This is a genomic window from Priestia sp. YIM B13552, assembly GCF_042787775.1.
Taxonomy (GTDB): domain Bacteria; phylum Bacillota; class Bacilli; order Bacillales; family Bacillaceae_H; genus Priestia; species Priestia megaterium_E.
The window spans coordinates 1-115,343 of sequence record NZ_JBHZOU010000003.1 but is presented as its reverse complement, the minus strand read 5'-3'; the positions used below and the strand labels follow the sequence as shown (position 1 = coordinate 115,343).

Here is a 115,343-nt window from a genome sequence, read left to right as displayed (position 1 = left end):
ACAATACGGAAATTATGTTCCTTCTCGCTTGTCAAAACGATATGATGCTTTTATGTATGTAGAAAAAACACACGCCTTATCGCCACTCATCTTTTAATGAAATAAGCGGACTTCCAACGAAGTCCGCTTATTTTTATTGCAAAAAGCTACGAATCGTATCGGTCACCAGTGCATGATCTTCTTCTTGTGACATGCCTGATACGGTGATGCTTCCAATTACGCCGACGTTTTTAACCAAAATTGGAAATGACCCGCCTACCGCTTCGAATTCCTGAGGGTTCGCTGCATAAAACTGCGCGTAAGAACGATCTTTTAACTCGCAGTACAGCTTCATATAATACGAGCTGTGATGGTGACGAAGAACGGTGTTTGATTTTCGTTTAATCCATTCTTCATGATCGGGAATCGCCCCTTCCATCGCATGATGAAAAAGTGTTTGACCATTTCGTTTAATACTTACAGTTACTGCCTTACCCTTGCTTTTTGCTTCATTAATAATGGCCGTGCCGATCTGTAACGCCTGGTCATTTGTAAATTGATAAAAGATCAGTTCTTTTTCCTGTTGAACTACTTTTTCAAGCAGCGTCTCTACCGAATGATTACACACTGTTTCTCGCTCCTTAGTTAAAATAAACCGCTCGTTTTTCCTTGCTGCTTTCAAATGCCGCTTCGATAACTTTAACCACGTCACGAGCTTCTTCTGCTGAAACCGGAAGCTCTTCTCCTCGAAGCAGGCTGTCGGCAATTTTTTGATAATACGTCACATAAGAACCGTGCAGCGTTTGAATTTCTTTCGTTTCGCCTTCGCCAGTTGTCAGCTTCCCGTAGTGTTCAGGGCTGTCGGCTCCCCACGTATCGTCCACAGGCTTCTTGCCGGCTCTTAGCATATCTTCTTGGCCGTCAATGCCGTATTTAATATAGCTTGCTTTTGTTCCGTGAACTTGAAAGCGCGGCCCGTTGCTTGGCACAATGGCACTTGAATGTAAAATAACGCGAAGAGAACCGTATCCAAGCACTACGTGGAAGTAATCATCCGTACGTGCATGATCTCGCTGACCAAATACATCAGCTTGAACAAATTCAGGCATTCCAAAAAGGTGTAAGGCCTGGTCTATTAAATGAGATCCTAAATCGTAAAGCGCTCCTGACCCAGGCCCTTCATTTTCTCTCCAACGGTCTCGAACAGCTGGACGATAGCGGTCAAAATGAGCTTCATACATTTTAACGTCGCCTAATTTCCCTTCTTCAATCAGCTGTTTCACCGTCAAATAATCATTATCCCATCTGCGGTTATGATAGACGCTTAATTGAACATCTTGTTCTTTTGCTAATTGAATTAATTCATTTGCTTCTTTTTCTGATACGACCATCGGCTTTTCAACAATTACATGCTTACCTGCGCGTAGTGCGTCTTTCACCATTTCATAGTGCATGCCGCTAGGCGTTGTAATAATAACTAAATCAATGCTGTCATCTTCTAGAAGTTCAGATAGAGTGCTCACTACTTCAACATCCTCTAAGTCACTCTTTACTTTTTCAGGATTTGAACTCATTACCTTTGAAATATGAAATTCTTCTAACACGCTTAAAAGCGGCGTGTGAAAGACCGTTGCTGAAAATCCGTATCCTACTAATCCTACTTTTATTTTCTTCATTGTGTTTCCTCTCCTTTATCAAAATCTGTTACGATAAGCCGCACTTGATTTTGTTCTATTTTTTCTTTTACATCCGCTTCTGGCTCTTTATTTGTGATTAAGATATCAATATCGCTCATATCACATACTCGATGTAAAAATTCACGTTCAAACTTTGTATGATCCGCAAGCATAATAACTTGTCTTGCGCATTGAATCATCTGTCTTTTTAAAAACGCTTCTTCTTCACTTGGAGATGTAATACCAGCTGCACCAACGCCGCACGTACCTAAAAACAGCTGATCTACTTTGTATTCCTGCAACGTAGAAATCGTTCTTGGCCCGGTGACGTTACGGTTTTTCCCGTTAAACTTGCCCGGCAGCAAAAACGTATCACACGCTGTATATTGATCGAGCAAATCCACATTATCAATGGAATTTGTAATAACGGTTACATGCTTTACATCCATATACTCCGCCATCAGTGCGATGGTAGAAGACGTATCTAAAAGCACGTCATACCCCTCCGACATTAACGAAGCTGCTTCTTTAGCAATTTGTTCTTTCGCTTTGGTAGGCGTTCGTTCACTGTAATCAATGATATGACTTGACGATAGCGTCGCTCCGCCTTTAACTCTCATAACCTCGCCGTTTTCTTCAAGCTTGACTAAATCACGCCTCGCCGTATCTTTTGAAACGGTAAACATATCGCAAATTTCGTCTAATGTAATCGTGCGGTGTGTGTGAAGGTATTCAATAATCGCACTCATGCGCTGCTCTTGATACACCCGAATACCCTCCTTTTTTACTTTGATATGAGCTAATTGTAGCGCAAAGAAAAGTTAAAAACCAGCAAAAAACTTAAAATAATTAAGTTTTTTGCATTTTTAACTTAAATTATAAAAGTACATAAACGTCTTCTGGAAATAACTATCTTATTTTGGATAATACTTCTTTTATATCTGATACCCTTTCACGCTTTTCACTAATCTCTTATGGTTAAGACTTCCAGCAAACGTATAGGCAAAAAAAGCGAGAATCATAAAGATTCTCGCTTTTTCGTTACATCTTATGTTCAAGCGCTTTGAAGTTTTCTTGAAATTGTTCCAAGCGAACAAGTCCTTCTTCACGAAGGCGTTTGTTTTCTTCTTCGATTGCTTTTGTTTCCTGCATTCCTTTCATAATAATATTCCACGTTTGTTCCATCGTTTCTACTTTTACGCTGGGCGCACCCGACATTTTGGCAATTTTAACGCTTTGCTGTGAAATGTTTTCTGCATTGCGAATGAGCAGTTCATTTGTACGTTTGTCTAATTCGTTCATAGACTCCGCTACTAAATTTTGACGTTTTGCTGCGATTGCGTTAATGAGTCCATTTTTAAAAATAGGAATCGTTGTAATAAACGCAGAATTAATTTTGCCAATCAGCTTTGTATTTCCTCGCTGCAGCATACGGATTTGAGGAGCGGATTGATAAGATACTTGTTTTGCCATTTCTAAATCATATAATCGCTGCTCCATCAGCTCAACCGCATTTTTTAAGGTTTGAAGCTCCATTGCCGCCAGCTGATTTCCACTCGACGCTCTTTCTTCAAGCACCTTTAGCTCTTGTTTTAACTCTTCTACTTTTACTTCGCCCGCTACAATGTATTTTTCAAGCTCTATATAATACTGATAGTTTTGCTCGTAAAGCTGTTCAAGCGTCGTGGTTGAATGCTTCATTTCGGTTTCATATTTTGTAATCTCTACATACACTTTATCAATTTCAGAGCCCATCGTTTCATATTTTTGAAACAGCTTATCCACCATTTTTTGACCGCGTTTAAAAAGCTTAGAGAAAAACCCTTTATCTTCAACAAAATCTTTTGCATCAAATTTGTCCATAATCTTTCCAAGCTGCTTTAATAATTGACTTGACTCTTCCATGCTAGACGATTTAATTGTACTAAGCACTTTTCCGGAAAACGAGGAAATTTCATTGGCTGTTTCTTTCCCATACTCAAGTAAAGCCAGCTGATTTTTATAATCAATTTGTTCTGCTAAGCGACGTACTTCCGGCTCTTCTCGCAGTTTTGCTTTTACTTCATTAGGCTTTGTTTCTAAAACTTCTTCGGCTTCGTTTACATCTAAAGGCTGTAATTCGTTTGTTGCCATTTAAAAACCCTTCTTTCTTTAAAAGATTCGTTTTAACCATTTTTGAATGAGCGACGGCTCTTTGAATTCTTCATTAAAGCTAATTTCTTCTAGCCAATGTATATCGAAATATTTTTCTTCGACAAACGCTTCTATATCTATTTGACCGGTCGGATTAAAAAGAACAATGTCAACGCCAAATTCATTTAATAGAAGCAGTAAAGCTGCATCTTCACGCGTAAACGTTTCATGTTCATTTCCGTGATAAATAATGAGCCGAGGGACGTGCTGCGTATAATCAAATTTTTGAAGCATGCGAAGCACGTTGTTTGGAAGCTTCAAAGACTGATTAAACAAGTACATTTGATGCTGATACGCATCTTCATGATCCAACCGAAGGAGCTTTGAATGTGCACAGTATCTGGAAATAGCTGCAGCTAGCCCTTGTTGAAGCCCGATAGGCAGCTCTTTATAGCGCCACCAGTTGCTTTCAATCATTTTATCTGGACTGAGTGTCCCATCACTTCTGAGAGCGCCTTGGTAGTGAAAGTGATTATTTCCTTCTATTTTTTGGGCAAAAGGAACAGAGTCAACAGTAAGAGCTAACTCATTTTCTGTTTGCATGAGCTCATGCACTTTACTCCAGTACTCTTTTCGGTTTTTGGAAATGCCAAGCACTTTTGAAAACAGAACCGGCACATGTACATATGGCTTTGACACTTCAAAATTAGGACGAATAAACGCCCGTTCTCTCATTAATAAAAAAATCTCATCATACGTCGTTTTAAGAGTAACTGAAGTTGGAAAATACGAACGAAATTGCCACGGTTTATACAGCATAGACTCCTCTGAATGAAGCACTTGCTCAATTTCTTGAGAAGCTCGAAATGCTACCGTACCTTTTCGAACCGGCTTATCCGTTGGAAAAGGTAAAAGCGAGCTAGTAGAAGGAAACGTATAAACCGTTGTTAAATGTTGATTCTTATCTACTTCTTTTAAATGATCCTTTCCCTCTGGATGAAAGGTAAGGACGTCAAAACCTAGTAAAATCAAATAATGAAGAAAATACTGCTCGCTTTTATTCGCATCTCCATACCACATGATGCGAGGCGCGTGTTCAGGAAATGCTTGATCGACCATCCAAGACTTCACGTGATTCCACTGCCACTTTATTAAATCGATTAATAAGCGTTGAAAATGCCCGTCCATAAAGCCCTCTGCGTGCTGTTCTTTAAAACACGTTAACGTTTCAATAAATTTTTCGCGTATTCTTCTATGTATAACGGGATTTTCTGACTTCACGATCAGCTTTTTTCCTTCTAAAAAAGCAAACAGTCGATTGACAGAAAGACCGCGTTCTTCTTGATTAATTTTAAGAATCGTTTGTACTTCTTTTAATCTATCATTTGAAATGGACTTATCAAGCTTATCGTGCAGGACAAGGATCGATGATGATGAATGCGCAAGTTCATAAAGAAAAGCTGCGTACTCGTCCGCATCAAGATGGGTGCCTACATATCTTCCTGCCACTTGTTTATAGGAAATTTGCTGCTCATTTTGTATAAAGTCACCTCGCAGAGAAACATCTTGAGAAAAAAGAGAAGTTCCATTTTGCTCGTTAAGATTAATGATATGAGGATCAATTAGTTTACTCACGCCTTACAGCTCCTTTCTTTTCAGACATATACATGCTAAAAAGAAAGGGTACTCGTTAAAGCACCCTTTCTTTTTCATTTATCCCATGCCTTTTTTATACGGATAATCCGTAGTTGCGGCAAAGGTCGGCCAAGCCACCGGAAAATCCGCTGCCAATGGCATTAAACTTCCAGTCGTTTCCGTGCTTGTATAGCTCGCATACAACGACAGCTGTTTCGATTGAAAAATCTTCACCTAAATCATAGCGCAGTACTTCTTCATTTGTTTCAGCATCAATCAGACGAACAAACGCGTTGGATACTTGTCCAAAGTTTTGTCCGCGAGCATCTGCGTCGTGAATCGTGACGCTAATTCCGATTTTTTCAACGTGGTCAGGAAGAAGAGAAAAATCAACGGCTATTTGCTCATCGTCTCCATCTCCTGCACCCGTACGGTTGTCACCGGTATGCTCCACAGCGCCATTTGGACTTTTTAAATTGTTGTAAAAAACAAACTCTTCGTCATTTACAACCTGACTTGATTTATTGGCTAAAAATGCACATGCATCTAAATCGAAATCCTGAGATCCAGCATATTTATTTGTATCCCACCCAAGACCTACTATTACTTTTGTTAAGCCTGGGTTCGTTTTGGTTAGGTCAATGCGCTGACCTTTTGATAAAGAAATTGACATAAAAATATCCTCCGTACGTTTTCTTACTTTAATGATTAGGCGTTTAAACCAAAGTCGTTGACAAGTGCCGCTAAGCCGCCTTGATAGCCGCTGCCAATAGCATTAAACTTCCATTCTCCGCCGTGTCGGTACAGCTCTCCTACTACAACGGCTGTTTCGATCGAGAAGTCTTCACCTAAATCATAACGAATTAACTCTTCGTCATTTGTTGCATTTAAAATACGAACGTAGGCATTGCTTACTTGGCCAAAGTTTTGACCGCGCGCCTCCGCTTCATGAATCGTAATGGTAAACGCGATGCGTTCAATAGATTGAGGCACATTTTTCAAATCTACTTGAACCTGCTCATCGTCTCCTTCACCTACGCCTGTACGGTTATCTCCGGTATGCTCAACCGCTCCGTTTGCACCCGTCGTATTGTTGTAAAAAATAAAATCAGATTCTGAAGCGCATTTTCCCGCTCCGTTTAATAAAAAGACAGATGAATCTAAATCAAAATCGTTTCCACCGTCATACTTATTTACATCCCATCCAAGACCTACTACTACGTTTGTTAATCCTGGATTCGTTTTTGTTAAATCTACTTTTTGTCCTTTTGAAAGATTAATAGCCATTTCGTTTCCCTCTTTTCTAGTTGTTTATTTTGTATATTTATTTGCAATTTCAGCCAATCCAGTATCTCTCGTTGCATCTCCAGTTGCTGAAAACTTCCATTCATTCCCGTCTCGGTAAATTTCACCTGCAAATAAAGCTGTTGCTCCTGAATGATCTTCAGATAGATTAAAGTAGACAAGCTCTTCGTTTTTAGCGCTGTCTACAACGCGAATAAACGCATTTTTAATCATACCGAAATCTTGGTTTCGCTCAACACACTGATAGATGTTGACCACAAACACAAGTTTATGTACGTTTCCAGGAACATTTTTCAAATCAACAAAAATTTGTTCATCGTCTCCTTCACCTGCTCCGGTAAGGTTATCGCCTGAATGCTTAACGCTCCCACAGTTACTGTGACGATTTCCAAAATACACAACGGCTGAGTTACTTACAAGCTTATCGTTTGAATTTAGCATAAGAACAGATGCATCACAGTCGATGCTTGGTCCGTTTCCTCCGAAACCAAAAAAGCTGCGTTTTTTTACAGGATCCCATCCTAATCCAACTGTAATAGAAGATAGGCCTTCTCTTCCTTTTGTTAAATCAATTTTTTGACCTTTTTGTAGATTAATAGCCACTTTTATTTACTCCTTTACTATAGCGAACACGTTCTTTTACAGGTTCTATATAACTTTACATAATAGCGTAGATAAATGAAAAAATAGTGAAATCTTTGATACTATTTTTAACGTTTACGTAAGTCTTCTTATGGAGAGAATACCACAATTTGGTGATTGTTTCAAAAATTAAGCTATGTTTTATAACGTAAATTCATTGACTGAGAGTTTAAAATTTAAGTTAAACTATTAAAAAAAGACTGTCTCTAAACCGGAAATCCGAGTTATGAGACAGTCTTTTTTGGCTTATTGAGCTATTTTTAAAGTAGGTTCTTGCTGTTCAGCTGTTTTAGCAGCTGCCACGTTTTGAATACGGCCTTCAGCTTTGTATTCAAACGGGCTCTTAAGTGTTTTAATATAGTTTACCGTTGCTTGTAAATCTTCTGGTCCCACTTCCATATCTGACGAAAGTGCACCAATACCATATTTTTCATTTCCGTACATGTAGTTATTCACTACTACCGTGTATTCTTTTTCTTTGTCGATTTTACTTCCATCTGGTAGCGTAATATCGACTACTTTATTTGTGCTTCCATCCCACGTATAGTTAAAGCCTGCAATATGGAAATCTAGTCCGGATGATGTAATTTGATTGTTTAACACCGTTTCTAAATCTGCTCCGCTTAGCTTTACTTTATTTAAGACGTTGCCAAACGGCTGAATCGCAAACAAATCACCGTATGTTACGTCACCTGAATCAAGCTGTGAACGAACGCCTCCGCCATTCATTAAAGCAAAGTCAGCGTTCATTTCTGCTTTCATGCCGTCAGCAATTAAGTTTCCAAGTGCGATATCCCCTGTTGCTCCGCTAGACGGATAGCCTTTTGCTAAATCAGTAGATGACTTTCCAACCACTTCTGCTTTAATAGGTGCCGCTAAGTCTTCATATTTTTGCATAATCTTTGAAACTTCAGGATCTGGCGTATAGTCTTTTTGATATACGGTTACAATTTTTGCATCTTTTTTTACGATGTCACCCGTATTATCGATTTCAACGTCTACGTCAGAAAACGCTGAGCCGTATGAATAAGCTTGAACAATTAGTTTGTTATCTACTACTTTGTTGTTGTATACGTGATTGTGAGCTGAAAAGATCACGTCAACTTCATCATCAACTTTTTTAGCGATATCTGCTGCATCAAACTCGGTAGACGTTCCATTTTGATTAGATGGATTATGAGCAAGTACTACAATGGCTTTAATACCTTGCTTTTTCAACTCTGCCGTGTATTTATCAATCGCTTCTGCTTCGTCCGTAATTTTTAAGTTTTCATTTCCTTTACGAACAATCATGCTTGGCGTTTCTTGTGTGACAACGCCGATAAAGCCGATTTTCTTGCCGCCTACTTCTTTTATTGCATAAGGCTCCGTAATTAATTCATTAGTTGAAGTATCATAAGCATTTGCCGCTACAACCGGGAAATTCATGCCGTCGTATCCTTTTGTGCCTTTTGGATGGTCTCCGCCTTCAATCATACGGTGAAGCTCAGCAATGCCTTCATCAAACTCATGATTTCCAAGCGTACCCACATCAAATCCAAGTGATTCCATCACTTCAACCGTTGGCTCATCTTGAAACAGCGCTGAAACTAACGGGCTTCCGCCAATCATATCTCCAGCATGAACTAAAAGCGTATTCGGATTTTCAGCTTCTTGTTTACGAATAGCTGCTGCTGTATATTTCATATTTCCAGCTAAAAGCGCTTGGCCATTTGAATTGATTTTTGTATCTGTATCGAGCTGACCGTGCAGGTCGTTCATGCCTAACAGCTGAACCTTTGTATTATCTTTTGATTCGCCGTTTAAATTAATTTTGTAAATGCCGAATCCTTTGTCATCCGTTTTATTTGTATACGTAATGTTGCTTCCTTCAGTTAAATAGCTTTCTCCGCGCGGTGAGCTTGTGAACGTCACGTTAGCCGTTCCGTTAATTGGTGCAATGGACCAGTTATCGTCAGCTGTTGGTGTAATTTCTTTTTGCTCGGTGATGTAGTCCATTAGAATTTGACGGTTTTCATCCGCTGAATCCACCACGAGCTCGCTTCCTTTTAGACCAGGGAAGTTTCCGCCTCCGCCAGCTCGGTAGTTATTTGTCACAACGATAAACTCTTGGTTCGGATCAACCGGCTTGCCGTTATACGTTAAGTTAACAACGCGGCTTGAATCTCCGTGAATCACGTTTCCATTCACATCGTATTTTGCTGGTTTTGTGACGTCGATTTGGTATTGAACGCCGTCAATTACGTCGAAGTTATAAACAGGGAAGCTTGGGTTTAATAATTCCTGCTCTTCTGTTTTGTTCGGTGTAATTTGATTAAATTTACCGGCAGACATATCAATCCAGTCTTTTACAACAGAACCTTTTACTTTAACCGCTTTTAACGTGTTGTCATATAGATACAGGTCGCCAGCGCTTCGGATCGTTAAGTCACCTTTTTTAATTTCCGTATATTCATCAACGCCGTTTCTTCCTGCTTTAAAAGGCGCTCCCACTGATAAAATCGGAAGGTCTTTATATTCCGGCTTGTTTTGAGAAACGTATTTTTCTACGTAATCTTTTTGTGCATTTGTTACCACTTGAATAGATGGATCATCTTTTACAAGAGAAAAATAGCTGTGAATATCATCCGTCGTTTCACCAATTGGTGTGTTCACATATTTAACCGTTGCATCGTGATCTTTTTGAACTGCTTTAACAACACCTTTATCCGGTTCTACCGTACTTTGCGTAACCGTTTTCCCTGACGCATCTTTTACGTCTTTATACGTTTCACGCGTAGACGATTGAGAGCTTACTACTTTCCATTTTCCTTTTTCTTCTTTTAACGTTAAGTCAATTAAGCCAAGTGATCCTCCGCCGTAACCTGCTTGAACAGCGGGAACGCCGTTGATCGTTCCTTTTGCATTATCAACGCCAGGAAGAGGCTTTTTATCTGCTCCAAGGAACAAACCGTCTAGCGCAGCTTCCGTTTTAGCAGGGAAGACTTTATGCGTGTGTGAAAACGTAATAGCGTTAATGCCTTTTACTTCACTTAATGAGTAAATGACATCTTCCGTGTTTTGCTTGTTGCTGCTAAATCCAGAGTGAGCCATTGCAACAACTACGTCTGCACCTTTTTTCTTCATTTCCGGAATATATTTGTTGGCTGTTTCTACAATGCCTTTTGTAATGACTTTTCCATCAAGGTTTGCTTTATCCCAATCGTTAATTTGAGGAGGCACAAAGCCAATGAAACCAACTTTAATCGTTCGTTTCTTTCCATTTTCATCGACGACTTTTTTATTCATAATTTTATAAGGCGTAAATTTATTTTTATCATTTTTCGGGTTGCTGTCATGATCATCAACGTAGACATTGGCATTTATGTAAGGGAAATTTGCATCGTTGTACGCTTCTGTTAAGAAGTCTAATCCATAGTTGAACTCATGATTTCCAAGCGTTGCAATATCGTAATCCAGCTGATTCATTGCTTTAAATACAGGATGAACTTCACCTTTTTTCAGCGGGTTAATCTTGGCTTTATACGTGCCTAGAGGCGTTCCTTGAATGAGGTCTCCGTTATCTACTAATAAGCTGTTTTTTACTTCTTTTCGAGCATTTTTGATTAAGGTAGCGGTTTTAGCTAAACCTACTTTTTCATAAGGGGCGTCTTTGAAATAATCATAGTTTAATAGATTCGTATGAACGTCGGTTGTTTCCATCAGGCGTATGTTCACAAGCGCATCTTTTTTATTGTGGCCTTGATGCTTGCTTTGTTGTGAGCTTTGTCCAGGATGACGTTCTTCCGCTCCTGCCTGTGTAGTTAAAAGAGGCATAGATAATAGAGAAAGTGCCAGTGATGTGGATAGGATTTTCTTCGTTTTACTGCGAGTATTCTTTTTCATCTACCATTCACCTTTCAAGTAAGTTATCATCGCTATAAATCTAGCAACTGTTCAAAAATAGTATAGCAGAAAAGATTTATAAAGGATGTAAATTTTTTGATTTTTTAGTAAACCATTTGTATGCGTTTTATTAACTTTTTGTAAACGGAAAAAATTTTTTTAGTTTCTCTCTTCAAAACCAAGGACTATAGTTTTTATTAATTGGATGAACCCTCCTTTTAAAATGAGTCTTATTACCTAATACATCAACGTTCCCACGCCCCCTTTTCATTCAAAAAAAATTTATTTCAAGCGGTGTGTATATATGTACTATACATAGGATATGAAAAGCAGACATTAAGTTTGTCACAGCTTCTAACAAAATTTCGTAGATGTAAAAAAGAAAGAGAAGGTTTTTGCCTTCTAATAAATAGATATATTTATATAATTTTACATTTATAACAAGAAAACGATGTTGAGTCATAAGACATAACTACATCAATCGAATCTAAAGGCGAACAAAGAGGATCAATGAGCTAGTATGAATCGCTTGTGACACCGCTGTGGATTTCCGTGCAAGACTTCGCTTTCCGCGGGCGGCCGATGAGCCTCCTCGTCGCTTGCGCTCCTGCGGGGTCTCATCTGTTCCGCTTTTCCCGCAGGAGTCTTCGTCTTGCCCTCCAATCCACAGCTAGAAGCACCTATACACGTGAAGCCTACGTTCACCTTACAAATGAAAAAATCCGAACGAAGTTGATTCTCCATCAAGAACCTTGATTCATCGTTCGGATTTTCTTTAGTTAACATACTTTTTTCTCAGTTGCGTTTTCTTACTGACCTAATTCTTTAATTTGTTTCATAATACTTGATACATCTTGAATTGATTGAAACAATTCACTGTTTTTTAGCGCTTCTGGATTGAAGCTGCCATCCTTTATATTGGCTTCATACGCTTCAATTCCACTAATGATTTTTTCATTTTGTTGAACAAGCTGATCGTGCACATCAGAAGCGATGTCAGGAGCTTTTGTTTGATTAAATTCTTCAGCTTTTCCTTTCATTTCCTGCAGCTTTTGCTCTAGCTTCTTTATTGCCTCGTCATCATTAACAGCTTTTTCCGCTAGAGGCGGTATTTCTTCAGCAAACTTTTGTGCTTCACTCACGTAATCTTTCGCATCGTTTGCGTAGTTCAGCGTACTGCTTGTATCTTCAAGAAAAGAACAGCCGCCGACCATAAAAAGAACAGCAGTTGATATGACTAGCATCCACTTTTTCACTTAGCACTCAACCTTTCTTATTTTCTTTTCTGCTATCTTCTTTTCGATTTTCGTTTCTTTAACTCTTTCATAATAATGGGTACAGCTTTTTTTATTCCTTTTTTTACAGCGGGGCTTTTTAACAGTCTCGATAGTTTTGACATTTTTAAGCTCCTCTCTCATTTTGAAATAACAAAAAACACCCTTACCACATGTGGTAAAGGTGTTTGTATCCAGACCTTTACCAATGGCAACATTGGCAAAGGTCTCGCTAACAATTTGCATTGTCAATAAAGCCGGAGATAATAATCTCGAAATGACGACTTTACTGCAAGAGCTACTCCCCTTTGAGCAAAACAGCATTTTTTGTTAACACAATCATAACGTACGTTCCTGATTATCGTCAACTTATACGGAATTAGTACACGTCTTTTTTGGTAAATACCAGAAACGACACGAGCAGCCCGGCAAGTCCCCAAATGGTTAAAACACCTAAGGAAAATCCTAGTGTCATTCCTTCAGTCGGAGGAGCTGTGCCTTGCAGGTAAGAAGTTAAATTTAAATTGACCATAAACAAGTACTTAGCTGAATTCCACGAAGAAACCATACTGCTTAAAATCGTACCTGCAATCAAACAAGCAAGCATCACACCCATACCAGCAGCCGTACTTTTAATTAAAACGGACAGCATAAAAGCAAGCGTTCCAACCACCAGGGATACAAACCAAGCAAGACCAAACTCCATTAAAATATATCTCCACTGCGAAATTAAATGAACGTCCGCTGTATTCAAATCATTGCCCTGCACGCTAAATCCCGTAAGAATAGGCGCTGTCCAGCCTTTAAATCCAAATACAACGCCAGAAATGAGATACGACAAAACGCCAAACATTAAAATTAAAAACGAGACGGACATGACGAGCGTGATGTATTTACTAAGCAGGATTTTCCACCGTTTCACAGGCCTCGTCAACAATACCTTGATGGATCCCAAGCTGTACTCTGAAGACACTAAATCCGCTGCAATAATCATAATCATCAGCGGCAGCAAAAGCTGAATGGCGTTTTCAATGAACCCTCGCACAAACGTTGGTGCCCCTGGTTCCGAAGGATTGATATCATTATCTAAATAATACTGCTGCTGCGCCACGCGAATTTCAAGCTGCTTGCGCCAATCATCTGAAATTTGGCTTCCGCTCAGCCGGTTTTGCGTATCGATAATTTCTTGCTGCAGCGTACTGCGCCAATCGGTCGTTCCTAGCTTTTCTTGAAGGCGCTGCGTTTCGCGAAGCTGAGCATAGGTGAACATGGAAATCAAAACGCCCATAATAAGAGTAACGATTAACAGGCGCTTTTTTCGAACGAGCTTGATCATTTCATTTTGAACCAAACTAATCAATCGATTCGCCTCCTGTCATTTCGATAAATAAATCTTCAAGAGTTGGAAGCTTTCGATTCATTTCTTTTACCGTTACTCCTGCTGCAATGAGCTGTTTATTCCACTCTCCCACTTCAGCTTCTTCATAAAACGTCGTGACATACTCCCCTTGCACTTGTACAAAGTCCGTCACTTGTTTTAAAACGTCTATTCCTGCAGGCTGCGGATCTAGCTTCCACAGTAAACGCTCTTGCTGAGTTAACAGGGTCTTCACCGATTCTGTGTGAATAACTTCTCCTTTTGCGATAATCGCTACTCGGTCACACATTAGCTGAATCTCGCTCAGTAAATGACTCGATACTAGGACGCTTAGACCTTCACTTTCAGCTAAAAAGCGAATAAATTTACGCATATCCCGAATCCCAGAAGGGTCTAGTCCGTTCGTTGGCTCGTCTAAAATAAGCACTTTTGGTTTTCCGAGAAGCGCTTGCGCAATTCCTAAACGCTGCCTCATACCTAACGAATACGTGCGAACTAAATCGTGGATACGCTCTTGCAAGCCAACTAATTCCACCACTTCATGAATGCGTTCTTCTGTCATAGAAGGAATCATGCGTGAAAAGTGCTGCAGATTTTCCCAGCCGCTTAAGTATGGATACAGCTCAGGATTTTCAACAATACAGCCGATATGTTCCATCGCTTTTGTAAACTGCTTCGATACGCTGTATCCACAAATATAAATGGAACCAGCGGTCGGGCGAATCAAGCCGACAAGCATTCGAATCGTTGTCGTTTTACCGGCTCCATTGGGTCCTAAAAAGCCGAACACTTCGCCTCTTTTTAGTTCAAAATCAATATTTTTGATAATTTCTCGTTTTCCTATTACTTTTTTCAGTCCTTTTACTGAAAGCGTTACTTCACTCATATCATTCCCTCCCTTACCACGTAATAAGCGATGCTACACGTTCTGCGATCAGCTTGTAGCCTTTTGCATTAGGATGAAACTTATCGGTATATAAGTAGTCATCTACCTTTAGCTGAAACAAATCAAAGGTCGGAACAAAAACAGTTTGCTTATAATTAGCACTTAATTCACTGCTTTTGTAATTCCATTCTCGTACAATAGCCGTTGTCGTTTTTGCATCTTGCAGGTTACTAAACGGATTGTATAAACCAATTAAAAAAATCGTCGCGTCTTTATTGGCCGACCGGATGCTTTTTAAGATGCTGTCTACGTTTTTTAAATAGTCATTTTCTAGCTTTTGAATATTGTTTTTATTTAAGTTCTGCAGCGTTTGTCCGCCTTGAAATAAGTCATTTCCTCCAATGGTGATCAGCACGGTATCTGCCGACTTAACCTGCCGCTGAATTTCCTGCTGCTTTACTTGACTTGCCAGCTGCGAAGACGTTTGACCTTTTATTCCAAAGTTACTTAAGAGAATTTTCTTCTTCGTTTTTTCTTCAAGATTATCTTTTAAATACCCAACGTATCCTTTTCCCGCTGCATCTCCTGTTCCTCTTGTCAGTGAATCTCCTAAAGCAACAATCGTATAATTCTTTGTACTTTTGTTACTGCTGCTTGTTTCTTGCTTTGGCTTTGGCATTTCTTTTACAGTAGCTTTTGAGGCGCTAACATAATCATAAATAGACATTCCAAGTCCCGCTGCAAACAGCAGACACGAAATAATCGAAATCAAGGATACAATCCATACCCACTTTCCTTTCGCTTTCACTGGCTGCACTCCTTTTCGTCTTTTTAGTTATCTTTTTTTAGAGCTTCAATTGTTTTTAGTAAAGCGGACCAGTCTAAATGACCCCAGCCATTTTCGATTCCTTGTTCATAGTGACCTTTCACAAGCTCTCCTAACGGAAGCGGAGCGGACACTTTTTTGGCTGCATCAATAGCCAGGTTTACATCCTTTAGTCCAAGCTCCAGCTTGAACCCGGCCGGATCAAAGTCTCTTTTAGCAATTAAATTGCCGTAATTTTTATACACAGGAGATGCAAATAAGCTATTAACCACTTCAAGAAACTCCTCCGCTTGCATGCCATACTGTTCTACCATGACTACTGCTTCAGAAACAGCTTCTAACATCGATACTAATAAAAAATTATTGCCAAGCTTAGCTACATTTGATAAGTAAGGCTCGTCTCCTACAGTGAAAATAGTTTGACCAATCGCTTCAAACAGCGGCCAAACGTGCTCTCTTGCTTCTTTATTACCTGCAACTATTACTTTGAGAGCCGCGGCTGCTGCTGCGTCGGGTCGACCTAAAACAGTCGCTGCAACAAAATGCTGTCCTGATGCAGCATGTGCGCTTGTTAATTTTTCCGACAAATCTACGCTAATAGTACTCACAGAGACGTGAATACCACCTTCTTGAAGGCCTGCAAGTACACCGGCTTCTGAAAGCGTTACTTCTTCTAAAGCCTCATCATTTGAAAGAATTGTGAAGACAAGATTCGCTTCTTGTGCTGCTTGAGCAGGTGTCTCCACAACCTTTGCTCCTTTTTTCACAAGACTTTCCGCCTTCGAAGCAGTACGGTTATAAATAACAAGTTCATGACCCGCCTTTATCATATTTTCCGCCATCGGTAATCCCATATTTCCTAAACCAATTAAACCCACCTTCATCTTTACCACTCCATTTCAGCACTCAGTATGTACGTTTCTTATACTTGTCGTCTATCTTTAGAAAAAGCGTATTTTCATTATTATATAACTACAGTAAAAGCGAATACAAAGAATAGCCTTTCTATAATGTTCAAAATGTGACATTTTTTAGACATGATTTATAAAAAACTTGTCTAAAAAATACGAATGGTTTTTAAATAAAGCGCTTGCAAACATAGGAAATTTCTGCTAAGATGTAAGAGAATTATTTTTGTTCGGTGGGGATGTATGAGTATTGTCACTTTTCGTCTTTAGATTTGAGCAAGAATAGTACCACAATGTGCGAGTCCGCACGAGGAGGCAACAATTATGGAACAAGGTAAAGTAAAATGGTTTAACGCAGAAAAAGGTTTTGGATTCATCGAGCGCGAAGGTGGAGACGATGTATTCGTACACTTCTCAGCAATCCAAAGCGAAGGCTTCAAATCTTTAGACGAAGGTCAAGCTGTAACATTTGACGTAGAACAAGGTCAACGCGGACCTCAAGCTGCTAACGTTCAAAAAGCATAAGAAACACAACATATCAGAAACAGATCCTTTAAAGGATCTGTTTTTTTGTGTACAAACATAAAAAAGCCCTGTTTTTCAACAGGGCCAGTCGGTACAAATACAGAAGTAAAGTTAATGGTACTCTTAGTATAGCACAAGATCATAACAATCTATACGAAATAATAAAATAAAACTTTCATCCGGTACGTTTACCTATTTTTATAGCTATTCCAGACTCTCTAGGGCGCTTGCAAATCGTTTGATTCCTTCTCGAATGACCTCTTCTTCCCCTCTGCCAAACGTAAAGCGAATAGCTCCGCTTTGAGAACTCAGCACGCTTCCTGGTACAAAAGCCACTCCTCTTTTAAGCGATTCTTCCAATAGTCGATAGTCATCGACCGGCTGATTTACTTTGCACCATAAGTGAATCCCGCCTTGAGGTGAATCGAAAGATACTTTTGATCCGAGCAATTCGTTCAGACTCGACGACAGGGCATACTCTTGCTTTTTGAGCTCTTGTCTAAGCTTTTCAATATGTGAAGAAAACGTAGGAGAATCTAAGAATTGATAAGCAATCCACTGCGGAAAGATGCTGTGGCCAAAGTCAATTTGCTGCTTAGCGTCTGCCAGGCGCTGAATCACTTGCTCTGGCCCTACTATCCAGCCAATTCGAAGGCCCGATGCCACAATTTTAGAAAGCGAGCTGATATAAAGGACATTTCCGTTCTCGTCCATCGATTTCAGCGTTTGATGTACATTTCCGTCAAATGCCGTGAGTGAATAAGGATCATCTTCAATAAGCGGAATGCCGTATTCTGAAGAAAGCTCTAAAAACCGCTTTCGGCGCGCTTCTGATAACACAATACCAGTCGGGTTTTGATAATACGGATTTAAAAAAACCATACGAATGCGATGCTTTTTATGTAATTCTACTAAGTCCTCCGGGTTGGCTCCATTTTTATCTACAGGCAGCAAAAACGTTCGTAAACCTGCTGATTGAAAAAGCGGCAGTGAATAGCTATAGGACGGATCTTCAATCGCTACTGCATCTCCTGGTTTTAACAAACACTGAACAATCAAATGAAGTGCTTGCTGTGCACCTGATGTGATTAAAATAGAATTAGCATCGGTGGAGATTTTCCGGTACTCATGAACATGAGCAGCAATAGCGTCACGCAGACGTTCATTGCCGTGAGGATGATCATAGCCTAAATGCTCATTAAACGGCATGCCCGCTAATATTCGCTGAAAATCTTCACTTGGAAATAAGCTAGGAGCTAATTCTCCGCTGGCTAAGTTTACAAAATCTGTTCGCAAAGCTTCGCTTCTTATTCGCTGTACGAGCGGTAAATTAGGCAAAAATGAACCGTCTTCTACATATCTCCCCCAGTTTGGAATACGTTTACGGGAAATTCCCCAGATGCTTGAACTAACTCGCGTGCCGCTTCCTTTTTTACGTTCTACGATTCCAAGTGCCTGCAGTTCTTCATAAGCAGCTACTACCGTGCTTCTGTTCACGTTTAGCTCAGCAGCAAGCGTTCGTTCTGATGGCAGCATAGAATCCGGCGGAAACGCTCCCGATGAAATACAGCTTTCAATATATTCTGCAATTTGTTTATAAATCGCTTTTTTGCTAGCGCGATCTGGTCTCCAGTTCATGCGGCGTCAGTCCTTACATTTAAACTTTCTTATTAGTAGTTTATCCTTTATCTCTCTTATCTTAAAGCAGTTTTATAAAAAAAGACCATCCAATTCGGTGTTTTTTTGCTCATCCACTTTACAAAATAAATATAATATCACCTCTTTTCATTTGCCAGCATTTAAGTTTACATAATAATTTTATAGTTAATTAAATTACCTTCACCATTCCAACAAAAAAATCCAAACGAAGTTGATTCTCTATTAAGAGTCTCGATTCATCGTTCGGATCTTTACTAAAGTACTTTTGTCACAGCCTATTTTTTATAGAGGCGGTAAATCTAGCTTGCCTTCTTGAAACAATTCTTTCACCATATGCTTGGCATAACCCGTTGCTTGTCCTAGCGTAATCTTAGCTGGCATAGGCGCTTCGTTTGCATCAACGATTACATCGATAATACACGGCTTGTTTTGCCTAACAGCACTTTCAAAAGCCGGCAGCAGCTCTTCTTCTTTTTCTACTCGGTAGCCAACACCTCCGCAAATATCTGCATACCTGGCAAAGTTCGGATTTGTTAAGTCTGTGCCGAATTCAGCATTTCCCATTACTTCTTGTTCAAATTTAATCATACCGATTTTATGGTTATTAAATAGCACCACAACTAGCGGAAGATTGTATTTAACAGCTGTAATAAAATCTGCCATCGTCATCGCAAAGCCGCCGTCTCCACAGACCGCAAATACCTGCTTCTCGGGATAAGCAATTTTTCCAGCAAGTGCGCCCGGCAGCCCGCATCCAAGAGTTGCTAGCCAGCTTGAAATCACAAACTGCTGATTTGTCATACGAAAATGACGCGCCATCCATACTGTGACGTTTCCTACATCTACGGACAAGACCGCGTTATCAGCCGCTACGTGCTGAAGCGCTCGAATCACTCGCTGTGGCTTGATAGGTAGGCTTTCTTTTGCTTCTTGGGTATCAAGCTGACTCCACCACTTTTTCATACGTTCTTGACTTTGCTCTAAAAACTGGCGATGCTCTGAGCGGCCAACGTTTTCTAAGAACCACTGAATGGTTGTTTTTGCTTCTCCTGCAAGCCCTGCATCTACAGGGTACCTTTTGCCAATTTGTGCGGGATCAATATCAATATGAATCGTTTTCGCATGGTCTGGCAAAAAGCCTGTAAACGGATAGGACGTTCCAATCATGATGAGCGTATCCGCTTCTTGCATCGCTTCATACGCTGGCTTTGTACCGATTAATCCAAGTCCTCCGAGACAATATGGATGTTCATCCGGTATGGCGCCTTTTCCAGGAAGCGTAAGAACAATAGGTGCTGCGATTTTTTCTGCAAACGCAAGCAGTTCTTCTCTCATTTCATGTGTGCCTCGACCGGCTAAAATAACCGGACTTTCTGCTTTACCAATCAAATCTTTTGCTTTTTCAAGGTCTTCTCTGTGAGGAAAGACGTCTTGTTTAACGATTATGCTTGATGTTTCTCGTGCTTCTGATCCGACTTCAAAACGAGGGATATCATCAGGAATAGTTAACACAGCTACACCTTTTTTAGCATAAGCTGTTCGAATCGCTTGATTAACAACAGTGGGAAGCTGTTCAGCGGACATGATTCGCTGATTATATACAGCCACGTCATCGAACATTCGCTCTAAATTAATTTCTTGAAACGCATCGCTTCCGATGAGATCGGACTCCACTTGCCCTGTAAGTGCTAACACGGGAGCTTTGTCTAACTTTGCATCATACAAACCATTCAGTAAATGAATCGCTCCCGGTCCGGCAATAGCCGTGCATACACCGATTTTACCGGTTAGCTTGGCATATGCAGCCGCTGCGAGAGCTCCCGCTTCTTCATGCCTCACTTGAATAAATTTAATTTTATCCTGGGCTTTGCGAAGCGGTTCAATAATTGAATTAATGGAGTCTCCTGGCATGCCGTAAATATGATCAACGCCCCATTCAATTAACAGTTCAATCAGTTTTTCCCCTGCTTTTTGTTTAAACATATGACTGACCCCTTTCTTCTTATATATAGAGATAGTGTGACCTGATACGCTCTTTCTTACTTATTTTCACTCGTATAATTTTCGTTTTCTTTCATTAAATGAATGAACCACTTTCATTAAATTTTCTTCATTCCTTGCAATTATCATTAACTTTTGCTATTCTATAAGAAGAATTATTTTTGTTCGGCAACAATCGATAGGTGAATACTTTCGTCTTAAAGATTTTGATCATGAGCAAGGATAGTAATACAATGTGTGCATAGCACACGAGGAGGCAACATTCATGGAAAAAGGTACAGTAAAATGGTTTAACGCAGAAAAAGGTTTCGGATTTATCGAGCGCGAAAACGGCGACGATGTATTCGTACATTTCTCAGCAATCCAAAGCGAAGGATTCAAATCTTTAGACGAAGGTCAAGCTGTAACATTCGACGTTGAAGAAGGTCAACGCGGACCTCAAGCTGCTAACGTTCAAAAAGCATAAGTAGAAAAAGACTCTGATTTCAGAGTCTTTTTTTTATGTAGAACCACGCATAAAACCATTTTAACGTGCAGTTTGTACACGTTATTATAAATAATAAACTAAAAAAGTCTCTTCATCCCGAAGAGACCTTTTGTGGAAGAAATAGTTGAAGAAATAAAGTGTGGATGTTGCGTCGTCATCATTTTTTAATAATTAGCACCAGCCGCCGCCGAAGCAAGAAGCGCCGATGATGATTAATAAGATGAAAAGTACAATGATTAAAGCGAAACCGCCGCCGCAGCCACCGCCGCCATAACCACAACCGTATCCGTAACCTCCGTAGTATCCCATGTGTTTCACCTCCATTTGCTATACTTTAAGATATGTGGATTTAGTTAAATTGCTCCTAATAATTCCATAGAACTTTTGAAAATGTTTGTCATACACTAAAAATACTGCGTTTTTCAAACATGCCCCATAAAGAGATAAAACATTTGATTTTATGGGCATTTACTCCTCTTTTCTTTATCTTTTAGAAATGTAATCGCTCCCTTTTTCATGAATGTACACCGTGCTGAATACCTTTAGTTATGTACATTCACACGGGAGGGATTTAATATGTTAACACTCGAAATTTCAAAGCAAATCGTTAAAAACGTCTACCCTATTGTCTTATCGAATCGCAGTAAAATCTTTCAAGAGGTAGTGAGCGTCGCCGCTTTGCAAGACTACTTTGGTCTTGATCATGCCTTTAGCGTGTATGCAGCCGCGACCATTATTTATCAGCTAGAAGCCGACGGATATGTATCCAAACCTCTGAAGCACAATGAATACAAGCGAATTTTGCTCAAATAAAAACAAGCATCCCCGCAAGGATGCTTGTCTTATTTATAGCTATACCTGTCGAATAACTGCTCGACTCTTTTGTGGTAATCAGCAAGGTAGTCAGAAAGCTCAGTTTCACTCAATTTATTTGCCTGTTCCTCAAATAGTGACAGCAGCGAAATTTTAATCATTTCCATTTCCGTTTCCGAGCGATTTTCATTTCGCAAATCTTTTCTTAAATTCCACAGGCTTTGCTCCATTTCATGCTTTAATTGTTCTAGTGAGTGTGTTTCTTCAGATCCGGCACGAATGTCTTTTTTAAATCCACTCATCTTATCACTCCTCGCATTTGCACCTGCTAGATAGTATCTAATGTATACTATACCATAAATAACTATACGAGGCTTAAGCATGCCTTTTAAGCAATTGGTCACAAAATAAAAAACATCTCGTTGGATGTCTTTAACGTTACCTTTTATCTTACTTCGTCTTCTTCACCTTTTACATATTTAAAAAATGAATCAATCATTTCATTTAAAAAATCATTGCGATCTTCAAAATTCATAATTTCTAAAAACTCCACAATATCCTTATCTAAACTAATAGAAGCGGGAACATAAGCAGCCGCTTCCCTTCTTTGCGGGAATGGAATCACATTATTTTTCTTCTTCATAAAACACCGTCCTTTTTCTGTGCTTTACTAGTGTAAGCTTTCAAGGAACGATTTGCAAGTCCCTCTGATGTAAAATTTTATATAAACATTCTTCTGAAAAGACAGGCTATATCTTTAGCTACTCAAGTAGTCTCATTTGACATTAGCTTTTTCATGTTCTGGCGTCATATTAATAATTCGCCGCTGTTTTCTCTTTTCCTTTTGGCATCTTTTAGCAAATTTAAACACAAATATTTTAAAAGAGGTTTTTATTTCCTCCGTATAGGCTAAAGAAAGGAAACAACATTTTTATATGGAGGGGTTACAAATGATTGCATTAACTGGAAAAGTTGCGCTCGTGACGGGAGCGGCGTCTGGAATTGGACGTGCTTCAGCCATTACATTAGCTGAACAAGGAGCGCGCGTTGCTCTTTTAGATTTAGACGAAGAAAAATTACATGAAGTAAAAGAGACCATCATGTCGAGCGGCGGAGAGTGTATAGCCATTAAAACAGACGTCTCCGACTCTGAAAGTATAAAAGAGAGTATCGAAATGATCAGCAGCCTATGGAGTCAATTACATATTGTTTCTATTAACGCAGGCATCAACGGTACGTTCTCTTCTATTGAAGAACTATCACCAGAAGATTGGACAAAAACAATTGATACAAATTTAACAAGTACTTTTTTAACCGTGAAGCATTCTATTCCTTATTTGAAAGCTCAGGGAGGAAGCATTATTATTACTAGCTCAATTAACGGCAACCGTACATTTTCAAATATCGGCATGAGCGCATACAGTTCCTCAAAGGCTGGCCAAATGGCGTTCGGCAAAATGGCAGCTCTTGAACTTTCTACATACGGAATACGGGTAAACGTCATTTGTCCAGGAGCAGTTGATACAAATATTGAAAGCAATACATTCCGTCAAGAAGACAAATTAAAAGAAGTCGCGATTCCAATTGAATATCCAAATGGCAATCAGCCGCTTGCTAAACGCTCGGCTAAGCCCGAAGAAGTAGCGGATTTAATCTTCTTTTTAGCTTCTGACGCGTCCAAACATATTACCGGAAGTGAAATGTTTATTGACGGCGGAGAATCGCTGTTGTAACGTACAAGCCCCTGCGTCAACGTCAGGGGCTTGTTTTTTTACTTTTATGAACAACGTCTACTCCACCCGAAGCGGATATAATGCTGCCTGTAATCATATCTGAGTTTTCATCACAAAGAAACTCAATAATACGCGCAATGTCTTCTCCCGTACCTGATCGGCCCACAGGCGTTTCCTTGTCTTCTAGTAATCTTGCTTTTATAATATCACTTTCTTTCATGTCCCCTACAATATCTCCGGGACAGACCATATTGACCGTAATCCCGTATTCGGCTACTTCTAGAGCAAGCGATTTGGTCAGAGAAGCTAGCCCTGACTTAGCGGCACTAAAAGCCGCGCGGTACATCCATCCAGGGGTGTACTCTACATCTTGAAAACCGTATGTAATAATCCTTCCAAACTGCTGCTTTTTCATAATAGGAACAACCGCTTTTACAAAGTGAAAAACGGAGCTTAAATTCCCTTCCAGCATTTCATACCATTCACTGTCTGTGTACTCTATTAATTTTTTTCTTTCAAATACATACGGACCTGCATTATTAATTAAAACATCAATACGTCCAAATCGCTCCATAGCCTGCGCAACGACGTGTTCAATATCTGCTTTATTCGTTATATCTCCTTCTACGAACTGTACGTTGTCTTTATATTGATGCCATTCTTCTTGCAGTTCTCGCACTTTATTTTTATCACTGCGAAAATGGACGGTAACGGAATACTGCTTTTTTAAAAACTGTTCTGTTACCTTCTTGCCAATACCTTTATGACCCGCTGTAATCAATGCATGTTTCATCTACCTTCACCTCTTTCACTCTACTTATCTACTATATATATTAGACAGCTCCTTAGTTTCTCCTTTACTAACAGAAAAAAGCCCTTGACTAAAGGGCCTTTCTTTTACGGTCTTAACAAAATTTTCCCTGTACTTTTCCGGCTTTCAAGCAGCTCATGTGCTTTTGCTCCGTCTTTTAAATCGAACACCACGGGATCAGTTAGCACAAGCTGATCTTTACTGATCCACTCAAACAGCTGCTGGGAACGTACTTTACGTTCTTCATAAGATACAAGTACGTTCCACAGATCTCCGCCTGTGAGCGTTTTAGAGGTATCCATCAGCATACGCGGATCCACTGGAGCCGGATCGCCTCCTGCCATTCCGTAAAATACCACGGTTCCGCCTGTTTTTACGGCTTCAAAGCTTTTTTCTAGCGTAACTCCTACAGATTCATAGGCAACATCTGCGCCTCGCTTCGTTACTTCTTTCACTTGTTCCACCCAGTTATCTTCGTATAAAAAGACATAGTCAGCACCTGCTTGAGCCGCTGCTTTTGCTTTTTCAGAAGATGACGTTAATCCAATGACTTGTCCGCCTAATAGCTTGGCAATTTGAACTAAAAGCTGACCTACGCCTCCAGCAGCTGCGTGTACAAGTACATAATCGCCGGGCTGAATTCTGTAGCTGTCTTGTGTTAAATAGTGCGCCGTTAACCCTTGTAAAAGCACAGAAGCAGCTACGTCAAACGAAATATCATCAGGTACGGCAATGATTTTATCTTGTGGCACGGCAACAAGCTCTGCATTTGCAAAAGGAACGTCAGCAAACGCAATACGGTCTCCTACGTTAACATGACTTACTTCTGCTCCTACTTCTTCTACCACACCTGCTCCTTCATATCCTAAAATATACGGAGGTGTACCCGTTAAGTGATAGTTCCCTTTTCTTCGGTACACATCGGCAAAATTAAGTCCAATTGCTTTTGTTCTTACTAGTACATCTGCTGGACCAATAGAGGGATTCGGTATATCTTGATAGTGAAGAACGTCAGGTCCTCCAAATCTTTCAAATACTAATGCTTTCATATATAAGTTACCTCGTTTTCTTTATGTATTCCCTTTCATCGTAATTCAACGAGATAACAAACACAAGTTTCTTACTCAGCAAAAAACGCTTTGTCTCCTAAGGAGACAAAGCGTTTTTTCAATTTGTTTGCGCTACAACTTCTCGCATCGTTCCATTTTTTTGATAAGACGTATGAAAAGAAAAGGCTTTTTCAAGAACGTGCGGTGTTTGTCCGCCTCGCGTGAGCGCTTCTTCGTAATACGCCATAAGCTGATCGCGATACATTGGGTGGGCACAATTTTCAATAATGCATTTTGCCCGTTCTCTTGGAGCGAGTCCGCGTAAGTCCGCATATCCTTGCTCTGTTACAATCACATCCACATCGTGTTCCGTATGATCAACGTGCGAAACAAACGGCACTATGCTTGAAATATCACCGTTTTTAGCAATGGATTTTGTTACAAAAATACCGAGACGCGCATTTCGGGCAAAATCTCCTGAGCCTCCGATGCCATTCATCATTCTTGTTCCCATCACATGCGTGGAATTGACGTTTCCGTAAATGTCTAGCTCTAGCGCAGTGTTAATAGAAATCAGGCCTAAGCGACGAATGATTTCGGGATGGTTTGAAATTTCCTGCGGGCGAAGAATGAGCTTATCTCGATAGGCTTCAAAATTAGAGAAAACTTGTTTCATTTTATCTGCTGAAAGCGTAATTGAGCAGCAGGAAGCAAACGTAACTTTTCCTGCGTCAAATAAATCAAACACAGCATCTTGCAATACTTCTGAATACACCTCTAAATCATGAAACTCTGAATCTAACAAACCGTGGAAAACGGCATTTGCCACGGAACCAATTCCAGATTGTAAAGGAGCAAGCGATTCGGTTAATCGCCCTTCTTTAATTTCTTGGCGTAAAAATGAAATCAAATTTTGAGCCATCACAACCGTTTCTTCGTCAGGTGCTACAATCGTAGACGGTGAATCTAACTGATTTGTAAATACAATACCCTTTACTTTATCTAAATCAATTGGTATACCTAACGAACCAATACGATCATCAGATTTTTTTAAAGGAATCACCTCTCTCTGTCCTTGAACGCCCGGATCATACAGGTCGTGAATACCTTCTAACAGCTCTGGCTGTGCTGTGTTAATTTCAATAATAATCGATTTTGCATGCTCGGCAAACACCATCGAATTGCCGATTGACGTTGTTGGAATCATCATTCCGTCATCCGTAATAGAAACCGCTTCCAAAATAGCGAAATCTATTGAATCTAACACGCCTGAACGCACCCATTCAGAAGTATGCGATAAATGCTGGTCGATAAACTGAAATTCACCTTCATTAATCTTTTTACGCATCGTCGGATCAGCTTGAAACGGCAGGCGTTTGTTTAACATACCTTTTTCTGCAAATAGCTTATCCACATCTGACCCAAGCGAGGCACCGGTATACACGCTGACTTTTATCGATTCTATTTCTGCTCGTTTCGCTAGCGCAAACGGCACAGCCTTAACATCTCCCGCACGCGTAAAGCCGCTTAAACCAAGCGTCATTCCATCTTGAATCCAAGACGCTGCTTCTTCAGCAGAGACAACGCGATTCTGTAGTGCGTCATGCTTAATTCGATTACAAGCGTTTTTCATTCTCTTCACTCCTTGTTTTTTCTCTTTTTACCATTTTACTGTAAAGGGAGCGTCCACAAGAGTTTTTGGAATGAAATGGACAAAAATAGCGACAAAACAGCATATTTGATGATAATTAAGCTAAATGACGGTTAAAACCCAAGCAGCTTTCGAAAATAACTGGCGTACGACTGACTGACCGGGATTTTTTCTCCGTTATTCATCACTAACAGAAAGGTTGAATGTGTATCAGGGTAAATTTCTTGAATTTGCGTCACATTGACGATAAAGGAACGATGACAGCGCACAAACTCTTCTTTTGGAAGCACATAATCAAATTCATTTAACGTGTATTTATGCGTACCCGTATACTTCTGGGCGTACACATAGGTTTTTCGGTCACGCGCTTCTACGTAGATGATTTTTGAGAAAGGAACCGGTATCCACCCCTCGTTCACCTTTAACGTCACAACTGACTTTCCGCTCGTTAACGCGGGAAAAATCGCCGTTACGCATCCTTGAACATCTCCTTCATCTAAAAAGGGCACGGCCATGCCATAGTAAGGTGTGCCGAATACGTCTCGGTGAATAAATTCCGACACTTTTTGCTTTCGTTCTAATGCTTTATATGTAATCGTTCCTTTTTTTATTTGATCTCCAGGGCTGATTTTTAAGTTAATTCGTTTGCTTGCTCGGTAATACACGTACGTTTCTAGATCTGAAACGGCAATCGACGCTTCATCGGAGAACAATTCACTGATGACATCTAATAATGCGGATGCTTTAAATGGTTTCATCTTTTCACCTTCTTTTGTCTAGTTAAACACGTTGCTTCTTTATTGTAGCGCAAAAGCAAAAGCGATTGGGAGACAAGCATGGAATTTATCCTTTTAACTGCATAAAATTTCTATTTTTTCACAACATAAAACAATGAAATGAAGGAAGGGTGAAATGTATGGGCTATGCTGAATCGACGTTTCGAATCGCCTGTTCATTTTTTGTGCTGCTTCTTTTAACGCGGCTCATGGGAAAAACAGAAATCAGCCAGTTAAATGTATTTACATTCATTACGGCGATTACGATTGGTAATATCGCTTCTTCCCTCTCCACTGATAAGCGAGTAGAGATTGATAAAGGAGTGTATTCTCTGCTAGGATGGACATTTTTAACGATCGCTATGGGCTATCTTGGAATGAAATCGAAAAAAGCGCGGCATCTTATTACCGGTGAGCCCAAAATTGTGATTAAGCAAGGGAAAGTGATGGAAAAGGCGTTAAAACAAGTCCGGCTAGATATTGAATCTCTTTTAGGCATGCTGAGGCAGCAAAACGTATTTTCCATAAAAGATGTCGAATACGCCATATTAGAAATCAACGGAAACCTTTCCGTTATGCAAAAACAAGATAAAAAGCCGAATTCGTGGTCAAAAACGCTTTTATTTCCCACTTCAACAGGCGTTATTTACGACGGAAAAGCGAATGAAGATGCTTTGAAGGACCTGCACGTAGATAACAACTGGCTGCATAAACAGCTAGAAAAAGCGGGAGTCAACTCAATTGATGACGTCTTTTACGCTGAGGTTCAGTCCGACGGATCGCTTTATATTGACTATAAAAAAGACAAAGTTAACTCATAAAAAAAAATCCGTACCAAAAGGCACGGATTTTTTATTAGCTTGCTTTTTTTACACGATTTGTAATGGTATCTTCTTTCGGTGATGTTTTACGAATAAAGAAGGCTAAAACAAACGCGATCACACTTAAAATCGTTGCAATCATAAACGCATCGTTAATACCCATTGCTGTACCTTGATTCACAGCTTCAGCCATACTGCCTTTATCTGTTGGCAAAATTTGCTGATTCGTTACGATATTTTTCACGTGTTTTTCACCTTGATTCATCATAATAGATACAAAGAACGCCATTCCTACAGCTCCAGCAACCATTCGAAGCGTATTAACCATCGCCGTGCCGTATTTATTTAAGCTAAGCGCAAGCTCATTTAATCCTGCTGTAAAGATTGGCATCATGAGCAGCGACATACCAAACATACGAACAGTATAAACAATCATCACATACATAAATGTTGTTGTCGTTTCAAGTTTTGTTAATTCATATGTTGTCACAACGGTAATCGCTAAACCAATAACAGCAAGCCATCTTGCGCCGAACTTATCAAACAGCCGTCCTGTAATCGGAGACATAATCCCCATTACAATTCCTCCTGGCAGTAACAGCAAGCCTGAAAGAAACGGTGAGAAGCCCCGTACGTTTTGCATATAAATCGGCATTAAAATCATACCTGAAAACATTGCCATTGTCACAATCACGTTAATGATTGTTGTTAATGTGAACATACGGTAACGGAAAATACGGAATTCAAGAAGCGGCTGATCGATTTTTAACTGACGGAAAATAAAGAACAGAATTGAAATACCGCCTACAATGAACATAGCTAATACTTCAGTGCTGGTCCAGCCCTTTGTACCGCCCGTAGCGAACGCATACAGCAAGCCGCCAAATCCAACTGTTGATAAAATAACGCCAAGCACGTCTAGCTTTGGTCGGCTTGTTTCCGTCACGTTTTTCACTAAAATAATTGCCGCAATTACGTTGATAAGTGCAATTGGAAACATCATAAAGAATAAAACGCGCCATGAGTAGTGCTCAACTATTAAGCCAGAAAGCGTCGGCCCTACTGCCGGTGCGAAGTTCATCGCTACACCAAAAATCCCCATCGCAAAACCACGTCGGTCAGGCGGGAATAATGTAAAGATAACGTTCGTAATTAACGGAAATAAAATCCCTGCTCCTGCTGCTTGCACGACGCGTCCCACTAAAATAACAGAAAATGTCGGTGCAATACCGCAAAGCAGTGTTCCTACTGTAAACAGCCCCATTGCTGTAATATACAGCTGCCTTGTCGTAAATCGATTCATTAAAAATGCTGTAATTGGAATAACAATTCCGTTTACTAACATAAAGATGGTTGTTAACCAGTTGCCCGTAGCCGCTGTTACATGGAAATGATCCATCATTTGCGGAAGCGCAATGTTAATCAGCGTTTGATTTAAAAAAGCGACGAGCGCTCCCATTATCATTACGCCAAAAATAGACCGAGTTCGGGCTTGATCGGACTGTTGTGTTTGTGTATTCATTTTAACAAGACCTTTCCCTTTAAAATTATCTGTATGTAAATCTTCAGATGACAAACAGGTTAAGAATATATTTTATGTGTTCATTCTATTAATTTATGTCACGAATATTTAATGAACTTAATTATATACCGGATAAATATATCCGTTTCCGAAATATTTGTCAACAAATATGATCATTTTCGTAAAACTTTTCCATCAGTATATATAAAGTAGCATGCCCTTTAATGAAGAAAAAAATGAGAGCCCTTCAACGAAGGCTCTCATTCCCTTAAGAAATACTTATTTTAAGATTTGAACTTTTACTGTTTTTCTTCCCCATTTTAACGCTTCTTTTTGAGAAGGAAGAAGAACGTCAATTTTATTTCCTTTAATCGCACCGCCCGTATCAGCTGCGATTGCCGTGCCGTAACCTTCTACGTATACTTTTGAACCAAGTTTAATCACTTTTGGATCAACAGAAATCACTTTTTGATTTGGATTCTTTTTCAAGTCAATTCCGATCGCTGTTTTTCCGCTGCAGCCTTTGCAGTTCGCTGTGTACGCTGTTGCTGTTACTTTAAATTCTTTCACAACGTTTGAAGACTTCGCAGGCGCTGCTTTAGCAGGCGTGCTTGATTTTACTTGAGATACTTTTAATACTTGTTTCGGATGAATGCTGTCTGACTTTAAGTTATTCCACTGTTTCAGCTGACTAACCGATACTTTATATGTCTTTGCAATTTTGTATAGCGAATCTCCGCTTTTTACTGTATATGTATTTGTTGCAGCTGATGCACCACTTGCCACTCCGAACAGTGACATTAGAACTAAACTGAACGTAATCATTGTCTTTTTCATGTAATTGATTTCCCCTTTATCTACCAATACATAAAAAATAACACATGAATATTACAGTTATATTTCAGTAGCATGTCAATAGTTTGATAGTTTAGTTACAATAAAAATAAAGATTCTTCCTTTTAAACTAGTAAATTAATCACCTTTACTCTTCAAAAACATACATATTTAGGTATATGACGGTGCTTTTATACACATTTATAATAGATTATTTCATTTGTAACATTTAACTGGTTCTAGAGGCTTATCCTTTGTTTTATATTGATTATTTAGAACATAGTTTATTTAAAATTAATAAATGCGTTAAAGGAGCTTAATATACATCACTTTTTACACCGCTGTTGATTTCCGTGCAAGACTTCCCTTTCCGCGGGTGGCCGATGAGCCTCCTCGTCGCCTGCGCTCCTGCGGGGTCTCATCTATCCCACTATTTCCGCAGGAGTCTTCGTCTTGCTCTCCAATCAACAGCTAGAAGCGCACACATACATGATCGTCATAACAATAAAAAATCCGAACGTGTTGGATTCTCCATTAAGAATCTCAATTCATCGTTCGGATCTTTCTTCAACTAAAATACTTTTATCCTAGCCTTTTTATTTGAAATCAAGATGCCTGCATCCCTTGTTAATATGGCTGCCACTGAAGCATTTTAGCTGCCTCGAATCTTTTTTCTACATTTGGCCAGTAAACTATTTTCCACCAATTATCAACGTACGGATCACGTTCATTTTTGTACTGCAAATAATAGGCGTGTTCCCATACGTCTAATACGAGCAGCGGAATCGTATCCCACTGCGTGAGAAGCTGATGGCGCTCAGCCTGTAAGACTTCAAGCTTTCGCGAACGAGGCGACCATACTAAGATAGCCCAGCCCACACCTTCCACTTTTTTTGCAGCTTGAGAAAAGTGCATCATAAATTTCTCATAGCTGCCAAAGTCTTTTTGAAGCTGCTGCAGCAGCTGTCGTCTCGGTCGTCCTCCTCCTTCTGGACTCATAATTTCCCAAAAGATTGTATGCAAGTAATGACCTGAGCCATGAAAAGAAGCTTCCCGTTCCCAATGTTTTATGAGGTCAAAATTGTTTGTGTTACGGGCTTGCTGCAGCATGAGCTCTGCTTTATTTAATCCATCTACATAGCTTTGATGATGCTTGCTGTGATGAAGACGCATGATCTCTCGGTTAATATACGGTTCAAGAGCTGAATAGCTATAGCCAAGCGGCGGCAGCTCATGCTGTCCTGGCGCTATCGATTCTCGCTCCCTGCCGTCGTCTCCAAGCCGCTCTTTTAAAACTTTATCAATATGCCGCACTGCATTATTGATTTCCTCTAACGTATATTCGTTGACATCTTCTTCGCTTAAATATTCAAGAACGTCTTCTTGCGTGCGCGTTATATATGACGTTATATCTACTTCTGTAATGGCTTCTTCAAATACAGGATCACATACTTGTTCAAGCCAGGTCTGAACTTCCATCAAGTATCTTTTTCTCTCATCTTGATCGGCCATACTTTCCCTCCTTACACCTCATCTTCACTATCATATTCAAAAGAAAAAGCAACATAACTTCCTACTTGTATCTATTGAGGTAGAAAATTCGACATAAAAAAGCAAGAGCTCCTTAAAGGATAAACTCTTGCCTTTTTTCTTATATCTTCTTCGCCATATTTACATAATCAATCGTTTCTTGCTTACTAACAGCTGCATGCTTCAGCTTTGGGTTATAATAGAGCTCCACTTTTATATTATTAATTTCACAGTCGTCTGGCATATCCTGCAAATCCGTTAAAAACGGCAGCAAGTGATTGTCCATATCGTATTCAAACGCCCCGTTTTGCAAGTAATACACTTTTGGCACATAGTTAATATGGCGAAAAAACTTCACTACGTTAATTCGCTCACCGTATGAGGCTATCACTTCATCTTCTGTTAGGTTCGGATAAGATAAATTAAACACTTGCCGAACCGGCGTTTTCAGCCACTTGGTCAAGCACGTCTGCGGATTGTTGACAAGCGCTTTTGCTCCTTTTACGTATCCCGCTAAAAACATTGACATAAAGCCGCCGCCCGAAGATCCGTAAAATAGCACATTAGACGAATTCACCTGCACTTTTTTCATGAACTTTTCAATTAAAAACGCAATGTCTTTTAAATAAAAACGGTCGCTTGTCCCTTGCCCCCACGCAAGCGACACCTTTCCTAAATAAAGCGTAGGATCGTTATAATAAATAATTGAATCTTGGAATTCATTCATCCACGAATGGCGCTGAAAATATGGAGGACCTGCCGGCATTTCTTGACTTGCGCCTCCTCCTGAACCAAACACAAGCAAATGAGAAGACTCTTTTTTCAGCCTTACTAAAAACTCAAACAGCACTCCGTTCCACTCGACTCCTACTAAAACGGGCTTATCAAACGGCAGCTGAAGTTCATCCAGCTTTTCATACGTACTATTTATCTTTTCATATTGATCAAGCAACAGCTCTGCAACTCACTTTCCTTAAAATGATCCGTCTTATGCGTCTGACATTGATCATGGCTCTGTAAAAAAAGAACCTGTTACAGTGTATGAAACAAACAAAGAAGAGTTTGTACAATTTGGTGAAAAATGATGGTTTCCTCTCTGTTTACTGGGCTATTGTCACAATTTTTTCTTCCTTACATACGATACATCACCTTAAAAATTGGAGATAGGAGCTGAATGCTTATGCCAACATCCTATATGGATTACAATAATCCAAACGTACAATACTTTTCTGATGTGAACAAAAACAGACTCAATACGCGAAACGATCAAAATTACATTAACCGATTAGGCCGAGATGTGCTCAACACATTAGGAAACGTATCATTACTTGATATTTACTTAAGCAAAAGCCGCGTAGTCGAACCGCACTATCATCAAAATGCCGCTGAGCTTGTTTACTGCATTTCAGGCTCAGCCGTCGTTTCATTAATCAATCCGTTTAACAACGAAGTCACAAATATTCCAATTACTCCCGGTCAAGTAGCCAATATCCCTCAAGGCTGGTGGCACTGGGAGATTGCGTCTGAAGACAATACGCATTTACTTGCCATTTTTGACGCCCCTTACCCGGAATACATTTTTGGATCGGACATTTTAAATAAGACGCCTATTGAAGTCCTTGCTCACACGTACTGCTTAGATCCCGAGCAACTAAAGAAAACGCTGGCTCCGTTAAAAAATCAAACCATCGTAATTGGACCAACAGACGAATGCGGAGAAAAAGAACACTATAAAAAGAAAAAACAAGGAAGCCCCGTTCACCACCAGACTCCTCCTTATACGTATCCTCCGCCTCAGAATTCTTATTATCAACCTCAAAACCCTTATCACTATCGATACTGGTAGAGGCAAAAAACCCCGCTGCCAGTGCAACGGGGTTTCTTAATGAATACATAACGTTATTAATCTGTATATGTACTATGAAAGGCTGCTTCAATATATGCAACTTGGAAATGATAATGTCCAATTAAATATTTCACAATGTCCACTTGATCAATTTTGCCAGGCTTATCGACCATCGCTTCTTTCACCATTTTTTCAAATGTACCTTGATCAAACTGTTCTTCATGAACAACAATTGTCTCAGAGTACGTTTCATCTTGTCCTTCTGAAATGCGGTAGTAATACAATTTTTTCACCTCAATTTATCTTAAATATATGTATACCCCTAACTAATAACCCTCAAACATTTTTTTAACGTTCTTTTTCCACTTTACGATAGGCTGCGGCTTTTGCTTTTACAAGCAGCCTTGTAACCCAGTACGCCACTAGCGTTATCCCTATATCAATCAGAAAAATATAGAACAAGCTCATTCCTTTTCCTGAATCAATAAATTTAAAATGGTGTTCAAGAGGCGCCAGTCCAAATGAAAAAACAGCGCTCAGCAGAATTGTATACAGATAAAAATTCTTTTGGTGATTCGTACAATATTGATAAAGGAGCAGAAAGCCTACCGGCAAAATAGAAGCAGTAATATTTGTTGCGTTTGGAAGCTGTGGTGTTAAGAAAAATGTGTGCGTTAAATAACCGGTTCTTCCAAGTGCAATATCAATATATGCCCAAAGCATGTGCACTGTGTAACCGAAGAAAAACACCTCAAAGATCCGCGTCCGGTCTACGGTAAAATACAACAACACAAGAGGAAGAACGAGCGAAGCAAGCACCACCCAAAACTGCCAGTTTCCAAAATCCGAATACTGATGCCAATACGACGATAATAACTTCTGCAGCTTATCGCTTTGTTCATGTATGTTTCCCCAGTATTGTTTATAGCTCACTGAAGTACCCTCCTAGATAGAATCTCTGCTTATGTATGTACAAACAAGCTCCATTTTATACAGAGATTTATACAGAGAAACATGAGAAGCGGCCATTTATTGCTTGCGATCACCCAAATAGGTCACCGGAAGCTCACGTTCAATTACGTCTTCCTCCTTCCGATTAACAACATACGCTTTTGCTGTTGGTCTTGAGCTAAGTGATGCAGACAGCTTTTCGTCTTTAAAATGCAGCGCGACTCCATCATCTACAGCATAGCCTTCTTTCATTTCTCCGCTTGCAATTAACTCGTGATACGAAGGTCTTCGATTGCTTTCTCCGTCATAGTGAGGACAGTTGCTTCCCGTTAAAAACCCTAAACAATCTAGTTTAGACAGTTTGTTGTTCATTGAATCAGTGACGCCTTCTTCAAACCAGCAAAGTGAACCTGCGCTTATTCCTGCTAAGATCACTCCTTTTTCATAAGCCTTTTTTAAAATCGTATCCAGTCCCCACTCTTTCCATAAAGAAAGCATATTCCTTGTATTACCGCCGCCTACATACAAAATATCCTGCTGCAGCACATATGCTTTTAAATTCATAAAGTTTTGAGAAAACAGGTATAAATGAGACGGTGTGCATGCCAACTTCTCAAACGCTTCATAAAATCTTTCTATATAATTATCCGCATCTCCGCTTGCTGTAGGAATAAAGCAGATCTTCGGTACGTCCGTTTGAGCTTGTGAAAGTATGTATTGATCCAGCAGCAGGTTATCCCGCTCCATTGAAAAACCTCCGCCGCCCATGGCTATAATTTGTCTCATTTCAATTCTCCCTTTCAAAAAAGTGATATAAAAAAATGGAAATTAATACTATTTCCCTTAGATAGTTTTCAGTATAATGGAAGAGTGAAAAAAAGGTGGTGCAAAGCTTTTGAAAATAGTACGAACACTTTTATTAATACTGGGCATTTTTATTATCTTATTTTGTATCTTTGGCTATATCGATTATAACGGTCAAAAAATGGATTTAGGAGCCAAACAAGAAAAAAACATCCCATCTTCCATTAACACTAACGGGGGAACTATTACACTATCTGCTGTCAGTAAAAAATACGATAAAACGCAATTTGGCTTTTTTGTTATTCAAAACAATTCGACGCATACCTTAACGATTCCTTATGAAAATACGGCGGATCACTTAAAAGACGGAAAGTGGTACGAAGTTGTGCTAAACGGATTAGAGTTTCCTGATAAAACTGTCACGCTGAAGCCAGGGAAATCACTCAAATTAGATATCGCAACTCCTAACTACAAAGTAGGAAAATATCGTTTTGTGCAGCACTTTAAAGATGAAAACGGAAAAGAGTATGTGTTAGCGGCTCCTTTTGAAATTGTCTGGCCGAGCCTTAAAAATGTTCTCGGGCAGTTTGATTAAAGGTAAAAAGAGAGATTTAGAAATACCGAAATTCATCTCACCTAAAGACGAACAAATCGGGTGAATGATTAGTATGAATTGCTTGTTACCCCGCTGTTGATTCCTGTGCAAGACTTCGCTTTCCGCAGGAGTCTTCGTCTTGCCCTCCAATCCACAGCTAGAAGCAGCTACGTTCACTATAAAAACAGAAAAAACGAACGGTTAATCGATAAACCGTTCGTACATTACTTCAACTTATCTTTGCCTCTCTTTATTAGCTCTGATTTAAAACGCGAAGCGTAACTTGCTTTGTTCCGACTTTTACCGTCTCTCCGTTTTCGATATCTTCTATCACACTGAGACTGTGCAGCAAAAGATTTTCTTGAAGCAGCGTTTCAAACTTCGCGACGGCTTCCTTCACTTCTTCGTCTCCGCTAAGCTCCAAATCAATACGTAAATTCACGGGTAAATCCAGCTTTTTGCGGTAATCTTGAACCGCTCGAATTACTTCACGAGCGACTCCTTCCTGCACGAGTTCTTCGGTTAACGCCGTATCCAACAACGCAGTATACGTGCCGTTTGATGCCACTGCAAAGCCTTCTTTTGGCACTTTTTCAACAAGTACGTCTGCTGTTTCAAGCGTTAAGTTTTCTCCTGAAGCAAGCGGAACACTCAGCTTGCCTTGCTCAACAAACGCTTTCCCTTTCTCTTCTGAAAGGTTCTTTAATGCTTGATTGATCTCATTTACTTGTTTTCCAAACTTCGGTCCCGCCTGTTTAAAATCGAGTTTTAATACATAAGAAACAAGTTTGTCGTCGTCTTGCTCCACGTTAAAGTTCTTCACATTAAGCTCATCTTTGATGACATCATGGTACGCTTCCCACTCTACATCTTCTTCCGTTACCACAAGGGAAAGACTTTGCAAAGGCTGCTTTACTTTTAACGAATGCGTATTTCGGATGCTTCGGCCTAGTTCAACTACTTGAAGCACAGCTGCCATTTCTTTTTCCAGCTTTTCGTTCACTTTCGTTTGATCATACACAGGATAGTCTGCTAAATGAACGCTTTTCCCTGTCAGATTTTCATGAACATCATCCGCAACAAACGGCGTAAACGGTGCTAACAGCTGACTTAACGTCACTAACACTTCATGAAGCGTATCGTAAGCTGCTGCTTTTTCTCCGTCCATCCCTTCTGACCAAAAACGATCGCGGGAACGTCGTACATACCAGTTGCTTAGCTCTTCAATAAATGCCGCGATTTCACGAGCGGCACTTGTAAACCCATAATCTTCAAGATGTGCTGTTGCTCGTTTAACCGTACTATGCAAACGTGAAAGAATCCACTCATCCAATTTTGTTTTTTTCAATTCATACGTTTGCTTCGGGTCATAATCATCAAGCTTGGCGTACAGCACGTAAAAGCCGTACACGTTCACAAACGTATCAATAACTTTTGACTTCGCTTCTTGCACGACCCGCTCTGAAAATTTCTTCGGATTCCAAGGTGCACTGTCTGCTAAAAGCGCCCATCTAAGCGCATCGGCACCAAATGTATGAATAAGATCAACAGGGTCTAGCGCATTCCCTTTACTTTTAGACATCTTTTGACCGTTTTCATCTAAGACGTGGCCAAGAGACAGAACACGCTTATACGGTGCTTTTCCTGTAAACAGCATTGAAACTGCCATCAAGCTGTAAAACCAGCCGCGCGTTTGATCAATTCCTTCTGCGATTACGTCTGCTGGAAACTGTTTTTGAAACAGCTCGCTGTTTTCAAACGGATAGTGATACTGCGCAAACGGCATCGAGCCGCTGTCAAACCAAACGTCAATCACTTCCGGCGTTCGCTTCATTTCTCCGCTGCAGACCGGACACGTTAGCTGCACGTCATCTACATACGGCTTATGAAGTTCAATGCTGTCACCAACGGAATGAGACGCATGATTTTGCAGCTCTTTGATGCTTTTCGGAGCTACTTGATGCTGACATTTCCCGCATTCCCATACGTTCAGCGGTGTTCCCCAGTAGCGTTTTCTGCTGATGTTCCAATCCACCATATTTTCTAAAAAGTTGCCAAAGCGACCGTGCTTGATATGATCCGGGTACCACGTCACGCTTTCATTGTTTTTCAAAAACTGTTCCTTTAACGCCGTCGTTTGGATAAACCAGCTTTCATTTGCGTAATAAAGAAGCGGCGAGTCGCATCGCCAGCAAAACGGATAGCTGTGCTCATGCTTTTCTTTATGATACAGCACGCCTTCATTTGCTAAATAACGCACGATATCAACGTCGCAGTCTTTCACGAAACGTCCTTGAAAAGGCGGCACTTCAGACGTGTACTGTCCTTTTTCATCCACTACGTTCACAAATGAAAAGCCGTTTTCTTTTACAACTCTGTAATCATCTTCGCCGTATGCAGGTGCTAAATGAACAACTCCTGTTCCGCTTTGGTCCGTTACGTAATCAGCCGTCACGACTTCATGCCCTTTTTCCACTTTCACAAAATTAAACGGCGGCTCATACGACATCCCTTTTAACTCATTTCCTTTATGTTGAGATAAAACCGTATACTCTCCTTTTAACACTTTGTCTGCGAGCGCTTCTGCCACTATATACACGCTGTCGCCTTGCTCAGCGCGAACGTAGTTCATCTCTTCATGCACCGCAAGCGCCACGTTTGACGGAAGCGTCCAAGGCGTTGTCGTCCAGCCTAAAAAATACTCATTATCGCGGTTTTTCACTTTAAATTTCACCGTTACCGTTAAATCTTTTACATCTTTATACCCTTGCGCCACTTCATGCGAACTCAGCGACGTTTGACAGCTCGGGCAGTAAGGTGATACGCGGTGGCCTTTATAAAGAAGTCCTTTATCATGAATCGTGCCAAGCACGTTCCATACGCTTTCAATGTATGAATTCTCCAAGGTGATGTAAGGGTCTTCCATATCAACCCAATAGCCAAGCTGCTCCGTGAACGTGCGCCACTGCTTTTCATACACAAACACACTTTCCTTACACTTGTTGATAAAAGCTTCTACGCCGTATTTTTCAATATCATGCTTCCCCGATATCCCGAGCTGCTTTTCGACACCAAGCTCTACCGGCAGTCCGTGCGTATCCCAGCCTGCTTTTCGGATCACTTGATGCCCCGTCATCGTTTTATAACGAGCCACCACGTCTTTAATCGTCCGGCCTAGCGCGTGCCCCACGTGAGGCAAACCGTTGGCTGTTGGAGGCCCTTCATAAAATACAAACGAAGGATGCCCTTCTCGATTTTGAACCGACTGGTGAAACACATTTCCCTTTTGCCACTGCTGCTGGATACGCTGCTCGCGCTCTTGCGAAGATTCCCTTACATTCACTTCTTTCATGTGATACCACTCCTTTTAAAGTTAAAAGCACACAAAGAAACCCGTCCCTATGACTAGGGACGGGTTTTAACCGCGGTACCACCCTGGCTTCTATTGATCCGTTCATCAATAGCACTCAGCAACGTACAATCATACGCGTTCTTTTTAACGGTAGACTACCGTTCAAACTTACTTATCGTTCAGTTTGACTTCTCAGAGAGGATATTCCCCTGCAGCTTGAACACTGGCTTTCAGCTATCACCAGCTCTCTGTGGAACAAACTTGCAGCGTACTGATTCTCTTCAACGAATTTGTGTGCTTTTATTAGTAGTTATTGTATGCGGTTTGGAAGGGAATGTCAATGTTTATGAAATTTGTGTATGTTTCTCCGTATATGCAGTCGTCTATCGATAAAATAACTGCTTACCACTGTTTGCTGCCTTTTTCACGATCTCAGGAAAAGGCAATGTACACAAAAAACCACCTCATTTAAGGTGGGTATTATTTGCATCTACCATTTGAAAGATGATTTTTAAAACCAGTTAATAAACGGCGGGATGCTTTGAGGGAAATAAAATAGATTGTATGGATCATATGCTCGTTTCACTTCTCGAAGCTTTTTAAAATTCTCTCCATAATAAGCCGTTGGCCAATCTCTGATGAGCCGGTCCGGCCAATTCACATAATCCCCAGTTGTATATCTCGATAAAGCATTTCTTAATTCTTCAATCCATCGAATGTTTGCTCGCTCTTCTGAAGGATGGCTCCATGTAGCAAGGTACTCCTGTGCGATAATAGCATCTCTATAATAGAAGGCCGTTTCATTAGAGCCCACTTCCTCCACTGCTCCCCCAAGAGACTGGTGCCAAATACTAGATTTTTCATTTGGAGCATTTTCTAAAAAATGCTTCATTGTTAAAATAGCCTCTTTTGGAAAAGGTTTATTAAGAAAAGAACCTGACCTTTTTCGAGGAGCAGGTTGGTTTCCGCTCGGATCGTCAAAAAATCGTACAGCTTCAATATATGAAACTTCCTTTATTACTACTTTTTTAGGACACCCAACATCTATTAAAGGCTGCAGAAGTTCCTTTAACTTGAATGATGAACCAACGAACTCACCTTGAGCGATAATTTGATTTGCTTCTTTCGATTTTAACTCAATCTCCGAAGTTAAGCGCTTATCGGTATTTGTGGCCCAGTGCTGCCATGCATCAAAAGCAGCTTCGAAATCTTCCCATTCCCATGTAATTGAAAAGATTGACACCTTTGAAATAGGCTGCACCTTAAAGGTAAGAGACGTAACAATACCAAAGTTTCCACCCCCGCCTCCGCAACAAGCCCAAAAGAGATCACTGTTGTGATTTTTATTTACCTTAATGAGTTCAACTTCTCTCAGTTCATTTACAATCGCCATTTCAACTTCAAGCAAATTATCACAGGTAAGCCCAAACGGCCTTGATAACATCCCAATTCCTCCGCCAAGCACAAGGCCTACAAGACCTACACTGCTTTCCGTTCCTGCAGGGATAGTCGTTCCTTTTTTCCATAATTCATTATATACTTTCCCTAGATTAGCTCCTGCTTCTATTTTCGCTGTCATGTCTTTAGAGTTGAACGTGATTCTATCCATTTCACTAACATCAATCACTAATCCACCGTTCAATAATGAAAAATTTTCATAGCTATGCCTGCCGCTCCTTATTCGAAATGGGACATGATTTTCCTTTACCCACTTCAATGCATTTACTACATCGTTTGTATTCTGACAAAATACAATTATTCTCGGAAATTTAGGTACACCTAAATTATTATTTGTTCTAGCCTGATCATATTCCGCATCATCAGGTGTAACGATTCGTCCAGTAAGCTTTGTTTCCTCCACGATATAACCCCTTTCTCACATCATACAGATAAGATGCTATATTCTATGAATTTTCTTCAGAAAAGACACACAGTTTAAAGGGGAGAAATAGAGAATGAAAAACTTACTGAAGAGATTATGGATAAGTGTGCTCATTTAGTTTCGATGCAGCAATTCTCTTGTTGTAGATAAGTTTTATTTTTGCTGTCGATTAAAATTTTCCTGGCGGCGTTGTAAACTACATAAATTGAAGTACTTTTATTTCCCGTTAAATTATTTAAACGCGCTCCATCACGGATTTTTTTCATTTGCGTATAGGGCAATTTATATTCTTGAAATGAATGATTCGTCTTTCCAAAAATGAACCTTCTTAGATTATATCTCCCTAAAAAGCCATTGAGCTTAGCCAACGGTTTTTGTAGTGTTCTTTATTTCATCTATTATTTAGGTACTGTATCATGCTAGATCAATATAGTACCTATCATCCTCCATCTCCATCATCTTCTTTAAAAACTCTTCTAAGGAATCAACAATTTTTATATCATCATAATAAATGGGGTTATGCGGTTCTTCACTTATTTCTATCAGCAGCAGCACACTTTCATTAGCTTCAAAAAATAGTTATTTACCCTCTTCTAAACCTTCGTAAAGTTCGATATCAGGTAAAATTCAAAATCGTTTACTTTTAATCTAGCATCTCTGATGGAAGAAGGGCCCATGATACGGTTTACATTATATTCAGACCCCTGAAGGAAGCCGCACCCCACCTCTAACAGAAACTTCCTCACCTTAAAAGGAAACTTTAAGCCTAATTTCACTTATTGGGACTTCCATACAATATAACCATTTTCTCCACTTGATTTAATATCCTTAGATACCAAATATAATAAAATAGTCACTAATATTTACTTTTTAGTAGTATTATAAGCTAAATTATTATGATAAGATTTTAATGATAACTATTTTAATTGTTATTTTATATTAAACAAAGGTGGTTTCCATGAAAGAAGTTAAAAGAAGAGAGCTTGAGCTACTAGCAAAGGTTTGTAAACAAAATGATATTCCTTTAAAGTTAGCTAGCCAATTAATTCGTTCAGCAGAAAAATTATCCTATGAAAATGTTAGTCAAAGTGTGAGAACTAAAGAATATCAAGATTTAATCGATTTTCATACTAAAAATAATTAATAAGGTGAGGTTTAATGTTACTTAAAAAGTTGATTTTCGACAATTATAAAACCTACTATGGTCTGCAAGAAATTGACCTCTACATACCGGAAAAAGTCCGGAAGGAAAAAAGTCAAAATATTATTCTACTAGGCGGACTAAATGGAGCCGGTAAAACTACTATACTTAAGGCCATTCTTTATATTTTATTTGGCCAACGAGGAATTTCTCAGGTAGAGTATAAAAGATTGTTTTCTAATACTATCAATAATTCCTTCTTTAATGAAGGTGGACGTGAATGCTCTATTTCTTTAATTTTAGAAACAGATTCCGGTGAAGAATGGAATTTGAAAGTTAAATGGTATTTTGATCAATCTAAAAGAATGGGGCATGAAGAAAGAGAGCTTGAGGTTAAGAAACAAGGTTCAAGCATTCCAAAGCGTGCGCGTATTGATAACATCGAGGTATTTAATAAATTCATAGATAGAATTATTCCTTATCACGCTGCACCTTTCTTTATTTTTGATGGAGAAGAAATTAAGGATATTATTCTAAGACAAAATAGTGATGAAATGAAAGAAGCTATTCAAAAAATAACGGGCATGGAGGCTTACAAACATCTATTAATTGACCTCCGCTCTCTTAAAGCATCTCTTGAAAATAAATTAGCTAAATCCGTCAGTCGAACGAAACTTAATAATGTCCAAAGAGAAGCCGAAGAATTGGAAGGCACAATCACAATACTAGAAAATAAGAAACAAAAATTTCTAACCGATATTCAACGATATAAAAAACTAATCAGTGAGGCTCACGAGCAACGCAATGCGAAAATTTCACAAAACTCAAAATCTCGCGAAGTCATCGTAAAAAACCAAGCTCGCGTAGCCACCCAACTTGACCTGTGTGTCAAACAACTTGATGATTTTCTTCAAGAGAACATCGTAAATATTCTTTTACGTGATAAAATCCTTAAGTTAAAAAAGCAGCTTAAAGCAGAAAATGAAATTCACCATAAAAAGGTGCTACAAAATGCTTCTTTATCTCCTTATCGACGTTTCATTGATCAATTACTTAACAAAAGCATTACTCCAGCTTTAACAGAAGACCAACTAGAACAAATAAAAAACATTGGTCAAGAAATCTGGATTAAGGAAAATGATATACAACAAACTGTACCTTCTGACTTTCAAGAAATACATGATATATCGAATAATGATTATAGTTATTTAATGAATCTTGCTATTAAAGATAAAAACCCAGTAGTAGAGTTAATTAATAAAATTGAAAAGTTACAGCAAGAATTAGATAAATTAGAATCGGATATCCGTAATGCACCAGAAGCAGTAAATATCGAAGAAGAAAATGAAAGAATTGATCTTTTAGTCGAAAAATCAGGAGAAATCAACACTAAATTTAAAGCTTTAAACCGTAGGTTAAATAATGCTTTGGAAGAAAAAACTAAGCTATTAAATAGTCTTAGTAGACTATCCAACCAAGATGAAAACTTAGAAGAAGTGCAAAGACGCTACATCCATGTAGAGCGTATAATTAAAGGAATGGAACAATATGTTTCAGAACTTATAACTATGAAAGCAACATATATTAAAGAAGAATTCTCAACTATGTTACATCGATTATTTAGAAAACAAGATGAATTTGGAAAAATAGAATTTGATATTAATACTTATACTATTCGCCTTTATAATGATCGTATGCAGGAAATTAGTATTCAAGACAGATCAGCGGGTGAAATGCAGATGATTGCTTCTGCCCTAATATGGGCCTTGACAAAAGCATCGGATTTATCTTTACCTGTGGTTATTGATACACCGCTGGGACGACTGGATAGCTATCATAGAAATCATTTAATTAATCATTACTATAAAGAACTAAGTGAACAAGTTATTATTCTTTCTACTGATACAGAAATCACACAAGAATATGTGACGTTAATGGAAAAGAATTCTTATAAACAATATATGTTAGATTATGATGAAAATAAGAAATATACTGTCATCAGAGACGGTTATTTCAATTTTGTAAAAGGGTGATATAGTGTCTAATCGAAGAATGCTATTATCTGAGGAAGGAAAACAAATATTAGATAGAGTTGTAGATTCCTTAGAATGCGAAAGACCTATGGCTGTAAAAATAGCTCTAGCTAAAGGAATCTCGATTTCAGAAGGACCAGTTTCGGAGCAATATTCTCCCGGAAAGAATAAGTGGACCATACCAGATAATATTATTAAAGATAAGGAATTTCTATTATTTAAGCATCTAATTATTAATGAAGTGAGTACACCTCTAACAGATGATGATTTACACAAACATATGCTAACCTTTATTGAAAAAGGATTAAGAAAGTTAGAAGACGATTTAGAAAATAAAACTTCAATGGAAGATTTCAGATTACGCATCATATAAAAAAACCACCTCAAAGGTGGTTTTTTTTACGTTCTTTCTGATAATGGACTAATATCTACTACTGTCACTGTAGGATGAGATAGTTCTCCGTTTTCTTTTAGAATAGGACCATGAACAATACATTGCCCTTTTCTTAATGAAGCTAATTTGTGTTCCCAATGCTTTTTCTCATGATTATCTTTAGATAAGCTAGCTGCAATGTGCGATAATTCTTGCTCTGGAGGTGAGAAATAAATTTTTTGAGATGAATTTTGTAACCTTGCCAATTCATCAGCATCTAATTGTGATTTTAAGAATTGAGTCGCATACCATGCTGACCAACCAAATTTTCTTCCTTCTGTCAGCACTCTAGCAGAAGGTGATTTTTCGGTATGATCAAGATTCTGCGCTTCATCCATAATCACGGGCATAGGCGTATTCTTATTACCGTACCTCACAGAATAATTCCATAAATCCCAAAGGATAAATTCAGTGATGATTAATTGAACATCTCGAGGGAACCCGGTAAGTTGAATTACATAAACCTCACCCTCACTATGAATAATATCTTTCCAATTAATCACATTGTCGTTACTGAATGGATTACGATCAATCAAAGGTCTAATCTGTGATAGTGCTGTTTTAGCATAATTTGATCCATCCTCTTCAAGAAGTTCTTTTAGCTTTACTAAGCTCATTTGCTCATCATAAAGCTCTAAACCTTTTAGAATCGCTTCGTATATTGCATTTTGTTGTTGAATACCTAACGAACTATAAACAGCCGCAAAAACACTTTTAATTCGCTCTGCTACATCAGTGTTGGATTCCGGTAACTGAATTCCTCCGATATCCCGAGTATTCTTTTGAAATGGATTTATTGGAAGTTTTTCACTGTAAACAATTTTTTGTTTTAATTTGTGTCCCAGATAGTCCACAAACTCAGGTTCTAATTGATTAGGTAAAAAGCCTTCGGTATAGTCAATAACAATACTAGAAATTCCTAGCTTAGCTTTCTCTAACAATAAACATTGCATAAAATAAGTTTTACCTTGACCTGACTTACCAGAAATTAATAAATGTCTATTGGCAAGCCCTTTATTACCATACTCCCAATAGATTTCTCGATTAGAATTTTCCGCTTTACCAATCTTAATTCTTGCCTGTTCTAAGGAAGGATAATTAGTTATTTCTTCGGTTGGATTCGTAGATAACTTCCCTTCATACCTAGACTGAGCATCCTCTTTATACAGAGAATTTTCATGTTCATCAAGATTCTCAGTAATTACCGTGTCTGCTTTCTCGATTTCATAAGATCCTAAATTTTCACTAACAGCCGCATAGTTCTTATGTTCTTGAAGGGAGCTACTTTTTTCTATCGTTGGAAAGACATCCGATTGAGCACTTTCATCCATTGAAGATTTATGCTCCCCTTCTAGTTTATAACGAGACGATAGCATATCTTCTTTAATAAAATCGCTTGATTCGAACTGAATCCAATGCTGCATTTCTTTAATTGGAAAGACTAGACCCTCATACCCATCTTTTTCCGTGAGATTTAATAGTAAGACATCGTCTTCTAATTGAGCGCTTCTATGAAAAGCATCTTTTTGGAATGAAAGTATGGCGCTGTTCCCTATATAATTTTTCAGACTATTAGACACTAAGTAATCATCTTTTAATAATTTTTCAATAACTTCATCTGATAGACTATATTCTTTCTCTTTCCAAAAATCACTTTGTGTCAGCTTTTGAGCATTAGAAATGAATAGCTGAGCAAAGAAGTTACGATAAAACTTACTCGTAAATGTATCTTCAGCTCGCTTAGTTAAAGTTTCAATAAACAATTGGTTTGTTTTTTGAACTTGGTGTCGTGCTTTTTCTAATACTTCTCCTTTATTTATTCCAATCTTGACTTCAATAGGATAAAAATGAAGTGAAATATCCCCTTCTCTATTTTCTAAACCTATTAATAATAAATCATCGCTATGACTTCCTTTAACTCCAAGGTTTTTAGCGGTAAATACCCCATCAGATTTATTCAAACTAACAGCTCCAGCAACCCTTAATACCTCTTCGAGAGAAATAGGAACCCAAAGAATATCTGGATGATCAAAATAAGATACAGAATATTTGATAGCAGAAATAATACTTAATTTTTCTCGATCATAATGACCTTTACTTCCTATGATCCTTAATAGCCACTCACCGTTAAATGTATTAAAAGCTTTAATTGTAGTAAGAACATTTTCCTCTGTGCCTTCTACACCTTTTTGCTTAAGAAACTCTTTAATTACAGCATAATATTGGTTTGTTTTATCAGTCACAGTTATAGCATCATATCGACTTGAAGAAGAGTATTGATCGTTATAATGAATCACAACTAGCTCGTCCTCGTAATCATGAAAAAATTCCAAATCAATTAATGGATCTACAAATGTTACCCAATAAGATGATTTAAAAATCTTTTTCAATGTTTCCTCATCCGCTGTAGTTGTTCTTGAAAAAATAGCTTCTCCTTTTCTATAACTATCATTACCGCCATTTCGCAAGTTCGCCGCTAATTCATTTAAATAGTAAGCTGTGCTTGTTAAGTAATTTTGAGGATCGATACTGTATGCTTTTGTGCCAAATCCACTTCTATAGGTCTCCTCATCCTTCATTGACGGTACACTTGAGTAAAGGCCTTCAATAGCAATCCCTGACGTCATGCCATTAAGTGGCTGTACTGCATGATTCTCTTGAGCATGCATTTTATAAAAGGAGATATGAGCATATCTTAATTCTTCCTGAAGTTCCTGCTTATAAAAGAACAGTTTTTCTCTTATTGTTCTTAAGATATCATCCGAGTCTACATTTTTTGATTTAAGTTTAATGTCAAAAAGATATTCAAATTGCTCAATGGTTTCAGTTCTAGCATATAAATCAAAATAACTCTCTATATGCTCTTCTTTATAAAGAGTAACTTCTACCGGTTTTAAGCTTTCAGTACCTTCTTTATCAATTTCTTTAATCATCCACTGTAATATTCCACGAATAACCTCTTTATCATTGGCAATATTAATTACATTAATTTGAAGAGGTGCTTGAGATTTCTTAATAAACAAATAAGAGAAATGCTCTTTAAATTGTGTGATTTTTTCGTTCACAACCTTAGCTAAATACTGATTAGCAGCTGAAACAGATACTTTATTAACCGGTTTGAACATCAACCATTCCATAGCTGCTTGTTGATAATCCGGCTTAAACAATGTTTCCGATTCATCATATAAAAATGGAATAAGTCCATTTGGATTTAATCTATTTAAAATACTGTTATCTAGCTCTTCTGAATCCAATAACTCAAACATTTTCAGCTTAAATGCAACCATTATTGGATGAAATGGCGTAAAATATAACATTCCATTTGATTGAAGAGTACCTAACTTAAATAAATCTCTTCCTTTACGCCCCGCGGGAGATCCATTTTCAAATTTGTTGATTTCCTTCTGATATTCCTTTATATAATCGATTGCACGCTTCTCGTAATCATCAGTAACCGTACATAAACTAGGAATTGACTTTCGAATCTTAAAATATGTTAAAAATCTACTATAAGCTTCTCTTAAGTCATCACTCAGTTTTAATTCTCTATTATTAAGCAGCCGGTCCGATTCATGAGTTGCATACTTTAACCCATTTTTAACCCATTCATCTTCCCATTTGAAGTAGTCTCGATATTCAGAGTGAAAGTAAAATTCTCTGTTCTCTAAAACCAAACGGTTATTTTTTTTGAACCATTGAATATCTTTACCAGTTTCCCTGATAAGCTTCCAAATTCGTTGACCAGTAATCGGCATAGACTCAGGCAATTCATTTTTTAAGAGGAGGGGAATAAGCGATTCTTCAAATTTTATATTGAGGCTTAATTCATCCTCATCATTAAAAGCCTCTGGTAATGGAGTAACAACCAATTTTTGATCTTGAGAGGTAATAATTGTTTGATTGTCCTCTGTTACTTCTACTTTCTGCATATCTATTTTATCTCCAAAGCTCAATTCATCTTCTTCGAATTGTAGCTCTATGTGACCACCATTTGGATCAATTAAATATTTGGACTTATAACTATCCAAATAGATAGGCTCAACTGGTAAAACAGCAATAAAAAACTCTGCACCTAACGCTGCTTTGTTGTCATGTTTGTAAGAAAATCTCGTGAAGGTTGTGTCATCCTTTTCAAGCTTTATTTTAGCAAAAATATTAGTTTGCTTAACTTCAACTGTGAGGTTCTTAGAAAAAGCATTAGGCACTTTAAGGAATTCAGAGCTTAAACTTTTTACGTTACCCTCCAAACTAAAAGAAGCTTGTAATTCAATTTCCTCTTTACCTTCAGGGTTAAAAATTATAATATGTCTTTTTCTTCTACCTGAAGTAGATTCTTTATATGGCTTATCCCAAGGTTTAATCGTATGGTTAACCTTTAAGCCTATTAAATCTACTTTTTTCTTCTTATTAAGTTTTCTATAATCTTCGTTAAATTTATAGACTCTAGAGAACGGTAATTCTCGCCACTCTTCTTTAATTAGCTCGTTGGCACCTTCTGGTGAAAATTGTTTTTCTAATTCTTCTTTATTAAGACCGAAATCATGCACTTTTCTTACATAATCAAAAAGATCTCTATTCTCTCTTAGACGATCTCTTTGTTCTTTACCATTAAATTTATCTAGGTCAGCATCTTTAAAAAGTCCAAATTTATGGTAATCCGTGTCATCGATAGAACCTTTTTGTAAAGTAGCAAAAATATCCTCAAACTCGAAAAAAGTGATTTGTTGAAAAGATTGTTCTTTCACTAAATTATTTAGATTGTCTAATAAAATAATTTGATCAACTTTTTCCAAACTTCTATTTTCAATCTCATTTCTCAAATTATTAAATAACGAAGCTGGATGTAAAGGCATTCCTTCTTTTTGTAAATCACTACTTCCACCTTGAATGGAATCTAATTGCTCAGAAACAATGCTAATTAAAGCGGAGTTTTCCCAAACTCCTTTTTGCTCTCCAACTAAGTTCCTTAATGTAACAAGAAAATCAGGCTTAACGTCTTTTGAAGTATATGCTACTACTAAGTTAATTTCATGGAAAGGAATAGAAAATGTTTCATATTCCTCTCCCAACTCATGTTTATATCTAAAAGGTTTAGTTCCTTCTAGTATTTTCAGCGCTTCAACTAAATGAAAAACATCCGTTCCACTATCTAGTTGTAAGTAAAACCGATCTCCTTTTTTAATTCCTGCTTTTTTAAAATATTCTACTAAGAGCGTAGAAATATAATTATAAAATTGGTTTGACATATTGTGCATCTCCACTATCACTTTTTTTATCCAAAATGTTAAGGTCATCAAATAAGCTTATAATCTCTTTTTTAGAGTAACGGTCAAATGCTACTCCTCTTTTTTCTAGTTCTTTAAACAAATCATTTAAAGGAATTCTTTTATCTTTTACCGAAACAGCTGTTAACAAAAGTAGAAAATCATGCTTAATATTAAATACCTGTCCATAACTTCCTCGGGTCTTTAAAAACTGGTTAGCACCTAAATCACCTATGTTTTCACCGAACTTCTTAGCAACATCTGTGCTTATACCTTCTTTTACGCAATTAAACAGTAATTGAAAAGCTTCTGGAAGGCTTTGAGCAGCTTTATTCTCATGAGACGGAAGCTTTCTTAATTCTAGATAGTCCTTGATCCACTGATTAACTTCGCTTAAAAAAGCAGCTTCATACTCCTCACCTTTACTCTCTATTAGATCGTAAAGTTTACAATATGGCATGAATTCAAGTATGTCATCATGCTCTTCCACACTATTCAGTGAATTATGACTAAGTTGAGAAATAGTATGAATATGAGGAAATAGATTAATAGATTTTTCTTTTACATATTTAAAACCCTCTAACTCACCAGTAGCTTTTCTTCTTCTACTCATAGATTCCCATTCTAACGCGAAATAAAGAGGTTGCACCATTTCCATATCAGCAGTGGTAAATTGCTCGAATTTCACAATTAATTGACACGCATACATAAACACATAATAATGTGTTAATAAAGGAAATGAAGTTAAAAAATAATCCTTATATTTACTTAGATACAAGATATCCTCTTGGTAAATACGTGTAAACTCACCTAAAAGAGGCTGATATTGTTTAACTGTTTTATTTTTCGCCTGATTTTGGGGATTCTTTGAAGATTCTTCTACTCCATTCAACTTATCAAGAATTAACTCCGTTAATATGTCTTCTGACTCTTTATTATTGAAAATAGCCTTAATTTCAGGATTCTCTTTAACAAAAGTTTCGCTCATAAACTGACCATATTTTCCAAATTCATTTTTCAATTTCTTTTCGATTTCTATATAATTAAATAAAAACGGATGAATAGGTTTAATATCTTCCTGATTAAATAGATATTGATCTAAAAATCGCACAAAATCATGGGAATCATCTTCATTGTTATAATCTACATTACTTGCAATATGTTCACTTAACTCATTACTTTCTGCAGACGTCACAAATTCCTTATCTTTAAAGGCCTTATTGTTTAGCTTTATCTCACAAATATTTCGTATATATTCTCCAAGAACTTTATTGAATTGTCCTCTGATTTCTTTTGTTCTTTTAGACAAAAAAGGTAACACATCTAGCACGTTACCAGTATCATGCTTTTTTTTGGTTTCGAAGAGATGATTTAAATACTCTCTTTCCAAGGTTTGAACCATTTTACTTACTCCCTTTCAAATACAAATGAACCAAAAGTATCACGCTTGATTGTATAAAATTTATTATCCTGAGGAAAATGAACAAGCATTTCCTTTTTCTTCATTCCAAACGCCATAAGCTTTTCAATAAATTCAACAAACTTTATTGCATCTTCTTCATTCTTTTTGTTTGGACAGTATCCATCTTGGACTTTCGTTAACAACTGATACAATGGAAAATCAATATCTAAGAAGATATTATTTTTTTCATCATTATTGTTATAAGCAAGCATAATAAAGGACTTAAAAGATTCGATTACCTCTCCTTTATTCGGCTTTAAATGACTAATAGAAGGATTCAATTCTAGCTTTTGTGCTAGACGGTACTTTTCAGAAGGTTTATCTAAATATATATAGCCTTTCATTGGACTACCTTTCCATTTAAAAATAGCTGTTTCAATCTCCCCATAAAACCCTTTTATTTTTCTCATATCTCCCACATTAAAATAATAAAGGCTTCTAAGGAATTTCGAATAGCTTTGATCAGCAATATTAGCGGCAAATTTTTCATTTGTTAAAAACGTAACTCTAATAAACGTTTCAAAAAACAAATTAAAAGAATAGTCCGTTAAATTATCTTTAGATATAAAAGGTTTAAACCAGCCTTTCGATGTTTCAGCATAAACATAATTTTCAATTAGAGTATCCCAATCATTTAAGGTATTAAGCTCTACTACTAACTGATCAATAAACACAGAGCGACGGTGAATAGGGTCTAATTGACTTAGAGATTGAAGAATTATAGAACGCTCTTTTCGATTAAATAGAAGGTTCGGTAAAGAGAATTCTAAAACGTCAAATTCAGACATCAGTTCTATGTTTTGAATGTTATCTGGAATTAAGATATCAGCGATAAAATTCAGGAAAGCTCGAGCTGAGATAACTAGTTTTTTTCTAACGATTGTCTGAATAACTAATTGTACAATTTGTTCTTGAACAAATTTATTTTGTAAAAACTCATAGTTTTTGTGAACCATGTTATGAAGCCCATTTTTTTTATCTTCTTCTAGTGCTAAATAAAACGGATTTTCATCTGAAGAATCGCAAATTTTTCTTATTAAAGAAGAATAAAAAGTCGAATTGGGCCCTTTTTCAGTTAATTCATACGAATGGTAATCACCAAAGCTTAGTAAATCGAAATTCTCATTGCTGAAGTAAGTAGTTACATTTTGAGAAAACAACTCGCTATTATCCACAAACTCCCTTAATGTCTCATAGGAATATTCTTTGTGTTTTGTATTAATAAAGTTGTGTAACACTCCCATATTAATTGCTAGTATTACTTTTTGCGTCGAGTGTTCAATTTTCTGATCTGAAAAGCTATTCAATGCTTCTTCCAAAGTCTCCATTGCATCTTTATTAGGAGAAAAGCTTTCAGTAGCATCATTAAAAATTGTATAATCTTTTATTAAATCTGGCTTTTTTTCTTTAAGATATGCTAGTAAGTGAGACTTTCCGTCCCCTACACTACCGCATAACAAAATTAAATTGCCTGTTTCTCTACTTTCATTACGTTCTAATATATTTTCTAAATCCAATTGAATATTGCGATCTACGTGCATATAGTCCTTAAAGTTACTAAAATTATTTGCATTCTCGATTGCTTCTTGCGACGAATCTTTTAATCTCTTTAGCTCTCTTACTAAGTAGCTCTGTCCTGGCTCTAAATCTTTATTTAAAATTGAAGAGGTAGAGTTATCTTCTTCTTGAGAAGGCACAGGGTCATTTACTAAGAGGGGTTCTTCTACTCCTGATAATTCTTCTTTTTGCGCCATCTTTAATCCTTCAGGACCAAAAAGGCTCATAATTTGTTTCTTTACAATATCTTCAATGTTTTCTTGTTGAGGAGGTTTAGGATTCTCGTATAAAGGCACTTTTAACTGTTCTAATGAATACACCTCATAAAACCAAACTCCAATTTTGTACATTTCTCTATGTAGTTTAAAAGCTTCTGTAATGTCATTAAATTGGCCATCATGAGCAGCTTTATTGCCTGACAAGCGAATTGTATCGAATGATCTCTGAATATCTCTTTCAATATACCCTTCTCTCGTTAAGTACAAGATCTTTTCATACAAAGAATTGACGTAAGGTTCTTGTATTTTCTCCTGCTTAAATACTTCACTAAGAATTGCTTCAGCGAATAATCTAGCTTTTACAATTGAACTACTTGGATCTTCATATATTAATTCTTGCATCTTCTTGGCATTTTGAGCTGCTACAGGATTTATATCTTCTAAGAAGCTTAAAAAAAAGACCTCTTGGGAACTCATTTGTCAATCATCTCCGGTTACTATAATCATTTTCCATTTCATTTTAATTTTAACATATATTATATCTATTTTCTTTATGCTGGACCAATATGTTTATTTACACAAAAAACAATCTAATTAGAAAATTAGAAATACAGAAAATCGAACCTCCATTCGGTTTTTTTCATTGTATCTTTGAATTAATTAATTTATAATCAAATTATATTTTACGTACGTAATAAGGAGGTTTGATTATGGACTCGACATTCACTTATAATTTCCCTTCTATTAGAGGTGTCCAAGCAGGAAAAGAATATTTTGTAGCTATGTGCCCTTTACGAATTATTCCAAAGATTTTTCTTTTTGATGAAGAAGAAATTCCACCTGAATACAGATCTCAAAGGATTTTAAACAAATCTAGAATTCCAGAAATGACAAATTACATAGTGGAAAATCAAAAAGATTATGTATTTTCCTCCATCACAGCGTCTATAGATGGTGAAATTAAGTTTCAACCATATAATGAGGACCCTTCATCCAAAGACTTAGGACAGTTGCAAATTTCATTGGATGCAAGGTTTTTGATTAATGATGGGCAGCATCGCAGAGCAGCTATTGAAGAAGCATTAAAAATATCTCCCGAACTTGGCAACGAAACTATATCTGTAGTTTTTTTCCACGATGAAGGGTTAAAAAAATCCCAACAAATTTTTTCTGATTTAAATAGGCATGCTGTAAATACTACTTCTTCTATCGGTATTCTTTATGATTATCGGGATCGTTTGTCTCTTATTACTAAAGATGTTGTAACCACTACGCCTTTATTAAATAGATATACAGATAAAGAAAGAGTATCACTGTCCAAGAATTCACCCAAGATACTGGCTTTAAATCACATTTTTAATACAAACCTAAAGCTAGTTGGAAAATCTAAAGGTGATGAAATAACTCATGAGGAAGAAGAGTTTTTGAAGCAATTTTGGTTAGTTTTGTGTGATTCTATTGTAGAATGGAACATGGTTTTTGAAAAACAACTGACTCCTCGTGAATTAAGAGCAAACTTTATTGTGGGACATGGCGTATTTGTTGAAGCAGTTGGTTTAGTCGGACAATATCTACGAAAGCATCACCCTAAAGACTGGGAGAGTTACGTTAAAAAGCTATCAAATATAGATTGGAATAGAAGTAATACAAACGATTGGTTGGGGCGTGCATTTAATCAAAATGGCCGTATTCAAAAGACTTCCTCTACCATTCAATTAACTTCTAATAAAATTAAGCAATTGATTAGTTTACCGCTAAGTGATGCTGAACAATCATTAGAAAATAAATTTTTTCAAGGAGTAGTTTAATTATGAGTAATGGCATCATTAGTAATCTTTTATCAAAACAAGTGCCTTTTATTGACGAAGCAAAAGAAAGCATAAAAAAAGCTTATAAGGAAGATGACCGCCCTTGGGTAGTAGGATATAGTGGTGGTAAAGATTCCACAGTTGTAGTTCAGTTAGTATTTGAGGCTCTAAGTGAAATGCCTAAAGAGGAATTGCACAAAAAAGTATATGTAATTTCTTCCGATACATTAGTGGAAACACCTTTAATTATAAATTCGATTAATCAAACTCTTAGAAGAATTCAAGATGAAGCTTTGAGTAGAGATTTACCAGTTGAAACACACAAAGTAAAACCAGTTTTTGAACAGTCATTCTGGGTCAATATTATTGGTAAAGGCTACCCTTCACCCAATCAAAAATTCAGATGGTGTACAGATCGATTAAAAATTGATCCTGCTAATCAGTTTATTATGGACAAAGTATCTTCTTTTGGAGAAGTAATCATGGTATTAGGTGTACGTGAAGATGAAAGTGCTACACGTGGTAATGTAATTCGTTCTCATACCGTCGAAGGAAAGACTTTCATGAGACACTCTACGTTATCAAACGCATATGTGTACGCTCCTATTAGGAGCTTTACCCTTGATGATGTATGGAATTATTTACTTAACCATCCATCTCCATGGGGAGATGACAACCATGAGCTTCACAGATTGTATCAAGATTCCAATAGCGGCGAATGCCCTCTTGTAATTGATAAATCTATTAAAGAAAGTGCTGGTTCTTGTGGAAACAGTAGATTTGGTTGCTGGGTATGTACAGTCGTTAACGAAGATAAAGCTTTGAGTGGCTTTATTCAAAGTGGTCACGACTGGATGAAACCCTTACTTGACTTTAGAAATTGGCTATCTGCTATCAGAGATGATCGAACTCGAAGAATGAAGTATAGAATGAATGGTCATACCTACTTTAAAGATGTAAAGATCGTAGATATTGATGATGTGCCACATGTACTAATTCCAAAGAAATCAGGTAGACCTAAACAACACATTCCATTAGACCAATATACTGTTGTACCAAAAGAAGAATTAAAAAATTATCTTTTTACTAACAACATTGATTTAAGTGCACCTCAAGATTACAAAATACTAGTCACGTATCAAGAAGAAACATTAGATGGTGAAATGGTGACAAAGCATGCTCAACTTGGTTTAGGGCCTTTTACATTAGAAGCACGACAAGAAATTCTTAGAAAACTTTTAGAAGTTCAAAAAAACTTAAAGCACCCTGATGATCCTCATTATGAACTTATAAGCATTGAAGAGTTAAAAGCGATTCGGAAAATTTGGTTCAAACATGGAGATTGGGAAGATCAAGTTCCAAAAATCTTTGAAGAGATTATGGGTTATTCTTTAGACTGGGAAATTGATGACCGTCCACTATTTGATAAGGAACAAATATCCGACCTAGAACTACTATGTGATCAATTTAAAGTTGATATTAAAGTAATTAAACAATTGATCTCTATTGAAAAAGACTTTTCTGGCTATAAAGTTAGAAGAGGTTTAATGGATGAAATAGGTAAAGCATTAAAACAAGATTATTTACATCTGTAATAGGAGAAAATGAGGTTTAAACATGATTATAAATGAAATTCAACTAACTAACATCGGCGCCTATAAAGAGACCAATTCATTTAACCTTCGACCGGAGAATGGAAAGAATGTTATTTTAATCGGTGGAGAAAACGGTGCCGGTAAAACTACCCTCTTGAATGCAATAAAGCTGGGTTTGTTTGGTTCTTATGGTTATGGCTTTAAAACGGAAAATGCTGAATACTTTAAAAGAGTTCAAAGCATTCTTAACCATAATGCGAAAAAAAATAATGAAAATAATTTTAGAATTAAATTGGATTTCTCTTTAATAGATAATTTCGAAAAGACCGATTATGTATTACGTCGACACTGGAAGTTCTCCAATAATAATTTAAAAGAAACACTCGATTTATCAGCAAACGGAAAGTATTTATCAGAGTATGAAAAAGAAATTTTTCAGTCAAAACTAAAAGAAATCATGCCTCCTCAGCTATTAGATTTATGTTTATTTGATGGTGAGGAAATAGCTAGAATTGTGAACGAAGATTTATTATCTGAATACCTTCAAAACTTATCTAAAGTAGTATTTAACCTGGATTTATTCGAAATACTTGAAAACGATTTGGAAAGCTATTCTAATCAATCTGTAGATGTTAGAAAAATGGAAGAGTCTGAGCAAACTCTCTATGATTCAAATCTTCGTGAAAAAGAACTTAGAAAGAAAATTGTTTCGGCCATTTCTGATTTAAAGGAGCTCAACCTAAAAAAGGATGCGCTTAATGATGAATATCAGCAGCTTAAAGATGCTTTTGAGAAGTATGGCGGCCTTGTAAAATCTGAAAGAGATCAGATTGTTAAACAAATGAACAGCATTGAAAACATTAGGAAACAAAACTTAGAAAAGATTAAAGGTTTTGTTGCTAATCTCCTTCCTTTTTATCTGACAAAAGGACTTCTCACAGATGCTAGACAACAAATTCAGAATGAGGAATCTTTACAACTATTTAAACAATTAGATACAAAATTAACAGATGATAAAATTAACGATGTTCTTCATTCTCTTAATGGTTCTTTTGAAGATAATGCAGGTGAAACTTTAAAAGCTCACCTTTTAAAATTAGTAAAGCCTGAAAAAGAGATCAGCTCAGTTCATGGAGCTTCCTTTTCTGAAAGTAGCTTAATTGAAAATATGTTTCTCACTGTTTCAGGTACTGCTCACCAAGAATGTCTCGACATTATTAAAGACAATAAAGAAAAGTTAACTGAACTCCAGAAGCTAAGAGAAAGATTAAAAATTAATGATACAACCAATGAATTTAGTGATATGATTCAGCGCATGGAGACTACTCAACAAGCTATTTTAAAATTAGAAGATGAGCTAAACTCTCGTGAATCGCAATTAGAAGACTGGAAATCAGAACTAGAAGTCATAACGTCTACCATCGATAAGATCCAAGGTACGTTAAAAGACAGTGAAAAAACAAAAAGTTCATTTATTGAATCACAAAAAATTATTACATTAAGTCGACGTTTCCGAGAAATTCAGTTAAAGAAAAAGTTACAGCAAGTTCAAATCGAAGCAACTACTATGCTGAAGAGAATCTTGCGAAAACATAACTATATCTCTTCTATTGTTATTGACCACAAGACATACGACGTGTCCTTACTAGATTCTCAAAAGGATTATGTTGAAAAGTCCACATTATCGGCTGGTGAAAAAGAAATTTTACTTATTTCAATTATTTGGGCTATATTTAAATGCTCGGGTAGAAAAGTACCTTTTATCTTTGATACTTTACTAGGAAGATTAGATAAAACCCATAAAGCCGCAGTATTAAAAGAGTTCATTCCTAATTGTGGAAGACAAGCTATTATTCTTTCAACTGATACTGAAATTGATGAAAATAACTACAAGATTTTAGAAGATAGTGTAACTAAAGAATATATGCTTGAATTTAACGTAGAAAGAAAAGAAACGCAGATTTTAAATCAATATTTCCCTTTTAGACAAACGGGGGTGAACCTATGAATTTCCGATTAAAAACTTCAAAAGAAACAGGAGATAGATTAGTATCTCTTCAGGCTACAACAGGCTTAACATGGAATATTCTGTCCCGAATCGCCCTTGCTCTTTCTTTAAGAGATCCATCGATGCCAAATTTAGTAGAAAATAAATCTGGCGTGGATATTAACCGAAATGCCATGACTGGAGAAAATGATTATATTTACAAAGCCTTAATTAGACAACATGCTCAAAGAAACGTTACGGATGAAGAATACTTCCCCGATCTCTTTAATGCACATTTAGAGCGTGGCATTATTTTGCTGGATAACGAATACAAACATGCTAGAAACTACGAAAAGCTTCTCCAAAACTTATTAAAAATGGAAGGATAGGTGATACTGATGCTTTATTTAGACAATAGTGCAACTACACAGATTCATCCTGAAGTTAAAGAAGCTATGCTCCCCTACTTAATGGAGGAATTCGGTAATCCGTCAAGTAAGTATTATTCTGTCGCTGAGAATGCTAAAAATGCAGTTAAAGAAGCAAGACATTCTCTTGCCTCTTTAATTGGCGCTCACGACTCTGAAATTATATTTACTAGCGGCTCAACTGAAAGTAATAATATGGTTATTAAAGGCGTGGCAGATTATTATTCTAACCACGGTAAACATATCATCACTAGTAAAGTAGAACATCCCTCTATATTAGAAACATGCAAGTACTTAGAAGAAAAAGGCTTTGAAGTTACTTACCTTGATGTAGATCAGTACGGGAGAATTGACTTAGCAGACTTTGAACAACAATTGCGAGATGACACAATTTTAGTATCGCTAATTTGGGGAAATAACGAACTAGGTTCTTTAAATGACATGAAATCGATTTCCCAATTATGTCGTAAAAGAAACATCTTCTTACACACGGATGCAACTCAAATAGTTGGTAAAATTGAAATGAATTTATCGGATTATCCTGGAATTACTTTTCTTTCATGCTCAGGTCATAAATTCCATGGACCTAAAGGTATCGGTGCTACTTTTATCCGTAGAGATCAATATGATATTTTAACAAAAATTACCCCTCTTCTCCATGGAGGCGGGCAAGAACAAGGAATCCGAAGCGGTACGTTAGCTGTTCACAATATCGTTGGCTTAGGAAAAGCAGCAGAAATTGCAGAAAAGAATTTAAAGAAAAACATTAAGAAGTTAGAAGACATGGAATCTTATGTTTCGTTAATTTTAAAAGATAAATTTAACGATCAAATTGTTTTCAATCATGATACTAATCATAAGATACCAGGAGTTTTGAGCGTTCAATTTAAAGGAGCAAATAACGAACTTTTAGTGAAAAATTTAGCTCCAGTAATGGCTGTGTCTACAGGTTCAGCGTGTAGTTCTAGCAAGCCTTCTCACGTACTTGCTGCTATCGGACTTTCGATTGATCAGGTTAGGTCAACTGTCCGGTTTTCGATGTCTAGCTTTATTGATAAAAAAGATTTAGAGATATTTAAAGAACTGTAAGAGATTGACTCTTACAGTTCTTTTATTTTTAACGTGTCCTGCTCTATCCTCATCTTATTTTTTTGTAATTAATGGATTTCTTTTCAGGGATTCTTACCTACATAACCCGACTCCTAAATAATCAGTAAAAGAGATACTCATACCTCTCCAGCACATCAAATAAACATATACAGAATGATAACTCTGATGGGATTCGAAAGGAGAAATCACCTTTGACAAAATATCGGATCATGACCTTTGATGGAGGCGGTACTTTAGGTGCTTTAAGTTTACAACTTTTGAATAGATTGGTTTATCAAAACCCCAAGTTAATTAGTGAAACCAATGTTTTTTCAGGAAATTCGATTGGTTCATTTACTGCTCTCGCATTAGCAAGCGGAAGATCACCAGAAGAGACGTTTCAGTTTTTCAAAGATCACATCTTACCGGCGTTCAGCGTTTCCCGACCGGGCGGACCTGTTTTTAACCAACAACTACCCTATTCTGGTTTTATTAAAGCCATACGAATGTTTTTCCCCCGAGACCTTCGCCTTAGAGACTTAAAGAAGCGAATTGTTGTGCCATCCTTTCACTTATTTTCACCGGAGCTGAATCGTTGGAATCCTGTGTTATTTCATAATTTTCCTGATTCTCCCTATCTTAATGAAAAAGCAAGTGACGTAATACTTAGGAGCAGCGCTGCTCCCGCAACGCAAAGAGCTTATCAAAACTATGTTGATGGTTATACAGTAGCAACTAATACCAGTACAGCTAGTATCGCGTTTGCAGTCGGAAAAGCAAAGCAGCCGTTAGATCAAATTGCCGTACTATCCATCGGAACAGGTGAACAGCCAACTCAATTAAGAAGAGATACAAAGGGGTGGGGAATGGTGAGTGCCGATAACATACGCCCTGAGGATATGGAAGACCTTCCGCCAAATTGGGGAGTACTTTTAGACCGGTCTTCTAATGAACCCTTGCTTCCGTTTCTTCAGATTATCTCTGGTGGATCGAGCTACTATGAATCAATGGTTAGCTCTGAGCTTTTAGGCGATCAGTTTTTCCGGTTGAATCCGCGAATTCCTAATTTCTCTAAAACGGATCCTTCGGTTGTTCCCGCTCTTATTTCGATTGCTAATAAAACGAATTTACGGCCTGCGTTTCATTTCATTGAAAAAAACTGGAATTGCTAATATTTTTTAAGGAGAGCATTGAAACATGGAATTTGTTGTTTTATGAACACAAATTCCTTTTTTAGATAACCCCTTATATTTTAGCCAGCCATGCTAATTCGTTCGTTATTATAATCATGTAATCATGATTTTTCATTCTTTCTCGTTTCACCTATTAAAACTTTACACTTTTCAGCATTTTCACAATCAACTTATCTTGTTTTTCCCCTTGTTTCTCTGTTAAATGATCTCCAGTATATTTGTAATAAAGCTCGATTACTTTATCCGTATTTTTATCTGCTATATATGCTACGTATGTATTTGGAACATACTTAATATTGTTCTTTACAACTTTTTCTTCAGTTCCTTTAAAATATGTATATGCTGAATCGTAATATATACTGATATGCGCTGTTTCTATCTTTTTTGGTTGATTCACATGTAGGTTCTTTTTGAACAGACTCTCTACATTTACCTCCTCATTTTCTTTTACCTTCTCTGCCAGTTCTACGTTCATGTATGAAACTTCATTTTTATTATTAAAGAAATTTCCCGAAGAAGCCACCCATCGCTCATAAAACTGACCGTTGATAGCATAGTCTTCTTTATTTTCATGAATTAACTGATACTCCTCTGGAAACCACATCGTATACTGCCCTGTCTTTGACTTGAACTCGTAAAACTCGTTATCTGCTTTTTTGCCTTTATCTAAGAATTCTCGTGTAAAGTGATCATTAAAAGCGGGGACATTTGGATAACGGGTTTCATTTATCATCCATATACCTCCTATTAAAATAGTAGCTCCAGCAATGACTGCACTAACTGTTTTGGTGCGTTTTTTCATCATAGCACCTCCTTTTACTTATGTTCCGACCTATATTTTATACATGTTCGATACTACCATACTTCTACTGGAAGAAGCATGAACACAATCAATGAAAGACTCATAAATAGTTCCTACCACTCTACAAAAAAAGGAAAAACCGACTCCAACCAAAACAACCGCTAGCTCCCCAAAAGGAACTAGCGGTTGTTCATAATCTCTCAGAAACCGTTCACTCTTCCACCGGCTTCTGCTCATCTGTTAATGTATCAATTTTAGTAATTTGAAGTTTGTCTTTACCTGCAGCTTTCACATGATAAATTCGTTCTTTTTTAAACTGCGTGCTTGCATCATATGAGTCGGTGAACGTATATACTTCTTTTGTATAAATGTCGTAGGTTCCGTCGTCATGTGATTCTGTTTTTGTCACGAGAAACTGATCGTTAGCAAACGATACGTTTTTTCCGGCAAGTGATGTGATATAGCTTTTTAGCTGTTTATAAACTGGCTGACCCGAGTCAATATAAGGCGCCATCCCACTAAAGTCTCCGCTGTTTAAACTTGAAAAGTAAGCGGCTTTATAGGAGATAAAAAAGTTTTCAAGATCCGTTTTACTTAAGGCAGCTGGTTTAGTCTGTTCATTTTTTAACGACGTCGTGCTGGTCGTTTCTTTTATATCTGAGCTTGTTTCTGCCGTTTGATTGTCACGATTCATATATACAATCGTCAGCAATAAGACCATAACAATAGCGCCTCCTATTAAAATAGGAAAAGTGCGCCGTGATGATTGCTGCTTTTTGAGCACGGGAAAGTCTGCGTAGGATGGCAGCGTAACAGGTTCTATATCTACCTTTAACCGAGCTAATGGCCTTGGTATTTCCGTGCTTTTTACACTACCAAGCGGCTGAAGTGCTAAAAATTCTTCGTATGTAACAATAAATTCGTTTACTGCTATTCCTTTATACATACCGTAAATTCGATTCCACAGTTCCTGACACCGAGTAGCCTTTATATCTTCACTCAGTTCGTTAAAAAATGGTCGTGATTTTTTAATAAAAGCCGCTAACCACGTTTGATGAACGTCGACTTTGTGGACTGCATTTAAGTCGTTAAGTGATTGCTTTAACTTGGCGTGTTCATTTGCATCGTTTTGGCTAATGACTTCCATACTGCGTTGCGTTTCTTTCAGCACAGTAGAAAGACTCTTACTCATTTTTTCTTGCAAGGCATCAAACTGGCTGCGAGCATCAGGCCAGTGCAGTTCGAGTAACTGTTTTTGTGCAGTCGTGGCTTTTCGAATACTTTCATTTAGCTCATGCTGCTTTGTGCGAAAGGCGGTCGCTTTTTGTTTGGTCACTACTTTATTTTTGCTTAGCTGATGCCATTCTTGCTTCAAGCTCTTGTCTTCTTCGAGTACTGTGGCTATCGCTTGTTTTACATGTTCATGCTTTTTTTGAAAGTCAACGAACGCTGACAAATACGTATTCCAGTTTTCCTTCATTTCTTTTAACGATGACGTGTTAGCGTGTTTTTCTGTTAGTTGAAAAAAGTCGTTTCTAAACGCTACCATATCAGCTTCAGAAATGAGTTCTTTTCCGAAAAGCTCTGTAACACTTCTATGTATGCTTGTTAACTGTTGGAGCTGTTTCATATTGCTTTGACGCTTGTTTATGTACTCCGGATAATCGTTTGAAAGAAACGTCACCATTGTATATTCAATGTTGCTCATATTATACTCTGTACGTTCTTTTTCCAGTTCTTCATACACTTTCTGCAGCTGACGTTCTACTATGGAGAGAAATTTTTCTTTATCCATCCCGTCTACTTCTTCTTTTAGCATGTTTAAAGATTCCGTTTCTCCAATAAGAAATTCCTTTTCCTTATATAGCTGTATCCATGCTTCTAGCAGCTGCGCTGCTGATTTATTCCAGTGGCTTGTATTCATCGTTTGCTTCACCTGTTGTTTTTATTTTTATCCTTTTTTAACTATACAGGAATTTAACAAAAATTTTATTACAGTTTTATTACTCTTGAAAAATGAGGTTTAAGCTTTCTAGAGCCGCTTCTAACGTTTGTTTGTCTCCTTGATCGTAGCTGTGCGCCACAAATACTACGGTTGTAAATACAGCTTTCCATTTTGCCATTCTGTACGTTTCTTCGTCTACTTTTCCGTATTCTTTAAAAAAACATGCTCTTCCTTTAGGAGGTAAAAAGCTGTAGGCAATCGCTAGGTCAACTGCCGGGTGACCAATATGAACATCTCCCCAGTCAATGATGCCTGAAACCATATTGGTTTGATCAACAATCATGTTTTTAATATGAAGATCTCCGTGAACCAGTACATGTTTTTCTTGATAGTGAATTTCTTGTATGCCATTTACATAGTCTTCAAGAATCTCTTGTTTTGAATAAAGATTACGCTCCTTCATTTGCTTGACATATTTCTCTAGCGCCGGCTTTCGCTTCACCATATCAAGCCGACTCAGCTCATCAAACGGCACGCCGAGCTCTTGGGCTTTTAAATGAGGATAGTGATGTAGCGTACGAAGAAACCTTGCTAGTACAGAAGCGGATTGTATGCGTTCTTCTTCTGTTAATCGTGCAGGCGGAGTTCCTTGCACGTAGTGATAGCCCATAAACGGCCAAGGATAGCCTGCATTCGGCTTACCGAAAAAAATGGGCTCTGCAATGGATAGCGGCAGCTGAGAAGCAAGGCTTGGTAAAAGCTGATTTTCTGTTTTTAATAGTCCTACTGCGAGTTCTCTTCTTGGAAACCGAAACACAAAGCGGTCGTTTACTTGATAAACCGTATTGTCAAAGCCGTAGCCAAGCAGTGAAATTACAGCGGGCGCAAGTTCTGGAAACTGCGTCTCGATTAGCGTTTTGGCAAGCGGTGCTGATACAATTTGTTCTGCATCCCATGCATTTGGCACTGTGATCACCTTTCTTTGATGTTGATTTTGTATATAAAGTATACTATAAAAATGAAAAAACCTCTGACTCGTTGTCAAAGGTTTTTTCACTATACGTATTAGACATTCACCGAGTTAAAAAACTGCGGTAAATGAGATTTATGCGCGTCTAGCATTTCGTCCAAAAGCTGCTTGGCAATGGTATCAGATGGGACTAACGGATTGATTGTCATTGCAACAAGCGCGGTATTGTAATCTCCCGTAACCGCTGCTTCGGCTGTGACGCGTTCAAAAGATTTGATTTGCTGCACAAGTCCTCGAACAGCTACAGGTAAATCACCGACTGCAATTGGCTTTGGCCCTTCTTTTGTAATCACGCAGCTCACTTCAACAGCAGAATCATTTGGAATGCTGGAAATTGCCCCATTGTTAACGGTATTTACAGACTGGATATCGCCTTTATCATTATAGATAGATGAAATTAAGCTGCATGCAGCATCACTGTAGTACGCGCCTCCTCGCTTTTGAAGCTGAGGCGGTTTAATTGCAAGATTAGGATCTTTATAGAGCTCAAATAAGTCTTTTTCTAACGCGCGCACTACTTCAGCTCGTGTGCCTTCGAGCTCAGCTGCATTTTGCTCTTCTTGCAGCAGCTCGTTTGTTTTATAGTAATAGCGGTGATAGCCGCATGGAATAACCCCTAGGCCTTTAATAAAGTCAGGATCCCATGAAATCCCTTTGATATTTCGCATAGACATCGCATTCGTCGGGTCTGCCATGGCGTCAATCACTTGATCTTTCACGCTCACTCCGTCTAAAAAGACATCTAACCCAAAGACCATATGATTTAACCCGGCAAAGCTAACCTGTACGCGGCTTTCGTCTACTTCTAGCGCTTTAGCAATCCCCATACGAATACCGATTGGCACATTGCATAAGCCCACTACTTTTTTATGATTGCTATAGCGTAAAATGGCTTCTGTCACCATACCAGCTGGATTCGTAAAGTTTACAAGCCACGCATTTGGACACAGTTCTTCTATATCTTTCACAATACTTAAAATCACAGGAATTGTGCGCAGCCCTTTGAATAATCCGCCCGGTCCATTCGTTTCTTGCCCAATCACGCCGTATTTTAACGGAATTCGTTCATCTTTCATTCTTGCGTCTAACAATCCTACGCGAAATTGTGTAGTGACAAAGTCGGCATCTTTTAACGCTTTTCTTCGATCCAGCGTAAGATGAATATCAATTGGCACTCCTGCTTTTTCAACCATTCGTTTTGCCAGATTCCCAACAATCTCTAGCTTTTCTTTTCCTTCTTCTACATCTACTAGCCAAAGCTCTCGTACAGGCAGCTCGTCATAGCGCTTAATAAATCCTTCGACAAGCTCCGGCGTATAGCTTGAACCTCCGCCAATGGTTACAATTTTAATTCCTTTTGTCATTTCAATCCCTCCGCTATAATGAATGATTTTAAAATACGTTATACAACACTTTGCTGTTCTTCTTTTACCGGTGAACGATCTATAGAAGCTCCGGTTTCTTCTATAAGTTTTTGTTTGTCCCACATTTTAAAGAATGGAAAATAGACGCCAAACGATACCACCATTAGCACAAGCTGTAGAACAGCCCCTGATATGCTTCCTGTAATTAAGTAGCCACTAATCACCGGCGGCATTGTAAACGGCGTGACAATTCCTATTGGCTTTGCAACGAGGCCGATATCCATCGATACATACGTAATAATGACCGATAGAAGTGGTGCTAAAATAAACGGAATAATCATAATCGGATTTAATACGATAGGCATTCCAAAAATAACAGGTTCGTTAATATTAAAGAAGCCCGGTCCGATGCTTAATCTTCCTAGCTGCTTCATTTGCTGGCTTTTCGCAAACAGGACCATCGCCAGCACAAGAGAAAGCGTAGTGCCGGACCCTCCTACAAACACAATATCGTTAAATTCATTCGTTACAATATGCTTCACTGGCTCACCAGAAGCAAGAGCGGTTGCGTTTTCCGTTGTTAGCGTAAGCCATACAGGCGTCATGACAGAACCAACAATCGTCGCACCGTGTAGCCCTGTACTCCACATAAGAGTAATTAAGATAAAAATCAGAATCGTACCAACTAAGCTTGTACCAATATGAGTTAAAGGCTGTTGCAGTAAAACCGTCACGACATTATGTAAATTCCCGAAGTCTCCGACGTTTTCTACAAGCAAACGCAGCATCCATATAACCATTACAGCGCCAAACCCTGGTATTAACGCTGAAAATGAACGAGCGACAGCTGGTGGAACGGTTTCTGGAAGCTTAATCACAATATTTTTTTGAATAATCTTCCGGTAAACTTCTGTTGCAATAATAGCTATAACCATCCCCACAAAAAGACCTTTACTTGTAAACATCGCCGTTTGGTAAGCTGTTTCGACCATAGCCGTTCCATCTGCGTTTTCTCCAATCGTATACGAAACAAAAGGTGTACCGACAAAGAAAGCAGCTAAAGACACTGCACCTGAAGCAAGTGCATCCACTTTATACGATTCTGCTAAGCGATAGGCAATCCCGAACGTAGCTACTAAAGCCATAATTTCAAACGTTCCTCGGTACGGGTATAAAATGCTTGCTTTTAGCTTAGGATGTTCTGTTAAAAAATCTGTGTAGGCTTGAAAAGGCAAATTGGCTAAAATTAAGAAAAGTGAACCGATAATAATAAGCGGCATCGTCAGGACCATACCGTCTCGTAATGCTTGAAGATGACGCTGCTGGGCAGCTTTGCCAGCAAGCGGCATAATATATGTTTCAAGTACACGATTCATTTTGCTCAATTGATTCCCTCCTATTTCGAAACTAACTGCTCAGCAGATTTTAGCACTTCTTCTCCGTTACACATTCCGTAATGAACCGGATTAATAACCTCTACTGGAATTCCTTTTTCCTCTCCTAACTTTTTCATTTGAGGAAGCAAGTAACGCACTTGCGGACCTAAAAGTAAAATATCTGCATCATCAATATGATTTCTAACCGCGTCTCCTGGTACTGCCCAGATTTTGCACGTTGTCTCTTTTTCTTTTGCGCTTTTTTCCATTTTAGTCACTGACAAACTTGTAGACATCCCTGCTGCGCAGCATAGTAAAATATTCATTTCTAATTCCCCCTTGATCAGTGATTGATTAACATCCATAAGTGAGATAAGTATCTTGCTAAGATGTTTTCTTGTTACCTTCACTATATATTGAAAACGCTTTCAATTAAACGCAATATTTTTCCGTTACCAAAGGAAAAATATTGTTTGAATATTCTTTAAATTAAGAGAGAAAGGGATTGTAAATCAAATTGAATTGTGGTAGATTCTTAAAAAAAGATAAGCAGCTCACCCATCTAGGTAAGCTGCTTATCGGCTCTTATTATAACCCAGTAGAAATTGTCTCCTGATGTGAGATTCCTAGGTGGCGGTATGAGATGGTTACTTCTTGTATACTTATATTATCTGCAAGAGAAAGCGCATATATCTGATCACTTTCTTTTCCTTTGTACGATCTTTCTAGCTGTTCGTCAGGACCTGTATGCGGCTGCAGCTTCACACTTTGCAAGCTCTTAAACGTATAGCCTTTTGTTTCTTCGCTAGTAAAGTCTCCAAGAAGGAACCCTTTTTTATCATTGCTTACTTGTATTTTTGCATATTCGGGCGTTTTGTTTCCGTTGATACGGATTTGTTCTATTTCAATGTCTCCTAGAGAGCTCTTATTACCTATAGAAATCAGCTGAACTTTTTTATTCTTGGCAAAGCCAGCGGCTTTAGCCTCCAACGATGCACTCATTCTTACAAATGTATATACTCCAGCAAATACGATAATCAAGATACTAGCTATAAGAAAAATCTTCTTCAAAAAAACACTCCTTATCTGACTTTTTCATGAAATACAGCTTACGTTCATTGTCTTTTTCATACACACGCATCTGCAAATTTCTTACAAGCTCCTATCAACTCTTCTTTTTTAGCAAGCTGACAAACCCACTCTTCAGGAATGCCATCCAGCTGATAATATGCTCCTGCCATAGTACCTGTAATAAAGCCTATTGTGTCCGTGTCTTCTCCTAAATTCACAGCAGTAAGTACAGATTCTTTGTAGTCATCACTTTGCAGAAAAGACCAAAGAGATGCTTCTAGCGAGCTGACGACGTATCCAGTTGACCCGATTTCATTTCTTGCTGCGTGCGGCAAACTTAGGTTTAACACTCGTTCATACGCAGAAAACTCTGCTTCATACTCCGTACCTGTTAACTGCTTTTGACAGAGATTTACCGCTTTTTCATATGCTTCAAAAGGCTCGTTGCCGTCAAGAAGACGAATAAGCAGCTCCACGTATATAATGCAGCCAAGCGTAGAGCGCACATGGCGGTGCGTGACGTGAGCAATTCTTTCTATTTCTTCTTTTCTTTTTGTAAAGCTAGGTTCATCACATAGTGTAAACGCAAGCGGAGCAATACGCATAAGCGCTCCGTTTCCGTTGTCGTATTCAGCGCTTCCTCCCCACTCTTCTTTAGGAAGCCCGCTTTTATAGCGGCGAATCGCTTCGCTTGTTGCGATGCCAATATCAAACATTTCTCCGTACGGCGTCCAGTAGCCATCCGACCAATAGTTCGCAAACTTTTGCATCAAATCATATTCATCTTGTTTGTCTAGTAAATTATCAATCAAGCACATCGTCAGAGATGTATCATCTGACCACGTTCCTTTAGGCTGGTTGTATGTACCGTAGCCTGTCATAGTTGTGATCCGAAATGTATCGCGTTTTTTAAACTCAACTGGAACGCCTAAAGCGTCTCCGACAGCTCCTCCTAGAATCGTAGAAAGTACTTTTTTATGTAGCTTCATGCAATCAACTCCTTTCTATTATTGTAATTGTTTGATTTTGGAATTTGCAAGAGATCTCTTGCCTAGACGTTTTTTCTTCTTTTTACAAAGGAATTTACAAGCCTTAATCTAATTTAGTAAGAGGTAAAAAAACATGTGAGGTGTGGTAGATGATTCATTTTTTTGAATATAATTGGCAAGTGAGAGATGAATGGTTTAGCTGGTGTTATCAACTTTCTAGAGAAGAACTGTTGAAGAAGCGGACTGGAGGAACGGGCAGCATTTTACAAACTCTGTTTCATATTATTGATGTGGAAGACAGCTGGATACGCGCCATTCAAGGTAAACCAGATATCGTTCTTTCTTTTGAAGAACACGATACGCTCGAAAAGCTTCAAGTACTCTCTTCTGCACATAGACCCGAAATTGCCGACTTTCTAAGTCATTTGAATTTTTCCAACAAAAGGTACGTAACAGTCCCTTGGGATTCTACTTCTTACACGGAAGCTGACATTTTGCATCACATCATCATTCATGAAATCCATCACATCGGCCAGCTTTCTATTTGGGCAAGAGAGATGAATAAACAGCCTATTTCTTCTCACTATGTAGGAAGAAACATAAAAGACATTGCTTCGTACTTCTCTAAAAACAATTGACCCACGAGAACAAACGTTCTATAATTACTTTGTAAATATATGGAGGTGAAAACGATGCGACCTGAACTTACAAAAAATTTATCTATCAATGACTTCACGGATTTTTACTGGCTCAAAACCGAGCTGCAACAATTTTGTCGAGAAAACAACATGAGCCCGTCTGGATCTAAAATGGAACTTTCAAAAAGAATTGAAGTGTTTTTAACAACCGGTGACACTCAACAATCAAAATCACCTTCTAAAAAACGTTCGTCCTCTAAAACACAAGCGCCGCTAACATTAGATACCGTCATTGGGGAAAATCACCGCTGCAGTCAAGAAGTACGGGCTTTTTTTAAAAAAGCCATTCATCCTACGTTTCATTTTTCCACGTATATTCAAAACTACTTTAAAGAAAATGTAGGGAAAACCTATCGAGATGTGGTAAAAGCGTGGCATGAAGAAGAAAAACGAAAAAAGCAGCCTTCTTATCAAAAAGAAATTGCGCCTCAGTTTGAGTACAACCGCTTTATTCGCGATTTTTTTAAGGATCCGAAAAACAATGGAAAAAGCCGCGATGATGCAATTGCGGCGTGGAAGCATTTGAAACTTCAGCCTGGAAGCAATCAATACCACTCTTAAATCAAACTCTACATATAAAGACCATTAAAACACCACCTCAAGAAAAGGTGGTGTTTGTGCACGCCTGTAGATTTCTTCACATACACATGTACTGTTTGTTGCGGCGTAAAATCTTTAGCTATAAACAGACTCTTTTTTAATTAAACCAAGCGTCTGTGAAGTGGACGCATGAATTTCGTTAAAGAAGTCTGGATGATCAACTAATGACATGCCGTAGGAAGGAATCATTTCTTTTATTTTTGGCTCCCACTTGTTCATGTTTTCTGGGAAGCATTTTTCCAATACTTCTAGCATAACGTGAACCGCCGTTGACGCACCAGGAGAAGCCCCAAGAAGTGCAGCAACAGAACCATCAGCGGCACTTACAACTTCTGTACCAAACTGAAGCGTTCCTTTACCTCCGGCTTCCGTGTCTTTGATTACTTGAACACGCTGGCCTGCTACGACGATATCCCAGTCTTCGCTTTTCGCGTTCGGGATAAACTCACGCAGTTCTTCGACACGTTTTTCATTTGATAACAGCACTTGCTGAATCAGGTATTTCGTTAACGCCATTTCTTTGACGCCTGCTGCTAGCATGGTTAAAATATTATTCGGCTTTACAGAACTGATTAAGTCCAAGTTTGAACCAGTTTTTAAGAATTTCGGCGAGAAGCCGGCAAATGGACCAAACAACAGCGTCTTTTTATTATCAATATAGCGTATATCAAGGTGCGGAACCGACATTGGCGGAGCTCCGACTTTGGCTTTTCCATATACTTTCCCGTGATGCTGCGCAATGACTTCAGGGTTATTGCATACCATAAATAATCCGCTTACCGGGAATCCTCCAATATGCTTGGATTCAGGAATACCTGTTTTTTGAAGTAAAGGCAAGCTTCCGCCTCCGCCTCCGATAAAGATGAACTTTGCCGTGTGGTACTCAACTTTGCCGCTGTCTACATCTGCGACTTTCACTTCCCACATACCGTCACTTTTACGTTTAATATCTTTTACACTTCGTTTGTAATGAACGTGAACCCCTTTATTCTTCAGATGGTCAAACAACATGCGTGTTAAAGCACCGAAGTTTACGTCTGTTCCCGAATCAATTTTAGTTGCAGCAATTGGTTCGTTTGACGTGCGCCCCTTCATGATTAACGGAATCCATTCTTTTAGTTTGTCAGGACTGTCGGAATACTCCATTCCTTGAAACAACGGATTGTTTGACAGCGCTTCAAAACGCTTTTTCAGAAACGATACATTTTTTTCCCCTTGTACCAAACTCATATGCGGAATTGGCATGATAAAGTCTTGCGGATTGCGAATCAACTTGCTGCTTACCAGATAAGACCAAAACTGTCTTGACAGCTGAAACTGCTCATTAATTCGGATCGCTTTCGTTATATCTATAGATCCATCAGCTTTTTCTGATGTATAGTTTAGTTCGCACAGCGCAGAATGGCCCGTCCCTGCATTATTCCATTCGTTCGAGCTTTCTTCCCCTGCGTCTGCGAGTTTTTCAAATACTTTAATGTCCCATTCAGGTGCTAACTCTTTGAGTAATGATCCCAAAGTTGCGCTCATGACTCCGGCACCAATTAAGATAACGTCTGTTTTTTTCTGTACGTTGCTCATTATAACCTTCCTCATCCCCTATATTTGTAAAAAGATGTAGGCGCTCCTGCTTACGTAGTAAAAAAATTCAGGTGCGACCTAAGAACACACCTTTTTCTGTCTCACTTATAACTATATCACAGTATAATTGTCTGATGATTATAAACTATTCAAAAATGATAAAAAAGTGAGAAAATCGCCCACAAATTCCAAAAAACTTATTAAATTCCGTCTGCATTTTCTTTTATTAGTAAACTTTTATACCTACTTCTAAATGGCAAAGCATCGATTAATAAAATAACAAACTATTCCAAAAATTCAGCTCAAAACCCAAAATAACCTTCTTAAAAATTTCACCTACTATAACTATACTCACTCGAATGAACAAACATCACTATAAATAGAAATGCCTGTATTCTTTTTGACTAGTTATACGTAGATGTATATATATATGTATAGAGCACCGGCTCGTCCAGGTGCATTTTTAGAAAAATTAAGTATATATTACAACAGCTAATTCTCAACAGATATTGCAAGTTACAATATCTATGTCATATAACATACCATGAAATAAGTGAATAAGTAAATGATTATTCAGAAATTTATGTTATAAAACCTAACATGTATGTTGACTTTTACATAGACTATATATATATTTGAATATTTAAAAGAAAACCCTCCAAATTTGGACGAGTGACATATTGTTATACGCTCGAGCATTTTTTTGATGAAGCATTTCCACAAAAATACCCTTTAGAGACTTTAGCAAATCAACGTGCACTTACAAAAAGCTTTTCAATCATGTAATTTACTTGAAAAATCCGTAAACGTATCTGCGATGTAAAATACATTGCTCCTTGCACGTTCTTCCACTTGTTCTTCCGTTAAACCTTTCTCTTCCATTAACACTTCTTTTTCAGGGGCATTTTCGTGTTCCCAAAATACCACAATCGGGTTGTCTATATTATTTTTATAATCTAAACAAATTAAATTTCCAGCGGGATCATTCGCAATAGGAAAAACCTTTTGCGGAAGCATAGGTTTATATGGTTCATATTTTTGAACAATGTACTCACTGCTTTTCTTATCAAAGCTAAATAAACTACCAAAACAACGCTCTACGTTGCCTACATTAAATTCTGCTGGTAATACGCTAGCACCTCCATTTATTTTTACACAATCAATATAATCTTTAGGTAAGTGGAATCCTAATTGCCTTCCACTTTCTTCAACCTCATTTTCTGATACTTCTCAATCAGCATATTCCCACTCTAAATCTTTTCTCATCTAATTCCTCCTTATAAATAGAGACTATTCCATAACTCCAATCAGAAATGGATATTTAATTCTTCACCAATCGCTTTTTCTAGATATTCTTCAAAGCTTCCGGCTATAACGTTTTTTCCGCCAAAGTCAAAATCAACTATGATGATTTCTTTATTAGGATATTGAAAGCCTACTGGATTTCCCGCACTGTCTACTCCAATCACAACAAAATGCTCGTATCCTTGAGGCAACATATTTCTGAACTGTATAGATTTATCTACAAATGATGATGTAGACACAAACTCTGCCTCTCTTAACCCTAAAACAACCGCTTCACCAATTGCCCCCGAACCATACCTCAAAAGAAACCTTTTAAAATCCTCTGGTAATTTCACTTTTAGCTTAGCTTCAGCTTGTATCACTTCCTCACTTTCAACAGCCCCGCCAAAAGCTTCAGGGTACATTTCCAACTCTTGGTCTACTGCATTTAACAATTCAATCTTCATTCCATGCCTTCCCTTTCTGTAGGTGATAATTTAATTCTTTTTTTTACATACTTTTGTTATCTTTGTAAACGCAGGCTAGAAATTAAATCTTCTAAGGAGTTTACAATTTCTTTAAAGCAACCTCGTTCAAAATCTTCTAATTCAATTTTGCCGCTGAGGGTATCAATCACAACTACCAAACCATTGCCTTCTATACCTATAGGAACCTTATCAAGCTTATCGCGATTTCTTTTATATCCCTTTAAGTTCCTTTCAAACGTATCCAATTCAACATTTGATAATACAGCTTCTAACGTGATGTAATGGCTATCCAGAAAACCATCTAACTCCGCAAACCAGTAGGAATTAAAATAGCAGTCAATTGAAGAATGAAATGTAATATCAAACCTTTCTTCAAGTGGTGTTATATCGCTATGATTATTTTTTGGAACAGGGTTCCATAAAATTTCTTCGTCTTCATCCACTTCCCCTTGATAAATCATTGATTGAACATTTTCGTTGTAGGTTGTTTTAAATAGGAAATCCAAACCTTTTTCAAAATATTCTCTTCTTACCTTAAAATAGTTGCTCATAGCATCTTTCATTGCCAATAACATCACCTTCACTTAAGACTTTTTCTAATCATTCAGCATATGTTCGTTCTGTTTCTTTACGCCCTGTTATCTCGGATGAATTAATTCGTCTAAAAAATCCTTAAAACTATGGGCTACTTTATATGTATTTTCTTCTTCACAAGATTGGGGGAAAGAAAGAGAGTGGTCCCAGTAATACACACCGTGCTTTTCCGTATCAGTAATAAGTACAATAAGTCCCGAACCAGGATCATCTCCTATTACCAAAGTATACGGCAACATATCTTCTTCAAACTCTTCATAGCATTTAATTAAATCAAACGTTCTTGTTACACCTATCCCATACAAAACATCTAAAGGAATTTCTTGATTTAATTCTTCAACAAAAAATTTACTATATCTTACTTTTGAAGTTCCTCCGTTATATTCAACTAAAAATTTTTTATAATCTTCCGGAAGTAAAAACCCCAAAAGTTCTTCTAATTTGCCTATTGATTCTTCCGTTGCTTGACCAAAAGCATTTAAATTCATTTGATAACTATCTGGCAAGTTTACGTTGATCGTATCTTCTCCCTTTTTTATTTCATCAATACTGACTCCATCAGTCAAAAAGACAGAATCATTATATTCGTTTGTAACCTCTATGTTTTTTTCTTTTTTCATGTTACTTCTCCTTTCGTGCCACCTGTTACAACCGTTCTTTTTTTATATGTAAAATGATCAGTCCTCATATAAACAATTAAGAAAATCGTTGAAGCTATTTGACAAAAAATATATATTTTCCATTTCTTCAGTTTCCTCACAATGAGCCCAATGATAGACTTGTCCGAAATACTGGTTGCTGATCCCAATACATATTTGATTCCCGCTTGGGTCATCTGCTATTGGCATAAACCCTGCTTCTACAATTTCATTGAAAAGATCAAACTTTTTCTCTAAATTGTCATACATGGTTCCAATTCCATAAAAAATGTTTACTATACTTTCACCCAGCTTTTCAGATATCTTATAAACACTTGGATTTGGATAACCACCGTTATATTCCAGTAAAAAATCTCTATACTCTCTTGGAATTGTAATAGAATGACTATGCTCAAATCGTTCTAAATCTTCAATGGATAAACTTTCATGCATTCTTTCCATTTTCACTAAAACTCACTCCTTATTGATTAGCTTCTTCACCATTTCATTGCTATTTCTACTATATAGATAGTTTAAAATAACATTTACTAATAGGTGACTGAACGTTTAAAGGACAACGTTTTTAACCTTGTCCTTTGTATACAATTTCTACGTTACAAAACTTAAAAAGCATTTAGCCAATTATAGCAAGCGATTAATCTTTTATATCATATTGATCTTTTATCTTTAAAAGGAGTTCTTCCACGTCCTCAGTATGCTCAGCGTACCTTTTTATGTAAAATTCGCACGCCGTTTGAAGATATTTGTATAACTCTTCGTGCGTTACAGTATCCTCTCCCTCTGCATCTACACCATAGTAAAATAAAACATGGTTTTCTCCAAAAAACTCTTCATCCTCTTTATCAAATTCATCTGAATATACTACCCCCATATAATCCCGTCTTTCGACATATTCCTTTAGGAAACCTTCTAGTACCCTAACAAAGTCATACTCCATCACAAAATCACTCAGCACATCAATAACTGAGCCCTTGTTGAGTCCTTTTTGTTCGTACATTTGAATCAACTTGTTTTCATCATCAAAACTAGTACTCATTATGTGATTTCCTCCTTCCGTTTTGCAGATAATTACTTTGAATAAGGATTATAATCTACCTTCACTTCACTGAGACCATCCAATACGTTTTCTATCCTGTTAGCCAAGTCTTCTCTTTCTTCTTGCGTCAATTCATTTGTACCCTCTATATCTTTAAACATGCTTAGCCTTCGGGTGATACATTCCACATATCCATTGAAGATTTTATTTTTGAATAACAATATTTCACCTACAGCAGTATCCACAATGAAGTCTTCTACTTTTCCAAGGTTTATATAATCATTAATTGTTCTTGCTATTGCATACTCATGTCCTTTATTTAATTTTAAATAATCGCTATAATCTTCTCTAATCGCCTCAAATATTTCGTTATATTCCCAATCTTCCATAGTATCACTCCTCCTTTGTCTAGCATCAATACCTAAAAGGCAACGTTTTTCAACCTTGCCCTTGACATTACTGACTTAATTTATTTAAACACAAAGCTCTCTTGTAACTATTCATTAAAAGTTTTTATTATATTTATCATGACTCAAAAGCTGCTTTTTCTGGAAATAAGCCACCTTCTCTTATAAGACAAACTGCTAACCTTTGAGCGGCTCGATCAAAATAAAATGTAGAAGCAATGTTTTGCTCTGGCAAGCTTTCCAACTCTAGAACCTTCTTGGTTACTTTATTTAACTCAATTTTACCCATCATTTCTTCATTAGGTCCAAATTTATAAACGACATTTTCATCATCTTCATATTCCTTTAGTAATAAAACATACGAAGCCAATTTTTCTCCTCCTCTGGCGGATACAAGAAACACGGATGTTTAATGGTTTTATCATATAAGCTCCGCAACTCATTTTTTCTATCGTTAGCATAATTTATCACGGAACAACTATTTATTATTTTAAAGTTGCAAAGCAAGAATAAAAATTCCTCCTTCCGCTTATAATGGCCCGTAAAAAAGCCTTTTAGATTTATTCTGAAGGGCTTTGACTATGACTATATGTTTCTTTTATTTTCAATAATAATTCTTTAATGATCTTTTCCTTCTCAGCGTGTTTCCTTATGTAAAATTCACATGCAGCACTGATATACGGATACAACTCCTCATCATTCACAATATCATAGTCTTCATCACCATTCCCTGAATAAAATAAAACGTGATGTCGTCCAAAATACTCATCATCATCTTGTTCATATTCATCCGAATAAATTACTCCTCTATACTCCCGACGCTCTCCTTCTTTATTTTTAAAATTTTCTAAGCGTTGTAAAAAATCATGTCCATTTACATATCTATTCAAAACATCAATAATTGCTTCTTTATTCAAGTTATTCTGTTTCATACCCTCAATAAATTCTTCATATACGTTCATACCAATCCACCCACTCTACCATCGTTCTTATGGTGTACCTATTAAACCAGGCTTTATTTGCTCAATCCTTGCCCAGTCAAATAAACACGTAATAGACATTTTATTACTACACTGAATTTTTATAGATCCCTCTTCCCCTATGTCTTCCATTTCGAACTGTTTAATTTCATTCATAGTTCCAAATGAATTGATTTCTAATTCTCTTACACCAAAAAACGACATCTCAACATATACTATGTCCCATTCATTCCATCGTTTAGGCTTATTTTTGACCATCTCTTTAGTAGATAATTCAATGAATAGTGTTGGACCATCTCTTTTTATTTGGACATTCAATAATTCAGAACCATTAAACGTTAGCACCCTTCCAAAAATGCCAATAATGGCTTGAGCATTCATTATCCTACTTGAATTAATCATGCATACACTCCTTTAATTCACAAAAGGATACTATTGTGTTGTTTTTGTTTTGGATGTATCAAATTTTTCATGTTGCACCAAAGCTTGATTCAGTAACCTTATCATCTATACTTTCAAGAGCCTACTTTAGATGGCAACATCTTGATAACCTACTTCCTCTACTTTTTCATCTATAAGACGAATTCCTAAACCATTTTCCTGATCCCATGAACAATCAAATGAGATCCCTATATCACGTCCATCGCGAAGGAATTCATAGGGAACCGAAATGCCTACTAGTGTTATATGTTCTATTAATTGATCAACGGTTTCAATTAATGGATAGTCTTGGCTAAATGAAACATCATAACCGAGCTCATGCCTTTTTTGCTTATAGTACTTTATCGCTGCAATATATTATGTTGGACATTGTTCCAATTATCCATTGACGAGCTGTATGCCACGTATTGACCTTCATCGAAGCTTCCATCATCTTCTCCACCTATTAATAATGCTACCTTCGTATCCTTTCCTAAAAATTTTATAGTTCCATACCCTACCCATGTATAACGTTGATTCTTGTATACAACTTAGGGAAGCCTCACTTTTAAGAGCCCCCCTAAAAAGCACTACCGTTTGTTAATATGACAGAGCGTAAATTCTATCGGTATCAGTATCTAACACGAAGTCAACCTTAATATCCTTTGAATAGGGGATTTGCTCAAAGTTGTGAAGCCTGCAAAATACGTTAGAAAAGTCTTTTGACTCAATGGTTATCTCTTTGGCTTGAAGATACATTTGCTTCAATTGTTGTTTTGAACACTTTTTACCCGTAAGTAGAACTTGATGAAAGAAACCGTCAATTTCAATAATCATAATCATCACCACTGTTTGCTCATTAGTCTAAGCTCGGTACCTAGCCTCAGAATATAATAGCCATCTTCACTAAATTTAAAAGTATATCCCATTTTCATTTCCGTCTCATATTTTTATTTTTGATAAAGGGGAAAAAGTTTCACAAGTCCACTACCGAACAGCAAGATTGTACGCCCTTCTCTTTTAATAATGCAGCCTGAAATTTAACTTCAACAAAGCGTACGAACAGCTTTTTACGTTGACTATTGTTTCTTGTAACAAAGTTTAGCATTATAGTTGTTTTTTATTATGATATACCTAGGTGGTCGTGTAAAAAGAGCCTCCCAATTTAAAGTACAACGTCTTGATAACCTATCTCGGTTACTTGACCTTTCACAAGACAAAGTCCTAATCCATTTTCCACATCCCACGTACAGTCAAACGTAAGCCGGATATCAAGAAAGTCGTTAAGGTCATAATCGGGAACAAAAATTCCAGCTAAAGTTATTTTTTCGAGAATTTGAGTAGCTGTTTCTATTAAAGGATACTTTTCGTTAAATTCAACATCGTAACCAAGTTCATATCTTTTTTGTTTATAATAATCTAATATAGACTCCAACATACTTTGTTGGAGTTGTTGCCACCTTTCTAGTAAAAAATTATATGCCCTATATTGTTCTTCCTCAAATTCCCCATCAGATTCCCCCCTGACTATTAACGTCACCTTAACTTCGTTCTCAAAAAACTCCATGTTTTTATATCCAATCCAATCATAAGTATTAAACTCAAGTTCACCAAAGACCGCATCATTTAGTTTCATTCTCTCTCTCCTTTGTTGTTTATTAAGAGACCCTCCTAGCATAAACGCTGCTACAAGCACTTCACCTACTCCAAGTGTTCATTAGCTCTCACGCCATGCTAAGCTCTTTCAAAATCATAAATAGGTTTTATACACATGTATTTTGATTCAAGGTTATTAATTTGCTAGGCTGCACTCTCTATTAATTCTATAATTATTCACTAGTTATTCAGTTCTTAAGTTTCTTATAGACCACTGTTTTATTCACCACAAAGTGCTTTTTCTATAATCTGTTCAGCCGTTAAATCTTCATTTGAATAGTAAATGTATTCTGAGATATCTTTCTTCACGGCATTTTCTACTATTAATAACAGATTATCAATTTCATATTCCTTTTCAGAAACATTCAGTATCTTGGTGACCATATTAATCAACTCTTTTTTAGAAAAGTTGTCTTTTTTCCTGTTCTCATAGTCGATTATTCTATTACTAATGTAGTCGTAATTCTGATCAGAATAAAATAAACCAGCCACATCAGGAAAAGTTACGAGTGGCTGAAGTTCTACAATTAGTTTATCAGAAGGCTCTAAAAGAGTTCTTTGCTTTATTATTTCTTCAACTTGTTGTCTAATTTTTGTTTGCTTCATCTTAACGCTCCCCCTACAATAAACTCCCTAACAAAAAGTGCTTGTTGTCTTTAATTGCATGACACCTTTATATCCCTTAACAACCTCTACATTACAACTGACGAGTTCGTTGCTTTAATATACCTTTGATGCTACTCATGTTCATCATCCACCAGCTGAAGAATTATAATCTACCTCTACATTTTGTAGTCCTACTATTACTTTATTCATTCGTGCCAATAAATCTTTTATTTCGTCTAATGTTAGCTCGTCTTCCGCTTCATTTGGGTTAAATTTTCCTAACCTCCCTGCTATACCTCTAATGTGCCCAACGAAGACTTGCTCATGGGTAATTGCAATTTCTCCAATAGCAGTATCCACAATAAAATCTTCTACCTTGCCTAAATTATCAAATTCATCCGTTAGTTTTGCTATAGCATATCTATACCCTCTATCTTCGTCTAACAACTCTTTATATGTTTCCTGAATTGCATCAAATATTTCATTATACTCCCAATCTTTCAATAGTCTTCTCCTCCAATAAAGTAACCATTTTCGTCCTTCTTTACCGTATCATCAATTAATAATATACCTTTCATTTTTTCAACTAGATTCAAGTTCCTACCTATTCTCTCTTTTTTAATCAAGAGGGCCTTATAGGGATATGTGTTCGATTAGCAAAATCCTCATTATACATTCCCCTTTAACGTTATTAATCCTCCACCGTAAAACAATTCGTACCAAACTTTGTATAAAGCTAAGCGGCTCAAACTAGTTCATTATGATGTAAGTAAAATCTTTTCATTTGAATGTACCTCTTTCATCTTAACAATCGAAAAGAGCCAATAGCGATAATGCTATTGACTCCCTTTTGTAAGACATGTTTCCGAATAAGTTCTCAAGAAATTTTCAATATACCAATGGGCTTTCCATTATATCGACCGCTTTCTAGCTTCACATGCCAGTCATTTACTTTAGCCGTTTACCTTTCGGTGGCTGCTTTAACCACTTCAATAATATTACAAAAATCTCGTGATAATTTTTCAGTTTCACCATTTTTATACATAAAATATCCTTCCAACCCTCTATGAATAATAGCAAACATAGTAGGGTGAAAACCTTTATCGGTGGAGTTAATAAGAAACTGGCTAAATTGAACAGCAGACTCTAAAGAATACTTTAGTTTTTCATTTGCAACCTGAATCATAGCACCCTGTATCTCAACAGGTGTACTATTTTTTTCATGCCCCAACCCATTAAACATTCCAAAAAGGTACGCACCCAAGATTTGCTTTTCTTGTTCATCATTGCTGTCTATTTTAAAAACCTTATCTATAATAGTGTTTGTAATACTTATACATTCATTGAGGAAATCTTTATTTCCTTCCAAAAACTTCACTCCTTATCATATAATTTTTATATCTCTTTTAGGATATTCTCCAGTTCATCCACATGGAATATAATCATCTATTAATTATACTTTCTTTAAACATTTCTTCCGTAAACACCGATCGTAAAATAATGAGGTTTCATTTAAATCCCCCTTAGTATCAAAAAGAATGCAGATGATTTATTCTCAAATTGTATTTCTCCTAGTTTCTCTTAACACCAATTAATCATAACAGCCGTATGATGCTCCTTATGTAAATCCACTCCTACATATAACCCCGCTACCTTGACACCTTCAAGATCTTGCTGCTTTTGTGCTGATGACAGGTAGGATATCAAGTAATATTTTAGTCGCTTTATGTACAGATTCTGTTTTATTGATTTTGATTTTCATTTAATTTCTCTAAGATTGAATTAACTTTTTCTGAATATACATCTGGATTGTCCTCTCTTATCTCAAGAAGAATTCCTTTAATTATTTGTTTTGTTGAGCTATCTACATCTTCTAACGCGTTAATATAAGATGCTACTAAACCTTCCGAATTTAAAAGTGTCCGATGAATTCTTTCCGCCCAGAATTCTGCATGAGGTAACATTTTAGGAATACCAATAGCCAAGTTGTATAGTCCTTCCTCCGTCCCAGAACGGTCAGCAATATAAAATATCGTTTCAATAAGGTAATCGCCAACTGTTGGCTCAGCAATATCTTCCTCAAAAATTGTACAAAGGTCAGGGATTATATCATTTGTTCCTCTGTGCGATAATTCATTAAGAATATTTTCAAACTCTTCAATGTTATCTCCTTCATTATCTAGAAAACGCATTTTGTATAAAATAGAAATATCCTCTTGAAATTTCATGGTGCTTTTCTCCCTTTCTATCCACTGGTAATTTAACTTACCAAATATCTGCAAACCATTATGCCCACATTATTTATAGGAATAAATATATTCTTTACCTCTTATATAAGGTGATGTTTGTTCAAGCTTGTGAATGCCTTTTAACTGTTCAAAAGGCGTCATTATCTGAAGTTGAATTAGTTTTTCAAGACCTACTTCCTTTAGCAAACACTACTACGATTTATGTTTTCAAAATATGGTGCTTAGTCGCTGTGCTTCAATTGCTTTACTATATATTCGGGGAATCGTTACCCGTTTATAAAAGCTAGATTTTTATCATATATCCAAAACTCAATAGTGAGTTCACAACACTTTGTCACTTAATTCCGCATTCAGCTGATAGAGTGCCTTTTTAGGTAATGATAAAAAGATTATATACATAAACTACGTTTCACTCCTGCCAATAAATCTATCAGCTCAGTTTTCTCTGGGTTTTTCTCCATTTCCTTATGTACATTTATATCTAAATAATCATAAAATGTTTCAAAATCTAAAAAAGCTATTTGTTCAATTTTAACAGCTGGATACCCTAACTCTATCAAAACATGTTTTTCATCTAGTAGTCTAGGCAGTTGCGCCATATCATATTCATCTAAATCAGACTGAAAAAGAGCAAAGACAATCTCTTGTCCATAACCTTTTCTTTCAGCAAAGCTTTTTAATGCTTTTTCTAGATATTTTCCATTTATGAAATTAAAATAGATTACCATCAATTTATCAATCTCTTCTTTACTTTCATTTACTTGATATTCTCTACTCATTTTCGCCCTCCCGTAACATTATATCTTTAGTTAATTAATAATAGGGAATTCTTCTTCATAGGGTGAGACAATCTCCACTATGTCTTCTGGTCATAAATCTTCTTCATTAACAAAAATTGAGTCAATAAGGTCTGAACAGGGAACATTCCATTCTAGAATTTCTATATATTCACTTTTCAAAAAAACTTTGAAAAGAGTATATCAAGTTTTTTGTAATCGTTCGTCTTCTTTCTTTACAAATTATCACCATCTTCATTGTGTCTATTCATCACCCAGTAAAATGTCATCTCACCTAAGCTCGTACTCCGTTTTTCTATTTTATCATTACATACAGTACTCCCTGACGGTACAACCATCATGAGTTTTTACTTTTTAACAGCCTATTTCAAATTGCAACATCCTGGTAACCTACTTCAGCTACTTTTTCATTTAATAAACGAATCCCTAGCCCATTTTCTATATCCCATGTACAATTAAATGTAAGTCCAATATCTCGACCGTCAAAAGAACCTACATAGGGAACAACTATTCCATCTAAACGTATCATCTCTGATATTTCATTAGTTGTTTCAACTAATGGATAGTTTTCATTTACTTCAATATCATAACCTAGATCCTGACGCTCTTGTTTGTAGTAGTCTAATATGGATGGCAAAAGGCTTTGTTGTAACTGTTCCCAATTTTGCATAAGTGAAGTATATGCTGCATATTGTTCCTTATCAAACTTACCATCCTCAGCACCTTTTACCATTAGCGCTATCTCAACTTCATGACCTAAAAAGACAATGCTAGTATCCTTAGACCAAAGCAAATCATATTCAAGCTCACCAAAAACCGCATCATTTATTTTCATCTTATTTCTCCTTTTTATTTATTAGCAAATCCTCCCGGCTTAAACGCTCCTGCATTTATCTCTCCTACTCCACCAAGATGACCAAATCTTTTATTTATCTCTGTCGGTACAAGTTGCATTATTTTCCCATCATTTAATTCATGCCATGTTAATTTATTTATCTTCCGATAGTTTTCTACTTCTTTGATAGTAACCCTACCTGGTTCCATTCCAAATTGGCGTGTTAATTCATCTGACTTATTTAACTTATTTGCCAACTGCTGATCTGCTTGAGAAAATTGTAAGTCCTAGCTTTCCCACCATAATTCCCACTTCCTCCAAGCATATAGTCAATTTCAATTTGAGCCTTTGATACTGGTAAAAAATCAGGAACTCCATTTTTATATTGGATACCTTCAATACCCGCCTCATCGAATATACGTTTCAATTTTGGATCTGGTGGTGGTTTAAGTGTACATAAAGATTCTCCTCTGATTCCTTCAAATTCAACCCTTGGATTAACCTGTGCAGACGTCTGATTAACCCTTGATTCATAGGAACTAGCAAATTTCTCTTGCTTGAAGGCTGGCGGAATATCGGTACTACTATTACCCGTACCCTTAGAAACAGCTTCCTGATTATGACCCCCTTCAACATTCGCCTTAGCACCAACCAGGCTTTTCCACTTTCTCCACAGCTTTTGACTCGCCCTTGGGAACATCTTTAACCTTATGCTTGGTTACGGTCTTTTCTGCTTTGTTTACACGAAGTACGTATTCTGCTCCTTTGCTTCCGTATTTCACCACTTTCCCTGGCACTCTCGCAAAGCCGCCAAAGACAATTCCTGCTCCAGAAACAGAACGGTCAAAACTAGATAGTTCATTCCCAGTAATAGGATCGTATCCTACACTTGCTTCCCATCAACCTTTTACATTGGAAACCACAGGCACCATATCCGCTGCAAAAGAAACAGCTGCTAGACCATCCTTTTGTTGCTTTTTAGCTTCCTCTTCATATACACTTCTTGCGATTTCAGGCTTTGTATAATTCGGATATATCTATAAGAAATACTTATTTAATTTTAATTTCACTATATATGGAATTTAAGTAATACAGTTAACCCCTATGTCAAAGAAATTAAAAAATTTATAAAAAACAAAATAAACCTTGAAAGGTAATGTAGCCCATCAAGGTATATGTTTAAAGTGACGTTTTTATTTTTGATTATCCCTTTTCCATACACTTTCTCCCTCAGTTAAAAAAACTGCACTAGGAGGATCATCGTAAAGTGAAATTTCAACTAATGAACCTTTTTTTATTAGCCAATTGTATAAACTACTTTCCTCACTAGTAGGATGCGCTAAAATATCATTTACTTGAAATACAGCTGCATCATATTCGGTATAATTTACATCGTCGTCATCTAACCCATTATCTGTTTCAAAAACTGTATCTAGTTCACCAACAATCCTTAATCCATTTTCCCATTCTAGTATCATGTCACTATGTCCATATTTTCTTAATGTTCCTATTAAAGAGTCGTACCCCGTATACATCCTCTTTTCTTTTGTCTTTACAGCCTTGATGGTACTATATGAGCTCCATCTTTGCCAGAATGTATCAATCCATTAGTAGTCTCAAGGTATTCACCGTTATTTCGATCATAGTACTTCCAAATATTTTTACTAAAGTCTACTCTTTCTTTTTTACCGTTTGGCAGTAGTTGACCTTTCCCTGCAAACGTATCAAGCAATTCATAAGCTGTTTTATATTTCATCATACCATATACAATGTTTACAAAACTTCTCATAATACATACCAATGCTTGTCCTTTTGTTTTTCCCTCTTTAGTTTCTTTTGATAATATACATGAAACACTGGGTTTCTAGGTAACTTACTTCCTTTCGCTACTTGCACTTGCTGTACGGCTAAATTATAAAATAAAGCGTGTAGCGCCCTGTTTCCTTGTTTACTTTTATGTGTCTTACCTTTCCCACCAGAACCAAAGTAAACAGGTGCAATCCCCGCAAATCGTGCTAATTTATTGGCATTTGGAAATAACTTTACATCCCCAATTTCTGCAATTAATGCCGATGCCGTCACAAGTTCTATTCCCGGCATCGTCTCTAATTGATAATCTAGTAGATTTACTAGCTGTTTTAATTCCCTTTCGATGTATTTAATTTCCTTCTTTAAAAATTTAATACTTCGTGCACTTATAAAATTATAATGTGTCTACCTACTTCTATCCTAAAATGAAAAAAAGCACCTTTTGTCATTAGACAAGAAGTGCTTTTTTCTTCAGATAATATATTAATAAATATACTTAGGTTCTTTAATTCAAACTCTAATCTTCATAAATAACAGAACCCATATATTTAAGCTTCCTACCATCAAGTTTTGCTTCCTCAACAAGTTCTTCATATTCAAAATCATACAACCGAATAACAATATTGTACGGCTCTTCTAAGCTTTCACCATAAAAGTCTTCAAGTTCACTTATAAGTGAATCAGAATACGAAGCATTCTTTAGTAATTCGGACAAAGAAGATGTAGGATATTCATTGTAGGTACATTCTAATAAGTCTTGATTGTACTCAAGGAAATTTATCTGAAAATCATTCATGAAGCTCGAAGGGATTCTATCTCCCTCATCATCATATTTTATTTCTACATACTTGCTTAACAAATCCTCATCACTACAATTTCCAAACCAAAGAGAAACAGCTCCTGGGTTTTCCATCATAATCCCCCTTTTCTATTTACCTAAGTCCTTCTGGCAATGAATCAATTCCACCTTTTAACCTATAATGTGCCCAATTTCTTAATTTTCTTTTAAATGTATCGTAGTCAAGTGAGTAATCAATTAAATTGAGAAGCTCTCTATGAGCTTTGCCAGAACCATCAAACCCATGTCTTCCTACCGGATTAACAAATTCAACATCTTTCGTTAACGTTCTCATTTCTGCTATATCTTCAGCCGTTACACCCCACCGCTTAAAAATTGGCGCTCGTGATACTAAGTGCCATTCATGGTACCCACCAGGATAACGAATTCTACTCTCAATAATAGTCCTTAATTTTGGAGTAGACCAGGCTAATTCAAATTCATCTACGCTCAATTCATTAAACCATTTTGCAAAGGCTTTACTTCCGGGCATAGTCTCTGATGTAAAGGTTCTAGTCCTCGCGGTTTCTTTTACAAAGTGGTCTTTTACCAGTTTATTTAATTGCGCATTTGATAATTTTTTTTCCTTCTGTTTTTTATTAGCAGAAGGTTTTTTTCGAGTGTCAGGTTTCACTCTACTTGCTTTAGGTCTTACCGGCTTCGGTATACTAGTATTACCCTTAGAAACAGCTTCCTGATCATAAACCCCTTCAACATTCGCTTTACTATCAGGCTTTTCCACTTTCTCCAAAGCTTTGGACTGACCTTTCGAAACATTCCCCATCTTATACGTCGTTAATCCATTTAACGCTTCACCAAAGGTCTTTCCAGGCAAAGCCTCTCCTATCCCTACCAGTTGAGGTTGAGGACGTAAAGTCGGCATCTCCGCATCTAGTAAAGGTTTGATCTGCTTTTGAAACGGTTCATACACCTTCTTCGACCAATTGCTTGCTGCTTTTGGGCTGACGACATTTCGCATATCGCTTAATGTTTTGGTTGCTTTATGTGCAGGTACACGCGGAACGTTTGTTACTTTTGGAACGGATTTTACCGCTCCTGCGGGTTTCGCTCCTCCAATGACACTCGCAAACAGAAACATGCTGTTTTCCCAGTGCTCTTTTGAAAGAGGTTTGTCCGGATTAAGTGCCTGCTGCCCTACATCTAAGAGTCCCATCGTTGCGTGATTGACAAAGTCATACGGTGAATCAAACGATTTTTCTCCTCGTTCATTCAACCCCTCTTTGAAGGAAACAGCGCCATCAAATCCGCCCATCGTTATATAGTTTCCAAAGTCATACAAGGAGTTGTACCGTTTATCTGCTCTCTCTCCCATACCGGCCCAAATGTCTTGTGCTACGCCTTTAGTACCCGTAACTGTACCTTTTGCTAAAGTTATAGCACCTTCTCCTACGTCCTTGACTACAGCTTTTATACCGGTTTCTTCTTTTTTAGCTTTAGGATTTTCACAGATTTCTGTAAAGTCAAAGGATTCAGCTGTTTTTTTAGTCCCAACACTCCTAACCTGACCCTGACGCATCACTGACTGCATAAGCATTCCCTCAACGCCCGTAGCGTTTTGAAGAATCTGTTGAGACGTTAGCATGCCCACAGTTGAAGAATCGTTGAGCGCCTGCAGGTATGGGCTTTTTTCAAGTTTCACTGCTTGCTCTGCAGGTGACAGTTCCGCTAGTTTTTTCATGTTAGCAGGTGCTGTATCCTGCTGAATTTGCGTTAGCACTTCTCTTATGTAAGGCGAGGTTTTTTCAAGCTTGTGAATTTCTTTTAACTGTTCAGCAGGCGTCATTGCTTGAAGCTGAATCAGTTTTTTAAGGCCTACTTCCTTTATCACTTTCTCTTGTTTTTCTTTTCTTGTCAAGGTTGTTGGAATGCCTTTTTCAAAAACCGAGACGCCTCCTGAATCGGTCATCGCTTTTTTCGCCAACGCGCTCAGCTCACTTACATTGCCCGGCTGAATGGAACCATTTTGAAACCCAGCTTTCACTTTAGAAAGCAGCGAGTTTAAAGATGTCAGCTGATCTTGAATGACTGAAAGGCTTTGCGTTTGCTGTTCGTCAAAACGGACTAAATCGTTCATCGTTTTGTCCGCTTTGTTTTTTGCTTGTTCTACTTCTGTTAGAAAACCTTGGTCGTTAAGCGCTGAAACAGAAGCAAGGTGACTGACTTTTTGAATCGCTGCATTCGCTTGATCGACAAGCGAAACGGTTGTATTTCTTGTTTGATTTAAATGCGCAGGAATAGTGTCTTGCAGAAACGGCTGCGTGATGTAGCCGTCTTCGCTCGGTTCAAATGAGCGCAGCGCATGTGTGATTTGAGTTAGTCGAGCTTCACAGGAAGTGAGTAATGAATGATACAGCGTTAAAAAAGAAGCATGTCCCGTTTCGTAAAAAGACCGAATCGCTTCTCCTCCTTTTCCTTTAAACGCATCATCTAAGCTTGAAAATGCCTGAACCTGTGAAATCAGGCCCTGAATTTGTTCTTTTTGACTTTTAATAGAGTCTAAGATAGCTTGAATATTCTCGTGAAAAGCATCGACATCAAGTGTTTTCAATAATCTGTAACCTCCTAGCTGTATCGATGTAGAAAAACAACAAACGGTTAACGAACAACCGCCCGTCATTTTTCTAAACCTAAGCGGACGCTCCTCTTTACAAGGCTTGCATCATCCGCTAGATAAAACCTTTTTATTTGAATGCCAAATCTATGCTGGTTGAAAGGTTGTTTTTGATAGCTTTATATAAAATATGAACATTATTTAGCGGCGTTTGCAGCTTTTTCATCTGCTTCTTTTATGGACTGCACGGATTTTTTGGTGGTGTTCAAATCATCGAGGAGCGTTTGCCTGTAGTCCACAATTAACGTTTGCAGCTGCTGGTTCAGCTGGTTTAATTCATCAAGCACCGCTAGTTCTTGTCCGCTTCCAACGTGAAACGGAAAAAGCGGCTGAAACTGCTGCGCAGCAGCGCTTAGGTCACTAAGCGTTCTATTAATTTCACCATCTATTACTTTAATTTCGTCTGCCATATTGCATCACACCTTATCTTTTGCTTCGTCTTCTTGCATTTTAATGGCGCGTTCCATCCCTTGTATATCCGATTGAAGCGCCGTAATTTTTGCTTCAATTGTCGTGATGGCATCCGTCAGCTGACGGGTCAGCAAATCATCGTATTCGTCTAACATAGCGGTCCGGATGTCTTCAAACCCAACAGCAAGGCTGCCTGACCAAGTGGCGGAAGTGAGCTCTGGTTCTTTTACCTTTTCCTTTGCACGTTCAAGCTCGCCTTTGACTTCCGTTAACGTGTTTTTACTAGCCGTAAGCTGCTGGATATCTTCATGTGCCTGCTTCACTTGGGTATACAGATGAGCAACAAACATCTCATTCATATGATGACACTTCCTTTATATCTATCTCTTGGTTTCTCTAACAGTAATTCCCTTTTATAGCTTATCAAATAAAGAAAGAGAGCACATCGGCACGTTTTCTTATATTTTTTGGGAATAATGTAGGTTTTTAGTTCAATACCCACTCTTCAGGATAAAATAACCAAAACTATCTTACCATTGACAATTTATCAAGATTTTTGGACTACTTTACTTGTTATTTCCGCGCCACTAAAAGGCCTTTTTACACAATTTTTTTGTTAAAACGCATTCATTCTTTCTATTTCCAAATATTTAAACATGCGCTAGTATATACATAATATAAAGAGGAGGTTGAGTATGAGAGAAAAGCTCGTAAGACTCGGTTATTTACTGGGGTTGGCTCTTGTTTTGTCCGGCATTTTATATTTCTTTGCATCGAACTGGCAAGGCTTTGACCGCTACACTAAAATTGCGCTGAGCGTGGGGCTGATGCTGCTGTTTTACGGAAGTGCGTTTGTAGTGCGAAAGCTCCTTCCTCAGCAGGCGTTTTTAAGTCACTGGACGCTTTTGGCCGGCGCTCTTTCATTTGGATTAAGCATCGCGCTTCTTTCTCAAATTTACAACACGCACGCTGAATCGTACTGGCTGTTTTTAATTTGGCTTGTGCCGGTTATTTTGTTTAGCTTTTTTACAAAGTATCAGCCGTTTCACGTGTTATCGTTTGTTTTATTTCAATTCACCATGGCTTTTTTTATTTCACCAACAGGCGCAGTTTCACAGCGAGGCGAACATGAGACGCTTTTACTTTACGCAGGAATGGCGTTTGTGAACTTACTCATCTTTTGGATCATAAAAAAGAAACAGCGCTCGTCTCCTGTGATCATGTACGCAGCGTTTTGTTTGTTTCACTACATTTTTTTAACTGTTTCCCTGCCGGATTTCACAGGCAGCTCTAAATTACGGATTGGTCTTATTATTTTTTATTTGCTGTTTTTAATAAGCTCCTTTTTTTATTTTTCAAAAGCGAAGCCGCAAAGGTCGTTTTTAGGGATTTCCATCGTGGCATTTGCTTTATTTGTTATTGAACAGTTTTTCTCTTTTATTTTTAAACACTACGCTGAATGGTCACTGTTCTTAGCTTTAGGATTCGTGATTTTATTTATTGGTGCAAGCGTATGGTTTGTCAAATGGCTCACTGCCAACACGTCAGCACAAAAAACCTCGCTCCGCGTAATCAAACGAATAGCGGTGATTGGGATTACGGCCATTGCGTCGGTGATCGGCAGCAGCTCTTTAGGAGGACTTGTCACACTTATTACAGGAACGTACCCAACAAACGGAATGCTTGTGATTGGAGTTTTGCTGATTGTGGCATGTTATTTGATTAAAGCAGATATTCCAACCGTGAAATATACGCTTTTAATGATGGGCGTATTAATTAGCGGCGGCGCTTCTTTTTTTGTGAACGACATTCTGTTTTTTATCTACGTCATCGCACTTGTAGCGCTTTTAGTATTCACGAAGCATACGCCCGTTCGCCTGTTGCTTTTTGTGCTAGTGCAAGGGCTTCTGTTAATAAAGGTTCCGACTGCTTACTATGACACTATCAAAATAGATTATGTGCTGCTCGCTTTGTTTCTATTAAATGCCGCTGTGTACGCGATAAACCTACACCACGCGTTTAAAAAAGCGGCGCTGCTTCTTGCTTTTATCTTTTTACTGTCGCTGACTGAATTAAGCGAACCGTCTTTTTTAAATATTATTTACTGCACGGTGTTTTTTGTAATTTCGACCGTCTTTTTATTTGTGACGGTACGAAAAGAGCCAAAATATGATTTTATTGTCGGCATGATCTTCTGGTTTGTTTTTTTAGCGATGAAATATTACGACTTTGTGTGGGATTTATTTAATAAATCACTTGTGCTCGTTATTTTAGGTCTTATCTTTCTTTTCCTAAGCAGGAAATGGGACCTGTCAACGCCTGATCAGCCGCAGCCGTCGTTTCTTGACCGCAGCCGAACCGCTGTATGGATCATCATTCTTGTTCAGCTCATTATGCTGGGCGGCATTTTCACTAAAAACGAAGTGCTTCTTCAAAACGGAAAAGAAATTAAGCTCGCTTTACAGCCAATCGATCCGCGCTCGCTGCTGCAAGGCGATTATGTTGAGCTGAATTACGACATTGCGCACGTTACCTTACCTCATGTGAAAGACGGAGAAAAAGTGAAGCTCGTTCTTCGTCCTGACAAACAAGGCGTGTATAAATACGCAAAAATCTACCAAGCGGATGATGACTGGAATAAGCCGTATACTTCTAAAGAAAAAGACGTTGTCATTACGGGCAGCTATCACGACTGGGGAATTCAGTACGGAATTGAGCATTACTTTATTCCAGAAGGAACCGGCAGCAAAGTGGAAAGCGAAGCTCGTTTTGCTACTGTACGAGTTGGAAAAAACGGAGATGCGATCGTTACAAAAGTAGGAAAATAAAAAAGAAGCCGCTTCAACATTGAAGCGGCTTCTTTTTGTTTTAATTGATAAATATGCCGATGATCATCGTTAAAATAAGAATCACAAAGAAAATAATGATTCCATAGCCAATCCATTTTATTCTTTTGGGCGTTCCTTTTACATTCATATCCGTTAATTTTCCTTCAATACGCTTTTGATGTTCAGTAACATCATTGAATTCATTGTTAGGTGAAGTGATATTATCCTTCCTTTCTATTTAATCGTTTTCTTTCTTCTAACAGCTCTTCATATCTTTTTTCAAGCCGCTGCTTGTCTTTTCCTTCTGGCGTGATAGAAAGCTCGCTAATCACTTTTGTTAATTCTAATTGAAGCGCAAGTTTCTCCGCTTCATTTTGCTGCTGTGACGCTTTTTTGCTTTTATCCGTGTCTTCAATCGCCGCAAGCTCCGCTTTGGACTGTTTTAACGTCAAAACATGCGTCGCAAGCTTTTTAACAAAATAGCGGTCGTGCGTCACAAATAAAATCGTCCCTGGATAAGCTTTTAACACTTCTTGAAGCGCTTCTTTTGTATGAAGATCAAGATAGTTGGTCGGTTCATCTAAAAGAAGAACGTTATAGTTTCCTAAAAAGACTTTTGCTAATGCCGTTTTGACTCGTTCTCCTCCGCTTAGCATCTCTACTTTTTTATACACGTCTTCACGTTTAAAAAGTAAGCGTGATAGTACCGTACGAATAAACTGTTCAGTGTACGGACTGTCTTCTTTAATGTTTTCTAAAATGCTTTTAGCGGGATCTAGATTTTCAAGGCGCTGATGGAAAAAGCCGAGTTTTACAGGCTTCGCAACCGTGATGCCTTCTGTTCGCTGCTCAATCATATTCAGCAGCGTAGATTTTCCGGCGCCGTTTTTGCCGACAATCGCTACTTTCGCTCCTGGCTTCACAACGCCTTTTAGGTTTTGAAACAACATATGATTACCAGCTGATGCTGATACTTTGTCAAAGCTCAGTACCTGCTTGCTGTGCACTTGGTGAAACTGCGATAGGTCAAAATGAATTTCTTCCATTTCTTTTGGCTTTTCTTTTTTCTCCAGCTTTTCAATTCTTGTTTCAATCGCTTTTGCGCTTCTGTCTAGCTTCGCTTTTTGTTTTCCGACCGCTCGCTTATGAAGTCTCGCTTCAGAATTGCCCATGCGGCTCGGCGCTTTTTTAAGCGACTTTGATTTTTGGCTTTTTTCTTCAGACGCCAGTTCGAGCCGCTGCTTTTCTTTTACATACTGTTCATATTCAAACTGCTGTCTTTCAACCGCATGTTTTTTTTGCGTCACATATTCTTGATAATTGCCTTCATAGCAGTGAATTTTGCCGCCTTCTACTTCCCAAATAGACGTACAAAGGCGGTTTAATAATTCTCGGTCATGTGAAATCAGCAGCAGACTGCCTGTAAAAGACTTCATTTCTTCTTCAAATTTCTCTACGCCTTTTACATCTAAGTGGCTCGTTGGCTCATCGGCTGCAAGCAGTTCCGCGCCGGATGAAAGAGCAGCTGCAATTTTCTTTCTTGTTTCTTCTCCTCCGCTAAGAAAGTCCGCTTCAGTTGGCACACTCCACTGACTTTTCATCTCCGGAGAAACGTCTCCTGTAGGTTGAACATCAAGCTGCGGAATCAGTGAGGAACGGCCATATGTTTGCACAATCCCTTGATCTGGACTCATTTTTTTCATTAAAATATGAACCAACGTCGATTTGCCTTCTCCGTTTTTCCCCACAATTCCAATTCGCTCTCCGCGATGTACTTGAAGTTTCTCTGCTTGAAACAGCAGGCGATCTCCATAGCTTTTTTCAATATTTATAGCTTCTAACAATAACATAAAAAAACCTCCCTAGGATTTCTAGAGAGGATTAGAGGTCATAATTAGGCATACGCAAATATGCACCCTTTTATAGAGTAAAAAAAGGGAGAAATCACTTCATATAAGACATATAGAAATGGCACCTAAAAATGTACAGACTAATCCTATCTAGACAAATGTTCATTTAAAATAAAGTTTTAAAAGAATGTCTAAAAAATAGGATTAATTATCCATTGTCTACGGTACCTTTCCTTTCTTAGTATAAAATGACTTGCCTCTTACAGTGTATGACGAACATTTTTAAATGTCAATATCGATTGGGATGATATTCCCTTCTTTTCCTAAGCATAAAAGATCCTCAGCTGATCTCAGCCGAGGATTCTTTTATTACACGTATTGATTCACTTTCCCTGTAAAATCAGGCAGCCACTCGCCGTGGGCTTCAATTAAATCATCGCACATACGAATGATGTCATCCATAGATAATTCCGCATTTGTATGAGGATCTAGCATCGCTGCTTGATAGATGTGCTCTCTTTTTCTAGTGACTGCTGCTTCAATTGTTAGCAATTGCGTATTAATATTCGTACGATTTAACGCCGCAAGCTGCTCAGGTAAGTCTCCTACATAAGTCGGCATAATGCCGCTTCGGTCTACAACACATGGAACTTCTACGCACGCTTTTGTCGGCAGGTTACTAATTAAGCCTCCGGTATTTAATACGTTACCGGCAAATTTAAACGGCACGTTTGTCTCCATTGCTTCAATGATTCTAGAGCCGTATTCATGTGAACGTGTATGAGTTAACTGACTGTTGTTAACCATTTCTTCTCTCATTGATTCCCAATTGCTGATTTGCTCTTCGCATCGGCGCGGATATTCATCAAGAGGGATGTTAAACTGATCAACAAGATTTGGATATTTATGTTTAATAAAGTATGGATGATACTCTGCGTTATGCTCAGACGATTCGGTAATATAATAACCGAACTTATCCATTAGCTCAAAACGCACCATGTCGTGATGCTTTGTTCTTTGCTTTTCTTTTGCCAGACGCTTAATTTCTGGATATAAATCTTGTCCATCTCTTTTTACTTCTAGCAGCCATGCCATATGGTTAATGCCTGCGATTTTCTCTTGTATCCCTTCATGATCCATTCCGAGAGAGTCAAACAAATCTTTTGTACATACTTGAACACTGTGACAAAGGCCTACCGTCTTTACATCTGTATAGCGCAACATTGCACCCGTTAGTGTTGCCATTGGATTGGTGTAATTTAAAAACAGCGCATCCGGACATACTTCTTCAATATCTTTTGCAAAATCAAACAGGACCGGAATCGTGCGCAGTGATCTGAAGATTCCTCCAATTCCTACTGTATCTCCAATTGTCTGACGCAAGCCGTATTTTTTAGGAATTTCAAAATCAATGACGGTGCTTGGTTTGTAACCGCCTACTTGAATGGCGTTAATCACATACTTTGCTCCTGTTAAAGCTTCTCTGCGGTTCAAATAGGCTTTAACCGTAATATTCACTTTATAGTTTTCTTTTAGATTGTTTAGCATATTTTCCGAATCTCTTAAACGCTCAGCATCTATATCGTATAGCGCAAATTCAAAGCCAGCTAAAGCAGGCACAAACATGCAGTCTCCTAAAATATTTTTTGCAAAAACTGTACTTCCCGCTCCGATAAATGTGATTTTAGACATTTTCATCTTCCTTCCTCATATTGGTTTTATCCTTTTACAGATCCTGATGAAAGCCCTGCAATAAAGTATTTTTGTAGCACTAAAAATAAAATGGTCATTGGAAGCATCGCAATAATCGCAGCTGCTCCTACTAAGCTAAGATTATTTTGATTTTCGGCAAAAAAGCTTGCTAACGTAACGGTTAATGTATGCATTTCCTTATCTTGAAGGAAGAAAATTGCAAACTGATAGTCGTTCCAAATGTAGACGCTTGCAATAATTAAAATAGACGCAGTGACAGGCTTTAGCAGTGGAAATACGATTTTAAAGAAAATCGTTAACGTGCCGGCCCCATCAATTCTTGCTGCTTCCTCGAGCTCTTTAGAAATAGTGGAGCGAATGAAACCCGCATACAAAAAGATCGTTAGCGGCAAAAATGCTGCGACATTATTTAAAATAGCAATTTGGTACGTGTTCATCATCCCCATATTCACAACCATTTTGTACAGCGGAACTAACGCTGTTAAAGGCGGTATTACCATCACGGCGATAAAGATAAAATAGACGTACTTATTTAGTTTCGTTTGGCGGCGCGCTAGAGGATACGCAGCCATTGATCCTAAAAAAATAAGCAGAACCGCCGAAACGAACGTAATGATAAACGTATTCATAAAAGAACTGCCTAAATTCGCTTGCTCCCAAGCCGTTATGAAATTTTCAAGGTGTATGCTTTTTGGAAATACCCATTTGGAACTAAAATCCCCGGTTGCTTTTAAAGAAGTCGTAACAAGAATATAAAAAGGGACAATATGAACGAGCGTTATACAAAGAGCTAGAAAGGTAAAAAATCGTTTTTTCCGTTTATTTGTATAGTCCATCACGCTTCTGTCTCCTTTCGTTTAAAGTAAACAAGTGCTGATAAGCTAATGACTAAGATAATGAGCGCCATGCACACACCTTGAGTTGCAGCATAGCCGGCGTCCTGCCTTCTAAAATATAAGTCATACATAAAAGTAGACATTGACTGCGATGCATCTCCAGGCCCTCCTCCTGTCAGCGCAACAATGACGTCAAACAGCTTTAAACCTCCGATAATATTTAAAACGACGTTAATTGTAATCGAAGGCATAAGCAATGGAAGCGTGATATTTTTAAACTGCTGAAGAGCCGATGCTCCGTCAAGCTGCGCTGCCTCGTAATAATCTTTTGAAATACTTTGCAGCCCCGCTAAATAAATAATCATCGCAATTCCAACGAATTGATACGTATTGACGAACACGATAATCCAAGAGTTAAGCTCTGGAGTTCCCAAAGCATTAATCTTCTCAAAACCTAAAAATACAAGAAGGTCATTTAAAGCGCCTCCTTGGTAGGCAAAAAAGAAGTACCAGATATACCCCATAATAATTGGGCTGATAATAACCGGAAGGTAGACAATTGTTCTTGTTACAGCTTTCATTTTAATGCTTTGATTCAGAAGCAAAGCGTATAACAAGCCAATAATGTTTTGGAAAATTGTACTGCCTATTCCATAGAGCAGCGTATTTTTTATCACAAGCCAAGTCGTTGGATCTGCAAGCAAACGTTTATACTGCTGGAGCCCAATCCAATCATATGTTTGTGAAAATCCATTCCAATTAGTAAAGGAAAGTCTAATTCCGTTAATAAAAGGATAGATAATAAAAACGGTGATAATTACTAAGCCGGGAAGGTACATCCACCATAAAGAGGACTCTGTTTTTAATTTTTTCTTTCGTTTTTTCGTATCTCTTACTACAGAAACCGGCTCTTTCCTGACTAATTCATTCATCGTGTTCACTCCTATTTCAGCTTGTGTTGAAAAGAAGCAGAAGCCTATCTCCCTGCTTCTTAGCGAACAAGGAACTTTTGCACACTATTTTATTGTTTACTCAGACGCTTGTACTCTTTTTCCATCTCTTTTGATAATTGCTTTGGCGTTAAACCTCCCGCTAGCAATTCTTGACCTGTAGAAGACATCACTGCCCACATGCCGCTCGGTAAATACTTTCGGTCGAAGTATGGCTCAACTTTAATATCGCTATACTTATCGTAGTATTCAGAGTAGTAGTTTTGTGTTTTATTGTTTGTCAGAGCCGATGCTGAAGACGTTCCTTCGGCAATCTTTTTGGCAACTTCCGGCTGTGACACAAATTCAATAAATTTCTTAGCTTCTTTAAGGTGCTTAGAATCTTTCCACGCAGCAAGGGTAAAGCGCTCTCCGCCGATCCAGCTTTGCGTACCGCCTTTATGAATAGCAGGCACCGGTACTGTTCCTACTTTTACTTCAGGATTTAATTCTGTTGCATCCGGTCCAAGAGATCCGCCCACAAATGTGAAAGCAATTTTATTTTGAGCCATTAATTCCGTTGCTTGAGATACTTTTGCGGTTAATACATCTTCATTCAGCAGCCCTTTCTTCTTCATTTCTGCCATTGTTTCTGCTAGCGGCGTGTAGTTTGACCAATTAAATGTTCCTTTTTCCAACTGCTTAGCGTAGTTCTTATTTCTTGCTGTAATAAGCTGAGGTGTAGCCAGCTGATCAAACACTTGAGCAATATTGCCATTTTCCCCTCCTGGGATCCATAGAGGCGCTATTTCTCCTTTGCTCTTCTTTTTTACTGCTTCTAATGCTGTTATAAATTCATCCATTGTGTTAGGAGGCTTTATTCCGTATTTTTCTAACAGCGTCGCATTATAGCTAATTCCGTCTTTTGCTTGATTTAAAGGATACGCATACACTTTGCCGCTTTTATCTTTTAAAATTTGATTTAGCGCCGGATCCAAATGCTGAACCCAATCCATATCTTTTAAATCTGCTACATACTCCCCGTAGCGAAGCTGAGACCAGCCGTGCGTATCAAATAAATCGGGCATATCATTTGCACCCATTTTCACACGAAGCATATCTTCATAGCCGTTACCCGGAAAATTCGCATCAATTTTAATATCTGGATTTTGTTTTTCAAATTCTGCAATCGCATTTTGGAGCGCTTTTCTCTCGCCTTTATTACTCATCGTAGAAAAAAGTGTTAGCGTCGTTTTCCCATTTCCGCCTGTTGCCGCTTCTTTATTTCCGCAGCCCGCTGCCACAACAGAAAAGACTAGTAATAGAACGAAAAGATACGTAAGCTTTTTCATTTATCTTTTTTCCTCCTTATACTCTATCAAGACATAAATAACTGAATATTCAGTTATTTACACATAGACAAATTCATTGCACAACGAAATAAAGTCACTTATAATTTAATCCTATACTTTTACAAAGGTTCAAAAAGTCCTAGAGATGAAAAAGCTTTTTCATTTACATACTTATCTGCCAATAAGTATGTAGTTTCTAGGGCTTTTTAACCTGCTTTTTCTATGGTTTTTTCTATTTTTCTTCCCCCTTATCACTCTTTATGTATAAATTCTTCTTTTCTATCACCCCCTTTCAAGTTATAACTTTTAGGTTACTGCTTCTTGAGCAAAGCTCCGCAGCTTTCACGGTAAATTAATTTAGTCGGCACCATGACTTTTAAAGGAACGGACCTGCCGCTTAATCGATCTATTAGCATTTTAACAGCCTGCCTTCCCATTTCTTCAGTATATACTTTAACCGTTGTGAGCGGCGTGCTCGCAAATGCTGCGATATCCACATCATCAAAGCTTACAATCGCTACGTCTTCAGGAACCTTTATATTTGATTGCTGCAGGGCACGCATTGCTCCTATTGCCATTGCATCACTTGCGATAAAAAATGCCTCAGGAAGATTTCCTTGCTTAATCGCTTGTCCCATCAGCTCATATCCTTCATTCATTGAATATTCGCCCACATAAACTTTCTCAGAATCGAGCAGGCCTTTTTCATGCATAACGCGTTCAAAAACCGTTTGACGCTGATCTTCAATAATAGAACTTCCATTGATATAATGTTCTCTTTCTGTCCCTCCGATATAGCCAATTCTTTTATAACCGAGGTCAAATAAATGATTTAATGCGTGTTTAGTAGCTTTCTCAAAATCAATCATGACCGAATCGTACAAATCCTCATCCGCTTTGTGATTAATAAAAACAATAGTATCTAAATGATTGCTCACTTCTTGAACCGTTTCTGGACTAACTCTTCCCACTACAATCACTCCATCAAGATCCTGCAGCAGCTCTTCTTGCTTCATACCTTTTAGTCTAAATGACTTTACTGTAAAAATTTCTTTTTCTGCGCATTCACTCTCTATTCCATGGCGAATAGAAGAGAAAAAAGGGTCTACTAGCTCTTCTTCAAGGGATTGAGCAAAAATAATACCTATTTGAGGAGCTTCTATATCCTTTCCGTTTGCCGTTCCTTTTCGTATCTTCACGGGCGTATATTGCAGCTCCTTGGCTGCATGCAGAATGCGTTCACGAGTAACCTCAGATACAGAAAGCGTATGATCATTATTTAGTACTCTTGATACGGTTGAACTGGAAACCTTAGCGTACGCCGCTATATCTTTTAAAGTTGCCATCTTTTTACCTCTCTATTATAATCTTCTATTTTTACTAAATATTTATCTCTTATATTGGAAGAATAGCACATTAATAAAACGCTTTCAATAAATAATTTTAAAATTTCAGTAAATTCATTAAAATATTCTCCAAAATTCTTCATTTCTTTTGTTAGTTTCGCCGTTTAAATGACAAAAAAGACGCTATTACTACTTTGTTTTTATCACACTGCACTAAAACTTAAGTAAACTTTTAGTAAATATTAATTTTCATAAGAATTTGTTCATATTTGATATAAAACGATTTTGTTGGGGAAAATAAAAGAAGAAATAATGATAAAGAAAGAGAGAGCCTATGATTAGCCAACATTCTTATTTTCAACAATGTCTGCATGCCATTCAACAATTGCATAATATGAATTTTACGAAAGAACAGCTGTTGCAAAAAGACTTTTTAATCGCTCAAGAACGTGAATTAAACATGTACTACTCGCCCCATAACGATTACATAAATCCAGACGCTCATATTGTCATTGCCGGCATCACACCAGGCTGGTTTCAAATGAAAACCGCTTTTACACAATGCGTTTCCAGCCTGTCTCATCATCATCCGCTTGAACAAGTCCTGTACGAAACAAAAAAAGCCGCTAGCTTTAGCGGAACGATGAGAGTCAATTTAATAGACATGTTAGATCGATGCGGAATTGCAAAAGTCATGGGCATTAACGGTGCCGCTGAGCTATTTGCTTCACAGCGAGATTTACTGCATACAACGTCCGTATTAAAGTATCCTGTGTTTTACAAAGGAAAAAACTATACAGGTCATCAGCCCTCAATTGAACGCTCAGCGCTTCTTTCTCGCTATGCTTTTGAAGTGTTTCCACAGGAATTGAACGAAATAAAGAATCCATGTTTAATTGTTCCGCTAGGAAAAGCGGTTGAAAATGTTTTGAGAAAACTTTCAAGTGAATCTTCGTTTTCTCGGCATACGTATTTATTTGGCTTTCCTCATCCATCCGGAGCAAACGGACATCGAAAACGGATATTTGAAGAACACCTAGATGAATTCACGGAAATTGTGGAGGGGTGGGCTGTAAACAGAAGGAGTTGAAAACGACCTTTAGCTCTTTCTGTTTACAACATCTCCTTCTTTTTCTTCTAGTTCTCGTTCATTTTGCTCTTCATGAAACTCTTCTTCTGTTTGTGCAGCAAGATAGTCAAACGGCGTATAGTAATTACGAGGAAGCTTTCGCTGCCACACCGTTTTAATCATAATAATCATCAACGGAATACTCACCGTTAAAATAGCGGCTAAAACTAGTAGCGAAAAAATCATAAATTATTTCCTCCTGCTTTATAAACCGTTCCTCCTGAAATAACAAAGCGGATATACTACACCCATTCACTTATATTCAATCTACATTTACTGTCATCAGTATACGAGATTCATGAGTAACAAAACCGTTCTTTTCAAAAAAACGTTCTGGTTTACCTTGGCCTCTTTCAGTAGACACATAGACTTCTTTCACTTCTTTTTGTATAAGTAACTCGTTAAGGAAAGATAAAAGACTCGTTCCTATGCCAGTTTGCTGAGTGCTGCTTAACACACAAATTTCATTTATATAAAACGTCTTATAATTCGCCCACTGTTCTTCATTTCCTACTATAAATCCTATGAGTTTATTATTTTCACTGTGGAAGTAACCTACTCCTATGTAACCTGGAGTTTTACTGATATCGTATAAACGAACATAAGCAGTGTTTATACTCCAAGGCTCATTCCACGGTGACCCACTAAAAACATTTGTATAGATGATTGCTGCTTCTTTAAGATCTTCATCAGTCAATAGACGAACTTCGGTTTTCATCATGTTTCTCCTTTTCACATCAGTTCTCTTGAAACTCATTAATTACATTCAACAGCTCTTTTAGATCCTCTATTACATATGAATCTGTAAAATTCCCGTCAAAGAAAGCGTCTTTCTTTCATACAGCATGCATGCCCGCCCCTCTTGCACCAAGCACATCATTTTCTGGATGATCCCCGATATATACACTTTCTTCAGCCGACACATCAAGCGCTTTTAATGCTCGCAAAAAGATATCTTTATGCGGCTTTTTAATGCCTTCTTGTTCGGAAACAAGTATGGTATCAAAATAGTGATCAATTCCAAGCGCTCTAATATTCATCCACTGAAAGTCCGTAAAACCATTTGTGATCATGCCTAGCAACAGCCCTTTTTTCTTTAGCTCTTTTAGTACACCCTCCATATGTAAAAACGGAACGCAGTGAGCTGGAAAATAGTGAAGGTAATCATCTAGCATCCCTTCCCATGTTAGATTCGAAAGGTCATATTCGTTCAAAAGCTGCTGATATACTTTATCTTTCCATACGTAGCCTTTTTGATCTAACTCAATAAATCTAGATGTGTACTCTTGCTTCGGTATGAGTGCTAGTTCTTCACTATATCTCTCGTACTGATCTTGAATAAAAAGCTTCAGTGAACTGTCTCGATCTAATAATGTCCCATCTAAATCAAAAATGACGGCTTTAATCATGTTTTTCCTCCTCTATATGTAAATCAATTTAACGATTGGTTAATTATAACATTTACGACTGTAAAACTAATAAACCATATTTAATTCTTTCCTGTAAAAGAAAAAGGAGACCTACGGTTCGGGGCTCCTTTTCTTGGATACACTTTATTTTTTTATACTTGAATTAATAGATGTATCTATAAAATCATTTACATATTTGCTCATTTCTCTGTACTTCGTCCAGTGTAAATAGTGATGACCTTGTAAAACGACTAGTTTTTGCGATGATACGTGACTTAATTGGTTTTGATAAAACGTAATATTCGATTTTCCTTCTTTTTCTTCTTTATCTATTTTTCTAGTAAAAATCATTACGGGCATTTTTGAAGGAAACGACATATCGAGAGTTTTATTTATATTGTTGTTCAGTTCTTTTGCTTCATCAATGACGTTTTTGTTGTAGCCTTTCCAGCTGGAAATTGCTTTTGTCATTTTTAAATTTTTTGTTGTATACGTTCCTTCTTCGGCTAGCGGTAGATACTGATTAGGACTAGTAAGCAGGGCTAAGCGAGCAAGTCCACTTGGCGCTAAAACACTCATCAAACTTGGTATATTCGGCGCTTCTTCTTTAAAATAATCCAGCGCTTTTGGCAACGTAGGGTCTATTCCAATAATTGCTTCTACTTCATCTGGATATTTATTTGCATAATACATGCTGTAAACGCCAGAAACTGAGTGTGGCATTAATATATACGGACCTTTTATATCCGATTTTTGCAAAGCTTCTCTCATTTCACTTACACTATTTTCTATGGTACGTTTTTTATTCGTAATGTCACTCCATCCGTATCCAAATGGTTCTACTACCACAACTTTATTATCCTTCGACAGTTCATTTACTAACGGTTCAAAATCCAGTGCAGGTGCAGTCGTTCCCAAGCCGCTTAGTAGTACAATCGTATTTTCCCCTTTACCTTTTGTATATACATGAATATCTCTGCCATTAACCTCTACTAATTGACCAATAGGCGGATACTTTTTCTTTTCCACTGCCGTCATTACTTGATTCGTTACAATCCATATGATGCATATCCCCAATATAGCTACTATCACGTTTCTTAAAATTCTCAAGAACCTAAACTTTTTTTCCACGTTAACCTCTCCTTTCCATAAGTAGTAGTTAATAAGCCGACGAGAATGCTAGAGAATTTTTGGAACTGCTTACTTACTATGACGCTTCAGAAAACGTTTAGTTCTATTTCCTATATAAAATTTAAAAGAATGATAGCAGCTTACTTTAGCACTAAACGAAAAAAAGGCCTCTTCTCATGAAAGAGACCTTTTACTATTTATTAAAAAGAGAACAATAAAAACTGTAACTTCTTCACTTGATGCCTAAGCGTATAACTGACGCTACGTTTTTAGCGGTTCTTTCAATGTTTTCACCCGCTTTTTCCAGCGCTTCTGATAGATCGACCGCTCCGGGCACGACGCTAAATAACGCAGAAATACCGTGTTCATATACAGCTTCGCTTCCCGTTCCAATGCTCCCTGCTATCGCTATCACGGGAACGCTATGCTTTTTTGCTGTTTTCGCTACGCCCATGGGGGTTTTTCCGTAAATGGTTTGACCATCTATTCTTCCTTCACCGGTAATAACAAGATCAGCATCTTTAATATAGCTTTCTAGCTGAGTTGCCTCAATGACAATGTCTACACCTGGCTTTAACTCCGCAGATAAAAATGCCAGCAGGCCGCCTCCTAGTCCTCCTGCCGCTCCGGCACCAGGAACACTTTGGATATGAATATTCATTTCTTTTTCAATAACCGCTGCGTAATGAGCTAGATTACGGTCAAGCCGTTTGACCATATCCGGAGTTGCGCCTTTTTGAGGACCAAATACAGCGGATGCTCCGGTTTCACCTGTTAAAGGATTGTCTACATCGCACGCCACTTCTACTTTGACTTCAGCAAGCCGGGAATCCAAGTTTGTAAGATCGATAGAAGCTAACTGATCTAGGCTGCCGCCTCCTTCTTTTATTTCTGCTCCGTTAGCATCAAGAAGTTTTGCGCCTAAAGCTTTTGCCATACCGGCTCCTCCATCATTTGTAGCACTTCCTCCGATGCCAATAATGATATGCTTCACTTTGTGATCTAACGCTTTAAGAATGAGCTCGCCAGTTCCTCGCGTTGTTGTGATAAGCGGGTTTCGTCTATCGACCGGAACATGATGAAGGCCTGAAGCGGCTGCCATTTCAATAACAGCCGTTTTGCCGTCTCCAAGAATTCCATAAAAAGCTTCCACCTCTTTATCTAAAGGTCCGGTTACTTTAGCTTGTATGATTTGTCCGCCCGTCGCGTCCACAAGCGACTGAACGGTTCCTTCTCCACCGTCTGCCATAGGTACTTTACTAATCTCCGCGTTGGGAAAATGAGCTTTTATTCCTTTTTCAACCGCTTCACAAACGTTAAGAGCCGTTAAGCTTTCTTTAAATGAATCAGGTGCAATCACAATTTTCATGCGTAAACACTCCTTTTTATTTTTAGCCATATAGCTTTAATACACCAAATATAAGCGTGGATACAATTGCCATAATGAGTCCAATAAGCGATTCGTATGGTATTAATTTTAAGCGTTCTTTTATTTTCATATTTACACTTCCGCCCGTTGCGTGAAAAAAGCTTCCGTGCGGAAGGTGATCAAGTACGGTCGCTCCGGCATGAACCATAGCAGCTCCGGCTAAAGCAGAAACGCCTAGCTCTAAAATTGTAGATCCAAAAACTTGGCTTGCGACTGCTGTTCCTGCCGTTGTCGAAGCGGTTGCCGCTGACATAAAAATACCTGAAACCGGTGCTAAAACGTAAGCTGGCAACCCAATAGCAGACAAGGCGTGAATAATAACGTCTTTTAGCTGGGAGTTAGCAATGATTCCTGCTAATGTCCCCGTTCCGAGAAGCATAATGGCTACACCTGACATTTTCCCTAATCCAGAAATAGCATATGTATTAAGCTGTTTTCCTTTTTTCATCACAATGGCACCAACAATTCCTCCTGCAGGAAGCGCAACCATTGGATCAATATTAAGATCAAAAAGCGGTCGCAGCGCCAGCAGCACGATGGTAACAATGGGTGCTATGATGGCTGTTAAAAAGAGCGGCAAGCTGCTTGCATCCACTGTATCTATTTCTTCAGCTTGAACCATTGTTCCTTTTTTCACTAATCGTTTGGCTACTAGATAAGTGGCCGCTACGCCAAATACAGCGGGAATGATTCCTGCAGCCATCACGGATGTAAGCGGAATATTAAATGCATCCGAAGCAGCAATAGCGTTAGGATTAGGAGACATTAAATTTCCTGCCTTTCCTCCTCCAATCATCGCTAATAAAATAGCAGGCTTTGACATACCCGTACGTTTAGCAATGGCTAAAGCAATAGGCGCCACTGTGATGACAGCCACATCAACAAACACACCTACTGTCGTAAGAATGAGTGTGGCTAGCGCTAGAGCTAAAAGCGCTTTTGTTTCCCCTAGTTTTTTTACAATGGTTTCTGCTATAACCGCTGCAGCACCTGATTCTATTAATACCCCGGCCAATATACCGGCTGCAAGAATCCGCAGTACTGCCGGAATAATGCCTTGTGCGCCTTCAATCATTAAATTAACGGTATCAGCGATGTTAACTCCGCCAATCAGTCCTCCAATTAAAGCTCCGGCTATCATTCCGTATGCGGGAGCCACTTTCTTTAAGATTAATATAATAGCAATTACTAATGCACAAATAGCGCCTAATGCGCTTACTTGAACGTCCATAAAGCATCCCCTTTCTTATTTCTCCTGTCCCTAACGTTAATTGTAAGCGCTATCTTATATTCTTTCATTAGTCACTTCAACAGAAAAAGACCTCACTATCGCAAGATCTTTTATGCACGTGCACAATTATGAAATTTTAGATAGCAATAGCGCTACATACAGTTCAAGAAGGTCTTTGACTTTTCTTGGATCTTTTCCCGTAATGCTTTGAATTCTATCTAGACGGTAACTTAGCGTATTTCGATGTATAAAAAGCTTTTTAGCTGCTGTGCTTCCTTCGCCATTTTCTTCTATGTAGACCGTTAACGTTTCGATAAGTTCTTTTTTCTTATCGTATTCCTTCAGCTTTTCATAGTGATGCAACAGATCATGATTTTCTTGAAAACCGGCGCTTTGGCGTAACAGCACGGGAATTTGATAATCCGAATAGCAGTAGAAAACAGCTTCTGGGTGAAGCTTAGAACCGACGGCAAGCGTATCTTTTGCCTGCTGATAAGATACACGAAGACCTTTAAAGTCAGGTTGAACAGATCCTGCCGCTAACTTACACACCATTCCAGACGCCCAAAGCTGTTTTTCCAGCTGTTCCGCATAGCTGCTAGGGCTGCCTGCTTCTGTAGATTTTAATATGACCACTCCGTCTGGAAGCATAGCGTATAGGTCATTATTAGCTATGTATTTCTTTACAAGCTTCATAACTTCATGGCGATTGTCCGCTGTAACAATCAGTGCCACTCGTGGAAGGTATAAGTTAATATCAAAGCGATTCGCCCGGTCAAAAAATAAAGAGTCAAACGAATCTTCTTGCTGAAGAAGCTGATGAACTACCTCTTCTTTTAATCGTTCATCCCACTGAATTTCCTCTATTAAAATCATTTCTTGAAAAATCATTTCAGCCGCCATGCGCACAAGCTCTCCGTAATTACGAATCTGTTCTGGCAGTCCTGTCAATCCCACGACTCCAACAATTTCCCCGTTAAAGAAAATAGGCAAATTCACGCCCGGTTTGGCCCCGCGCAGCGAGTCAGCCTGCTGTTGAGTAATTTCGTAGGAACTGCCGTTTTTTAATACCATCAACGCTCCTTCGTGGATTTGATTCATTCGCTTTTTGTCACCCGAACCAATAATGACTCCTTTTTCGTTCATCACGTTAATGTTGCAATCAATAATCTCCATCGTTCTACACACAATTTTCTGAGCTAATTCTTTTGTTACGTATCTCAACATTTCCCCATCCTTTGCCTCTGTGAAGTAAAGCTCAATTTTTTCGTGACAGCTAATTTGTATTCAATGAAAAATTTGCGATACTTCATTATAATATACGTAGAAGCAAAACCACATCTTTGAAACCGCCAACAAAACAGTGCCTATAGGAGGATAAAAGAATGACTGTGTCAAAACTAGTTTTTACCCCTCTTAGCTATACAGGATGGGGATCACTTCAGCAACTGCTTCCGGAAGTAAAAAAATATCACCCTGCTCATATTTTAATTGTCACAGATCCCGTGTTAAAAGACATTGGACTTGTGGATAAAGTGAGTTCTCCCCTCATTAAAAATGGATACGAAGTAGATGTATATGCAGATACGGCACCAGAGCCGCCTTTAGCACTCGGTGAAAAACTCGTATCCTACGCAAAAAGCCGAAAATTTGATTTAGTCATTGGCGTTGGCGGCGGCAGCGCATTAGATTTAGCAAAACTTACGGCCGTTTTAGCCGTTCACGACGGAGCTGTAGAAGAATACTTGAACTTAACTGGTACAAAACAAATTTCAAAAAAAGGTCTTCCTAAAATTTTAATTCCCACAACTTCCGGCACGGGCTCAGAAGTAACGAATATTTCTGTGCTGTCTCTTGAAAGCACAAAAGATGTTGTGACCCACGACTACTTGCTTGCGGACGCGGCGATTGTAGATCCCGAGCTTACGCTGAGCGTGCCTCCTAAAGTAACGGCGGCTACAGGGGTTGATGCATTAACTCATGCCGTTGAAGCTTATATATCAGTAAATGCAAATCCAGCAACAGACGCCTTAGCACTAAAGGCTATACGCATGATCGGCTCTTCTTTACGAACAGCTGTAGAAAATGGCAAAGATAAAGAAGCGCGAACTCAGATGAGCTACGGAAGCTATTTAGCGGGACTTGCTTTTTTTAACGCTGGTGTTGCCGGTGTTCATGCACTTGCCTATCCGTTAGGTGGACAGTTTCATATTTCTCACGGTGAATCAAACGCCGTATTGCTTCCATATGTGATGGGTTACATACGCAGCAGCTGTGTGGAAAAGATGCGAGATATTTTTGAAGCACTAGGCGGAAACGCTAACTCTTTATCAACAGAAGAAGCTTCTTATCAGTGTGTAAAACAGCTGCAGTCACTTGTCAAAGACGTAGGCATTCCTCAAACCCTTCGCGGATTTGATATTCCAGAAAGTGCCCTTCAAAAGCTGACAGAAGATGGCGTCCAGCAAAAACGAATTCTCGCTCGCAGTCCTTTGCCTCTTCATGAAAAAGACATACGAGCTATTTACCAATCGGCGTATGATGGTGCTATAGTAGAACCTGTGCACTAAAGAACTCCCCCTTGTGTAAGGGGGAGTTCTATTTATGCTGCTTTAGCCGTTGTACCAAAACGGTTCTCTTTAGGGTCACTAGGCTGACAGAATAAAACAATTAGCCAAATACCGCCAATGAGTGGAACTAATGTAATGAGCTGCCACCATCCGCTTTTTCCCGTATCGTGGAGTCTTCTTGCTCCTACCGCTAACGAAGGGACTGCAATCAATAGCGAGTAGATTACCGGCAGAAAAAGAGGCTTATCAATAAAGAACTGAATGAAAGAAAGAATAAATGAAATAACAAAGTTGACCAATACAAACATCCAGTATTCAGTTCGGCTTGCTCTGCCAGAAAACGTCCCGTAATTTTTCAACACTTTTATGTACCACTTCATATGCAACAACCTCCTTTTTTAGTATAAAATTGTAAATTTATAGTTTATATATCCTTTTTATTCAAAAAACAAACCGTTAAACGAACAAATAACGACATTTTTTATGCAAAAGAAAAAACTTCTTTCAAAAAAAGAAGTTTTCGTAATGTATTATGCTTTTCTATTTAATCAAATCATTTCGGTCTTCCATACTTGGCGGTTCTTCAAGCCATCCGTTTTTAGCCATGATTTTCCCCCCGTCTTGCCCGTATGTTAAAATGTCTTTGGCGGTACTGACAAGAGTAAGAGGAAGATCTCCACGCAAACTAAACGCAGTGCCTAAAGCGTTGCTTCCTAGCCCGAAACTGCAGAATAAACTCACGCAGTACATCATTAGTTTATCTGAAAAGGGTGCTACTTTTGACTCGGTCGCTTTCGCTCCCCACGTCGCAGGCGTCTGAATATCGCTTTCCAAAAGAATTTTACTATAATCACTTACAATTTTTTTAGCCAGCTCTTTTCCTTTTACAAAGTACTTCTTCACTTCAGGCTCACTTGCTACTTGAGCGAACCCTGTGATCATTTGCATGCCAAAAATGTTGCTTTCAATTGCGTAATAAATATGTGCTACCTCTACAGTATTTAATGCCCGTTTACTCGAAAATAAATGGATTCCATTCATGTAATCTGTGCCTTCAGCAAACTTCGCTTTTTTAGGTACGGAAACAGCTGGAGGCCTTGGAAGCACGTTTTTTTCCTGAAGATAATCTACACATTTGTCATAGCCACTTTGCGTGAAAGCGGTAAGCTCTTTATATAGAGAGATCATGTCTTTTCTGTAGGACATGGTTAAATGAAGCGTATGTAGCCCCATACTAATTTCTTTTAAAAGGCGAAGAAACATAATATCAAACATCTTATCATAGAGCTTAGGAACGCCTATATTTACATCTTTTTCTGTATATCCTACTGGTATGGAAGCCCCTTCATTCTGTAAAATTGTTTTGATATCTTCAATGTAGTTCACCACTTGCCTATGCGTATCCTGCATAATTTTCTTTGCCCCGTCATCTTCTGCCTGTGCAATAAAATATTCCAAAATTCTTTGGGTCATTGTTTTTTGCTGATAGGTCATCCAAAGAGTAGCAATTTCACTTGAACTTAACGGTATTTCTTGACTCATGCACTAAACCTCCTGCTAGGGATACATACGTAAATCTTCATTTATTCAAGAGTGGGTATCTGTAATGAAGACTTTATTCTAAACCTTAACATTCGCCCCGCAGTCAGATACACAACTCTGTCTCTTCCTCAATTAATTCTGCTTCATTTACTATGCACAAATTGGAAGAATTCTATGTATTTACCCTCGCTTTTAAATGGCGGAAACAAAAAAAGCCCCCTCTCATTAAAGGCGCTTTTTCAAAGAAAACGTTTTTATTCCATCGTATCAGAAATTCTTTTGTAGCTTCCGCATTTTTTTAGATATTGAATAATATCTTGATCTTTTACACGCTGAATAGCTGATCCGAACAGTTCTGCTGCTACCTGCATGCGTTCATGTTTATGTTCAATGGTCATAATATATCGAAGCGCATCCACAACCGGTGCATTGTGACGTGTACGACGAGTTATGTACTCGTGAATGGCTTCATTTAACCCTTCCGATTCCGCTTGTTGAAACTCAGGTTTTCTTACTACTTGACTATATACCACTTTTTGACACTCCTTCTCCTCATTTTTAATCATTTTTATCTTTCTTTTATTTCCATTTCCCTAACAAAAAGGAAACAAAACATGCAATGTTAACTTTTTTTTAGAGTTTTCTAGCAGATGCATTTAAAAGAACATAGGTTTGATCCTTATAAGGAAACTATGATATATTTTTTGTCTACACAGACTATACACAGTAAGGAATGAGGTATTTAGATATGAATAAAGCTGAATTTATTGATGCTACAAAGGCTCCAGCCTTTAAGCCAGGAAAAGAATTTAAAGAAGCTGTTAAATAAAGAATCTAATGCTGGGTATAAAGTAAAACAAGCAGGCTCTTAATAAGTAAGAATCTGCTTGTTCTGTTCTATATAAAGACTATTTCAGTAAGTTATTTTATTTTTTCTAAACAGATACATGTCTAGCAGCATATTAACAAGCAATAGATTAAGCTACTATATTTATTTTAATATACAGTTGAGCTAGATAGAATATCTTTATGAAAGCGTACTGTTTCAGAACTATAAGTAGTCATATTTAGTACACTTTTTATGGAATATGAGATGAGGATACCCCCATCTTCCATTGTACTCACCCAATAAGGATGAAAGGGTATTAAAAAATAAAATCGCTTATCAAGTTTTTCTAAAACAAATGGTTCGGTAACATTTTTAGTTTCTAAATTACCAACAGAGACATCAATTTTATCACCTATTCTCATCCCACCATAACCCTCTATACAAATTTCAATAAATCCAGTTTCTTGAAGTAATTCTAATTCAACTTCTCCGACGTAATCATATCTTTCTAGTATGTTCGTTCCATTTTTAATTGATTGACGTACGAAATCCCCGTCATAATAAAAAACAAATGGCAATTCTAAATCTTTTGAGTCAATAAGATTTTGTATGGTGATAGTACCAACTCCTTTATACCAACTCGTTTATTATTATAACATTATTAAAAAAACACCCTGAAAGGATGTTTAATAGTTAGCTTGTAAAGCTTCACTCTTTTTCTTTAGTTTTTGACTTTCTTCTTCTAACTCAATAATTTTATTTTGGAGCTCTGTATTATCAAAGTCTTGTTCTAACTCTTCAGATAGCTTTATTCGCTGTTTATGAATTTCAATTCGTTGTTTAGCAATCGCTTCTACTTCTTTGTTTAATTGTAATTGTTCATATGGATTCATATAAATTCCTCCCTTACTTTCACTTTCAACACAAGAAGACAGATTCCTTTAAAATAAAGTCCAGTGAGTGTTCCCTATAAACATGCTAATGGCCCCAAACGCACTAGCAATAAAACTAAAATTCCACACAGTACGCATCCAAACTGCTAAAGAACCATATGTCTTTTTAAAGGCTACTTCACGCATAAAGATGAGATAAAGAACTGTAAACCCATATACACCAAATGCTACCCATTGAAAAGTTTCTTGAATTTGTGGAACTATTAGAACAACTGCTACTAAAGCTACGGTGAAAATGAGGTTCACAATCATAAAGAAGCTGACGAAACGCATCCACTTAAAGCCCTTTTCGTCTAGTTCCGCAGCACCTTGGTTTTTTCGCTTTAATTCCTCCATTATTCATTACCCCTAGTATTCAGTTTTATCCATTATAGCACGTTATCCTAGTGTTATTCTTAAAGTACTAGTATCGTTATGTTCAAATTTCAGAGATTAGACTCAAAAATTTTGAAGTTTTCATATTAGAATTTTATACAGTCTCAATCAAAATCTGTAGTTATCTAACATAAATAAAAGAGCAGTTTGCAAATGCAAACTGCTCTTTCGATGACCCGTACGGGATTCGAACCCGTGTTACCGCCGTGAAAGGGCGGTGTCTTAACCACTTGACCAACGGGCCGTGATTGTTTTTTAAGTTTAACTTAACTGTTTGTTATACTGGTGGGCCTAAGTGGACTCGAACCACCGACCTCACGCTTATCAGGCGTGCGCTCTAACCAGCTGAGCTATAGGCCC

At 37.8% G+C, this 115,343-nt stretch carries 108 protein-coding genes, 2 tRNA genes, 5 pseudogenes and 1 other annotated feature (1 of these 116 running past the window's edge); of the genes and pseudogenes, 22 read left to right on the top strand and 93 right to left on the bottom strand.

All coding sequences use genetic code 11. From position 1 onward, the window contains the following. Nucleotides 1-97, top strand: the 3' end of a protein-coding gene (locus tag ACFX40_RS12675) for an erythromycin esterase family protein (RefSeq protein ID WP_377255135.1). 1,163 nt of this gene lie to the left of the window's left edge; 97 of the gene's 1,260 nt are visible here — the last part of the coding sequence; its start codon lies off the left edge, out of view; it ends in the stop codon at nt 95-97. Nucleotides 98-133: 36 nt separating this feature from the next. Here ACFX40_RS12675 and ACFX40_RS12670 read toward each other — a convergent pair whose 3' ends face one another. From ACFX40_RS12670 to ACFX40_RS12605, 14 genes are all read right to left on the bottom strand, one after another. Next, a complete protein-coding gene (locus ACFX40_RS12670; protein ID WP_098331808.1) occupies nt 134-607 on the bottom strand; it encodes a heme-degrading domain-containing protein in 474 nt (157 codons plus the stop codon). Between the two features lie 13 nt (nt 608-620). Continuing rightward, nucleotides 621-1,655 (bottom strand): oxidoreductase, encoded by a 1,035-nt coding sequence (locus ACFX40_RS12665; RefSeq protein WP_028408244.1) that lies wholly within the window; start codon nt 1,653-1,655, stop codon nt 621-623. Continuing rightward, complete coding sequence (locus tag ACFX40_RS12660) at nt 1,652-2,422, bottom strand: DeoR/GlpR family DNA-binding transcription regulator (RefSeq protein WP_028408243.1); 771 nt, start codon at nt 2,420-2,422, stop codon at nt 1,652-1,654. Before ACFX40_RS12660 ends, ACFX40_RS12665 begins: the two co-directional genes overlap by 4 nt. A 274-nt stretch (nt 2,423-2,696) precedes the next feature. Beyond that, nucleotides 2,697-3,788 carry a toxic anion resistance protein gene (locus ACFX40_RS12655; protein WP_028408242.1) on the bottom strand — a complete coding sequence of 364 codons (1,092 nt, stop codon included), beginning with the start codon at nt 3,786-3,788 and terminating at the stop codon, nt 2,697-2,699. Nucleotides 3,789-3,806: 18 nt separating this feature from the next. Then, on the bottom strand, nt 3,807-5,423 hold the full coding sequence (locus ACFX40_RS12650) for a YceG family protein (RefSeq protein ID WP_377255132.1): 1,617 nt from the start codon (nt 5,421-5,423) through the stop codon (nt 3,807-3,809). Between the two features lie 94 nt (nt 5,424-5,517). Beyond that, entirely contained in the window at nt 5,518-6,096 is a 579-nt protein-coding gene (locus ACFX40_RS12645; protein ID WP_013057395.1) for a TerD family protein, read from the bottom strand. 35 nt (nt 6,097-6,131) lie between these two features. Next, nucleotides 6,132-6,710, bottom strand: coding sequence for a TerD family protein (locus ACFX40_RS12640; RefSeq protein ID WP_013057396.1), 579 nt, complete (start codon nt 6,708-6,710; stop codon nt 6,132-6,134). 24 nt (nt 6,711-6,734) lie between these two features. Beyond that, nucleotides 6,735-7,331: a TerD family protein gene (locus ACFX40_RS12635; protein WP_102813976.1), complete on the bottom strand. Its 597-nt coding sequence runs from the start codon at nt 7,329-7,331 to the stop codon at nt 6,735-6,737. Between the two features lie 285 nt (nt 7,332-7,616). Beyond that, on the bottom strand, nt 7,617-11,255 hold the full coding sequence (locus tag ACFX40_RS12630; protein WP_377255129.1) for a multifunctional 2',3'-cyclic-nucleotide 2'-phosphodiesterase/3'-nucleotidase/5'-nucleotidase: 3,639 nt from the start codon (nt 11,253-11,255) through the stop codon (nt 7,617-7,619). Between the two features lie 809 nt (nt 11,256-12,064). Further along, complete coding sequence (locus ACFX40_RS12625; protein WP_028408237.1) at nt 12,065-12,511, bottom strand: DUF6376 family protein; 447 nt, start codon at nt 12,509-12,511, stop codon at nt 12,065-12,067. Nucleotides 12,512-12,908: 397 nt separating this feature from the next. Continuing rightward, complete coding sequence (locus ACFX40_RS12620) at nt 12,909-13,889, bottom strand: ABC transporter permease (protein WP_014459751.1); 981 nt, start codon at nt 13,887-13,889, stop codon at nt 12,909-12,911. Next, on the bottom strand, nt 13,882-14,793 hold the full coding sequence (locus tag ACFX40_RS12615) for an ABC transporter ATP-binding protein (RefSeq protein ID WP_098333044.1): 912 nt from the start codon (nt 14,791-14,793) through the stop codon (nt 13,882-13,884). Before ACFX40_RS12615 ends, ACFX40_RS12620 begins: the two co-directional genes overlap by 8 nt. Before the next feature lie 13 nt (nt 14,794-14,806). Next, complete coding sequence (locus ACFX40_RS12610) at nt 14,807-15,601, bottom strand: SGNH/GDSL hydrolase family protein (RefSeq protein WP_028408234.1); 795 nt, start codon at nt 15,599-15,601, stop codon at nt 14,807-14,809. Between the two features lie 23 nt (nt 15,602-15,624). Continuing rightward, on the bottom strand, nt 15,625-16,503 hold the full coding sequence (locus tag ACFX40_RS12605) for an NAD(P)-dependent oxidoreductase (protein WP_377255126.1): 879 nt from the start codon (nt 16,501-16,503) through the stop codon (nt 15,625-15,627). 348 nt (nt 16,504-16,851) lie between these two features. On the opposite strand from ACFX40_RS12605, the gene ACFX40_RS12600 reads away from it, so the two are divergent. Next, nucleotides 16,852-17,052, top strand: coding sequence for a cold-shock protein (locus ACFX40_RS12600; RefSeq protein ID WP_013057405.1), 201 nt, complete (start codon nt 16,852-16,854; stop codon nt 17,050-17,052). Nucleotides 17,053-17,256: 204 nt separating this feature from the next. Here the strand turns inward: ACFX40_RS12600 and pdxR are convergent, their stop codons facing one another. Both pdxR and ACFX40_RS12590 read right to left on the bottom strand, forming a co-directional pair. Then, the gene (pdxR, locus tag ACFX40_RS12595; RefSeq protein WP_034651371.1) at nt 17,257-18,690 is read right to left on the bottom strand and encodes a MocR-like pyridoxine biosynthesis transcription factor PdxR; all 1,434 of its coding nucleotides are present in this window, start codon (nt 18,688-18,690) and stop codon (nt 17,257-17,259) included. A 303-nt stretch (nt 18,691-18,993) separates the two neighbouring features. Then, nucleotides 18,994-20,694 carry a pyruvate oxidase gene (locus ACFX40_RS12590; protein ID WP_025751607.1) on the bottom strand — a complete coding sequence of 567 codons (1,701 nt, stop codon included), beginning with the start codon at nt 20,692-20,694 and terminating at the stop codon, nt 18,994-18,996. 283 nt (nt 20,695-20,977) lie between these two features. Between ACFX40_RS12590 and ACFX40_RS12585 the strand changes: the two genes are divergently transcribed. Continuing rightward, entirely contained in the window at nt 20,978-21,178 is a 201-nt protein-coding gene (locus ACFX40_RS12585) for a cold-shock protein (RefSeq protein ID WP_013057408.1), read from the top strand. 192 nt (nt 21,179-21,370) lie between these two features. Here the strand turns inward: ACFX40_RS12585 and yjcZ are convergent, their stop codons facing one another. Then, nucleotides 21,371-21,508: a sporulation protein YjcZ gene (gene yjcZ, locus ACFX40_RS12580; protein ID WP_013057409.1), complete on the bottom strand. Its 138-nt coding sequence runs from the start codon at nt 21,506-21,508 to the stop codon at nt 21,371-21,373. A 267-nt stretch (nt 21,509-21,775) separates the two neighbouring features. On the opposite strand from yjcZ, the gene ACFX40_RS12575 reads away from it, so the two are divergent. Further along, the gene (locus ACFX40_RS12575) at nt 21,776-22,012 is read left to right on the top strand and encodes a hypothetical protein (protein WP_098249523.1); all 237 of its coding nucleotides are present in this window, start codon (nt 21,776-21,778) and stop codon (nt 22,010-22,012) included. A gap of 29 nt (nt 22,013-22,041) precedes the next feature. On the opposite strand, the gene ACFX40_RS12570 is transcribed toward ACFX40_RS12575, so the two are convergent. Further along, the gene (locus tag ACFX40_RS12570; RefSeq protein WP_060746651.1) at nt 22,042-22,314 is read right to left on the bottom strand and encodes a hypothetical protein; all 273 of its coding nucleotides are present in this window, start codon (nt 22,312-22,314) and stop codon (nt 22,042-22,044) included. 143 nt (nt 22,315-22,457) lie between these two features. Then, the gene (locus ACFX40_RS12565) at nt 22,458-22,655 is read right to left on the bottom strand and encodes a hypothetical protein (protein WP_013057412.1); all 198 of its coding nucleotides are present in this window, start codon (nt 22,653-22,655) and stop codon (nt 22,458-22,460) included. 307 nt (nt 22,656-22,962) lie between these two features. Here ACFX40_RS12565 and ACFX40_RS12560 point away from each other — a divergent pair, with 307 nt between their 5' ends. Continuing rightward, nucleotides 22,963-23,745: an SDR family oxidoreductase gene (locus ACFX40_RS12560; protein WP_377255123.1), complete on the top strand. Its 783-nt coding sequence runs from the start codon at nt 22,963-22,965 to the stop codon at nt 23,743-23,745. Nucleotides 23,746-23,767: 22 nt separating this feature from the next. On the opposite strand, the gene ACFX40_RS12555 is transcribed toward ACFX40_RS12560, so the two are convergent. From ACFX40_RS12555 to ACFX40_RS12540, 4 genes are all read right to left on the bottom strand, one after another. Then, nucleotides 23,768-24,538 carry an SDR family oxidoreductase gene (locus tag ACFX40_RS12555; RefSeq protein ID WP_060746650.1) on the bottom strand — a complete coding sequence of 257 codons (771 nt, stop codon included), beginning with the start codon at nt 24,536-24,538 and terminating at the stop codon, nt 23,768-23,770. A 104-nt stretch (nt 24,539-24,642) separates the two neighbouring features. Continuing rightward, nucleotides 24,643-25,605, bottom strand: a complete 963-nt coding sequence (locus ACFX40_RS12550; protein ID WP_377255120.1) for a quinone oxidoreductase family protein — start codon at nt 25,603-25,605, stop codon at nt 24,643-24,645. Nucleotides 25,606-25,723: 118 nt separating this feature from the next. Then, nucleotides 25,724-27,238, bottom strand: coding sequence for a succinyl-CoA:acetate CoA-transferase ScpC (scpC, locus tag ACFX40_RS12545; protein WP_377255117.1), 1,515 nt, complete (start codon nt 27,236-27,238; stop codon nt 25,724-25,726). A 131-nt stretch (nt 27,239-27,369) separates the two neighbouring features. Beyond that, the gene (locus tag ACFX40_RS12540) at nt 27,370-28,014 is read right to left on the bottom strand and encodes a LytTR family DNA-binding domain-containing protein (RefSeq protein WP_014459738.1); all 645 of its coding nucleotides are present in this window, start codon (nt 28,012-28,014) and stop codon (nt 27,370-27,372) included. Between the two features lie 158 nt (nt 28,015-28,172). Here ACFX40_RS12540 and ACFX40_RS12535 point away from each other — a divergent pair, with 158 nt between their 5' ends. Continuing rightward, nucleotides 28,173-28,853 carry a DUF421 domain-containing protein gene (locus tag ACFX40_RS12535; protein ID WP_098331817.1) on the top strand — a complete coding sequence of 227 codons (681 nt, stop codon included), beginning with the start codon at nt 28,173-28,175 and terminating at the stop codon, nt 28,851-28,853. 34 nt (nt 28,854-28,887) lie between these two features. On the opposite strand, the gene ACFX40_RS12530 is transcribed toward ACFX40_RS12535, so the two are convergent. The 5 genes from ACFX40_RS12530 to ACFX40_RS12510 all read right to left on the bottom strand — a co-directional run bounded on the left by ACFX40_RS12530 (nt 28,888) and on the right by ACFX40_RS12510 (nt 33,691). Further along, nucleotides 28,888-30,375, bottom strand: a complete 1,488-nt coding sequence (locus ACFX40_RS12530; RefSeq protein ID WP_050690644.1) for a DHA2 family efflux MFS transporter permease subunit — start codon at nt 30,373-30,375, stop codon at nt 28,888-28,890. Nucleotides 30,376-30,654: 279 nt separating this feature from the next. Then, nucleotides 30,655-31,212 (bottom strand): 3D domain-containing protein, encoded by a 558-nt coding sequence (locus tag ACFX40_RS12525; protein WP_014459735.1) that lies wholly within the window; start codon nt 31,210-31,212, stop codon nt 30,655-30,657. A 330-nt stretch (nt 31,213-31,542) separates the two neighbouring features. After that, nucleotides 31,543-31,677, bottom strand: a complete 135-nt coding sequence (locus tag ACFX40_RS12520; RefSeq protein WP_255256613.1) for a hypothetical protein — start codon at nt 31,675-31,677, stop codon at nt 31,543-31,545. Nucleotides 31,678-31,836: 159 nt separating this feature from the next. Then, nucleotides 31,837-32,721, bottom strand: a complete 885-nt coding sequence (locus ACFX40_RS12515; RefSeq protein ID WP_034651345.1) for a superoxide dismutase — start codon at nt 32,719-32,721, stop codon at nt 31,837-31,839. 139 nt (nt 32,722-32,860) lie between these two features. Further along, complete coding sequence (locus ACFX40_RS12510; RefSeq protein ID WP_098333040.1) at nt 32,861-33,691, bottom strand: glycosyl transferase family 2; 831 nt, start codon at nt 33,689-33,691, stop codon at nt 32,861-32,863. Between the two features lie 228 nt (nt 33,692-33,919). Between ACFX40_RS12510 and ACFX40_RS12505 the strand changes: the two genes are divergently transcribed. Next, complete coding sequence (locus ACFX40_RS12505; RefSeq protein ID WP_116515999.1) at nt 33,920-34,585, top strand: cupin domain-containing protein; 666 nt, start codon at nt 33,920-33,922, stop codon at nt 34,583-34,585. A 56-nt stretch (nt 34,586-34,641) separates the two neighbouring features. Here ACFX40_RS12505 and ACFX40_RS12500 read toward each other — a convergent pair whose 3' ends face one another. From ACFX40_RS12500 to ACFX40_RS12490, 3 genes are all read right to left on the bottom strand, one after another. Beyond that, nucleotides 34,642-34,878, bottom strand: a complete 237-nt coding sequence (locus ACFX40_RS12500; RefSeq protein WP_224357852.1) for a hypothetical protein — start codon at nt 34,876-34,878, stop codon at nt 34,642-34,644. A gap of 55 nt (nt 34,879-34,933) precedes the next feature. Further along, on the bottom strand, nt 34,934-35,518 hold the full coding sequence (locus tag ACFX40_RS12495) for a hypothetical protein (protein ID WP_028408219.1): 585 nt from the start codon (nt 35,516-35,518) through the stop codon (nt 34,934-34,936). A gap of 96 nt (nt 35,519-35,614) precedes the next feature. Continuing rightward, entirely contained in the window at nt 35,615-36,322 is a 708-nt protein-coding gene (locus ACFX40_RS12490; protein WP_116515998.1) for a Type 1 glutamine amidotransferase-like domain-containing protein, read from the bottom strand. 109 nt (nt 36,323-36,431) lie between these two features. On the opposite strand from ACFX40_RS12490, the gene ACFX40_RS12485 reads away from it, so the two are divergent. Then, entirely contained in the window at nt 36,432-36,935 is a 504-nt protein-coding gene (locus ACFX40_RS12485) for an immunoglobulin-like domain-containing protein (RefSeq protein ID WP_116515997.1), read from the top strand. A 253-nt stretch (nt 36,936-37,188) separates the two neighbouring features. Here the strand turns inward: ACFX40_RS12485 and ileS are convergent, their stop codons facing one another. Next, nucleotides 37,189-40,287: an isoleucine--tRNA ligase gene (gene ileS, locus ACFX40_RS12480; RefSeq protein WP_377255114.1), complete on the bottom strand. Its 3,099-nt coding sequence runs from the start codon at nt 40,285-40,287 to the stop codon at nt 37,189-37,191. 52 nt (nt 40,288-40,339) lie between these two features. Then, nucleotides 40,340-40,581 (bottom strand) — a binding site (T-box leader). A gap of 217 nt (nt 40,582-40,798) precedes the next feature. After that, the gene (locus ACFX40_RS12475) at nt 40,799-42,148 is read right to left on the bottom strand and encodes an FAD-binding oxidoreductase (protein ID WP_377255111.1); all 1,350 of its coding nucleotides are present in this window, start codon (nt 42,146-42,148) and stop codon (nt 40,799-40,801) included. Nucleotides 42,149-43,127: 979 nt separating this feature from the next. Here ACFX40_RS12475 and ACFX40_RS12470 point away from each other — a divergent pair. Genes ACFX40_RS12470 through ACFX40_RS12460 form a run of 3 tightly spaced genes read left to right on the top strand, consistent with a single transcriptional unit; the run spans nt 43,128 to nt 45,716 of the window. After that, nucleotides 43,128-43,313 (top strand): DNA modification system-associated small protein, encoded by a 186-nt coding sequence (locus ACFX40_RS12470; RefSeq protein ID WP_252123323.1) that lies wholly within the window; start codon nt 43,128-43,130, stop codon nt 43,311-43,313. 14 nt (nt 43,314-43,327) lie between these two features. Next, complete coding sequence (dndD, locus tag ACFX40_RS12465; RefSeq protein ID WP_377255108.1) at nt 43,328-45,343, top strand: DNA sulfur modification protein DndD; 2,016 nt, start codon at nt 43,328-43,330, stop codon at nt 45,341-45,343. A 4-nt stretch (nt 45,344-45,347) separates the two neighbouring features. Further along, nucleotides 45,348-45,716 (top strand): hypothetical protein, encoded by a 369-nt coding sequence (locus tag ACFX40_RS12460; protein ID WP_098524926.1) that lies wholly within the window; start codon nt 45,348-45,350, stop codon nt 45,714-45,716. Between the two features lie 26 nt (nt 45,717-45,742). Here ACFX40_RS12460 and dptH read toward each other — a convergent pair whose 3' ends face one another. Genes dptH through dptF form a run of 3 tightly spaced genes read right to left on the bottom strand, consistent with a single transcriptional unit; the run spans nt 45,743 to nt 54,754 of the window. After that, the gene (dptH, locus tag ACFX40_RS12455; RefSeq protein ID WP_377255105.1) at nt 45,743-51,022 is read right to left on the bottom strand and encodes a DNA phosphorothioation-dependent restriction protein DptH; all 5,280 of its coding nucleotides are present in this window, start codon (nt 51,020-51,022) and stop codon (nt 45,743-45,745) included. Beyond that, complete coding sequence (dptG, locus tag ACFX40_RS12450) at nt 51,003-52,442, bottom strand: DNA phosphorothioation-dependent restriction protein DptG (protein ID WP_377255103.1); 1,440 nt, start codon at nt 52,440-52,442, stop codon at nt 51,003-51,005. Before dptG ends, dptH begins: the two co-directional genes overlap by 20 nt. A gap of 5 nt (nt 52,443-52,447) precedes the next feature. Next, the gene (gene dptF / locus ACFX40_RS12445) at nt 52,448-54,754 is read right to left on the bottom strand and encodes a DNA phosphorothioation-dependent restriction protein DptF (protein ID WP_377255100.1); all 2,307 of its coding nucleotides are present in this window, start codon (nt 54,752-54,754) and stop codon (nt 52,448-52,450) included. 233 nt (nt 54,755-54,987) lie between these two features. On the opposite strand from dptF, the gene dndB reads away from it, so the two are divergent. The 6 genes from dndB to ACFX40_RS12415 all read left to right on the top strand — a co-directional run bounded on the left by dndB (nt 54,988) and on the right by ACFX40_RS12415 (nt 62,356). Then, nucleotides 54,988-56,085: a DNA sulfur modification protein DndB gene (gene dndB / locus ACFX40_RS12440; RefSeq protein ID WP_033579258.1), complete on the top strand. Its 1,098-nt coding sequence runs from the start codon at nt 54,988-54,990 to the stop codon at nt 56,083-56,085. Between the two features lie 2 nt (nt 56,086-56,087). Next, nucleotides 56,088-57,680, top strand: a complete 1,593-nt coding sequence (gene dndC, locus ACFX40_RS12435) for a DNA phosphorothioation system sulfurtransferase DndC (protein ID WP_033579259.1) — start codon at nt 56,088-56,090, stop codon at nt 57,678-57,680. 22 nt (nt 57,681-57,702) lie between these two features. Then, entirely contained in the window at nt 57,703-59,688 is a 1,986-nt protein-coding gene (gene dndD, locus ACFX40_RS12430; protein WP_377255097.1) for a DNA sulfur modification protein DndD, read from the top strand. Further along, nucleotides 59,685-60,056 (top strand): DNA sulfur modification protein DndE, encoded by a 372-nt coding sequence (gene dndE, locus ACFX40_RS12425; RefSeq protein WP_098524919.1) that lies wholly within the window; start codon nt 59,685-59,687, stop codon nt 60,054-60,056. The genes dndD (ACFX40_RS12430) and dndE overlap by 4 nt, the downstream gene beginning before the upstream one ends. Nucleotides 60,057-60,065: 9 nt before the next feature. Beyond that, nucleotides 60,066-61,184, top strand: coding sequence for a cysteine desulfurase family protein (locus tag ACFX40_RS12420; protein ID WP_377255094.1), 1,119 nt, complete (start codon nt 60,066-60,068; stop codon nt 61,182-61,184). A gap of 212 nt (nt 61,185-61,396) precedes the next feature. Then, complete coding sequence (locus ACFX40_RS12415) at nt 61,397-62,356, top strand: patatin-like phospholipase family protein (protein WP_253351320.1); 960 nt, start codon at nt 61,397-61,399, stop codon at nt 62,354-62,356. Nucleotides 62,357-62,510: 154 nt separating this feature from the next. On the opposite strand, the gene ACFX40_RS12410 is transcribed toward ACFX40_RS12415, so the two are convergent. The 8 genes from ACFX40_RS12410 to ACFX40_RS12375 all read right to left on the bottom strand — a co-directional run bounded on the left by ACFX40_RS12410 (nt 62,511) and on the right by ACFX40_RS12375 (nt 70,954). Next, the gene (locus ACFX40_RS12410) at nt 62,511-63,182 is read right to left on the bottom strand and encodes a hypothetical protein (RefSeq protein WP_308280729.1); all 672 of its coding nucleotides are present in this window, start codon (nt 63,180-63,182) and stop codon (nt 62,511-62,513) included. Nucleotides 63,183-63,390: 208 nt separating this feature from the next. Then, nucleotides 63,391-65,103, bottom strand: coding sequence for a TcaA NTF2-like domain-containing protein (locus tag ACFX40_RS12405; RefSeq protein WP_377255091.1), 1,713 nt, complete (start codon nt 65,101-65,103; stop codon nt 63,391-63,393). A 79-nt stretch (nt 65,104-65,182) separates the two neighbouring features. Then, on the bottom strand, nt 65,183-66,091 hold the full coding sequence (locus ACFX40_RS12400; protein ID WP_377255088.1) for a phosphotransferase: 909 nt from the start codon (nt 66,089-66,091) through the stop codon (nt 65,183-65,185). Nucleotides 66,092-66,189: 98 nt separating this feature from the next. Then, on the bottom strand, nt 66,190-67,518 hold the full coding sequence (locus ACFX40_RS12395) for a 6-phospho-beta-glucosidase (protein WP_377255085.1): 1,329 nt from the start codon (nt 67,516-67,518) through the stop codon (nt 66,190-66,192). Between the two features lie 38 nt (nt 67,519-67,556). After that, nucleotides 67,557-68,903 (bottom strand): PTS cellobiose transporter subunit IIC, encoded by a 1,347-nt coding sequence (gene celB, locus ACFX40_RS12390; protein WP_025751578.1) that lies wholly within the window; start codon nt 68,901-68,903, stop codon nt 67,557-67,559. A gap of 11 nt (nt 68,904-68,914) precedes the next feature. Beyond that, nucleotides 68,915-69,220 (bottom strand): PTS sugar transporter subunit IIB, encoded by a 306-nt coding sequence (locus ACFX40_RS12385; protein WP_377255081.1) that lies wholly within the window; start codon nt 69,218-69,220, stop codon nt 68,915-68,917. A gap of 262 nt (nt 69,221-69,482) precedes the next feature. Then, nucleotides 69,483-69,965, bottom strand: coding sequence for a hypothetical protein (locus ACFX40_RS12380; protein WP_334035733.1), 483 nt, complete (start codon nt 69,963-69,965; stop codon nt 69,483-69,485). Between the two features lie 56 nt (nt 69,966-70,021). Further along, nucleotides 70,022-70,954: an ADP-ribosylglycohydrolase family protein gene (locus tag ACFX40_RS12375; protein ID WP_377255078.1), complete on the bottom strand. Its 933-nt coding sequence runs from the start codon at nt 70,952-70,954 to the stop codon at nt 70,022-70,024. Nucleotides 70,955-71,103: 149 nt separating this feature from the next. Between ACFX40_RS12375 and ACFX40_RS12370 the strand changes: the two genes are divergently transcribed. Both ACFX40_RS12370 and ACFX40_RS12365 read left to right on the top strand, forming a co-directional pair. Then, nucleotides 71,104-71,592, top strand: coding sequence for a DinB family protein (locus ACFX40_RS12370; RefSeq protein ID WP_377255075.1), 489 nt, complete (start codon nt 71,104-71,106; stop codon nt 71,590-71,592). Nucleotides 71,593-71,646: 54 nt separating this feature from the next. Further along, nucleotides 71,647-72,213: a DUF6434 domain-containing protein gene (locus tag ACFX40_RS12365; protein WP_377255072.1), complete on the top strand. Its 567-nt coding sequence runs from the start codon at nt 71,647-71,649 to the stop codon at nt 72,211-72,213. Between the two features lie 114 nt (nt 72,214-72,327). Here ACFX40_RS12365 and ACFX40_RS12360 read toward each other — a convergent pair whose 3' ends face one another. The 28 genes and pseudogenes from ACFX40_RS12360 to ACFX40_RS12225 form a co-directional block, all read right to left on the bottom strand. Further along, nucleotides 72,328-73,830 (bottom strand): malate:quinone oxidoreductase, encoded by a 1,503-nt coding sequence (locus tag ACFX40_RS12360; protein ID WP_377255069.1) that lies wholly within the window; start codon nt 73,828-73,830, stop codon nt 72,328-72,330. 774 nt (nt 73,831-74,604) lie between these two features. Next, a pseudogene (locus tag ACFX40_RS12355) lies at nt 74,605-75,096 on the bottom strand (SMI1/KNR4 family protein). Nucleotides 75,097-75,137: 41 nt separating this feature from the next. Continuing rightward, nucleotides 75,138-75,581 (bottom strand): SMI1/KNR4 family protein, encoded by a 444-nt coding sequence (locus ACFX40_RS12350; protein ID WP_377255066.1) that lies wholly within the window; start codon nt 75,579-75,581, stop codon nt 75,138-75,140. A gap of 56 nt (nt 75,582-75,637) precedes the next feature. After that, entirely contained in the window at nt 75,638-76,153 is a 516-nt protein-coding gene (locus ACFX40_RS12345; protein ID WP_028408199.1) for a SecY-interacting protein Syd, read from the bottom strand. An 87-nt stretch (nt 76,154-76,240) separates the two neighbouring features. Further along, a complete protein-coding gene (locus tag ACFX40_RS12340; RefSeq protein ID WP_377255701.1) occupies nt 76,241-76,684 on the bottom strand; it encodes an SMI1/KNR4 family protein in 444 nt (147 codons plus the stop codon). Nucleotides 76,685-76,873: 189 nt separating this feature from the next. After that, complete coding sequence (locus ACFX40_RS12335) at nt 76,874-77,296, bottom strand: SMI1/KNR4 family protein (RefSeq protein WP_377255698.1); 423 nt, start codon at nt 77,294-77,296, stop codon at nt 76,874-76,876. Between the two features lie 193 nt (nt 77,297-77,489). Continuing rightward, nucleotides 77,490-77,891, bottom strand: a complete 402-nt coding sequence (gene cdiI / locus ACFX40_RS12330) for a ribonuclease toxin immunity protein CdiI (RefSeq protein ID WP_377255063.1) — start codon at nt 77,889-77,891, stop codon at nt 77,490-77,492. Nucleotides 77,892-77,923: 32 nt separating this feature from the next. Further along, nucleotides 77,924-78,280 (bottom strand): Imm3 family immunity protein, encoded by a 357-nt coding sequence (locus tag ACFX40_RS12325; protein WP_377255061.1) that lies wholly within the window; start codon nt 78,278-78,280, stop codon nt 77,924-77,926. 136 nt (nt 78,281-78,416) lie between these two features. Beyond that, nucleotides 78,417-78,668: a hypothetical protein gene (locus tag ACFX40_RS12320; RefSeq protein WP_033579280.1), complete on the bottom strand. Its 252-nt coding sequence runs from the start codon at nt 78,666-78,668 to the stop codon at nt 78,417-78,419. A 190-nt stretch (nt 78,669-78,858) separates the two neighbouring features. Further along, entirely contained in the window at nt 78,859-79,260 is a 402-nt protein-coding gene (gene cdiI, locus ACFX40_RS12315) for a ribonuclease toxin immunity protein CdiI (protein WP_377255058.1), read from the bottom strand. Between the two features lie 27 nt (nt 79,261-79,287). Next, nucleotides 79,288-79,680: an immunity 50 family protein gene (locus ACFX40_RS12310; RefSeq protein WP_098524911.1), complete on the bottom strand. Its 393-nt coding sequence runs from the start codon at nt 79,678-79,680 to the stop codon at nt 79,288-79,290. Between the two features lie 126 nt (nt 79,681-79,806). Beyond that, nucleotides 79,807-80,204, bottom strand: a pseudogene (locus ACFX40_RS12305) (DUF6985 domain-containing protein). Between the two features lie 94 nt (nt 80,205-80,298). Next, nucleotides 80,299-80,535, bottom strand: a complete 237-nt coding sequence (locus ACFX40_RS12300) for a hypothetical protein (RefSeq protein ID WP_028412997.1) — start codon at nt 80,533-80,535, stop codon at nt 80,299-80,301. A 328-nt stretch (nt 80,536-80,863) separates the two neighbouring features. Continuing rightward, nucleotides 80,864-81,334 (bottom strand): DUF6985 domain-containing protein, encoded by a 471-nt coding sequence (locus tag ACFX40_RS12295; RefSeq protein WP_028408190.1) that lies wholly within the window; start codon nt 81,332-81,334, stop codon nt 80,864-80,866. 239 nt (nt 81,335-81,573) lie between these two features. Beyond that, nucleotides 81,574-81,960 carry a hypothetical protein gene (locus ACFX40_RS12290; protein ID WP_028408189.1) on the bottom strand — a complete coding sequence of 129 codons (387 nt, stop codon included), beginning with the start codon at nt 81,958-81,960 and terminating at the stop codon, nt 81,574-81,576. A gap of 144 nt (nt 81,961-82,104) precedes the next feature. Further along, complete coding sequence (locus tag ACFX40_RS12285; RefSeq protein WP_028408188.1) at nt 82,105-82,464, bottom strand: Imm3 family immunity protein; 360 nt, start codon at nt 82,462-82,464, stop codon at nt 82,105-82,107. 457 nt (nt 82,465-82,921) lie between these two features. Next, the gene (gene imm48 / locus ACFX40_RS12280; RefSeq protein WP_028408187.1) at nt 82,922-83,329 is read right to left on the bottom strand and encodes an Imm48 family immunity protein; all 408 of its coding nucleotides are present in this window, start codon (nt 83,327-83,329) and stop codon (nt 82,922-82,924) included. Between the two features lie 373 nt (nt 83,330-83,702). Then, nucleotides 83,703-84,188 (bottom strand): Imm30 family immunity protein, encoded by a 486-nt coding sequence (locus ACFX40_RS12275; protein WP_328173523.1) that lies wholly within the window; start codon nt 84,186-84,188, stop codon nt 83,703-83,705. Nucleotides 84,189-84,598: 410 nt separating this feature from the next. Continuing rightward, the gene (locus ACFX40_RS12270; protein ID WP_195696792.1) at nt 84,599-84,988 is read right to left on the bottom strand and encodes a hypothetical protein; all 390 of its coding nucleotides are present in this window, start codon (nt 84,986-84,988) and stop codon (nt 84,599-84,601) included. A 385-nt stretch (nt 84,989-85,373) separates the two neighbouring features. After that, nucleotides 85,374-85,841 carry a DUF6985 domain-containing protein gene (locus tag ACFX40_RS12265; protein WP_162214411.1) on the bottom strand — a complete coding sequence of 156 codons (468 nt, stop codon included), beginning with the start codon at nt 85,839-85,841 and terminating at the stop codon, nt 85,374-85,376. Between the two features lie 14 nt (nt 85,842-85,855). Next, nucleotides 85,856-86,496: pseudogene (locus ACFX40_RS12260) on the bottom strand (HNH endonuclease). Then, on the bottom strand, nt 86,483-86,713 hold the full coding sequence (locus ACFX40_RS12255) for a pre-toxin TG domain-containing protein (RefSeq protein WP_102813928.1): 231 nt from the start codon (nt 86,711-86,713) through the stop codon (nt 86,483-86,485). Before ACFX40_RS12255 ends, ACFX40_RS12260 begins: the two are co-directional and overlap by 14 nt. Nucleotides 86,714-87,034: 321 nt before the next feature. Next, on the bottom strand, nt 87,035-87,376 hold the full coding sequence (locus ACFX40_RS12250) for a hypothetical protein (RefSeq protein ID WP_028408180.1): 342 nt from the start codon (nt 87,374-87,376) through the stop codon (nt 87,035-87,037). 17 nt (nt 87,377-87,393) lie between these two features. Next, a pseudogene (locus ACFX40_RS12245) lies at nt 87,394-88,031 on the bottom strand (transposase); the annotation flags it as partial. Between the two features lie 136 nt (nt 88,032-88,167). Continuing rightward, the gene (locus ACFX40_RS12240; protein ID WP_033579301.1) at nt 88,168-88,563 is read right to left on the bottom strand and encodes an immunity 22 family protein; all 396 of its coding nucleotides are present in this window, start codon (nt 88,561-88,563) and stop codon (nt 88,168-88,170) included. Nucleotides 88,564-88,582: 19 nt separating this feature from the next. Continuing rightward, nucleotides 88,583-91,057, bottom strand: coding sequence for a T7SS effector LXG polymorphic toxin (locus tag ACFX40_RS12235; protein ID WP_377255053.1), 2,475 nt, complete (start codon nt 91,055-91,057; stop codon nt 88,583-88,585). A 200-nt stretch (nt 91,058-91,257) separates the two neighbouring features. Then, nucleotides 91,258-91,530: a DUF5344 family protein gene (locus tag ACFX40_RS12230; RefSeq protein WP_377255050.1), complete on the bottom strand. Its 273-nt coding sequence runs from the start codon at nt 91,528-91,530 to the stop codon at nt 91,258-91,260. Nucleotides 91,531-91,536: 6 nt separating this feature from the next. Next, nucleotides 91,537-91,890 carry a YwqH-like family protein gene (locus ACFX40_RS12225; RefSeq protein WP_098659301.1) on the bottom strand — a complete coding sequence of 118 codons (354 nt, stop codon included), beginning with the start codon at nt 91,888-91,890 and terminating at the stop codon, nt 91,537-91,539. A gap of 336 nt (nt 91,891-92,226) precedes the next feature. On the opposite strand from ACFX40_RS12225, the gene ACFX40_RS12220 reads away from it, so the two are divergent. Then, the gene (locus tag ACFX40_RS12220; protein WP_377255047.1) at nt 92,227-94,359 is read left to right on the top strand and encodes a GDYXXLXY domain-containing protein; all 2,133 of its coding nucleotides are present in this window, start codon (nt 92,227-92,229) and stop codon (nt 94,357-94,359) included. Nucleotides 94,360-94,580: 221 nt separating this feature from the next. Here the strand turns inward: ACFX40_RS12220 and abc-f are convergent, their stop codons facing one another. From abc-f to ACFX40_RS12190, 6 genes are all read right to left on the bottom strand, one after another. Further along, complete coding sequence (abc-f, locus tag ACFX40_RS12215; RefSeq protein ID WP_377255045.1) at nt 94,581-96,209, bottom strand: ribosomal protection-like ABC-F family protein; 1,629 nt, start codon at nt 96,207-96,209, stop codon at nt 94,581-94,583. 369 nt (nt 96,210-96,578) lie between these two features. Continuing rightward, entirely contained in the window at nt 96,579-97,901 is a 1,323-nt protein-coding gene (melA, locus tag ACFX40_RS12210) for an alpha-glucosidase/alpha-galactosidase (protein WP_098578638.1), read from the bottom strand. Between the two features lie 26 nt (nt 97,902-97,927). Then, complete coding sequence (locus ACFX40_RS12205) at nt 97,928-98,758, bottom strand: carbohydrate ABC transporter permease (protein WP_060746623.1); 831 nt, start codon at nt 98,756-98,758, stop codon at nt 97,928-97,930. Then, nucleotides 98,758-99,690 carry a carbohydrate ABC transporter permease gene (locus tag ACFX40_RS12200; RefSeq protein WP_013083531.1) on the bottom strand — a complete coding sequence of 311 codons (933 nt, stop codon included), beginning with the start codon at nt 99,688-99,690 and terminating at the stop codon, nt 98,758-98,760. Before ACFX40_RS12200 ends, ACFX40_RS12205 begins: the two co-directional genes overlap by 1 nt. Nucleotides 99,691-99,779: 89 nt before the next feature. Continuing rightward, the gene (locus tag ACFX40_RS12195; RefSeq protein WP_252123359.1) at nt 99,780-101,039 is read right to left on the bottom strand and encodes an ABC transporter substrate-binding protein; all 1,260 of its coding nucleotides are present in this window, start codon (nt 101,037-101,039) and stop codon (nt 99,780-99,782) included. A gap of 311 nt (nt 101,040-101,350) precedes the next feature. Continuing rightward, entirely contained in the window at nt 101,351-102,385 is a 1,035-nt protein-coding gene (locus ACFX40_RS12190) for a LacI family DNA-binding transcriptional regulator (RefSeq protein ID WP_098659297.1), read from the bottom strand. A gap of 334 nt (nt 102,386-102,719) precedes the next feature. On the opposite strand from ACFX40_RS12190, the gene ACFX40_RS12185 reads away from it, so the two are divergent. Further along, the gene (locus ACFX40_RS12185; protein ID WP_377255041.1) at nt 102,720-103,475 is read left to right on the top strand and encodes a hypothetical protein; all 756 of its coding nucleotides are present in this window, start codon (nt 102,720-102,722) and stop codon (nt 103,473-103,475) included. A gap of 9 nt (nt 103,476-103,484) precedes the next feature. On the opposite strand, the gene ACFX40_RS12180 is transcribed toward ACFX40_RS12185, so the two are convergent. The 7 genes and pseudogenes from ACFX40_RS12180 to ACFX40_RS12150 all read right to left on the bottom strand — a co-directional run bounded on the left by ACFX40_RS12180 (nt 103,485) and on the right by ACFX40_RS12150 (nt 109,941). Further along, nucleotides 103,485-103,700 (bottom strand): DUF3951 domain-containing protein, encoded by a 216-nt coding sequence (locus tag ACFX40_RS12180; protein WP_323618950.1) that lies wholly within the window; start codon nt 103,698-103,700, stop codon nt 103,485-103,487. Between the two features lie 76 nt (nt 103,701-103,776). Next, nucleotides 103,777-104,232, bottom strand: a complete 456-nt coding sequence (locus ACFX40_RS12175) for a GNAT family N-acetyltransferase (RefSeq protein WP_377255038.1) — start codon at nt 104,230-104,232, stop codon at nt 103,777-103,779. Nucleotides 104,233-104,251: 19 nt separating this feature from the next. After that, nucleotides 104,252-104,923, bottom strand: a pseudogene (locus ACFX40_RS12170) (HAD family hydrolase). A gap of 144 nt (nt 104,924-105,067) precedes the next feature. After that, a complete protein-coding gene (locus ACFX40_RS12165; RefSeq protein WP_377255695.1) occupies nt 105,068-105,961 on the bottom strand; it encodes an alpha/beta fold hydrolase in 894 nt (297 codons plus the stop codon). 325 nt (nt 105,962-106,286) lie between these two features. Further along, nucleotides 106,287-107,423 (bottom strand): glycerate kinase, encoded by a 1,137-nt coding sequence (locus tag ACFX40_RS12160; RefSeq protein ID WP_377255036.1) that lies wholly within the window; start codon nt 107,421-107,423, stop codon nt 106,287-106,289. A 22-nt stretch (nt 107,424-107,445) separates the two neighbouring features. Next, nucleotides 107,446-108,714, bottom strand: coding sequence for a GntP family permease (locus ACFX40_RS12155; RefSeq protein WP_116515962.1), 1,269 nt, complete (start codon nt 108,712-108,714; stop codon nt 107,446-107,448). A gap of 126 nt (nt 108,715-108,840) precedes the next feature. Beyond that, nucleotides 108,841-109,941, bottom strand: a complete 1,101-nt coding sequence (locus tag ACFX40_RS12150; RefSeq protein WP_377255033.1) for a sugar diacid recognition domain-containing protein — start codon at nt 109,939-109,941, stop codon at nt 108,841-108,843. Between the two features lie 158 nt (nt 109,942-110,099). On the opposite strand from ACFX40_RS12150, the gene ACFX40_RS12145 reads away from it, so the two are divergent. Further along, the gene (locus ACFX40_RS12145) at nt 110,100-111,284 is read left to right on the top strand and encodes an iron-containing alcohol dehydrogenase (RefSeq protein WP_335708055.1); all 1,185 of its coding nucleotides are present in this window, start codon (nt 110,100-110,102) and stop codon (nt 111,282-111,284) included. A gap of 32 nt (nt 111,285-111,316) precedes the next feature. Here the strand turns inward: ACFX40_RS12145 and ACFX40_RS12140 are convergent, their stop codons facing one another. From ACFX40_RS12140 to ACFX40_RS12105, 8 genes are all read right to left on the bottom strand, one after another. Next, entirely contained in the window at nt 111,317-111,664 is a 348-nt protein-coding gene (locus ACFX40_RS12140) for a DUF805 domain-containing protein (protein ID WP_028408161.1), read from the bottom strand. A gap of 160 nt (nt 111,665-111,824) precedes the next feature. After that, nucleotides 111,825-112,826: a DUF3231 family protein gene (locus ACFX40_RS12135; protein ID WP_225049797.1), complete on the bottom strand. Its 1,002-nt coding sequence runs from the start codon at nt 112,824-112,826 to the stop codon at nt 111,825-111,827. A gap of 254 nt (nt 112,827-113,080) precedes the next feature. Then, a complete protein-coding gene (locus tag ACFX40_RS12130; protein ID WP_028408159.1) occupies nt 113,081-113,359 on the bottom strand; it encodes a hypothetical protein in 279 nt (92 codons plus the stop codon). Nucleotides 113,360-113,822: 463 nt separating this feature from the next. Further along, the gene (locus tag ACFX40_RS12125; protein WP_050690599.1) at nt 113,823-114,233 is read right to left on the bottom strand and encodes a hypothetical protein; all 411 of its coding nucleotides are present in this window, start codon (nt 114,231-114,233) and stop codon (nt 113,823-113,825) included. Between the two features lie 108 nt (nt 114,234-114,341). Next, entirely contained in the window at nt 114,342-114,548 is a 207-nt protein-coding gene (locus ACFX40_RS12120; protein WP_016766132.1) for a hypothetical protein, read from the bottom strand. Between the two features lie 48 nt (nt 114,549-114,596). Then, nucleotides 114,597-114,944: a hypothetical protein gene (locus tag ACFX40_RS12115; RefSeq protein ID WP_025753676.1), complete on the bottom strand. Its 348-nt coding sequence runs from the start codon at nt 114,942-114,944 to the stop codon at nt 114,597-114,599. A 211-nt stretch (nt 114,945-115,155) separates the two neighbouring features. Beyond that, a tRNA-Glu gene (locus ACFX40_RS12110) sits at nt 115,156-115,227 on the bottom strand. A 39-nt stretch (nt 115,228-115,266) separates the two neighbouring features. Next, a tRNA-Ile gene (locus tag ACFX40_RS12105) sits at nt 115,267-115,343 on the bottom strand.

What these genes read in the sequence shown, in the direction of transcription:
- ACFX40_RS12665 (WP_028408244.1), bottom strand. Translation starts at nt 1,655, where the DNA reads ATGAAGAAAATAAAAGTAGGATTAGTAGGATACGGATTTTCAGCAACG.
- ACFX40_RS12655 (WP_028408242.1), bottom strand. Translation starts at nt 3,788, where the DNA reads ATGGCAACAAACGAATTACAGCCTTTAGATGTAAACGAAGCCGAAGAA.
- ACFX40_RS12645 (WP_013057395.1), bottom strand. Translation starts at nt 6,096, where the DNA reads ATGTCAATTTCTTTATCAAAAGGTCAGCGCATTGACCTAACCAAAACG.
- ACFX40_RS12640 (WP_013057396.1), bottom strand. Translation starts at nt 6,710, where the DNA reads ATGGCTATTAATCTTTCAAAAGGACAAAAAGTAGATTTAACAAAAACG.
- ACFX40_RS12630 (WP_377255129.1), bottom strand. Translation starts at nt 11,255, where the DNA reads ATGAAAAAGAATACTCGCAGTAAAACGAAGAAAATCCTATCCACATCA.
- ACFX40_RS12615 (WP_098333044.1), bottom strand. Translation starts at nt 14,793, where the DNA reads ATGAGTGAAGTAACGCTTTCAGTAAAAGGACTGAAAAAAGTAATAGGA.
- ACFX40_RS12605 (WP_377255126.1), bottom strand. Translation starts at nt 16,503, where the DNA reads ATGAAGGTGGGTTTAATTGGTTTAGGAAATATGGGATTACCGATGGCG.
- ACFX40_RS12600 (WP_013057405.1), top strand. Translation starts at nt 16,852, where the DNA reads ATGGAACAAGGTAAAGTAAAATGGTTTAACGCAGAAAAAGGTTTTGGA.
- pdxR (WP_034651371.1), bottom strand. Translation starts at nt 18,690, where the DNA reads ATGAACTGGAGACCAGATCGCGCTAGCAAAAAAGCGATTTATAAACAA.
- ACFX40_RS12590 (WP_025751607.1), bottom strand. Translation starts at nt 20,694, where the DNA reads ATGTTTAAACAAAAAGCAGGGGAAAAACTGATTGAACTGTTAATTGAA.
- ACFX40_RS12585 (WP_013057408.1), top strand. Translation starts at nt 20,978, where the DNA reads ATGGAAAAAGGTACAGTAAAATGGTTTAACGCAGAAAAAGGTTTCGGA.
- yjcZ (WP_013057409.1), bottom strand. Translation starts at nt 21,508, where the DNA reads ATGGGATACTACGGAGGTTACGGATACGGTTGTGGTTATGGCGGCGGT.
- ACFX40_RS12575 (WP_098249523.1), top strand. Translation starts at nt 21,776, where the DNA reads ATGTTAACACTCGAAATTTCAAAGCAAATCGTTAAAAACGTCTACCCT.
- ACFX40_RS12570 (WP_060746651.1), bottom strand. Translation starts at nt 22,314, where the DNA reads ATGAGTGGATTTAAAAAAGACATTCGTGCCGGATCTGAAGAAACACAC.
- ACFX40_RS12565 (WP_013057412.1), bottom strand. Translation starts at nt 22,655, where the DNA reads ATGAAGAAGAAAAATAATGTGATTCCATTCCCGCAAAGAAGGGAAGCG.
- ACFX40_RS12560 (WP_377255123.1), top strand. Translation starts at nt 22,963, where the DNA reads ATGATTGCATTAACTGGAAAAGTTGCGCTCGTGACGGGAGCGGCGTCT.
- ACFX40_RS12555 (WP_060746650.1), bottom strand. Translation starts at nt 24,538, where the DNA reads ATGAAACATGCATTGATTACAGCGGGTCATAAAGGTATTGGCAAGAAG.
- ACFX40_RS12550 (WP_377255120.1), bottom strand. Translation starts at nt 25,605, where the DNA reads ATGAAAGCATTAGTATTTGAAAGATTTGGAGGACCTGACGTTCTTCAC.
- scpC (WP_377255117.1), bottom strand. Translation starts at nt 27,238, where the DNA reads ATGAAAAACGCTTGTAATCGAATTAAGCATGACGCACTACAGAATCGC.
- ACFX40_RS12540 (WP_014459738.1), bottom strand. Translation starts at nt 28,014, where the DNA reads ATGAAACCATTTAAAGCATCCGCATTATTAGATGTCATCAGTGAATTG.
- ACFX40_RS12535 (WP_098331817.1), top strand. Translation starts at nt 28,173, where the DNA reads ATGGGCTATGCTGAATCGACGTTTCGAATCGCCTGTTCATTTTTTGTG.
- ACFX40_RS12530 (WP_050690644.1), bottom strand. Translation starts at nt 30,375, where the DNA reads ATGAATACACAAACACAACAGTCCGATCAAGCCCGAACTCGGTCTATT.
- ACFX40_RS12525 (WP_014459735.1), bottom strand. Translation starts at nt 31,212, where the DNA reads ATGAAAAAGACAATGATTACGTTCAGTTTAGTTCTAATGTCACTGTTC.
- ACFX40_RS12515 (WP_034651345.1), bottom strand. Translation starts at nt 32,721, where the DNA reads ATGGCCGATCAAGATGAGAGAAAAAGATACTTGATGGAAGTTCAGACC.
- ACFX40_RS12505 (WP_116515999.1), top strand. Translation starts at nt 33,920, where the DNA reads ATGCCAACATCCTATATGGATTACAATAATCCAAACGTACAATACTTT.
- ACFX40_RS12490 (WP_116515998.1), bottom strand. Translation starts at nt 36,322, where the DNA reads ATGAGACAAATTATAGCCATGGGCGGCGGAGGTTTTTCAATGGAGCGG.
- ileS (WP_377255114.1), bottom strand. Translation starts at nt 40,287, where the DNA reads ATGAAAGAAGTGAATGTAAGGGAATCTTCGCAAGAGCGCGAGCAGCGT.
- ACFX40_RS12470 (WP_252123323.1), top strand. Translation starts at nt 43,128, where the DNA reads ATGAAAGAAGTTAAAAGAAGAGAGCTTGAGCTACTAGCAAAGGTTTGT.
- dndD (WP_377255108.1), top strand. Translation starts at nt 43,328, where the DNA reads ATGTTACTTAAAAAGTTGATTTTCGACAATTATAAAACCTACTATGGT.
- dptH (WP_377255105.1), bottom strand. Translation starts at nt 51,022, where the DNA reads ATGTCAAACCAATTTTATAATTATATTTCTACGCTCTTAGTAGAATAT.
- dptG (WP_377255103.1), bottom strand. Translation starts at nt 52,442, where the DNA reads ATGGTTCAAACCTTGGAAAGAGAGTATTTAAATCATCTCTTCGAAACC.
- dptF (WP_377255100.1), bottom strand. Translation starts at nt 54,754, where the DNA reads ATGAGTTCCCAAGAGGTCTTTTTTTTAAGCTTCTTAGAAGATATAAAT.
- dndB (WP_033579258.1), top strand. Translation starts at nt 54,988, where the DNA reads ATGGACTCGACATTCACTTATAATTTCCCTTCTATTAGAGGTGTCCAA.
- dndC (WP_033579259.1), top strand. Translation starts at nt 56,088, where the DNA reads ATGAGTAATGGCATCATTAGTAATCTTTTATCAAAACAAGTGCCTTTT.
- dndD (WP_377255097.1), top strand. Translation starts at nt 57,703, where the DNA reads ATGATTATAAATGAAATTCAACTAACTAACATCGGCGCCTATAAAGAG.
- dndE (WP_098524919.1), top strand. Translation starts at nt 59,685, where the DNA reads ATGAATTTCCGATTAAAAACTTCAAAAGAAACAGGAGATAGATTAGTA.
- ACFX40_RS12420 (WP_377255094.1), top strand. Translation starts at nt 60,066, where the DNA reads ATGCTTTATTTAGACAATAGTGCAACTACACAGATTCATCCTGAAGTT.
- ACFX40_RS12410 (WP_308280729.1), bottom strand. Translation starts at nt 63,182, where the DNA reads ATGATGAAAAAACGCACCAAAACAGTTAGTGCAGTCATTGCTGGAGCT.
- ACFX40_RS12405 (WP_377255091.1), bottom strand. Translation starts at nt 65,103, where the DNA reads ATGAATACAAGCCACTGGAATAAATCAGCAGCGCAGCTGCTAGAAGCA.
- ACFX40_RS12395 (WP_377255085.1), bottom strand. Translation starts at nt 67,518, where the DNA reads ATGACAAAAGGAATTAAAATTGTAACCATTGGCGGAGGTTCAAGCTAT.
- ACFX40_RS12385 (WP_377255081.1), bottom strand. Translation starts at nt 69,220, where the DNA reads ATGAATATTTTACTATGCTGCGCAGCAGGGATGTCTACAAGTTTGTCA.
- ACFX40_RS12375 (WP_377255078.1), bottom strand. Translation starts at nt 70,954, where the DNA reads ATGAAGCTACATAAAAAAGTACTTTCTACGATTCTAGGAGGAGCTGTC.
- ACFX40_RS12370 (WP_377255075.1), top strand. Translation starts at nt 71,104, where the DNA reads ATGATTCATTTTTTTGAATATAATTGGCAAGTGAGAGATGAATGGTTT.
- ACFX40_RS12365 (WP_377255072.1), top strand. Translation starts at nt 71,647, where the DNA reads ATGCGACCTGAACTTACAAAAAATTTATCTATCAATGACTTCACGGAT.
- ACFX40_RS12360 (WP_377255069.1), bottom strand. Translation starts at nt 73,830, where the DNA reads ATGAGCAACGTACAGAAAAAAACAGACGTTATCTTAATTGGTGCCGGA.
- ACFX40_RS12350 (WP_377255066.1), bottom strand. Translation starts at nt 75,581, where the DNA reads ATGAAGATTGAATTGTTAAATGCAGTAGACCAAGAGTTGGAAATGTAC.
- ACFX40_RS12345 (WP_028408199.1), bottom strand. Translation starts at nt 76,153, where the DNA reads ATGAGCAACTATTTTAAGGTAAGAAGAGAATATTTTGAAAAAGGTTTG.
- ACFX40_RS12340 (WP_377255701.1), bottom strand. Translation starts at nt 76,684, where the DNA reads ATGAATTTAAATGCTTTTGGTCAAGCAACGGAAGAATCAATAGGCAAA.
- ACFX40_RS12335 (WP_377255698.1), bottom strand. Translation starts at nt 77,296, where the DNA reads ATGGAAAGAATGCATGAAAGTTTATCCATTGAAGATTTAGAACGATTT.
- cdiI (WP_377255063.1), bottom strand. Translation starts at nt 77,891, where the DNA reads ATGAGTACTAGTTTTGATGATGAAAACAAGTTGATTCAAATGTACGAA.
- ACFX40_RS12325 (WP_377255061.1), bottom strand. Translation starts at nt 78,280, where the DNA reads ATGGAAGATTGGGAATATAACGAAATATTTGAGGCGATTAGAGAAGAT.
- cdiI (WP_377255058.1), bottom strand. Translation starts at nt 79,260, where the DNA reads ATGAACGTATATGAAGAATTTATTGAGGGTATGAAACAGAATAACTTG.
- ACFX40_RS12310 (WP_098524911.1), bottom strand. Translation starts at nt 79,680, where the DNA reads ATGATTAATTCAAGTAGGATAATGAATGCTCAAGCCATTATTGGCATT.
- ACFX40_RS12300 (WP_028412997.1), bottom strand. Translation starts at nt 80,535, where the DNA reads ATGATTATTGAAATTGACGGTTTCTTTCATCAAGTTCTACTTACGGGT.
- ACFX40_RS12295 (WP_028408190.1), bottom strand. Translation starts at nt 81,334, where the DNA reads ATGAAACTAAATGATGCGGTCTTTGGTGAACTTGAGTTTAATACTTAT.
- ACFX40_RS12290 (WP_028408189.1), bottom strand. Translation starts at nt 81,960, where the DNA reads ATGAAGCAAACAAAAATTAGACAACAAGTTGAAGAAATAATAAAGCAA.
- ACFX40_RS12275 (WP_328173523.1), bottom strand. Translation starts at nt 84,188, where the DNA reads ATGAAATTTCAAGAGGATATTTCTATTTTATACAAAATGCGTTTTCTA.
- ACFX40_RS12270 (WP_195696792.1), bottom strand. Translation starts at nt 84,988, where the DNA reads ATGAGTAGAGAATATCAAGTAAATGAAAGTAAAGAAGAGATTGATAAA.
- ACFX40_RS12265 (WP_162214411.1), bottom strand. Translation starts at nt 85,841, where the DNA reads ATGAAAATAAATGATGCGGTTTTTGGTGAGCTTGAATATGATTTGCTT.
- ACFX40_RS12250 (WP_028408180.1), bottom strand. Translation starts at nt 87,376, where the DNA reads ATGTATACGGGGTACGACTCTTTAATAGGAACATTAAGAAAATATGGA.
- ACFX40_RS12240 (WP_033579301.1), bottom strand. Translation starts at nt 88,563, where the DNA reads ATGGAAAACCCAGGAGCTGTTTCTCTTTGGTTTGGAAATTGTAGTGAT.
- ACFX40_RS12230 (WP_377255050.1), bottom strand. Translation starts at nt 91,530, where the DNA reads ATGGCAGACGAAATTAAAGTAATAGATGGTGAAATTAATAGAACGCTT.
- ACFX40_RS12225 (WP_098659301.1), bottom strand. Translation starts at nt 91,890, where the DNA reads ATGAATGAGATGTTTGTTGCTCATCTGTATACCCAAGTGAAGCAGGCA.
- ACFX40_RS12220 (WP_377255047.1), top strand. Translation starts at nt 92,227, where the DNA reads ATGAGAGAAAAGCTCGTAAGACTCGGTTATTTACTGGGGTTGGCTCTT.
- abc-f (WP_377255045.1), bottom strand. Translation starts at nt 96,209, where the DNA reads ATGTTATTGTTAGAAGCTATAAATATTGAAAAAAGCTATGGAGATCGC.
- melA (WP_098578638.1), bottom strand. Translation starts at nt 97,901, where the DNA reads ATGTCTAAAATCACATTTATCGGAGCGGGAAGTACAGTTTTTGCAAAA.
- ACFX40_RS12205 (WP_060746623.1), bottom strand. Translation starts at nt 98,758, where the DNA reads ATGGACTATACAAATAAACGGAAAAAACGATTTTTTACCTTTCTAGCT.
- ACFX40_RS12200 (WP_013083531.1), bottom strand. Translation starts at nt 99,690, where the DNA reads ATGAATGAATTAGTCAGGAAAGAGCCGGTTTCTGTAGTAAGAGATACG.
- ACFX40_RS12195 (WP_252123359.1), bottom strand. Translation starts at nt 101,039, where the DNA reads ATGAAAAAGCTTACGTATCTTTTCGTTCTATTACTAGTCTTTTCTGTT.
- ACFX40_RS12190 (WP_098659297.1), bottom strand. Translation starts at nt 102,385, where the DNA reads ATGGCAACTTTAAAAGATATAGCGGCGTACGCTAAGGTTTCCAGTTCA.
- ACFX40_RS12185 (WP_377255041.1), top strand. Translation starts at nt 102,720, where the DNA reads ATGATTAGCCAACATTCTTATTTTCAACAATGTCTGCATGCCATTCAA.
- ACFX40_RS12180 (WP_323618950.1), bottom strand. Translation starts at nt 103,700, where the DNA reads ATGATTTTTTCGCTACTAGTTTTAGCCGCTATTTTAACGGTGAGTATT.
- ACFX40_RS12175 (WP_377255038.1), bottom strand. Translation starts at nt 104,232, where the DNA reads ATGAAAACCGAAGTTCGTCTATTGACTGATGAAGATCTTAAAGAAGCA.
- ACFX40_RS12165 (WP_377255695.1), bottom strand. Translation starts at nt 105,961, where the DNA reads ATGACGGCAGTGGAAAAGAAAAAGTATCCGCCTATTGGTCAATTAGTA.
- ACFX40_RS12160 (WP_377255036.1), bottom strand. Translation starts at nt 107,423, where the DNA reads ATGAAAATTGTGATTGCACCTGATTCATTTAAAGAAAGCTTAACGGCT.
- ACFX40_RS12155 (WP_116515962.1), bottom strand. Translation starts at nt 108,714, where the DNA reads ATGGACGTTCAAGTAAGCGCATTAGGCGCTATTTGTGCATTAGTAATT.
- ACFX40_RS12150 (WP_377255033.1), bottom strand. Translation starts at nt 109,941, where the DNA reads ATGTTGAGATACGTAACAAAAGAATTAGCTCAGAAAATTGTGTGTAGA.
- ACFX40_RS12145 (WP_335708055.1), top strand. Translation starts at nt 110,100, where the DNA reads ATGACTGTGTCAAAACTAGTTTTTACCCCTCTTAGCTATACAGGATGG.
- ACFX40_RS12140 (WP_028408161.1), bottom strand. Translation starts at nt 111,664, where the DNA reads ATGAAGTGGTACATAAAAGTGTTGAAAAATTACGGGACGTTTTCTGGC.
- ACFX40_RS12135 (WP_225049797.1), bottom strand. Translation starts at nt 112,826, where the DNA reads ATGAGTCAAGAAATACCGTTAAGTTCAAGTGAAATTGCTACTCTTTGG.
- ACFX40_RS12120 (WP_016766132.1), bottom strand. Translation starts at nt 114,548, where the DNA reads ATGAATCCATATGAACAATTACAATTAAACAAAGAAGTAGAAGCGATT.
- ACFX40_RS12115 (WP_025753676.1), bottom strand. Translation starts at nt 114,944, where the DNA reads ATGGAGGAATTAAAGCGAAAAAACCAAGGTGCTGCGGAACTAGACGAA.